The sequence below is a fragment of the Streptomyces sp. DSM 40868 genome, assembly GCF_011820545.1.
In the GTDB taxonomy this organism is placed as follows: Bacteria; Actinomycetota; Actinomycetes; order Streptomycetales; family Streptomycetaceae; genus Streptomyces; species Streptomyces eurythermus.
On the sequence record NZ_CP050504.1, the window covers coordinates 8,934,142 to 9,049,484 of the forward strand.

Sequence of the window (115,343 nt, forward strand, 5' to 3'; positions counted from 1 at the left end):
GACATCGGCCGCCTCGGCCGCCCCGAGGAGGTCGCGGGCGCCGTTGCCTACCTGGCCAGTCCGTATGCCGACTATGTCACCGGTGCCACAATCCGGGTGGACGGCGGGACCGTCCGTTCGGTGAACTGACCTACTGACAGTCGGTGGCACCTGCGTTGTCGAGAGTTGTCCGGCCGGTCGTGTGACTGCTTCGCAGTCGCGTGGTTGATGCGGGCATGCTGCGGGATGACCTGAGGGATGCCGAGGCAGGACGGTCGAGTCCTCGCAGCTTGCTGCGAGCCCGGAGCCCGGTGCGGCCCCGGGTCTGACCGTGTCCACGGGATACCCGAGGGCCTGCGCCGCCGCCTCGTAGCTGAGACCGCCCCAGGCCACCAGGACCAGCACGTCCCCGTGCCGAGCGGGCGGCACGGCCAGCGCCGCCGCCGGCTCGCGGCGTACGGTCCGCGCCACCACCCGGTCCGCGGCCCGTTCGGCCGGCGGCTCGTCGTGGCCGGCGAGGGCCGGGGCCCGGGCCAGGGCCTTGGACCGGCGGGCCTGAGCCCAGCCCATGCCGGCTGATCAGGTTGGTGGCCATGCCGAACTGCCAGGGCCGGGCGCCGGCGCCCGCGCCGCAGGCCGGCGGCGCCAGTTCGGCGAAGCGCCGGGCCGTTCGCTCCAATCACTCCCGCCACTCCAACAGCGCGGAAACCGCGCGTTCCGCGGTCTCGTCGGGGGTCGTCACGGAGCTTGGCCCGCTGACCCAGTGGCCGATGGGCCCACCGGAGTGGTAGCACCAGCTCCATCCCCAGGCCCAGGTGCCGTACCGCTCTCGGATGATCGCGTCTACCTGACGTTCACACCAGCGCTCACCCTGCCGCCAACCGGACATACCGGAGAGGACGGGTGGCACCCACGCGCGGACCAGCGAGCGGAGGTGGGTTTTCTCGTCATCGTCCCAGGTGAACGGGTGGCGGGCAGGGGCGAACTCATCCCAGCTCCGGATGCATTCGTAGGTGACGGGAGGCACACGGTTCTCGGGGAACGGCAGTGTGCCACGGTTGTACGTCAGTGCTGGCCCCTCTACCTGTCCGAAGCGATCGACCCTTCAGTCTCGGCTCAAGGCCCTTGGGTTCGCGAGCGGGTTGAAGGTGACGGTCGCCGAAGTGGCCGACCAACTTCGGTTGGCCCCATTCCCGTGAAGGCCGCCGGGATCATGAAGGAGCTGCTCGGGCGGACCTTGGGGCTGTGGCCGGGTCCCCTTCGCGCCGGGCGGCGAGCAGTGGTCCCAACAGCCGCGTGCCGGGCCCCACCTGACCGCCGGGACCGGGCAGTTGTGTCGTGTCGGCCACGGTGAGCGGCTCTCGGCAGGTGTCGCAGGCCACGACCGGTGTGGTGACGTGTCCGCAGGCATCGTGGTGGATCCGGGCGGGCGGTCCCGCCGGCCCCGCGTACCACTTGTCACCCCAGGCCATCAGTGCCAGCAGGACGGGGTAGAGATCCCGGCCCTTTTCTGTGGCCACGTACTCCTCGCGCGGCGGGCTGTCCTGGTACCGCTCGCGGGTCACTACACCCTCCTCGACCAGGCGGGCCAGCCGAGCGGCGAGGACTTTGCGGGACAGGCCGAGGTCCTCCGCCAGTTCGTCGAAGCGGCGGATGCCGAGGAGGACGTCGCGCATGATCAGGGCAGTCCAGGCGTCGGCGAACAGATCGGTCGCTCGGGCGATCGAGCACGCGACATCAGAGAGGGAGGTGCGGGTCACGCTTCGATCGTATCGGCGTCGGGTTCCTTCAGGGAACTCGCCAATGCTAGGTTTCCTCAGGGAACTTGCCCCGGCGTCGAGGGAGTCTGCCATGTCCATCACCCCGCGCATCGCAGTCGACTCGGCCGACCGGGCGGCCGTCGACGGCCGCCACATCCGGGCCCTGACCTTCCAGGCCGTACGGATGGAGTATCTGCGGCACGTGCTCTCGGAGCTGAGCCTCACGGCGGCCGGCTGCCGGGCGCTCGTCATCGGCAGCGGACGCGGCCTTCCCGCCAGGGGCCTCGCCCAGCTGGGTTTCGAGGTCGTTGCCGCCGATCCGTCCCCTGCCGCGACGGCCCTCGCCCGGGATGCGGACGACGGGCTCGGCATCACGTACCTGACGTCACCCGCAGAGAAACTCGACCTGCCGGACGGCACGTTCGACCTCGTGTACTGTGCCGACACCCTTGAGATCACCGAACGGCCGCAGGCGGTCCTCACGCAGGCGGCGCGTGTGCTGCGCCCTGCCGGGGTCTTCGTCTACGACACCGTGAACCGCACCCTTGTGTCCCGCTTGATCTACCTCGGCGCCTTCCAGGCATTCCCGGGCACCCGGATCATGCCCCGCGGCCGCTACGCCGCCCACCGGCTGCGCCGCCCGGCCGAGCTCGCCGAGGCCCTCGACCGGGCCGGGCTGTCGGCGAAGGACGTCTCGGCATTCAAGCCGCGCGACGCACGCAGCCTGGTGCGCGCGACGCGCGGGCGCAGGCGTGGCACGCTTACCGACGAACAGCTGCCGGAGCTGGTCCACATGGTGCTCGAACAGGAGGGCAGCCCAGCGGTGACCTATCTGGGCTACGCGGTCCGCCGGGCATGAGCCACGCTGGGGCGACTGCGCCACCAGCCTCGGTCTCGACGGCCTCCCGTCACACAAGGTCTTCCGTATCCGTGCGGACTGACACCGGTTGGATCAACAGCGGAACGGTTCATCCACTGCATGACCGAGGACGGTGTCGACGGTCACGGAATTCCCCACTTGTGACGGGTTCAGCGTCACGGAACTCCTCTCCTCACCCTCACGGTCATGGGTCCCCATGGGGACGGCGGTCGCAGGGAGTTGAGAGACTCCCGCTATGGGATCTTGGGGAACCTTGGGGCCGGCATTGTTGTCTCTGGCCGGTGTCGCACTCGGCGCCGGCGGGTCGATCTTTGGCCAGCACCTCGTGTCGCGAGCGAGTACCCGGCAGCTCGAAGTGCAGGAATCAGCCGCGCACCGCGCGGAGTTGAAGAGCGCAGTCCTGAAGTTCCTCGGCATTGCGTCGCAGGTGGAGAAGGCGGCCCTCACGCGCCCGGTCAGGGATGGGGCGGCGGACGACGCGGTGCTCGACCGACTCGTCGATGACCTGTGGCTCGCGCAGGCGGAGATCGACCTGGCGGCCAGAAGTGAGCCCCTGCGAGGCTCTGCCTATCGCTATGCGTTCTGCCTGGTGCAGGCAGTCCGAGGCGAGATAGCCGACTCCGCCGCGCTGCGCGGGCCGCAGGCGCAGTTCATGGACGCTGCGTATGACGACATGTGGCCCGGCCAGCGGCGGGCAACCGGGGACTCGGTCGCACCTCGGTGAGGCGGACAGGGGGTTTCAGGCAGCGAGGAGTCCGGGATCGAGGGACCTGGTCGTCGCGAAGCTGCTCATGTTCCTCGTCCTGTGGTTCTGATGGCCGATGGGCAGCCCGGATGGCGAGGAGAACGTTCGTCGTGGTCGACATCACCGGGATCTACGTCCACTGGTACTCAGGCTGCTCGAAGAGCGCGCTGGCAGAGTCGCTGGGGGTGGATCGTAAGACGGTCAGGAAGTACCTGACACCGGCGGAGGCGTCCGGGATCACCCCGGGCGGCCCGCCGATGAGCGAGGCCGACTGGGCCGGGCCTGCCCCGCGTCGAACGTGACCGCGACGGCCACCGCACACGCACCGCCCTCGACAGACTGTTCCCCACTCCACTGCCCGACCCCCTACCGGACTACGCCGACCTCCCGGCCCGGCAGCGCCAGTTGCTCCGCGCCCTGGCGGAACACCACCACCCCTGGATCGTCCGCTGGGTGGCGGGAACGCTCGCCGAGCGCGGCCTGCCAAACTCCCAGGACGGCCTGCGCGCCTACGTCGGGCTGCCCAGCACCGACTGAGTCGCACCGGACGGCGAAAACGGCTGCCGCCTGCCGTGGGCGGTCATGAGCACGCAAGCCGTATGCTGCGATCGTCCGACGAGCCGCCTGCTGAAGGGAAACCGTCCCACCGTGTTCCGAGAGACTCCCGTCTATGACCGCCTTGTCGCCGAGCGCGGCGACATCCCCGTCCAGGTCCGTGGTGAAGCCGACCGGATACGCCGCGACCTGGCACAGGTACTGCCCTGGGTGGCCACCTCCCGTCCGAGCGCACCGCAGAACGTCTTCGAGCCCAAACACCTTCCCACCGCCCTGCCCGGACGGTGACAGCAGTGACCGAAGACAGCACCCGGGTGCCGACGAGGAGACAACCGGGCTCGTGACGTGTGCGAGGGGCATGCTTGATCGCCGAGCCCCGTCCGACTGAGCTGTCCCGGCCATCGACTGCCCGCTCCGGCCGGTGTGCCCGCAGTCCGTGCGGGTCAGTGTCCGCCGCTCGCGCCGATAGCGCTTGGACAGTTGGGCCAGAGCGAGCTGGGCGGTGGTGATGTGGTCGGCGGCCGTGTTGGAGCCCGCGTTCCCCGGCCTGAGGAGGGCGGCGACCGGCTCTCCGGTGCCGCCCGGGCCGTGGTTGACGAAGGCCGTCAGCGGATGGTGGCCGCAGGTCTTCTTCCCGGTCGCGGCCGCGTCCTCTTTGCCGGAGTGCGCGATCACGAGGACGCCGTCGAGATCGACGACGACCCGACCGCCGGCGTCCGGGGGCATTGTCACCGGCCAACGACCAGACAGGGGATCGGACTTCTGAGCGGACCGGGCCGAAGACCGCCGGCTCGCACCGCAGTATCGCGAGGTCCGCGAGGTCCGCGAAGAGTCTCGGTCGGCTGAAGTAGAGCCCACGTGTGGGGTGGCGAGGGTGCGCACCTCGAACGGGTTGTCCGGGGTCAGCTTGTCCGCCTTACGGATCATGTAGTCCTGGACGGTCGGAGTGATGCAGCGGTCCTTGGACAGACGGACGTAGGTGTGCGGGACGACCCCATCCGTTCTCGTCCGGGTCCATCGAGTCCAGCAGCGCCCGGAACCGGTCGTCGGTGGCATCGGCCATGATGACGGTTTTCAGGGGCGGATCGGTGTGGGCACTGCGCCAGTTCGGCCGTACCACAGCGGAGTCACGCACGTCCGGCACCGTGATACGGAGTAGGTTGTCGTCCACCACGTCCCAGGGCTCGGTGAGCATGGCCGGGACGATGAGGCACAGCGCGGAGCGGTAGACGACCCGGTCGAGCATGTCGTGCACGACGTGGGCGACGGCGCTGATCGTCAGGCCACCGAGGCTGGTGCCGACCAGGACGACCGGCCCGTGTTCGGCGAGCCGGTACACGGCGTCCACCGCGTACGAACTTTGTCCGAGCAGGGCCAGTTCGTTTCGCAACGGGCTCCAGGCCCGGGAGTTGCTGGAACCGCCGTGCACGACGGAACTGATGCCGGAGGTCGTAGCAGCGCGGCAGCGGACAGACCCTGTGGGGGAGTTGGAGAAGAAGTGCGCCCGATCCGCCCCTGACGGCTCGCCCAACGTCATGGAGCGGCGGGCCTCAGCGCTTCCCAACTGGTCTTCCCAGGCCCCGCAGAGAGCAGGCCGTCGACTGAGCGGGGTGAGGGCGGTGGCGGCCCGGGTGAGCGGCTCGCGTACGGCGGCCACGGTCTGCTTGCTCGCCACTCGATCCCGCCTCAGCCGCTCGGCCGCGTGCCCGAAGCCCACCAGTCCGGGTCCGCTCTGACGTCGGTTCCGCCAGCGAAGGCGAGCGCGGTCAGCAGGCACGTCCGGCCGCGCTCGGCCGACCCTTCCCACAGCAGCCGGTTGGCGGCGGCCGCGCCGTGCAGCTCCATCACCGCCACCGTCATCGCAGCCGTGTGCACCCGAAGAGCGCCGATCTCGGCCTGCTGCTCTTGGTGGTCGCGGGCGCGGCTGGTCAGCCGCGACGCCGTGCCGGGCGCCGGGAACCCGGCCTGATCGGCCGGACACCCCCTAGCCGGGGGCAGGGGCAGGGCAGCCGTCGTGGCGGGCGAAGGCGATCACTCCGGTGAAGGTGTCGCCCTCCGGCCGTTGCCCGTCGGCCACCAGCTCCAGGAGGCGGTCGTGCGGCCAGCGGGCGGAGCCGAGGTCGAGCCGCCAGCCGTCCCGGGTGAAGACGCGCTGGTCGCCGCCCTCCCGGGAGTGCTCCCGCTGCTTCCAGCCGCGTCCGGTCAGGACGGCGGCCATCCGCGTGCCGGCGTCGCCCTGTGGCACGTCCCGGGTCTCCAGGAGGACGACGACCGTGCACGTCTGCGCCTCCGGCTGCGGCGCGGGCACGACCCGCGGCCGCCCGGCACCACCGGCCTCTACGGCGGCCACGACATCCGCCCGGACGGCGGCCCGGTCCCCGCCGGCCTCCGGCGGAGCGTCCCCGCCGCCGCATCCCGCGAGTGCCACGGCCGTCACGACGGCGGCCAGCACCGCCCGGGCCGCTCGCACGCCGGTCACGGCCGGGGCCGGGCGGACGCGCCGCACGTGCCGGCCACGCCATCGACGGTCACGCCGGTGAAGGACCGGCCCGTGTCCTTCTTCCCCGGCGGCGGCCAGGCGGCCATCTGCTCCTTCGGCTCGGAGCCACGCGACAGGGACAGGACCCGGCCCGCCTTGTCGCTGGAGCAGATGAAGCCGTGCTGCTCCCCGGTCGGTACCGCGCCGACGAAGTTCGAGCCGCGCCGCCTCAGCTCGCCCGCCTGCTCGTCCAGGGGCGCCTGCTCCGGCGGAGCCGGGGTGCCGGCACGGGCCACCGCCCGGCGCTGATGGCGCCGCAACGCCTCGAGGTCGATCGCCGGGAAGGTGAGCCCATTGAAGCCTCCGGTGGCCATCGGCGCCCGGACGTTTCGGCGTACGTCGTCCACGCTCGGCACGGCCGCCCCGCGGGACGCCACCGGAGGTGCCGGCACCGTCGGCCCACCGCCACCCTTCGCGCCTCTCCCACCGCCGCAACCGGTCGGCACCACCACCGCCGGGCTCACCACGGCAGCCGTCGTCCCCGCCCTGCCCATGCATCCTCCACTTCGCGGTTGGTCGTCGCAGGGCGCAGTCTCACACGTCTGCCGCCGGGGACGCGCGGGAGGGGCCGACGTCGTAATCCGATCGCCCTGCGTGTACCCCTGCTGATACCAACTCCTCGTGAATATCGACCCCTTGGAGCGCCTTCTCGCCGAGCGCGCCTGCGAGCGCCTGATCCTCGGCTTCGTCCACCGCCTCGACCTCGGTGAACCGGCCGACGTGGCCGAGCTGTTCACCGAGAACGGCGTGTGGGAGTGGCCGGCGGACGGACGCCGCGTCGAGGGCCGGGCGGCCCTGCGCGCCTACTTCGGCTCCCGCCCCGCCGACCGGCTGTCCCGTCGGCTGATGTCCAACGTCCTGGTCACCGTGACCGCCCCCGACACGGCGATTGCCACCTCGTACTTCTCGACCCACCGCGTCGACGGCCACACCGGCGGCATGGTCCCCGCCGGACCGCCGGTCCAGGTCGGCCACTACGAGGACACGTTCCGCCGCACCGACGACGGCTGGCTGCTTGCCACCCGCGCCCTCTTCCTGCCGTTCGGCGGGGCAACCACGCGTGTCGGCTAGGGGTGTCCCGTCGATCAACCGGCGAACCGGCCGCCGCCTTTCGTGAACACCCGCCAACTACGGCGAGCAGCCCCACAGGCCCTCGCTCGTCCCGCGGGCCCTCGGAGCCGTCCGCACGACACCCGCCGTGTGCGTCGGCACCCGGATCCGGGCGTACCCGGACTTCACGTACCGGCGACTGCTCACGATGTACGCCTCCCGCGTGATGACGCCGCGCGGCTCACGGCCGTCACCGGCCTGGAGCTGACGACCGCCCTGCACCCGCCGACCCGCGTCTCCGAGCCCGACGCGACAGGGGAAGCGGCACTCCGAGCACGACCCCGGCTCACTGGGCAAGGACCCGGTGGACCGCGCCCAGTGCGAGGCGCCCGACGGGCACCCGCTGCTGAAGGACCTGCCGCGCTTCCACGTCCGGGGGGCGACGGAGAAGCTGTTCGAGGAGGCATACGACTGGGCACGGCCGATGACCGATGCCCGAATGCACCGTGCGTCACCCGGTCGGCATCGACGTCAACATGGCCTTCGCTGCCGGGTCAACGGCTTGCCCGTCGGCCTGGGGGCACCACGTACGTCAAGCAGCCGGTGTTCCACCCGAAGCTTCCTGGTTCCTGGCTGGTGGACAGGAGGGCCCGGCCCGGTAGGCCACGCCGACCGTCGCCTACGCCCAGGAGCTGGGCTACGAGGTGCGGCCGACCGAGGCGTACGTCCGCTACGACGACGGCCGTTACCCGGGCGGCTGGTGCAACCGGCTCCGGGACGGCTGCCTCGCCACCATGGCCGACCTCGGCATCCACGCCGACATGGAGCCGGCCGACATCGGGGCGCGGGAGATGACTGCCGTGCGGATGTCCGGTCGCCACGTCGGCGGGACAAGGCCCGCCACGGCTCACCGGGCCGCCAGCCTTCGCCTCACGGGCGCTCGCGTAGCTTGCCGATGCCGACCAGCGGCCGGCCGCCCAGCCGGGTGAAGCGTACGTGCAGCGTACGAAACGCGTGCAAGTCGGTCCCGAGTGTGCAGCCGAGACTTCGACATCTTCGTCGCCCGGCTCAGCCGCACCGCTTCGACGACTGAAGTCACGACGCCTTGACGGCTCATGCGTTGCGCGTACGTCACAGGTAGTGGCGGGCGAAGACGCCGGCCACCAGCTCGCGGCGGCTGTGCAGGCCGGTCTTGTCGAACACCGACTTGAGGTGGTCCTGAACCGTGTGCGGGGAGAGCCCGGCACGGCGTGCGATGTCGGCGGTGGAGTGCCCGCGCAGAACCAGTCCGGTGACGTCCCTCTCGCGCGGTGTCAGCCCGTAGGCCGCGGCGATCAGCCCGAAGTGCTCGCCGGAGTCCGCTTTCTCGACGACCACGGCGGTGTGGGCCCCCGTCGTGTCGGAGCGGCCGAGACGCCAGGCGTGCAACCGCACGCGGCCGTGGGCACGGCTGTGCATCCAGGAGGTGTGGGTCCCCGGCGCGTCCGGCGTCCGGACCGCGGCCGCCACGGCGTAGACGGCGGGGGGCAACCGGTCACCCGCGGACGGGGTCGCGGCGTCGGCCGGTTCGCCCGCCAGGTCCTCGAACCACATGTCCACGGTGGGGGTCCGGTGCACCACCCGGTACTCCCCGTCCAGCAGCACCAGACCCGGTGCCGTCGCCGACGCGCCGGTCTCGGCGAGCCGGGTCAGGTGCAGCTGGCGCAGTACGGAACCGAGCGGCTGAGCGAGCGAGGCCGCCACGGCCAGGTCGGACGGGGCGAAGGCGGGCGCGTCCTGCGCGCGCCCCATGATCAGCGCGCCCCATGCTCCGTGCCGGTCACGCAGCAGCACCCGCAGTTCGTCCCGGAACCCCAGTGGCCGCATGATGTCCCGGTAGCGCGGGCTGCGTTCGAGACAGCCGCCCGTCTCGCGGCTCAGCAGGCCCACGGGCGTCGCCCTGGTCGCCAGCTGGGACAGGTCGTTGGCGTCGCCCTCCCGGTACTCGATGTCGAGCATGCGCGGCATCATGGACGGCGGCAGTGCGTCGCGGTAGTCGCCGCCGGTGTTCATCAGGGTCTGCGGGTCCACGGTCACACCGGCGCAGATGTCGAACCGCAGCGCCGGACGCGTGGCCCGTTTGACCTTCTCGAAGAACTCCTCCACGGTCCGCGCGGACCGCGCCGCCCGTAACGCCGCGTCCGTGACACGACCCGCGCCTGAATCTCCCCCGTTGCGCCTCATAACCCTCCACACTAGCGCCCAGTGTCGTCGCCGGGCGCTGTTCGCGCAGGTGGGAGCCATGGCTCCGGTTGCCGCGCCCGGAGGGACCGGGAACGGGGTGAGGTTGAACCTCGCCCAGTCCTTGCCGCCGTTCTCGCCGCTGCGCAGAGTGATCTCACTGGGCGTGGAGATCTGACCGGCCGGGACGTGACGGTTGAAGTCCGACTCCGCGTCCAGGTCGGTGTACAGCGACGGCGACCTGACCTCGTTCACCCCGTAGCAGGCGTCCAGGCGGCCCGCGAGCTGTGTCCCACGGTCGGTCCGACTCGGTCGGGGGCCCAATATGCCGGGGTGGAGTTCCTCTTGGTCAAGGGCCTTTCGTCGGCCGGTGCCCTTGCCACCCGCTCCGCGGATCGGGCACCGGCCGCTTTCATATGTCGCTACACACGTCGTCGCCGGGCACCCGTCGAGGGCGCTGGTCCGCGCGTCCGGGGCGAGCAATTGGTGCCGCGTCCACGGCAGTGTCCGCCCCGACCGGCACCGACGCCGGCCGTGCGTTCGCCTCGCGGGGTGCCCGCGCTGCTGGACGGACGGGGCGAGGCGGTGCGGCGATCGGCTGGGCGGCGCGGCTCGGTCTCCGCGCCGCTGACGTGTGTCGCGTTGCGTTGGGCCGTGCCTCGGCCCGCTGCTCAGCAGCGGTTCGCGGTGCCGGTGGACCAGAGCGGGTGGGTGATGTCGCGGTAGATGGCGAAGTTGCCGTCGTTACCGATCCGCGCGAACGTCGCGCCCTGGCCCCAGGTGCCGGAGTCCCAGATCGGGATGTCCTCCTTGGTGTACACGACGAGGTTGCCGTCGCCCTGGAAGACGGCGTAGGCACCGGGGTTGCCGTCGGTGGCGGTGTCCCACAGGTACTTGCCCGCAGGCGTGGTGCAGTAGAGGACGAAGTTCCCGTCACCCTGCATGATCAGGTAGCCGCGGTCCGACTGGTAGTGGTCGTCGGGGTTGAAGCGGAAGCCGGGCTTGAAGTAGATGTTGGCCGCCTGCGCGGGCGAGGCGCTCGCCATGGCGATGCCAACCACCGCGAGGCATGCGGTGAGCATGGTCATGAGTTTTCTTCGGAGCGGCAACGGTACCTCCTGGGGCGGGTTTCCGGTTGGTTGCGTCACCGGCGTCGGCTGCCGTCGCCGGCCTGTCCTGATACTGACGAGGGCGCAGCAGGTACTCCATCCCAGAAATCTGGGGGTGCGCACGGGACGGAGGCGGTTCAGCCCCCACGGGCACCCAGAATCAGACGCTTGGCCAGGGAGTCGGGCGCTGCGATGATGCGGACTCGGCCCTGTTCTCGTATAGCTGCGGCGAAGGACATGTAGCGCTGCGTGATTGCCCTGGTGCATTTACGGCCAGGGCGGTGCCCGGCCCGCGCGGCCCGCCGGGCGATGCGGCATCGGCCAGAAGGGGACGCCGCGGTTCTCAGTGTGGGCAGTCGGAGCGTTTCGCTCCACGCGCGCGCCGTTGGTGTGCGGCGGTGGAGGGGCGCAGGGTGTGGCCCTGTCGAGGCCGTGCGTCAGGCGGTGGAGCCGGCCGTGAGCTGGTTCATGATGTCGGCCAGGTTGTAGTGGGCCCGCTTTTCGATGATCTTCCCGTCCTTGAATGTGAACAGGTTGAACATGGAGAAACGTACGTGCGCTCCGCGTGGGGGGATGCCGTAGTAGTCGCCGCCCTGGTCTCCTTCGACCACGACGTAGGCGCCGACCTTGTCGGCTTCGGCGACGGTGTCGAGGACCGTCAGGCGGACGTCGGAAAAGGCGTCGACGTGCTTCTTCTCCGCGTCGATGAACCCTGCGGCACCGGGCCGGGGGCTGTCGATCTGGGGGTAGAAGACGAAGTCCGGGTGGAACATGCCGGTGAGCGTGTCGTAGTCGCCCTGCTGAAGGGCCTGGTAGAAGCGGTGCACGAGGCCGGCGTTGGTTCCGGTGGACATGTGATCGGGTCCTTCTCCGTCGTTCTGGCACGGCGCAGGGGACGCCGCGAGGGGTTGCTCCCAGGGTCGGGGCTCGGCGTGTGGGGAGCCCCGACCCTGGTGCGAGGTCTCGGTTCCTGAGTGGCGGTCCGGGCTCAGGCGCGCTGCACCCAGTCCTGGTCCAGGCGGTCGGTCAGGCCCGCGGCGGCGAAGGCTGCCTCCAGCTCGTCGCGGCCCTCGGTGAAGTGGGCCCAGCTGTCGTGGTGGACCGGGACGACGCGGCGGGCGTCGAGAATCCGGGTGGCCTCGGCGGCCTGGGCGCTGTCCAGGACGACCGGTCGGCCGTCGAAGAGCATGGGGAAGCGGGGTGCTCCGGCGAACAGGAGGGCGGTGTCGATCGGGGCGAAGCGGTCGGCGATCTCCCTGACCGCGTCGAGCGAGGCGTTGTCGCCGCTGACGTAGACCGTCGGCAGGCCCTCGCCCGTCAGGACGAAGCCGACGACTTGGCCGGCGAAGGGCTCGATCTGCTCACGCGCGCCGGGGCCGTGGATGGCAGGGACCCCGGTCACGGTGATGGTGCCGCCGCCCGGTCGCTCCAGCTCGATCGACTCCCAGTCGGCCAGGCCCTTGGCCTTCGCCCCGAGGCGCTCGCCGCCGCCGGGGGTGGTGAGGGTGAGGGGGACGTCGGCGAGCAGGGCGCGGCCGGAGGTGTCGAGGTTGTCGGCGTGCTCGTCGTGGGAGAGCAGGACCACGTCGATGGGGCCGAGCTCGGCAGGGGAAGTGGTGGAGGGGGCGGTCTTGGTCAGGGTCGGGCCACCGGGCGTGGCGTAGTCGCCGGGGCCGTCGAAGGTCGGGTCGGTCAGGAAGCGCAGGCCGCCGTACTCGAACAGGGCGGTCGGACCGCCGAACGTGCGGACCGGGAACTGGTTGGCGTTGAGCTGGGACATCACGTCTCCGTTTGTCACGAAAAAAACCTGCGGTTAACGTGACTCCAGGCTAGGCAGGCGTCACGGAAAAACGCAAGCGCTACCATGAGAGGCATGGACGACACCCTGGCCACCGACGTGGCACCGACCGCCCTGCCCCCGGCACCGGGTGCCGACCGGTACCGCTCCCTGGACTTCGCCGACACCGCCGCCACCCTGCCCGCCGGCCAGAGCTACGACCTGCTCGCCGCCCCGGAATCCGCCATGCGCTGGCTCGCCGCCCACGACCTGACCACCCCGGACGTGCAGCTGTACGAGGTGTGCGCACAGCGGATGCGCACGCTGCGCGCCCACATCCGCGCCCTGTTCGCCGCCCGCGTCGACACCACCACCCCGCCCGAGGAATCCCTGCGCGCGGTGAACGAGGCCCTCACGTCCGTGCCCACCGCCCCCCTCCTCGCCTGGGACGGGGCCCGGGGGCTGCGCCGCGTCCAGGCGCACCCCACCGACCAGGCCGTCAACCACGCACTGGCGACCCTCGCCGCCGACGCCGCCGACCTGCTCACCGGCCCCGACGCCGACATCCTCGCCGCCTGCGGATCAGCCCCCTGCGACCGGTTCCTCCTGCGCACCCACGGCCGACGCCACTGGTGCTCCACACGCTGCGGCGACCGTGCCCGCGCCGCCCGCGCCCGGCGCAGCGGCGCCTCGGACTGACGCACCACCTCCCAGGTCCTCCTGCGGACCGCCCGGCAGCCACGCGAAACACCTCCAGCGGGCTCGGTTGCCGACCGACAGCCGGGCCCTCGATCACTGAAGATCACTACTTCGACTCCGCCGCCGCACGGGCGGCGAGTACGTCGAGCAGATCCAGCCCGACCTGATGCCGGAGCACCTCTTCAAGGACTGCATCGTGCGTATCAACGGGGCCGAGGCCCGTCTCCGCTGCCGGCGCGATCGACCGCCCGCTGGAGCCGACGCAGACATATGAGGCTGCAGCCCAGGTCGAGCAGGCCCTGGTGGAGATCGGCGCGTCGTTCGTAGCGGGTGCGGAGCCGTTTGAACCGGTGGAGCCAGGCGAAGGTGCGCTCGACCACCCAGCGCACCTTGCCCAGTCCGGAGCCGTGGGAGACGCCGCGCCGGGCGATCAGGGGCTTGATGCCGCGCTTCCACAGCAGGCGGCGGTACTTGTCGAAGCCGTATCCCCGGTCGGCGTACAGATGCCGGGGTTTGCGGCGGGGGCGTCCCCGCAGGCCCCGGATCGGCGGGGCGGCGTCCAGCAGAGGCAGGAGCTGGGTGACGTCGTGCCGGTTGCCGCCGGTGAGCGTGACGGCAAGCGGGGTTCCGTGGCGGTCGACGATCAGGTGATGCTCGGAGCCGGGACGGGCCCGGTCGACGGGCGAGGGGCCGACGTGATCCCCCCTTTGAGGGCCCGGACATGCGAGCCGTCCACGGAGCAGTCGTCCAGGGCCAGCAGGCCGGCGCGACGAAGCTCGGTCAACAGGGCGGCATGCAGGCGAGGCCAGACGCCGACCTCGGTCCAGTCCCGCGGCCGACGCCAGGCCGTCACCCCGGAGCAGCCCACCGTCTCGGCCGGGACATCGCGCCACGCGACACCAGTCCGCAGTACGAACAGGATTCCGGCGAGCGCCACACGGTCGGGAACACGCAGCCGTCCGGGATACCGGCGGCGCCGTTCGGGAGCGGGCGGCAGCAGCGGAGCCACCCGCTCCCACAGGTCGTCAGGAACAAGATCAGCACGCACCCGGACACCTTGCCGATCAAGATCGCCGGCCACAAGCTCCGAAGCCCAACTCATTCTGAAACGATCAGTAAGAACGTGAGAGTGACCCTTGGCGGCACCCCGGCGTGCCGACTTTTCCGCTCGTGATGAGCCCGCACGGAAAAGGTGTCACCCATGCCGTGATCCGTCCGGCCAGCCGCGCGTACGGCCCTTTCCGCGGCGGCGGTGAGCCACTCGGGTCGTCCGGGACAAGGCGCCGACCGGCCCGGACACGCCGCGGCTGTCCGGGACAGGACATATGCCTTGAAGCCGTCGCTCCGTGCCCGCAGGCTCTGGCCGATCCCCGCGGGACGGCCCGGCCGCCAGATGGCCGGCACGGGACAACCGGCCCGATGTGCCCGGACGGTTGCCGGACGGACGCGGGGACGACATCCCGTCGCGGAACGAAGGAGTCACTCATGCGTGCCCGTAGAGCACTCACCGGCGCGGCTGTCGGAGCCCTGCTGACTCTGGGCGGCACCGCGGTCGTCCCTGCCCAGGCCGCCCAGTCCCAGGAGACCGCGCAGGCCGGCACCGCCGCGGCGGCGTCAGGGTGCAGGGACGCCGAACGAAGCATCACCGGCGCCCGCGTCACCGGCTACTTCTGCTGGGACGACGACGAGGTCTGGTTCGGGGTGAACACCGACGCCTATCTGACGGACACCGCCAAGGACGGCCGCAGAGCGGAGCTGTGGTCCCGGGACCCGTGGCGCGGAACCGTGCTGCAGACCGAGGTCACGGGCGGTGCCGGCAGCCAGGTGAGCCTGGCCGGCTACGGGTGGTACGTCCTGACCGGTTCGCCGTCGAGCACCGAACTGCGCGTGTGCACGAGCGACGCGGGTGCCGACCGACGGTGCGGCTCCTGGTACTGACGCCCCTTGGTGCGCCATGTCCCGCCCACCGCGTCGGAGGCGGGCGGGACATGGCCGCGCCGCTCGTGCGGCGTGCTCCCGTTACCGCTGCTGCTCCGGAACGATCACCATGGATGCCGTCCGGCTGGAAGCCCGTGCGGATCAGCCGGCTCCCGCCGGGCAGATCGGCTCATGGACGCCGATGAGGTGGCGTCAGGTGTCTGTCTCCCGCAGCTGCAGCGCCGCGATGACCGTCGCCGTGCCCTCGGGTGAGGAGAGGTCGATGCGGGTGCGTTCGGCGGTCCGGGCGAGCCGGTTGTCGACGGTGTCGGGGTGCGGGCCGAGCGCGTGGGCGGCCACCCGCCGGGCCCGGCCGCCCCGGCTGCCGCGGGGGCCGGGCTGCTGCTCCTGCTGTCGGCGGCTGCGGTGACGGTGTTCGCGACGGCCGATGCAGACTGGTGACGACTGCCGATGGTGCTCGGGCCGATGGCGCCGGCGCTCGTCATGATGACGGTCGGCCAGACGGCCTGTGCCGGGATCACTCCGCCCGCGCAGCGCGGGCTTGTGCTCGGTGCGGTGGTGTGCGTCTTCGCGCTCGGCGGAGGGCCGGCCCCGCTGGTGCTGGGCGCCGTCGTGGACGCGGCCCCGACGCCGTGGCGGGTACCGCAACGGCCGGCTGCTCACCGCCGCCCTGCCGGCGGTCGCGGGCGCCCCGACGACGTTGCCTCCCGCCCCCTTGTCAGTAAGTGTGCCCCTGCCTACCTTTGTGCGGCGAGTCCTTGACCCAGGAGGCCCACCGGCCGCGCGGTCATTGCCCGTTCCTCAGCGCACGACAAACCATGGAGGCGTCACATGCCCGTAGCCGTGCCCCATCTTCTGGAAGCCGACGGGATTCGCGATGCGGGTCCGCTGGTGATCGACGACGAGGCGATCGTGTTCGAGGACGACGACCGCGGCGACCACGAGCCCACTGCGTGTCTCGCCGACCCCTGGGTGACCGCCACCACCCGCTTCGCCTGTGACCTGAACTCGTAACGGTGGACGTGTCCATCGCCGGCCGCAGCAGTTGGTCCGACGACACGTGGTCGTACCTGACCGATCCGCGGATGCCGGCGATGGAACACGGCTGGAAACTGCACATCTCGGCGCGTCCCGACGATCTTGACGCCGTGACGCGGCTCGTCCTGCCGGTGCTGTCCCGGCACGTCTGCCACGCCAAGTTCGCCCGCGACCGGGATACGCTGAGCCGCCTCAACTCCGGGGAGGTGGGCGCCGGAGCCGTCGGCAAGGCGATCACCGTCTATCCCGCGGCCGGCGCCGTGGTCCAGGTCGCCCGGGAACTCGCCGCCGTACTGCGTGACCGGGAGGGCCCGCGGATCGTCAGCGACCGGCGGGTCGATCCGAGAGCCCCGGTCTACTACCGTTACGGCCCCTTCACGGGCGACTACCGGACCGGCCGGAGCGGGCGGCTCGAATCCGTCATGACGGGCCCGGACGGCCGGATCTTCGACGGGCTGGCCGTCGGCCGCTACCGGTGCCCGCCCTGGGCCGAGGACCCCTTCGCGACCGGCTCCGGACACGGTGACGAACCGTCCGCGCCCGGCCTGGGCGGTGGCCGCTACACGATCACCGCGGGCATCGCGCGCGCGGCCCGGGGGAATGTCTACCGCGCGGTCGACCGCGCACTCGGGCGGCCGGTGGTGGTCAAACAAGCCAGGGCCTTCGTGGGGGAGGACGAAGCCGGTACGGACGCCCGTCACCGGCTGCGCAACGAGCACGCGGTCCTCACCGCGCTCGACGGCGTCACAGGCGTGCCGCGCGCGCTGGACTACTTCGCTCACCAGACGGACGAGTACCTGGTGATGAGCAGCTGCGGAGACCGGGACCTGCGCAAGGAGGTCCTGCGCAACGGCCCCTACCGGGACGACGGCGTCCGGCCGGCGCGCGCCCTGTCCGTCCTCGCCTCCCGGCTCTTGCGCGTCCTGGACGCGATCCACGGCCGTGACGTGGTCGTCCGCGACCTCAAGCCCGGCAACGTCGTGCTCGACGGCTCCGGCCCCGCCCACTGCCACGTCATCGACTTCGGGATCAGCGAGCGGGACGGCACCGGCCCGGGCGGGGCGACCCCCGGATACAGCGAGCCGGTTCTGCGCGCGACCGGACCGGCCACTCCCGCCGACGACTACTACGCCCTCGGCGCGACCCTCTTCTTCGCCGCCACCGGCATCGACCCGGTGATCGTCGACACCGACCACGGGATCAACCGGGACCGCACCCTGGCCTGTCTGGCATGGGCACTGCCCGGGCGTGCCCACCGGAGGATCCGGTCCTCGATCACCGGCCTGCTGAGTTTCGACCCTGCCGTACGCACAGCCGCCGCCGACCGCCTGCGCACCGGCACTGCCGGGACCAGCCGCCGACCTGCGCGCCCCCGGCTCGACAGCGATGCGCTGGCCGAGATCATCGAGCACACGACCGCGTACTGCGTCGGTGAAGCGCAGGCGATCGTGGACCCGGTACGGGCCGCGCAGCGGAACGTCCCCGCATCGATCGACGTCTACGGCGGCAGTTCGGGACTCGGACTGGAACTCCTGCACCACGCGCACCGGCCCCATGTGCGTTCCACCGTCACCGCGTTGGCGCAGTGGACGGCGGAACAGTCCAGAAACCTGCCCGCCGGCTTCTACACGGGGTACACCGGCGTCGAACTCTTCCTCGCCGAAGCGGGGTGGGAGGCCGGACCGGGGACGGACACGGACGCGTCGTCCCGGTACCCCGTCCTGCCGGACCGGGCACCGGACGGCGGCCCGCCGGAAGCGGACCTGATCGCGGGCGCCGCCGGAATCGGCCTCGGCCGGTTGCTGCTCGCCCGACACGCCCTCCGGTCCGGTCACCGGCACGCCGCGGACCGGCACCTCGCCGTCGCCGCCGACTGCGACCGGATGCTGGAGTCGGGCGCCGCCCGGCTGACCCCGCCCGGTTCGGACCCGGCCGGCAACGCCGCACTCCGCGAGGGCCTCGCACACGGCGAAGCGGGGGTCACCTGCTTCCTGCTCGAGTACGGCGCCATGACCGCGGACCCGGACCCCATCCGCCGCTCCGAGCGGGCCGCCGCGCACCTGGCCGCCGTCACACCGGACATCATCGCGGCGGCCGCCGAACCGGGGGCGACACGCCGCTACGGCTCCTGGTGCCGGGGCCTGGCCGGCATCGGGACCGTCCTCGTCCGGGCCGCCGAACGCATCGACGAGCCCGGATACCTCGACCTCGCCCAGCGATCCGCGCGCGCCTGCGCCGCACTGGCGCCGCGTATGCCGCTGGTCACGCAGTGCTGCGGACTGGCCGGAGTGGGCGACCTGATGCTGGATGTCGCGGAGGCAGCCGAGTCCGAGGAGTTCCTGGACGCGGCCGAGACCGTCGCCAGGCTCATCCTGAGCCGTAGCGGCGGCACCTGCTCCCGGCCCGTGTTCCCGGACACCGGTCTCGCCGGGCCGAGTGCCACCTGGGGCGGCGGCTCCGCGGGCGTGCTGGCCTTCTTCAGGCGACTGCGCGACCGGGGCGGTCCGCGGCTCGGCCTCCCCGTCTGACGACTGCCACCTCGTCGCGGTCGCCACCGCCGCCTGTCCGGGACGGGGCATGCCCGGCGCCCGGGCACGACCGCGCATCCCCCTGCCCAGGACCACGGATCCCGGCGGGGAGCCCGGCCGCCGGGCCACCCCTCCCTCGCGGGCTCGCCCGTCGCCGACCCGAGCCCGCCCCGCCAGAGCCCGCGCCGCCCCGACCCCGCCACCGGGCTCCCGACCGGTCCAGCGGCGCTGCACGGCCGCCGCGGCTTCCGCCCGTCCGCGAGCATCACTCCCGCGGCCCGCTCACGCGCTGACCCAGCCCCGCAACGCAGTTCACCGTGCCGGCGCAGTCGTAGCCGCGCCCCCGACCCGAGCCGACGACGACCGTCCTGTTCCCCGGCCGCACGACTTGTCCGAGGCGGCCGGGGAGGTCGGGGAAAGCATGCCGGCGCGCCGGTCGTGCCCAACCCTCAAGCCGCACAACGAGCATGATGTCCCGTCAGGCACCGGCGCCACCAGCGGCGGTAGGGTAATTCCGGCAGGGTTCCGGCTCTTGCGCCACCACCGCGCCGGCTGACAGGCTCACGAATCGTGACCGCCAACGACGCGCTCGCGGATGCCGGGCCGACCGCCCCCTCGGGGTGGCTGTCGGCTCTGGCGTCGGCGAAGTCCCAGGAGCCGCGGGACCGCGAAGCGGCCGAGTTCGTCGAGGCCGCTCTCGCCGCCGCGCCCGAAGACCCGGTCCCGGCGTCCGGGCCGCTGCCGGGCACGGCCGGCTTCGCCGTCGTACTCGCGCCGTTCGCCGAGCTGGCCGGGCGGCGGCTGCGCGCCGAACTCCACCCGGACGTGGGCCGGTCGGCCGAGCTGGACGGCCTCATACGCGAGTTCACCGCGACCACGGCCGCCGCGCTGGGCGGCCTGGCGGCCCGTGCGCTGGTGCTGGAGCTCCAAGTGGCCCGGGTGGAGGGACGCCTGGCGGGCGCGACCCCGCAAGCCAGGTTCCGCGACTTCGTCGCCGGCACCGGGACCAGGGACGGCCTGGTCCGGCTGTTCACCGAGTACCCCCTGCTGGCCCGGTTGGCCGGTCACGGCTGCGTCAACGCCGTCGCGGCCATGGCCGAGTTGCTCACCCGGTACGCCCAGGACCGCGCCGAGCTGATCGCCCGGCTGCTGGCCGGACGCCACCCCGGCCCGTTGGTCGCCGTGGACCGGGCCGCCGGCGACACGCATCGGCGCGGGCGCCGGGTCGCCGTGCTGCGCTTCGCCGACGGCAGCCGGGTGGTGTACAAGCCCCGCTCGCTCGCCGCCGACCGCCACTTCGGCGAACTGGTCGACTGGTGCAACGCCCGCGCGGCCACGCCCGAACTGCGCACACCGGCCCTGCTGACCCGTCCGGACCACGGCTGGTCGGAGCTGATCGAGGCCCGCCCCTGCTCCTCGCGAGCCGAACTCGACCGGTTCTACCTGCGCCAGGGCGTGTTGCTCGCGCTCGCCCACGTGCTCGACCTCACCGACCTGCACCACGAGAACCTGATCGCGTGCGCCGACCACCCGGTGCTGGTGGACCTGGAGACACTCTTCCACCCGCCGCTGCCCGAGGACCCCGCTGCCGACGATCCGGCGGGCCGCGCGCTGGACGCGTCCGTGCAGCGGATCGGCCTGCTGCCCCAGCTGGTGCTCGGGGACGAGGACGCGCTCGACCTCTCCGGCCTCGGCGGCGGCGCGGACCGCCGCTCGCCGGTGGAGACGGCCTGCTGGGAGGCCGCGGGCACCGACGCCATGCGGCTGGTCCGCCGGCCCGGCACGGTCCGCGCCGGGGCCAACCGCCCCCGGCTGGCCGGCACGGAAGCCGAGCCCGCCGTCCACACCGAGGCGCTGGTGACCGGCTTCCGCGCGGGCTACCGGCTGCTCCTGAACCACCGGCGGGAGCTGGCCGGCCTGCTGCGCCGCTTCGCCGACGACGAGGTCCGGGTGGTGACCCGGGCCACCCAGGTCTACGTGACGGTCCTCGCCGAGGCCACCCACCCCGACGTGTTGCGCGAACCGGGCGACCGGGAGGAACTGCTGCGGTTGCTCGGCACGGAGGCGGTGGACGACCAGGGGTGGCCCGGACTGCTCGACCACGAGGTCGCCGAGCTGTGGGACGGCGACGTACCGGTGTTCACCGCCCGCCCCGCCCGCACCGACCTGTGGAGCGGCACCGGCACCCGCATCCCCGGCGCCCTCGAACGGCCCGGACTGGCCCGGGTGGCGGCGCGCCTCGCGGTCATGGACGAGGCCGACCTCGCCCGGCAGGAGGGAATCATCCGGACGGCGCTGGCCTGCCGGACGGCGGCGCCGGCGCATCCCGCCGCGCTGCCCGGCCCCCGGCCGGCCGGGCCGCGTCCGCGAACCGCCGGGCCGCCGGCCCCCGGCCAACTGCTCGCCGCCGCCCGGGAACTCGGCGACCTGCTGGTCCGGCAGGCCCACCGGGACCGGGACCGGGCGAACTGGCTGGGCGTCGAACTGCTCGGCGAGCGGTACCGCAGGCTCGCACCGTGCGGTGCCGACCTGGGGCACGGGTACCCGGGCGTCGCCCTCTTCCTGGCCCAGCTCGCCGCGCTCACCGGCGCGGACCGCTACGCCGGGACGGCACGCGCCGCGCTGCGCCCGCTGCCTCGGCTGCTGGACCGGCTCGCCGCGCTCCCGGACGCGGATCTCGGCGTGGTCGGCTCGGGAGGCTTCACCGGTCTCGGCGGCATCCTGTACGCGCTCACCCGGGTCTCGGCCGCGCTGGACGACGCCGGGCTGCGCGCCCTGGTCGAGCCGACGGCCGCGCTGACCGTCCGGGCCGCCGGAGCCGAGCGGCCGACCGGCGTGCTCGACGGCACGGCGGGTGGCCTGGCCGCGCTGCTGGCCGCGCACCGGACGTACCCGTCGGCCGAGCTCCGCCGCGGTGCGCAGGTCTGTGCCGACCGGCTCACCGCCGAGCCCGTCCCGGCCGTGCCGGGCTTCGCCACCGGCGCCGCCGGGGTCGGCTGGGCGCTGCTCGGCGCCGTGGGCCCCGGCGGCGAGCGGTACCGCCGGGCGGGGCTGACCGCCCTGCGGTCGGCCGTGGCCGCGTCACCGGCCGCCGACACAGACCTCTCCTGGTGCACCGGCGCGACGGGAGTCGCGCTCGCGGTCGCCGACCGGCCCGGGGCGCTGGCGGATCCGGCGCTGGCGGCGGCCGTCGCCGCGGCCGTCGGGCACCTCGCGGACACCGGACCGGTGCCCGACGGCAGCCTCTGCCACGGCGAGTGGGGCCTGCTGGAGCTGCCACAGCGCACGGCGGCGGGCGCGGTGCTCCGGGCGCGGACCGCCGGACGGGTCCGGCACGGCCCGCACCCCGCGGCCGGCGGCGGCGTCGCGGAGCCCGGCCTGCTCACCGGCCTGTCCGGCCACGGCCTCGGCCTGCTGCGGCTGGGCTTCGCCGATCTGGTCCCCCCGGCGCTGCTGCTGCGGACGCCGGACACCGACCCGTCCCGCCCCGCCTCCGGGGCGGAGCCGTGGACGACTCCGGAAAGCCTGTAGCCGGGTCCCGTGCCCCTGACGAAGAACACCGAACACTTCCCTGTGAAAGGAACCCCTTGATGAACACCGACGACCTCGTGCGGCTCTGGAAGCAGCCCACCACCCGGCACGATGCCGCCACCGACCACCCGGCGGGCGAGATCCGGCTGCGCAGCGGCGGCGGGCTCGGCCGCCGGTCCCAGATGCTCGGCGCGTCCTCGGTGGTCCGCGGGACCAGCCCGTGGACCACCGTCAGCATCGACTTCCACGACGAACGCCACTGAACGCCCGTCGGGCGGCAGCGATGGGCCGCCGCGGTGCGGCGTGATCCTCTTTTCCGAAGAACTCTCTACTCGGCGCGAGGGCGGCACGGGTAACCTGCGCAGGTGCACACTACTGCCCCGACCACCATCGGTCGCGAGACCGAACTCGGGCTCTTCCGGCGTGTACTGACCGGCCTTCAGGACAGGGCGGGCCACACGGTCCTGTTGGTGGGGGAGGCGGGGATCGGAAAGTCCCGGCTGGCCGGGGAGTGCGTCGGCCTGGCCGAGTCGCTCGGCCTGCCGGTGCTGCGCGGGCGCGGCAGCCCGACCAGTGCCGGGATGCCGTACCGCCCGCTCATCGAGGCGCTGCATTCCCGCTTCCGGGTCACGGGCGTGCCCCAGGACCGGGAGCTGGAGCCCTACCGCCCGGCCCTGGGCCGGGTGATCCCGGAGTGGCGGCACACCGCCGTGCCCGGCTACCCCGAGAGCGCGGTGGAGCTGGCCGAGGCCGTGCTGCGGCTGCTGGCCGTGCTCGGCCGCGACCGCGGCTGCCTGCTCGTCCTGGAGGACCTGCACGAGGCCGACTCGGAGACCATCGCCGTGGTGGACTACCTGGTCGACAACCTGGCCGGGCTGCCGGTCCTGCTGGCAGCCACGCTGCGGCCCGAGCCGGGCGCCGCCCTGGAGCTGGCCCGGGGCGCCGAGCGGCGTCGGGTCGCCTCGCTGGCCACCCTGGAGCCGCTCGGCGCGGCCCAGGTCGGTGCGCTCGCGGCCGGCTGCCTGGACCTGCCGGCCGAGCAGGTGCCGGCTGCCGTGGTCGAACGGCTGAGCACGCTCAGCAACGGCAACCCGTACCTGGTCGAGGAACTGCTCGCCGAGATGGTCGGCTCGGGAGTGCTGCGCCGGGACGGCGACGGCTGGCACGTCACCGGCGACCTGGCGGCCGCGGTCCCGGACAGCGTGGTCAGCGGCCTGCGGCAACGGCTGGCGCAGCTCGACCCGCAGGTGCGCGACCTGCTGCTGCTCGCCGCCACGCTGGGCACCGAATTCTCGATCGGCACGCTGGAGCTGATCACCGGGCACAACGTGCGGCTGCTGCTCGACCAGCTGGCCGCCGCGGCCGACTCGGGCTTCGTCGTCCCCGATCCCGGCGCGGTCGACCAGTACGCCTTCCGGCACGCGCTCACCGCGGAGGCGCTGCTCGCCGGGCTGCCGCCGGCCGAGCGGGCGGTGATCGCCCGCCGGGCGGCCGAGGCGGTGCTGGCCGCCGACCCGGCCGTCTCCGACGACCGCTGCCAGCTGGTGGCACGGCTGCGGCAGCTGGGCGGCGACGACGCGGGAGCGGCACTGCTGTACGCCGAAGCCGGCCGCCGGGCCCTCGCCGGGGGCGCGTCGGCCACCGCCGTGCAACTGCTGGAGCGGGCCCGAGGGCTGGCGGCGCCGGCCGACCGCACCGCCGTCACCGAGTCGCTGGTGCACGCGACGGCCGAGACCGGGCAGCTGGACCGGGCACTCGCGCTGGCCGAGTCGCTGCCGGACGCGGGGGCCGACGCGCTGGACATCGAGCGCCGGGTCGCCCTGCACACCAGGCTCGCCTGGGCCGCGGTGATCTCCGAGCGCGCCGCCGACACCCTGGCCCAGGTGGCCGCCGCCCGGGCGCAGCTCGGCGACCCGTCGGACCCGCGGCACACCGCCGCGCTGGCCGTGGTCGAGGCCCACCTGGCGCTGCTGCCCGCGCACGGCGCGGACACGGCCGGGACCGAGCGGCTGGCCCGCGAGGCGGCCGAGGTCGCCGAGCGCGAGAAGCTCCCCGTGGTGGCCTGCCAGGCATGGCAGTTACTCGCCCTGCTGGCCCGCAAGCGCGGCTTCGACGGCGCGGACGCCTGTCTGGAGCGGATGCTCGCCGTCGCGGAGGAGCACAGCCTGCCGGTCTGGCGGGTGGAGGCGCTGCTGCGGCTCGGCGCCAACGCCTTCCTGCGCAGCGGTGAGGCGCGCCGGATCCGGGAGGCGCGGGACGCCGCGCGCGAACTGGGCGCCCTCGCCCTGGTCCAGCACGCGGAGGGCCTGCTGGCGATGGACGCCGTGCAGCGCGCCGACTTCCCGGCCGCCCAGGAGATCATAGACCGCTGCCTGGGGCCGAGCGCCCGGATGCGCAACGTCGGCGGACACCGCTACCTGCTGCTGGTGGCCGCCACCCTCGCCGCCCACCAGGGCCGGCGGCGGCAGATGGAGCGGGAACTGCTCCGGTTCGACCAGGCCGACGAGTCCACCTCTTTCCTGATGCCGGTCCTGCTCGGCCTGTGCCGGGCGTTCTGTGCCCTGCTGGAGGAGAACCGCACCCGGGCGCTGGCCGAACTGGCCGCCGCGGCCGCCTGGGAGGACCAGCACCCCAACATGTTCTACCTGAGCGGGCGGTACGGCCTCGGCCCGCTGCTCGCCGTCGTCGGCGGCACCGCCGACCGCGCGGAGTACGCGGCGGCCCTGGCGGCGCCCGCCGCCGAACTGGCCTGGAACCGGCAGTTCCTGGTGCTCGCCGACGCCGTCCTGCTCGGTCGGGAGGGCCGCGGCCGGGAGGCCGCGGGACTGGTGGACCGGGCACGGCAGGAGTTCTCCGGCTTCCCCACCGCCCGTCACCTCGGGCTGCGGCTGGTCGCCGAGGCGGCCCTCGCCGACGGCTGGGGCGAGCCCGTCGCCTGGCTGCGGACCGCCGAGGAGTACTTCCACCAGGCCGGCGTGCGCTCCGTCGCCGGTGCCTGCCGGTCGCTCATCCGGCAGGCGGGCGTGCCCGTCGCGCATCGGCGCACCGGACGGGAGCTGATCCCCGAGGGACTGCGGTCGGTCGGGGTGACGCCGCGTGAGTTCGACGTGTTCGCGCTGCTCGTGGACCGGCTCGGGAACCAGGACGTCGCCCAGCGGCTGTCCCTCTCGCACCGTACGGTGGAGAAGCACATCGCCAGCCTGCTCCACAAGACCGGCAGCGCGAACCGCGCGGAGCTGTGCCGGCTCGCCCGGACGCTGTGCGGGGACTGACCGTCCGTGCCGCCGGACCGGTGGCACGGACGAGTCGTCAGCTACCGTGCCCGAAGGGCAGGAAGTCCGGGACGTCCGTGCCGAGACCCTGCTCCTGAGCCCGGTGGCGGACCAGGTCGGCGACGGCGAGGTCCAGCACGCCCAGGCCGAACGGCGAGAAGACCGTGAGGGCCTCGGGGTCGCGCTCGCGCCGGGCGCCGGTGAGGAGGGCGCCGATCGAGTCGGCGATGAAGTCGCGGTGACCGGCCTGCTGCTCGGCCAGATGCAGCGAGGTGGACTCGCGGCAGACGTGGTCGTCGTCGTCGACGATGTTGACGCTGGACAGGATGGTCTCCGGAGCGAGGTCGCGCAGGGACAGGTGCAGCAGCAGCGTCCCGGGCGGGCAGGGGGACGGGTCCAGGTGAGGGGTGGCGGCGGTGGTGGCGACCGAGATCAGCCGGTGGGCCGCCAGAGCGTCCCCGATCCGCTCGGTGACGGTGGTCCGCAGCCCGGGCAGCAGGGCCGCGCAGCGCTCGGCGAAGTCCCTTGCGCGGGCCGGATCGAGGTCGAAGAGGGTGACTTCGGCCAGCTCGGGCAGCAGGGCGCGCAGGAAGGTCAGCACCTCGAAGTTGATCACTCCGCAGCCGATCAGCGTGACGCCGGTCTGCGGCTCCCGCGGGGCGAGGGTCGCGGCGGCGAGCGCCGCACTCGCCGCGGTGCGCCGCGCGGAGATCACCGAGCCCTCCAGCAGCACCTCCGGGTGGCCGGTGCGCATCGAGTTGAGGACGATCACCGCCGAGGCGCGCTCCAGCCCGGCGTCCAGATTGCCGGGGAAGGAGGAGATCCACTTGACGCCGGCGACCGGTTCCCGCGCCCCGGAACCGCCCGGGTTCCCGAGGTAGGCCGGCAGGGCGATGATGCGGTTGCGCGCCTCCTCGGGGAACCGGAGGAAGAGCGAGTGCGGGAGCACGGTCCGGCCGGCCGCGTGCAGCCGGTACGCCCGGCTCACCGCCTCGACCACCTGCTGCTCGGCACCGTCCAGGACCTGACGGACCTGTCCGGCCGTCAGGATCAGCATGTCGCCGCCTCGGCCACTGGAACGTGCTCCTTCCACAGGTGGGCGACGTCGCCGAAGTGCGACGCGACCCAGTCGTCGTCATAGATCGTGTCGAGGTAACGCTCGCCCCGGTCCGGGAGGATCACCACGCAGGCCGCGCCCGCCGGGATCCGGCCGCCCACCCGCCGGACCGCGGCGAGCACCGCGCCCGCCGAGCCACCGGCCAGGATCGCCTCGCGGTGCGCCAGCCGACGGCAGTTGACCACGCAGTCGAGATCGCTGACGTGCACCACCTCGTCGGCGAGACCGTCCTGGTGGAGCGCCGGGCGGACGGCCGCGCCGTGGCCGGGGATCAGCCGGGGCGCGGGCTCGCGTCCGAAGATGACGCTGCCCTCGGCGTCGACGGCCACGATGGCCACCGGGAGCCGCTGTTCCCGCGCGTACTCGGCGCAGCCGCGCAGCGTCCCGCACGAACTCGTCGCGCAGAACAGGTAGTCCGGGCCGCCGGGCACGGCCTCGCAGATCTCCCGCATCGTCGCGTGGTGCGAGCGCGGGTTGAGGGGGTTCGCATACTGGTCCGGGCAGTAGGCGTCCTCGGTGCCGGCGAGGATCTCGCGCACCCGGCGGAGCCGCACCGGCAGGTACTCGCCGCTGACCGGGTCGATCGTGGTGACCACCTCGACCTCGGCGCCCAGCGCCCGCATGACGGCGATGTTCTGGCGGTTGGCGCGCGGGTCCACCACACAGACGAAGCGGACCCCGAAGTACCGGCACGCCTGGGCGAGTCCGATGCCCAGGTTGCCCGAGCTGGACTCGACCACGACCGACCGGCCGGGGATCACCCGGCCCTCGCTGATGGCCCCGCGCAGCAGCTCCAGCGCCGAGCGGTCCTTGATCGAGCCGCCGGGGTTGTGCGCCTCCAGCTTGGCGTACAGGCGGAAGCGGGCGGCCGGGTCGAACCTGGTCAGCTCGACCAGCGGCGTCCGGCCCACGGTCTGCAGCACGCCGACGGGCACGGTGTCAGACGGTCGCACGGGTCCCGCCGGTGGCGGCGCCGTCCATCCGGATGCGCAGGCTCAGCGGCCGCATGTCGGTCCACACGGTCCCGATGTGCGCCAGGCACTCCGCCCGGCTGCCCCGCGTGCCCTCCGGCCGCCAGCCGAGCGGCAGTTCACGGTCGGCGAGCCAGATCGAGTACTGCTCCTCGTCGTTGAGCACGACCAGGTAGCTACGGGTGTCGGCGGCTTCCTCGGTCATCAGGCCCTCCAGCCCTCGGGGATTCGACACTGCGACGGGGCGAGCCTGCCGGGCGCCCGGGATCGGCGACAAGAGACAAACCGGCAGCAGGGACGGCACCGCACCCTGCCGCTGTGTCCCTGGTGCCGGGCTCGGGCCCGCCAGCAGGCTTCGCTGGGGCGCGGTGCGCGTCCGTGAGGACCCGTGGAGGTGGCCGGTGGGGATCGACGACAGCCGTGACGGTGCGGACAACCAGGCCAGGGCGCCCCGCGGCGCGTCGTTCGGGCAGCAACGGATCTGGTTCCTCGACCAGTTGCGGCCGGGCACGCCCGACTACCTGCTCCCGCTGGCGCTGCGGATCCGGGGCGGTCTGGAGACGGACGCGCTGCGCGGTGCGCTCACCGCCGTCGTCGAGCGGCACGAGGTACTGCGCACCAGTTACCGGCAGGACGCCGGCCGGCTGCTGCAGTACGTCGCTCCGGAAGCCGAAGTCCTCTTCCGGGAGCTGGACTTCACCGACCTGCCGGCCTCCGCACGGGAGGCCCGGCTGGCCCGGCTGATCGAGGACGAACTGCGGCTCCCCATCGACCTGGCCCGGCAGCCCCCGCTGCGGGCCGTGCTGGCCCGGGTGGGCCCCGCCGACCACCTGCTGATCGTGGTGGTCCACCACATCGCCTTCGACGGCATGTCCTGGCACCTTCTCGGCGCCGAACTGGCGGCCGGCTACCGGGAGCGCACCGGCGGCGCGCCGGCCGCCCTCGCGCCGCTCGCCCTCCAGTACGCCGACTTCGCCGACTGGCAGGCCGAGAGACTCACCGGCCCACGGCTGGCCGCCGGGCTGGACCACTGGCGCACCGCGCTCGCCGACCTGACGCCGCTTCAGCTGCCGACGGACCGCCCCCGCCCGGCCGTCTGGGACGGTGCGGGCGACGCCGTCCGCTTCGAGCTGCCGGCCGAGCTGATGGCACGGGTCGACCTCCTCGCCCGCCGTAGCCGGGCGACCCGGTTCATGGTGCTGCTCGCCGCGTTCCAGGCGGTGCTCGCCCGGTTCAGCGGGCAGCGGGACATCGCGGTCGGCACGCCGGTGAGCGGCCGCGGCCTGCCCGATGCGGAGCGGCTGATCGGCCTGTTCGTCAACACCGTGGTGGTGCGCGGCGACCTGAGCGGCGAACCCTCCTTCCGGACCCTGCTCGGCCGGGTCGCCGCGAACACGCTGGCCGCCCTCAGCCACGCCGGCACACCGTTCGAACTGGTGGTTGACGAGCTGGCTCCGGAGCGTGACCTTGCCCGCAACCCGCTCTTCCAGGTGTCCTTCTCGCTGCGCACCGCTCCGCCCGAGCCGATCGCGCTGCCCGGCCTCGACTGCGAGCTGGTGCGCACACCGCTGACCGGCTCGCCGTTCGACCTGGTGCTCGACACCGACGTACTGCCCGACGGGCGGCTCAACGCCCGGCTGCAGTACGCCACCGCGCTGTTCGACCGGACGACCGCGCGGCGCCTGGCCGACGCCTTCCGGGTGCTGCTCGACGCCGTGCTGGCCGATCCGGACCGCCCGCTGCACCGCGTCGGCCTGCTGACCGATCAGGACCGGCTCGCCGTGATCGAGAAGTTCAACGAGACCGCCGTGCCGCTGCCCGAGCGCTGCCTGCACGAGCTGTTCGCCGAGCAGGCCGGGCGCACCCCGCGCGCGGTCGCGCTGCGCTGGCCCGGCGGTCAACTGTCGTACCGTCAGCTCGATCGCCGGGCGAACCTGCTGGCACACCGGCTGCGGGCGCACGGGGCGGGACCGGAGAGCCTGGTGGGCGTCTGCCTGCGCCGGGGGCCGGAGCTGGTGGTGGCGCTGCTCGCGGTGCTCAAGGCCGGTGCCGGCTATCTGCCGCTGGCGCCCGACCATCCGCCGCTGCGGCGATCCCTCCTGCTCGACCGGGCCGGTGCCGAACTGCTGGTCACGGACGAAGAGTCGGCACAGGGCTGGACCGGGACAGCGCTGGCCGTCGGGGACGGGGAGCGGGAGGACGCGCCCGAGAGCGGCGCAGGGCCGGACAACCTCGCGTACCTGATCTACACGTCGGGCTCCACCGGCGAGCCCAAGGGCGTCATGGTGACCCACCGCAACGTGGTCAACTACGTACGCTGGTCCGCCCGGACCTACCTCGGCGGGGGCGCCGGCACCGCGCTGTACTCCTCGGTCGCCTTCGACCTGCCGGTCACCTCGCTCTTCCCCGCGCTGCTCACCGGCGCCGCCGTCACCCTCACCCCGGACGACGGCACGCCCGGCCTCGACGGCCTGGTCCGGTTGCTGAGCCGGGACTCCTTCGACCTGCTGAAGCTCACCCCCACCCACCTCGGGCCGCTCGGCCGGGAACTGCCCGGGGCGGCGCTGCGCACCGCGGCACCCCACCTGGTGCTCGGCGGCGAGCAGCTCACCGGCGCGATGCTGGAGCCGTGGCGGCGCCATGCCCCGGACACCGTGGCGTTCAACGAGTACGGTCCGACCGAGACCACGGTCGGCTGCGCCACCCTCGCCCTCCCGGTGCGCGAGCTCGACCAGGGCCCGATGGGCATCGGCGTGCCGATCGACAACACCACCCTGTACGTGCTGGACCCCGAGCTCGCACCGGTGCTGCCGGGCGCCGTCGGCGAGCTGTACATCGGTGGCGTCCAGGTGGCCCGAGGTTACCGGGGACGCGGCGACCTCACCGCCGAGCGCTTCGTCCCCGACCCGTACGCCAAGGTCCCCGGCGCCCGGCTCTACCGCAGCGGCGACCTGGTCCGGCACCGCTCCGACGGACTGCTGGAATTCATCAGCCGCGTCGACACCCAGATCAAGGTCGCCGGGTTCCGGGTCGAGCCGGCCGAGGTGGAGGCCGCGCTGACCGGGCACCCCGAGGTGCTGGAGGCCGCGGTGGGCACCCACGGCACGGGAGAGGCGGCCCGGTTGGTCGCCTACCTGGTGCCGGCCGGCGAGCGTGCACCGCGGGCCGCCGACCTCCGCGCCCACCTGGAGCGGCTGCTCCCCGCCTACCTGGTACCCGCGCTGTACGTGGTGCTGCCCGGGCTGCCCCGCACGGCAAGCGGCAAGGTCGACCGCAAGGCGCTGCCCGACCCGTCCGGCGCCCGGCCGGCCCCGGCCGGGGACCGGGTCGCGCCGCGCACCCCGCTGGAGCAGGCGGTCGCCGCCGTCTGGTGCGAACTGCTCGGCCTGGAAGAGGTCGGCGTGCACGACGACTTCTTCGTCCTCGGCGGCAACTCCCTGCTGGCCACCCGGCTGGCCTTCCGGCTCCGGCAGGTGGTCTCGGCCGAGGTGCCGCTGGCGGAGGTGTTCGCGGCCGGCACCGTCGCCCGGCTCGCCGAGGTACTGGCCGCCGGCGTCGACCGGGGGGCACCGATCACCGCGGCGGGCTCGGACGGACCGCTGCCGGTCTCCTTCGCCCAGCAGCGCCTGTGGTTCCTCGACCGTCTCGCCCCCGGTGCCACCGACTACCTGGTGCCGATCGCGCTGCGGCTGCGCGGCCCGCTGGACCGGACGGCGCTGACCACCGCGCTGGCCGCCCTGACCGAGCGCCACGCGGTGCTGCGCACCCGGTACGAGGAACGCGACGGCGAACCGGTCCAGCTCGTCGACCCCGGTGCCCGCATCCCCCTGACCGAGCGGGAGACGACCGAGGAGGAGGCGCTGCGGCTGATCCGCGCCGACCTGGACGTCCCGTTCGACCTGGCGGCCGGCGCCCCCATCCGCGGAATGCTGCTGCGCATCGGAGCGGACGACCACGTGCTGGCGCTGACGCTGCACCACATCGCCTCCGACGGCTGGTCCGTCGAGGTGCTGGCCGACGAACTGGCGCGCCACTACGCCGGCGAGACCGTGGAGCCGCTGCCCGTCCAGTACGCGGACTTCGCCCGCTGGCAGCGCGAGCACGCCGCCACCGAGGAGTCCGCCGCCCGGCTCGGGCACTGGCGGGAACGGCTGGCCGGACTGGCCCCGCTCGACCTGCCCACCGACCGCCGCCGCCCGCGCCTGCGGGATCCGCGCGGTGACCGGCTCGCCGTCGAACTGCCCGCCGAACTCGCCGCGTCCATCGACGAGTTGGCCCGCCGCCACGCCGCCACCCCGTTCATGGTGCTGCTCGCCGGCTGCTACGCGCTGCTCGGCCGGTGGAGCGGCCAGCAGGACATCGCGGTCGGCACCGCGGTCTCCGGCCGCACCCGCTCCGAAACGGCACCGTTGATAGGTTTCTTCGCCAACACCCTGGTGCTGCGCGGCGACCTGAGCGGGCGCCCCACCTTCACCGAACTGCTCGCCCGGGTCCGTGAATCGGCGCTCGACGCCTACGCCCACGCAGACGTGCCGTTCGAACGCGTCGTCGAGGAGCTGGCGCCCGAGCGCGACCTGTCCCGCAACCCGCTCTTCCAGGTCATGTTCGAACTGCGCCCGCCCAAGGGCGAGGCGTTCACCCTGCCCGGGCTCCGGGTCGAACAGCTCGCCGTCTCCTGGCCGGCCGCCAAGTTCGACCTGACGGTCTCGGTGCAGCCGCAGGCCGACGGCACCCTGCGCTGCGGCTTCGAGTACGCCACCGCACTGTTCGACCGCGACACCGTGCGAGGAATGGCCGAGCACTACCAACGCCTGCTCGCCGCGGTGGTCGACGCACCTGACCTGCCGCTCGACCGGATCGACGCGCTGGACGCCGCCGAACGGAAGGCGCTGACGCACGGCCGGCGCGACACCGCCGTCGAGCCGCCCGTCCGCTGCCTGCCCGAGCTGTTCTCCGAGCAGGCCGCCCGCACCCCCGACGCGCCCGCCGTCGTCTTCGGCGAGTCCACCCTGAGCTACGCCGAACTCGACGCCCGGGTGACCCGGTTGGCGCACCGCCTGCGCGCCGTCGGGGTACGCGCGGAGACCCCGGTCGCGGTCTGCCTGCGCCGGGAGGCCGACCTGGTCACCGCCCTGCTCGGGGTGCTCCGGGCCGGTGGCACCTATGTGCCGGTCGACCCCGCCCACCCGGCGCGGCGCCGCGCCCGCATACTCGCCGACAGCGGCGCCACCGTGCTGATCGGCCAGTCCTGGATCCGCGGGGAACTGCCCGAGGGCGCGGCCCGGCTGGTGCTCCTCGACGAGGCCCCGGAGCCGGCCGGACCGGGACCTGTCGACCGGCGGCCGGACGCCGGACTGCCGCCGCTCGACCCCGCCGGCGCCGCCTATCTGATGTACACCTCGGGATCGACCGGTCGGCCCAAGGGCGTAGTGATCAGCCATGAGGCCATTCGCAACCGGGTGATGTGGACGGTGCGCGAGCACGGCCTCGGCCAGGGGGACCGGGTGCTGCAGAAGACCACGGTCGGCTTCGACGCCTCCGTCTGGGAGTTCCTGGCACCGCTGGTCTGCGGCGGAACGGTGGTGGTGGCCGCCGACGGCGTGCCGCGCGACCCGGCCGCCATGGTGCGGGCGGTGGCCGAGCACCGGATCACCGTGCTGCAAGTCGTGCCGTCCGTGCTGCGGGCGCTGGTCCAGCAGCCCGGGCTGCGTGACTGCGTGACGTTGCGCTTGGTGTTCTGCGCCGGTGAGCCGCTGCCCGTGGAACTCTGCGACCGGCTGCTCGCCCTGCTGCCGGTGACCCTGGTCAACACCTACGGCCCCACCGAGTGCGCCATCGACGTGACCTCATGGCGCTACGACGGCCGGGAGGCCGGCGAGATCGTCACCATCGGGCAGCCGATCGACAACACCCGGATCCTGGTGCTCGACCCGGACGGCGGCCTGGTCCCGGCCGGCGCCCCCGGTGAACTCTGCGTGGCCGGCACCGGCCTGGCCCGCGGCTACCTCGGCCGTGGCGACCTGACCGCCGAGCGTTTCGTCCCCAACCCGCACCCGGCCGTCCCGGGCGAGCGGCTCTACCGCACCGGGGACCGGGTCAGGCGCCGCGCGGACGGCACGCTGGAGTACCTCGGACGGCTCGACCGGCAGGTCAAGCTGCGCGGCATCCGGATCGAGCCCAGCGAGATCGAGGCCGTGCTCTGCGAGCACCCCTCGGTCGCCGCGGCGGCCGTCGGCGTCTACGGTGACCAGCAACTGGTCGGCCACATCGTCCCCGTGGAGGGCGCCGAACCCGACCCGGTCGTGCTGCGGGCCCACCTGGCGGCCCGGCTGCCGGACGCCATGGTGCCGACCGTGTTGCGGGTCCTTGCCGCACTGCCGCTCACCGCCAGCGGCAAGCTGGACTCGGAGGCGCTGCCCGGACTGGACGGGCTGGCCGCGGTGGGGGAGTACGTCGCGCCGCGCGACCCCGTCGAGCAGACCGTCGCCGAGGTCTTCGCCGAACTGCTGGGCCGTGAGCGCGTCGGCGCGCTCGACGACTTCTTCGCCCTCGGGGGCCATTCGCTGCTGGCCACCCGGCTGGTCTTCCGGCTGCGGGCGGCCTTGGGCGTCGAGATCCCGGTCGCCGAGGTCTTCTCCCGCCGCACCGTCACCGCCCTGGCCGAACTGGCCACCGCCCCCGGCACCCGGCCCGCCGATCCGGCCGGGACGGTGCTGCCGGTGCCGCGCGGCGGCACGCTGTCGCTCTCCTCCGCCCAGCGCCGGATGTGGTTCCTCGACCAGCTGGAGCCCGGCAGCTCCGAGTACCTGGTGCCGCTGGTGCTGCGCCTGCGCGGCCCGCTGCACACCGCCGCGCTGGCCGGCGCACTGGACGACCTGGCGGCCCGCCACGAGGCACTGCGCACCCGCTACCCGGCGCCGGACGGCGAGCCGGTACAGGTGATCGACCCGGTGGTCACCCTCGGTACCGCACCGGTGGACCTCACCGGCCTGCCGGCGGACGAGGCCGCCACCAGGGCCGGGGAGCTGGTGCGGGCCGAGACCGCCCGGCCGTTCCGCCTCGACCGGGAACCGCCCGTGCGCTCCCTGCTGGTCAAGGTCGGGGAGCGGGAGCACCTGCTTGTCCTGACGGCTCATCACATAGCGGTCGACGGCTGGTCCGTGGACCTGCTGACCCGCGACCTCGGGCTGCTCTACCGGGCCCGGCTCACCGGCGGCGGCCCGCCGCCCGCGCCACCGGTGCAGTACGCCGACTTCGCGGCCTGGCAGGACCACTGGTCCCAGGGCGAGCAGCCGGAGGTCCAACTCGCGCACTGGCGGGAGCGGCTCGACGGACTCACCCCGCTGGAGCTGCCCACCGACCGGCCCCGCCCGGCCGTCCGCGACCCGCGCGGCGATCTGCTCGCCCTCGCGATTCCCGACGAGCTCGCCGAGGCCGTGGCGGACCTGGCCCGCGGTCAGGCGGTCACCCCGTTCGTGGTGCTGCTCGCCGCCTTCGACGTGCTGCTCGGCCGCTACACCCGGCAGACGGACATCTGCGTCGGCACCCCGACCGCCGGCCGGACCCGGCCCGAAGTGGAAGAAGTGATCGGCTCGTTCGTCAACACCGTCGTGCTGCGCGCCGACCTCGGCGGCGACCCGAGCTTCGCGGCGCTGCTGCGCCTGGTCCACCAGGACGTGGTAGCCGCCTACAGCCACCAGGACCTGCCCTTCGAGCGCCTGGTCGACGAACTCCAGCCGGAACGTGACCTGTCGCGCAACCCGCTCTTCCAGGTGATGTTCGAGCTCCAGCACGTGCAGAGCGCCCCACTGCGGCTGGACGGCCTGACCGTCGAGCGGGTCCCCTCGCCCTGGCGGACCGCGAAGTTCGACCTCACCCTCTCCCTCGGCCGCCGCGCCGACGGCCGCCTGCACGGGCTGTTCGAGTACGCCACGGCGCTGTTCGACCGCACCACGGTCGAGCGGATGGCCGGGCACTACCTGACCCTGTTGCGCGCGGCCACCGCGCGGCCCGAGACACCGCTCAGCCGCCTGGCGATCCTCACCGGGGACGAGCGGGAGCAGCTGACGCGCGGCTGGAACCCGGCCACCGCCGAGCCGCCGGCGGCCTGCGTGCCGGCCCTGTTCGAGCGGCGCGCCGCCGAGGTCCCCGACGCGGTCGCCGTCTCGTTCGGACCGGTCTCGCTCGGCTACGCCGAACTCAACGCCCGCGCCAACCGGCTCGCCCACCACCTGCGCGACCTGGGCATCGGTCCGGAACGCCCGGTCGCCGTCTGCATGGAGCGCGGGATCGAGGCCGTGGTGGCGCTGCTCGCGGTGCTCAAGGCGGGCGGGGCCTACGTACCGATCGACGCCGAACACCCGCCCCAGCGGCTGGCGTTCATGCTGGACGAGCTGGACGCCGGGGCCGTGCTGAGCACCGCCCGGTTCGCCGAGCGGCTCTCCGCCGTCGCCCGCGGCCCGCTGGTGCTGGTCGACGCGGAGGCGGGCCGGATCACCGAGCGCCCGGACCACAACCCCCCGCCGCGTGCCACGCCGGACCAACTGGCGTACATGATCTACACCTCGGGCTCCACCGGGCAGCCCAAGGGCGTGCTGATCCAGCACGGCTCCTACGCCCACCACTGCCAGGTGATCGCCGACGCCTACGGCATCGACCCGGGCGACCGGGTGGTGCTGCTGTCGGCGCTCACCTTCGACGTGGCGATGGACCAGATCGCCGCCACCCTGTTGGCCGGCGCGACCGTCGTCGTGGCCGACCCGCTGTTCTGGAGCCCCGCCGAACTCCCCGCACGGGTCGCCGAGAACGACATCACCGTGATGGAGATCACCCCCGCCTACTACCGCGAGGTGATGCAGCACGTCCGGCCCGGCGACGAACGGCTGCGCGGCCTGAAGCTGATGAACGTCGGCAGCGACGTGGTCACCGTGGACGACGCCCTGGCCTGGGCCGCCACCGGCCTGCCCGGCCGGTTCCTGTGCAACTACGGCCCCACCGAGGCGACCGTCACCTGTGTTCTGCACCCCGTGCCGGCGGCCCCGGCCGGCCGTGGGGAGGCCGCGCTGCCGATCGGCCGTCCCGTCCCGGGCACCCGGGCCTATGTGCTGGACGGCTCGGGTGAACCCGTACCGGTCGGGGTGCCCGGCGAACTCCACCTCGGCGGCACCCGGCTGGCCCGCGGCTACCACCGCCGCCCCGGGCTCACCGCGGAGAAGTTCGTTCCCGACCCGTTCGGCGACGTGCCGGGCGGCCGGCTGTACCGGACCGGCGACCTGGTGCGCCATCTCGCCGACGGCACCATCGAGTTCCTCGGCCGGATCGACCAGCAGGTCAAGCTGCGCGGTTTCCGGATCGAGCTGGGGGAGATCGAGGCGGTGCTGGCACAGCACCCCGGGCTGCGCCAGGTCGCCGTCGTCGCCCGCGACGTCCGTCCGGGCGACCGCCGGCTGGTCGCCTACCTGATCCCGCGCGGCGACGGCGGCCCGGACGTCGCCGAGCTGCGCGAGTGGGCGGGCCGGCGGCTGCCCTCGTACATGGTGCCCTCGCTCTGGACGACCCTGCCCGAACTGCCGCTGACGCCCAGCAAGAAGGTGGACCGCAAGGCCCTCCCGGAGCCCGCCACCACCAGCGAGCTGCTGGAACGTCACTACCAGGCGCCGCGCGACCCGACCGAGGAGATCGTGGCCGAGGTGTGGGCGGAGATCCTCGGCATCGAGCGGATCGGCGTCGACGAGGACGTCTTCGTCCTCGGCGCCCACTCGCTGCTGGCCACCCGGGTGCTCGCCCGGCTGATCGCCGTCTTCGACGTGGAACTGCCGCTGCGCCGCCTCTTCGAGGCCACCACGGTGGCCGCCCTGAGCCAGGTCGTGCGGGAGGCGCTGGAGGCGCAGATCGCCGAGCTGACGGACCAGGAGGTCGCCGCCCTGCTGGCGGAGGAGGGCGAAGGCCGCTGAACTCCGGGCCCGGCACGTCCGCCCGCCACCCCCTCGGGGGCGGCGGGCGGACGTTCGCGCGCTCCCGTCCTCACCCACGGCCGGGCGGGCGTCCTGGGCGGAGGGGCCGCGTCACGAGACGGGCGACGGCGGAACGCGGCGCACGGCAGTGAACCGTGCGCCGCGCGGAGGGCGGGTCGCGTGCGCGGGCCGTCAGGCGGCCGGCGTCGGCTCCGCCTCGTCGGCGGCCGCCGCTGCGCCCGCCAGTGCGGGAGCGGAGCGCACCGAAGGGCTGAGGGTGGCGGTCACGGCCAGCAGGACCATCCACGCGGCGAGTACCCAGACGGTGGTGTCCGCGCCCAGCCCGGCCAGCAACCTGCCGCCGGCCAGGGAGCCGAGCGGGATGGCACCGAAGGCGACCAGACCGACCGCGCCGAGCACCCGGCCCTGGACGGCGTCGGGCGTGACGGCCAGCTGGTAGGCCGAGACGACCACGTTCCACACCGGGCCGACGAAACACATCAACGCGTACACCACGCCGATCAGGTAGGGGTCGCGGACCACCAGCAGCACCGGAGTGAGCAGGGCCCAGGCCCAGTTGGCGCCGATCACCACGGTCCGCATCGACAGCCGGCGCTCCACCGCGGGCGCGAGCAGCGAGCCGATCACCCCGCCCACCGCCGCCACCCCGAACATCACGCCGATCGCGGCGGACGAGCCGTGCCGACCGCGGGCCATCACGATGACCGTCAGGAAGAGCGCCTGGAACAGCAGGTTGCTCCCGGCGATCAGGAAGGTGGTCGTACGCAGGAACGGCTGACGCCACAACCAGCGCACCCCTTCGGTGAGTTCGCGGTGCAGCGGATCGGTGCGCGGGCGCCGCTCGGCCTGGAATTCCCGCCGGATCAGCAGCAGGCCGATCAGCGACCACAGATAGCTGGCGGCATCGAAGAGGAACGGCACCGCCCGGCCCAGGCCGAAGAGCACGCCGCCGAGCGGCTGGCCGAGCATCGCTGCGCCGCGCGCCCGCGCCTCGTTGCGGGACAGCGCGGCGGCGAGCTGGGAGGGGTGCACCACGTTGGGGACGGCCGCCGAGGCGGCGATCCGGAAGCACACCGTCAGCGTGCCCTCGGCGAACCCGACCGCGAGCACGTGCGGCAGCGAGAGCCGGTGCAGCAGCAGGGCCGCCGCCACGCTGCCGATGGCCAGGGCACGCAGCACGTCGCAGGTGATCATCGTCCGCCGCCGGTTCCAGCGGTCGACCAGCACTCCGGCCGGTAGCTGGAACAGCAGTTGAGGCAGCAGGGCGATGAAGCCGCTGAGCCCGGCGTCGGCCGGGGAGCCGGTCAGCGCGAGGATCAGCAGCGGGTAGGCCACGCTGGAGACGTTGGAGCCCAGCCCGGACACCGCCGCGGCCTGCCACAGCAGCACGAAGTCTCGGTTGCGCAGCAACGGCTTGACGTCTGGGGGGACTTCCTCGCGCACGGTGTGGGTCATGGCTCGATGCTGGGAGGCCCTCCGTGCGCGGCCCAGAGAAGGACCGGCAGTCACACGCGCAGTCCGCGGGCCACGAGTTCGCCGCGCTGACCCTGCCGTCGGCCCGTCCGCCGTCGGCAGGCTGCTGCCCGGCCGGTGGACCGTCGCCGGGCCGGACCCCGTCCCACGCACAGGAAGGCGAAGGATGAGCACGAGCCCGCGCTCCCGCACGGAGCTGCTGCAGCTGCGCCTGCGCGGCTTGACGAAGAAGCGGCAGGACGGGATCGTCCCCGTTGCCCGGGACGGCGCTCTCCCACTGTCGTTCGCGCAGCACCGGATGTGGGTGCTCGACCGGCTTCAGCCCGGCGGCACCGAGTACCTCGTGCCGCTGCTGCTGCGCCTGCCCGGCCCGGTCGACCCGGTGGCGCTGCGGCGGGCCCTGGACGCGCTGGTGGCCCGGCACGAGGTGCTGCGCACCCGCTATCCGGCGGTGGACGACGAGCCGGTGCTGGTGATCGACGAGCCGGGGCCGATCGCCCTGACCACGGTGGACCTGCGCGACGCGGACGGCCACGACAGCGGGCCCGGCGCCGTCAGCGGGGCCGGCGCGGCCCTCGCGCGGGCCGAGCGGCGGCTCGCCGAACTGGTGGCCGAGGACGGCAGCCGCCCCTTCGACCTGGCCGCCGAGCACCCGGTCCGGGCACTGCTCGTCAGACTCGGCGAGGACGCCCACGCGCTGCTGCTGACCCTCCACCACATCGCCTCCGACGGATGGTCCGAGGGCGTGCTGCTCGGCGAACTCGACCAGCTCTACCAGGCGTTCACCGCCGGGCGGCCCGTGCCCCTGGAACCGCCCGGCGTGCAGTACGCGGACTTCGCCGCCTGGCAGCGCGAGCACCTCTCCGGCGACCGCCTGGCGGCCCAGCTCGCCTACTGGCGCACCACCCTGGCCGGCCTCACCCCGCTGGAGCTGCCCACCGACCGGCCGCGCGGCCCCGTCCGGGACGCCGCGGGCGCCACCGCCTTCTTCACCGTCCCGGCCGAACTGGTCGAGCCGCTCGTTGAGTTGGGACGGGGCCAGGGCGCGACCCCGTTCATGGTGTTCCTGGCCGCCTTCCAACTGCTGCTCGGCCGTAGCTGCGGGCAGCGTGACGTGGTGGTAGGTACCCCGGTGGCGGGCCGGGACCGGGCCGAGACCCAGACCATGGTCGGCCTGTTCGCCAACACGGTGGCGCTGCGCACCGATCTGTCCGGTGCCCCGTCCTTCCTTGAACTCCTCGGCCGGGTCCGGGAGACCGCGCTCGGCGCGTTCACCCACCAGGAGACCCCGTTCGAACGACTGGTGGACGAGCTGGCGCCCGAACGCGACCCGTCCCGCAACCCGATCTTCCAGGTGGTCTTCCAACTGACCGCCCACACCCCGGCCGAACCGGGCGCGCTGCGCGCCGAGCAGCGGCCGGTGGACTGGCGCACCGCCAAGTTCGACCTCGGCCTGGCGCTCGGCACCACCGCCGAGGGCGCCCTCACCGGCCAACTGGAGTACGCGACCGCGCTGTTCGACGAGGCCACGATCCACCGGACGATCGCGCGCTATCTGCGGCTGCTGGCCGGCATCGTCGCCGACCCGGGCAAACCGATCGACCGGCTGGAACTGCTGCCGGACGCCGAACGGACCCTCCTCGCCTCCTGGAGCGGTGCCGGCCACGACTACGCCGCCGAGCGGACCCTGCCCGAGGTCTTCGAGTACTGGGCGGACCGTACCCCCGACGCGCCCGCCGCCACCTGCGACGGCGTCTCGCTCAGCTACGGCGAGCTGAACGCCCGGGCCAACCGCCTGGCCCACCGGCTGCGCGCGCTCGGCGCCGGTCCGGAGGAACTGGTCGGAGTGCGCTTCGAGCGCGGGCTCGACCTGGTGGTGGCGCTGCTGGGCGTACTCAAGTCCGGGGCGGGCTACCTCCCGCTGGACCCCGGCCAGCCGGCCGACCGGCTCGGCTTCATCCTGGCCGACGCCGGGGCGACGGCCCTGGTCACCGACCGGCGCACGGGCGAGGAGACCGTCCCCACCCTGCTGCTCGGCGAGGACGGCCGGCGGTGGCCCGACACCGACCCGGCCCCGCTCGGGACCTCCGGCAACACCGCGTACGTCATCTACACCTCCGGCTCCACCGGAACACCCAAGGGCGTGCCGGTCAGCCATGCCAACGTGCTGCGGCTGCTGGACTCCTGCCGACAGGACTTCGGCTTCGGCCCCGAGGACGTGTGGACGCTCTTCCACTCCTACGCCTTCGACTTCTCCGTCTGGGAGCTCTGGGGCGCGCTGCTGAACGGCGGCCGGGCCGTGGTGGTGCCGTTCGCCGTCTCCCGCTCGCCCCAGGACTTCCTCGACCTCCTGGTCACCGAGCGGGTCACCGTGCTCAACCAGACCCCCTCGGCGTTCCGCGGCCTCCAGGAGGCGGTGGCACTGGCCGACCTGCGGCCCGAGGCCCTCGCGGTGCGGACCGTGGTCTTCGGCGGCGAGGCGCTGGACGTCACCGAACTGGCGCCCTGGTTCGAGCGGTTCGGCGACCAGCGGCCGTCCCTGGTCAACATGTACGGCATCACCGAGACCACCGTGCACGTCACCTGCCGCCCGATCCGGGCCGGCGAGGAGACCGGCGCCCGGCGCAGCCCGATCGGCCGCCCGCTCGGCGACCTGCGGCTGTACCTGCTGGACGCCGACCTCAACCAGGTGCCGATCGGCGTCCCGGGCCAGCTCCACGTCTCCGGGCCCGGCCTGGCGCGCGGATACCTGGGCCGTCCGGGCCTGACCGCGGAGCGGTTCCTGCCCGACCCCTTCGCCACCGTGCCGGGGGCCAGGATGTACCGCACCGGCGACCTGGCCCGCTACGACGCCGACGGCGAACTGGAGTTCCTCGGCCGGGTCGACGAGCAGGTGAAGATCCGCGGCCACCGGATCGAGCCCGGCGAGATCGAGGCAGCCCTCGGCAGCCAGCCCGAGGTGGAGAGCAGTCTGGTGATCGCGCACCGCCGCCCGGGCGAGCGGGAGGCCCGGCTGGTCGCGTACGTGGCGCCACGGGCCGGCCACTCGGTCGAGGTGGCGGAGCTGCGGGCCCGGCTCGGCCGGAAGCTGCCCGGCTACATGGTGCCCGCCGTCTTCGTCCCGGTGGACGCCTTCCCGATGACGGCCAACGGCAAGATCGACCGCCGGGCGCTGCCCGCCCCGGAGGCGCACGGCGCCCGCGCGGCGGGAGCGTACGTCGACCCCCGGACCAGGACCGAGCAGATCGTCGCCGAGACCTGGGCCGAGGTGCTCGGCCTGCCGAAGGTCGGTGCGCTCGACAACTTCTTCGAGCTGGGCGGTGACTCGATCCGTGCGATCAAGGTGGTCGGCGCGCTGCGCCGGCGCGGGATCGACCTGACGGTGCAGAACCTCCTGGTGCACCAGAGCGTAGAGGGCCTGGCCGGGTTCGCCGGGACGGCATCCCCCGGCGGGCCGGAGAGCGTCGAGGAGGAGCGGGTGGCGCCGTTCGCGCTGCTGTCGCCCGCCGACCGCGCGGCCCTGCCGCCCGGCCTGGTGGACGCCTACCCGCTCGCGATGGTGCAGGCCGCGATGGTCTACCAGATGCTCGCCGACCGGGACGAGAACCCGTACCACAACATCACGCTCTTCCCGTTCATCGACGACGCGCCGTTCTCGCTGCCGGCGCTGCGCGAGGCGGCCGCGCAGCTCACCAGGCGCCACGAGATCCTGCGCACGGCATTCGACCTCACCGGGTTCTCCGAGCCGCTGCAGCTCGTACACGCCGAGGCCGTCGTCCAGGTCGGCTACGACGACCTGCGCGGACTGGACGAGGAGCGGGCGCGGGCGGAGCTGGAGCGGTTCACCGCCGAGACCCGCCGCACCCCCTTCGACATCGGCGAGGCGCCGATGCTGCGCTTCCACGTCCACCAGACCGCCGACGACCGCTGGACCTTCTCCTTCATCGAGTGCCACGCGATCCTCGACGGCTGGAGCCACCACTCGCTGATCGACGAGCTGATGGGCGACTACCGGGCGATCCGCGCCGGGCTGAGCCCGGCCGACCCGGCCGGGCACACCGTCCGGTTCGCCGACCACGTCGCGCTGGAGCGCCGCTCGCTCGCCTCCGCCGAGGACCGGGAGTTCTGGCGGGCGCGCGTCGCCGGCTTCGAGCGGGTGGCCCTGCCGTCCGCCTGGGCCGCCGATCCACGGGCCGGCGAGCGGCCGTTCCAGGTCACCGTGCCGTTCCGGGACCTGGAGCCGGGCCTGCGCCGACTGGCCGCCACCGCCGGGGTGCCGCTCAAGAGCGTGCTGTTCGCGGCCCACCTGAAGGCGATGGCCACGATCAGCGGCGGCCACCGCTTCCACAGCGGCCTGGTCTGCAACGGCCGCCTGGAGACCGACGGCGGCGAACTGGTCCGCGGCATGCACCTCAACACCCTGCCGCTCGGTGTCGAGCTGACCGGCGCCACCTGGTCCGAACTGGCCGGACAGGTCTTCACCGCCGAGGTCGAGGCATGGCCGCACCGCCGGTTCCCGCTGCCGGAGATGCAGCGCGCCTGGGGCGAGGGCACCCCGCTCGTCGACGTCGCCTTCACCTACCTGGACTTCCACGTCCTGGACAGCCGGCGGATCGACTCCGGCAAGGTGGTCGACGTCAGCCCCAACGAGTTCGCGCTGGACGTGTGGACCTTCCCCGGGGTGGTCTTCATCTCCGGCCGGCCCGAACGGATCAGCCGCGCGGGCGGGCTCCGGCTGGCCGCGCTGTACCGGCGGATCCTGGAGGCGATGGCCGCCGACCCGCTGGGCGACGCCCGGGGCAGCGTCCTGGCCGCCGAGGAGCGCGCCCGGCTGGCCGAGTTCGCCACCGGCCCCGCCGCGACCTACCCGGACGCCTGCCTGCACCAGCTGTTCGAGGCACAGGTGGAGCGCACCCCGCGGGCCACTGCGCTGCGCTGCGCCGACGGCAGCACCCTCGACTACGCCGGGCTCAACGCCCGCGCCAACCGGCTGGCCAGGCGCCTGGGCGAGCTGGGGGTCGGCCAGGAGTCCCGGGTCGCAGTGCTGCTGCGCCGCGGCCCGGAGCTGGTGGTCGCGCTGCTGGCGGTCCTCAAGGCGGGCGCCGCCTACCTGCCGCTCGACCCGGGCCACCCGGCGGCCCGGCTGACCGGACTGATCGCCGAGACCGGTGCCCGTGTGGTGGTCACCGAGACCGCCCTGGCCGGCCTGATCGCCGCCGGTCCCGCCGAGCCGCTGCCGGTCGACCGGGACCCGGGCATCGCCGGCCACGACCCGGGCAACCCCGGCATCGAGGTGACACCCGATTCGCTGGCCTACGTGATCTACACCTCGGGCTCGACCGGAACCCCGAAGGGCGTGATGATCGAGCACCGCAACCTGGTCAACTACGTGTCCTGGTGCCTGGACGGCTACCGGCCCCTGGGCGGCACCGGCGCTCCGCTGTACTCCTCGATGGCCTTCGACCTCCCGGTCACCTCGCTCTTCCCCGCGCTGCTCTCCGGCCAGCCGGTCACCCTGACCGAGGACGACGGCACACCGGGGATCGACGCCCTGGTGGCCGAACTCGAGCGCGGGGGGTTCGGCTTGCTGAAGCTGACCCCCTCCCACCTGGCGCTGCTGAACCAGACGCTGTCGCCGCAGGCACTGCGCCGCGCGGCCGGCCGTCTGATCGCCGGCGGTGAGGAACTCACCCGGGAGATGGTCTCGCGCTGGGCCGAGCACGCGCCGGACACCGTGGTGGACAACGAGTACGGCCCGACCGAGACCACCGTCGGCTGCTCCCGGCTCGAAGGCACCCCGGGCCGGCTGCCGGCCGGGGTGCTGCCGATCGGCCGTCCGTTCGCCAACACCACGATGCGGGTGCTGGACCGCGACCTGCGGTTGGTGCCGGTCGGTGTGGTCGGCGAACTGTACATCGGCGGGGCCCAGGTGGCCCGCGGGTACGTCGAGCGGCCGGAGCTGACCGCCGAACGCTTCGTGCCGGACCCGTACGCCGCGCGCCCCGGCGAGCGGCTCTACCGGTCCGGTGACCTGGCCCGCTACCGGGAGGACGGAGTGCTGGAGTTCGCCGGCCGGGTGGATCACCAGGTGAAGATCCGCGGCTACCGGATCGAGCCGGGCGAGGTGGAGGCCGCGCTGCGCCGCGAGGCCCGGGTGCGCGAGGCCGCGGTGCACGTGGTCGGCACCCCGGCGGGGGAGAAGGAACTGGCCGCCTACCTGGTGCCGACGGGCGAGGGCACCCTCGATCCGGAGGCGCTGCGTGACCGGCTGGCCCAGGTGCTGCCCGCCCACCTGGTGCCGTCCAGGTACCTGGTGCTCGACGAACTGCCGATGACCGCGAGCGGCAAGATCGACCTGGCGAGGCTGCCGAAGGACACCCGGCCGGCCTCCGGCCGCCCCTACCGCGCCCCGCGCACGGCCGTGGAGAACATCCTGGCCCGGACCTGGGCCGCGGTGCTCAAGCGCGAGCAGGTGGGGATCGACGACAGCTTCACCGAACTGGGCGGCCACTCGCTGACGGTGATGCAGGTGATCACCAGGCTCCGGGCCGAGTACGGCTACAAACTCACCTTCCAGGACTTCTACCGCCACCGGACGGTGGCCGAGCTGGCCGCCGTGGTGACCGACGCCAAGGCCGTGGAGGACACGGGCGACCCGGACGGTACGAGCGGCGCGCAGGCCAGGGCGGCGGATTCGATCGTCTGGCTGCGCCGCACCGGCAGCAGGCCGCCGCTGTTCTGCGTGCACCCCGGCAGCGCCCACTGGTTCGCCGAACTGGCCGACCACCTGGACCCGGACCAGCCGGTGGCCGCCTTCGAGTGGCCGGGCCTGACCCGTCCCTGCCCGGCGCCGGAGAGCGTCGAACAGGTCGCCGAACTGAACCTGGCCGAGTTGCGGCGGATCCTTCCCCATGGCCCGTACCAGCTGCTCGGCTGGTGCGGCGGCAGCCAGATCACCACCGAGATGGCGCGCCGCCTGCACGCGGCGGGCGAGGAAGTCACCTTCCTGCTGCTCGACCCCGCACTGGACACCTATGAGCGGGAGAACATGCACGAGTTCGTCCGGCGGTTCGAGCGGGTCGAGGCGGCGTTCGCCCGGCTCGCCGACGCCGCACGCTCCGGAGCGGGCCCGGAGCGGGTGGCCGAGCTGCGGCAGCGGGCCGGTGACCTGCTCAACGGGATCCTGGACGAGGGAGAGGTGGCCCCGCCGGAGCCGGGTGACGACTTCTGGCCGGCGCGGATCCGGGTCTGGCGGGAGCTGCTGCAGACCCGGCTGGCCTACCGCCACACGCCCTACGAGGGCCGGCTGCACCTGCTCGCGGGCGACGAGGTCGCGGCGGGCGAACACGAGGTCGCGGAAGGCGTCAGCTTCGAGGACTTCACCGCGCGCTGGCGGGAGCTGGCCCCCGGCGGGCTGACGGTCCACCGCGTGGGCGGCAACCACCTGGGCGTCCTGAGGACCCCTCATGTCGCCGAGGTCGCGACGGTACTGACCGGCCTGCTGGCCGGCGAGCAGCGGTGAGCATCCGGCCGGGGCGAGCGGCCGGGCCCGGCCGCCCCGGTGCCGGACCAGCCGGCCGGTGAGCGCACGGCCCACCCGCCGGGCCCGGCCGCGACCACGCACCACCGACGAAGGAAGCGAACCAATGCCCCCCGTTCTCACAGCGGACGCGCACGACAGCGTCGTGACCCTGGACCCCGGCGCGTCCATGGCCGTCGAGAGCCTGGCCGCCGGCCTCCTGTCCTTCGCGGACGGACGGATCGACGATCCCGCCTGGATCCGCCAGGCCGGCCGACGCCGCCACGAGCTGCCCGTCGTCCTGCGCAGATCCCTGGCCGACTTCGGCCGCGACCCAGGTCCGGCCGGCGTGCTGCTGGTCCGCGGCCTGCCGGTCGACGAGGCGCTGATCGGGCCGACCCCCATGGTCAGCGGCTCCGCCCAACGCGAGGCCACCATGCCCACGGCCGTCCTGATGCTCCTCACCCACGCGCTCGGTGAGCCGATCTCCTTCCGGCCCGAGAAGTCCGGCGCGATGGTCCACGACGTGGTCCCCGTGCCGGGCAACGAGGAGTTCCAGGGCAACGAGGGATCGGTCCTGCTGACCTTCCACACCGAGAACGCCTTCCACCCGCACCGCCCGGACTTCGTCCTGCTGTTGTGCGTACGGGCGGACCACGACCGGGTGGCCGGGCTGCGCACCGCCTCCATCCGGCAGGTCCACCACCTGCTCGGCGCCGGCCACCGGGAAGCGCTCTTCCAGCCCGAGTTCAGCACCGCGCCGCCGCCCTCCTTCGCGCTGCCCGCGACGCACTCCCGGCCGCACCCGGTGCTCAGCGGCGCTCGCGAGGACCCGGACCTGCTGGTCGACTTCGCCGCCACCGAGCCGCTCACCGAGCGGGCGGCGCAGGCCATGCGCGAACTCCGGCGACTCTTCGCGGCGCACGCGCTCACCCACCACCTGCTGCCCGGTGACCTGGCGATCGTCGACAACCGGGTGACCGCGCACGGCCGCACCGGTTTCGCGCCGCGCTACGACGGACGCGACCGCTGGCTGCACCGCACCTTCGCGACCCAGAACCTGCGCCGCTCGCGCGTGCACCGGGCCGGCGACGGTCACGTCCTGACCGGCTGACACCCCGAGTCGGCGGCGGGGAGGTCCGGACGCCGCGGCCGAGCGTGCGAGGCGTCCCCGTCTCGCACGCCGATGTCCTGATCACGGTCGAGGCGGGCGGGTGTGCCCGCCCGCCTCGACCGTGATCGCCCTGCGGCCGACCGCGGGCCCGGCATCCCGGTCGGCACCGCGGCGCCCGGCCGCGATGGCGTGCGCCGTCCCGCGGCCGCACGGGCCGGCCGCGGCGGTGACGTCGGCGCCGGCCGGGATGCCGGGCCCGCCCGGACGACCGGGACGGCGCCGCTCGCCACCGGCCTGTGATCGCCCCCGCGAGGACGGTGTCCTTCCACACGGCGCGGGCCCGCGCGAGGGTGTGCCGGGCGGCCGCCTCGTTGGACTCCCGCATGGTGTACCGGCCACGCCGCGGCGGTTCGGGGCGGCTGCCGCTCCTCGGTGGGCTCGGTCCCGGACAGATTCTCCTCGGCGGGCGGTCGGCATCCACTGTCCGGCCTGGCACGAGGCCGGGCCGCCCCCGGTCGGTCCTCGGGGCGGCCCGGCCGGCCGGTGTCAGTCCCTGAGGGCGACGAAGCGCAGTTCGCTGGTGTAGCGACGGCCCTGGTCGTCGGTGAGCCAGGTCTGCTCCGGGCTGGGCAGCATCTCGGTGACCGTCAGCCGGCCCTCCGGGTCCTGCCGGGCCAGTCGGCGGACCGCCTTGGCGAACAGGTTGACGTACACCGGGCTCTCGAAGTCCACGTAGAACGGCCGGGGCTCGGTCGGCGTGGTGACGAAGACGAACCTGGGCAGCCCGCCCGCGGCGTGCCAGCGGCGGACCCGCACGAAGCGGCGCGCCTCGTTCTTGTCCTGGGCGCAGTCCAGCGCGCCGCCGGCGTACCGCCAGGTCTCCCGGGCCAGTACCAGCCGGTCCACGGTGATCCGGGGCGTGTGGTCGGCCTCCGGCAGCAGCCGGCACAGGTCGATCACCAGCGTGGTCAGCACGTGCGCGAAGACGTCCAGCACGCCGAAGACGGCACCGTCGGGCAGCCGGACCACCAGGCGGCCGTCCTGCCGCTCCACCACCGCCTCGGCGCTCGGCACGGTGCGCTCCCGACGCGGGTCGGCGCCGTGGTCGAGCAGGGCGATCTGGTAGTCCTCGGGGCGGACCAGGGCGTGCCGGACCCGGGTGGAGAGCCGGGCCCGGTGCTCCTTGGGCAGCAGCGGCATCAGCCGCGGCCGCGGGTGGTCCCGGCCGGTCTGCGCGAACAGCTCGGCCGGGGCCGGGTGCTGGTGGACGAAGAGCGAGGCACCGAGGGTGTTGGTGGCCACGTGCAGTTCGCCGAGCACCAGCTCGAACTCTCCCCGTTCGACGGCCTGCGGGCCGTCGGCGGCGAGCATCACGTCCGGGCTGAGGTAGCGTGCCGCGGTCCAGCCGGCCGACCGCTCGTCGAAGGCGGCCCGCACCGCCCCGGCGATGTCCGCCGAGGCGACCGCGACGTTGCCCTCGCGCTCGGGCAGGCGCAGGATCGCGGACCAGCGGTGCCGGAACTCGCGCTGCAGGGCGGCCGCCTCGCCGACCGCGTCACCGTGCAGGACCGGCATGCAGGCGAACCAGAACGACGCCAGGTCCACGGGTCCGCCGCCGGCCGTGCTCAGCCGTTCGTGGACCTGTTCGGCCAGTGCCAGCACCCGGGAGGCCAGCCGGGAGGTCAGCCAGCCCGCGCTGGTCATGAGCAGGTCCAGCGGCTCCAGGGCCCGCAGCACCTCGGTGCCGACCGTGGCGGTCGCGGCCCTGGTGCTGTCCGAGTAGACGAGGGTGCGGCAGGGCGCGGTGGTGCTGCCCTTCGCGCGGGCCGCCGCCGTGTCGGTCAGTTCCCGGAAGTCGGATTCCAGTGCGGCCAGCGCCTCGGTCAGCTCCGGCTCGGTGGCCGCCGCGGCGACCCCGGCCCGGCCGCGTTCGAGCACCTCCAGCATGCCGAGGCCGCGTCGGCGGGCCTGTTCGTCGCCGACCCGCTCCAGCCAGTCCCGCAGGTGGCGCTCGGGGTGGGTGCCGGCCGGCACCTCCAGCTTGCGGACGATCCAGCGCCGCCGCACCAGTTGATCGAGCAGATCCTCGACCTGCCGCGGCGTGGCCCGGCCGGCCAGCTCACGCCGGATCTCCCGGACCGGGCGCCGGCCGTCGCACAGCCGCAGCGCCGCCAGTTCCAGCTCGGTGGCCGGCTGCGGGGGCCGGCCGGGCGGCAGGACCGCCGCCGCGCCGGTCCGCAGGTACGGCATGCGGCGCGGGGCGACCCACTCGCGCAGCCGCGGGTCGGAGTCCAGGACCTTGGCCAGCTCGTCGATCGACCAGCTGGAGAAGTACACCCCGGTCCCGGTCACCAGCCCCTCGCCCGGCTCGACCGTCACGCCGGTCCGGTCCGGGTCGAGGGTGCCCCAGCCGACCGGGCCGAAGAAGCCGATGGTGTCGTTCTTGACGCAGAACCGCTGCCAGTAGTGCGCCACCAGTTCCTCGCGCTGGCGCGGCATGCTGGTCCGGCCGGCCGCGCTGGGCGTCCAGGCCAGGAACGGTGCGATGCCGGTGTGCAGCACGGCCCGGTTCTGCCAGGCCACCGCCGCCCGGAAGTCGGGCCGGCCGGCGATGCTCTGCAACTCCTCGGCGGTCTCCACGGCCGCGGCGGCGAAGGCATCCTCGAAGGTCTTCCACGCGGCCCCGGTCAGCGCGGCCCGAGGGCCCAGGGCGTCGGCCGCCCGGGCCAGTCCGGGCGCCGCCAGCCGCAGCACCCCGTCGGCCGGGAAGCCCGGCCCGCGCAGGGCGAACTGCCGCCACAGCTGCCACTTGTCCCCCAGCGGGACGGTTGTCCCGGCCATGGTGCCCCCCTAGCTCAGGCCGGCGTCGGCGATGACGACCATGGCGAGGTCCTCGGGCGACGGGTAGGTGAAGACCAGGGCGACCGGCACCTCTACGCCGACGGCCTGTTGCAGCCGGGCGGTGATCTGGAAGGCGCTGAGCGAGTCGCCACCCGCCTCGAAGAAGTCGCTGGAGGTGTCCAGCCTGTCGTCGCCGAGGGTCTCCCGGTAGAAGGAGGCGATCAGTTCGGGCAGTTGTGCCGCCGTCACCTGGGGACTGTGCGTGCTGGTCATCCGGTACCTCCGAGTCGGTAGCTGCTTGCTGTAGGGGTGAGTCGGCGCGATGCCGGGAAGCGGTGCCGGCGGTGTCGCGGGGGTCAGACCGAATCGCCCGGGGGGCGGTCCGGCAGCCTGGCGGACAGTGCGGCGGGCGTGTTGCCGCCCGACACCACGACGGCGACGCGCTCGCCGCGCAGCCGGCGGCCCGCCGGACAGAGCGCCCCGGCCAGCGCGACGCTGCCGCTGGGCTCGGCGGGGACGCCCGCCCGGTGCAGCAGCCGCATGGCCCGCAGGATCGCCTCGTCCGCGACCACGACCAGCGCGTCCACCCGCTCCTGGACGATCGGGAACGTGACGGTGCCCGGCGACTGCCCGCGCAGGCCGTCGGCGACGGTGGCCGACGGCGGCACGGCCACCGGCCGGCCGGCGGCCAGCGAGCGGGCGTACCGGTCGGCCCCGGCCGGCTCCACGCCGACGATGCGCACCGGTCGGCGGGCCGCCCGCGCGGCCAGGCAGATACCGGCGAGCAGGCCGCCGCCGCCGGTCGGGACGAAGACGGTGTCGACCTCGGGCGCCTGCTCGAAGATCTCCAGGCCGACCGTGCCCTGGCCCGCGACCACCAGCTCGTGGTCGGAGGAGGGCACGAGCAGCGCGCCGGTCCGCTTCGCGTGGGCCAGGGCCTGCCGTTCACGCTCGGTCACGCCGCCGTCCACCCGGAGCACCCGCGCGCCCAGCGAGCGGATGACCCGCTCCTTGTCCGCGCTGGCCCCGGCCGCCATCACCACGGTGACCGGGACGCCGAGGGCCCGGCCGTTGCGGGCCACCGCGATGCCGTGGTTGCCCGAGGAACCGGCGACGATCTCGCCCGCGGTGGCTCCGGCCATCGCGTTGGCGGCGCCGCGGACCTTGAAGGAGCCGCTGTGCTGGAGGTGTTCGGCCTTGAGCAGGATGCCCGGCAGCGCGTCGAGGGCCAACAGGGGGGTGCGGCGCACCCGGCCGGCGATCCGGTCGGCCGCCGCCCGCACGTCCGCCAGCCCGAGCCGGGTCGGCAGGGCCGTCACGGTGCCCGGTCCGGGGGCGGGGAACCCAGCGCGCGGCGGTCGGTCTTGCCGGTGCTGGTGGTGGGCACTCGATCGATCCGTACGAAGCGGTGCGGTATCAGGTGGAACGGCAGGGTCCGCATCAGGTGGGCGCGGAGCCCGGCGTCGGTGACCCCGGCCAGTGCCCCGGAGACATGGGCGACCAGGTGGAAGCGGCCCTGGTCGTCGCGCTCCGCGGTGACCACGGCGCCGGTCACCGCGGGGTGGCCGAGCAGCGCGCCCTCGATCTCGGCCGGGTCCACCCGGTAGCCGCGGATCTTGATCTGCCGGTCGACGCGGCCCAGGTACTCCAGGTTGCCGTCGGGCCGTCGCCGGGCCAGGTCGCCGGTCCGGTACATCCGCGTGCCGGGCGGGCCCGCCGGATCGGGCAGGAAGCGCTCGGCGGTCAGCGCGGGGCGGCCGCAGTAGCCGCGCGCCACGCCGGCGCCGGCGATGTGGATCTCGCCGACCTCGCCGTCCGCCACCGGGCCGCAGCCGCCGTCCAGCAGCCGGACGGCGACCCCGTCGATGGGCGTGCCGATCAGGTCGGCGGCTGTCTCCGGCCGCTCGGGCAGGTGCAGCCGGGTCGAGGTCATGGTGCACTCGGTCGGGCCGTACTGGTTGACCAGCCCGCCGCCGAGCGCCCGGCGGCCGCCGGCGGCGAGGAACGGCCGCAGCGACTCCCCGCTGGAGACGGTCAGCCGCAGCCCGCGCAGCTCCGGGGCGATCGCCTCGTGCCGGGTCAGGAAGGTGAGCAGCGACGGCGTGGCGCTGAGCACCGTGTCCACGCCGAACCGCCGTACCGTCTCGGCGAAACCCTCCGCCCGCAGCAGCACCGAGCGGTCCGCCAGCACCAGCCGGGCGCCCGCGACCAGCGGGGCGAAGGTGTCCCGAATGGACGCGTCGTAGCCGAGCGGAGCCAGCTGCAGCGCGGTGGTGTGCGGGCCCAGTCCGTAGTCGCGGGCGATGAACCGCAGGTAGCGGGTGAGCCCGCGGTGCTCGATCAACACCGCGTTGGGCGCACCGGTCGAGCCGGAGGTGTGCGAGACGTACGCCAGCGAGGACGCCACGATCGGCGGCGGCGCGGTCCGCTCGGCCGGTGCCGGCGCGGTGGCCCGGCCGGCCCTGGAGTCCATCAGCACGGTCGGCCCGGGGACGGTGAGTTGCAGCTTCTCGGCCAGAGCGGCAGTGGTGAGCAGGACGCCGGCCCGGGCGCTGTCGGCCATCGCCCGCAGCCGTGGCGGCGGCGCGTCCACGTCCAGGGTGAGGAAGGCGCCGCCGGCCCGGGAGACGGCGGCCATCGCCACGACGGCGTCCGGGCCGCGCTCCAGCGCCACCGCGCAGACCCGTTCGGCGCCGACTCCGTGCGCGGCCAGGTGCCGGGCCAGCCCGTCGATGCGGTCGGCCAGTTCGCCGTACGTCAGGACGCCCCCCGGAGTGACCAGGGCGGCGGCACCGGGAGCCCCGGCGGCGTGCGCCGCGATGGCGTCCACGTAGCTCGGCTCCACGGTCGGCTCTTCGGTCATCCGGCACCGCCCGGCAGCTTGGAGCGGTCGACCGCGACGAACCGCAGCTCGGAGGTGTACCTGTTGCCCAGGTCGTCGGTGAGCCAGGCCTGTTCCGGGGTCGGGAGCATCTCGGAGACGGTCAGCCGGGCGCGCGGGTCCCGGGCGGCCAGCCGGCGGATCGCCTTGGCCAGGATGTTGACGTACACCGGGCTGTCGAAGTCCACGTAGAACGGCCGGGGTTCGGCGGGCGAGACCACGAAGACGTGCCGCGGCAGCTCCGTCGCGGCCCGCCACCGGCGGGCCCGGACGAACCGCTTGGCCTCGCTCTTCTCGGTGGCGAACGGCAGTTGTCCGGCGGCGAAGCGCCAGGTCTCACGGGAGACGACCATCTTGTCCACGGTGACCCGGGGGGAGTGGTCGGCGTCCGGGCGGATCCGGAACCGGTCCATCACCCGGTTGGTCATCGCGTGGCAGAAGACGTCGAGCAGGTCGAACACGGCGCCGTCGGGCAGTTCGGCGACCAGTCGGCCCGCCCGCTCCTCGACCGCGACGTCCGCACAGCGGACGGTGCGCGGCCGGCGCGGGTCGGCCGTGTGGTCCACCAGCGCGACGTAGTAGTCCTGCGGGCGGTCCAGCGCCGGGCGACTGCGCGCGGACCAGCGGATCAGCGGCAGTTCCTTGGGCAGCATCGGGACCAGCCGGGGACCGGGGAAGTCCGCCGTGGTCTCCGCGATCAGCTCCTCGCGGTCCGGGTGCTGCGTGACGAAGAGCGAGGCGCCCAGCGTGTTCATCGCCACGTGCAGCTCGCCGAGCACCAGGCTGAACTCGCCCCGCTCCACGGCCTGCAGGTCCTCGGCGATGAGCATCACGTCCGGGCTGGCGTAGCGGGACAGCGACCAGCCGGTCCCCGGCTCCCCGAACGCCTTGCGCACCTGCTCGGCGATGTCCGCCGAGGTCCGCTCCACCCGGCGGACACCCTCGGGGGCCGCGATGACGGCCGCCCAGCGCTCGCGCAGCTCCTCCTGGATGGCGTCGATGTCGGCGATCGACCGGCTGTGCGGGGCGGGCAGGCACTCGAACCAGAGCGAGCCCAGGTCCACCGTCCCGTGCCGCTCGCGCAGCCGCCGGTAGACCTCGGTGATCCGCGCGCCGATGACCTCGGCGAACCGGTCGGTCATCCAACGGGCGGCGGTCAGGCACAGCTCCAGCGGGGTGAGGGCCTCCAGCACCGCACTGCCGACCCGGGCGGTCGCCGAGCGACGGCAGTCCGCGTACACCAGTGAGCGGTTGGGGGCCGTCCTGGCCCCCTTCTCGCGTTGCGCCGGGGCCTGCGTCAGGCGGGCGAAGTCGGCCTCCAGGGCGGCGAGCGCCGCGACCAGCTCCTCCGCGTCGGTCCCGGCGGCCCGCACCCGGTCCCGGCCGCGTCGCAGCACCGCGAGTTTGGCCAGGGCCGGCTCGCGGACCGCCGGATCGCCTACCCGCTCCAGGGTCTCGCGCAGGTGGCGTTCGGGGTGGGCGGTGGCGGGAACCTCCAGCCGCCAGGTGATCCAGCGCCGTCGGACGAGCAGGTCGAGGACCTCCTCGACCCGCTGCGGCGCGGCCCGGCCGGTCAGCTCCCGCTGGATGTCCCGGGCCGGGCGCGTCCCGTCGCAGCGCAGCAGCACCTGGCGTTCCAGCTCCGACACCGGCTGCGCGGGCCGCCCCGGGAGCCGTACCCGTGCCTCCTCGATCCGCAGGTACGGCAGCCGACGCGGCGCCAGCCAGGGGCGCAGGCCCGGATCGCGGTCCAGCGTCCTGGCCAGCTCGTCGATCGACCAGCTGGAGAAGAAGACCTCGGACCGGGTGATCAGACCCGCGCCGTGGTCCACCTCGATGCCGCGCAGCCCGGGGTCGAGGGTGGCCCAGCCGACCGGGCCGAAGAAGCCGATGGTGTCGTTCTTGACGCAGAACCGCTGCCAGTAGTGCGCCACCAGTTCCTCGCGCTGGCGCGGCATGCTGGTCCGGCCGGCCGCGCTGGGCGTCCAGGCCAGGAACGGCGCGATGCCGGTGTGCAGCACGGCCCGGTTCTGCCAGGCCACCGCCGCCCGGAAGTCGGGCCGGCCGGCGATGCTCTGCAACTCCTCGGCGGTCTCCACGGCCGCGGCGGCGAAGGCATCCTCGAAGGACTGCCAGTCGGCTCCGGCCAGCTCCGCCCCGGCACCGAACCGGTCGGCCGCCTCGGCCAGTTCCCGCGGCGCGAGCCTGAGCACCCCGGTCACCGGGAAGCCGGGTCCCCGCAGTGCGAAGTGCCGCCACAGGCGCCAGCCGCCGCCGGGCAGCAGCACGGGCTCATGCATCGCCGTCTCCCGCCGGGGCGCCGCCGGCACACCACTCCAGCACCGCGCGGGCACTGTGGTACTTGTTCTCGGCCTGCTCGAAGGCGATCGAGTCGGGCCCGTCCAGCACTTCGGCGGTCACCTCGTCGCCGCGGTGCGCGGGGAGGTCGTGCATGAACAGCGCGCCGGGGCTGGTGTCCATGACGGCCTTGTCGACCCGGAACGGCTCGAAGGCGCGCCGCCAGCCGGGGTCGGCCTTGGTGGTGCCGGTGGTCTGCCAGCGAGTGGTGTAGATCACGTCCGCCTCGGGCAGGTCGGCCGGGTCGTGCCGCTGCGTCACCAGCGCTCCGCCCGCCGCCGCGTACTCGGCGGCCCGGTCGAGGTAGTACTGCTCCACCCCGTACCCCTGTGGAGTGCGCAGGTGCAGCTCGGTGCCGGGGTAGCGGGACAGCGCCAGGGTCAGCGCCGAGGCGGTGTTGTTGCCCTCGCCGAGATAGAGCACCCGCAGGCCGTCGATCCGCCCGAACCGGCGCAGCAGCGTGGTGAGGTCGGCGAGTGCCTGGGTGGGGTGCTCGGCGGCGCTCATCGCGTTGACCACGGCCATCCGCCGCTGCGCGGCCAGGGCCCGCAGTTCGGCCTCGCCGCCCGCGGTCCTGGCCACCAGCACGTCGAGCATCCGGGACAGCACCGCGGCGGTGTCCTCGACCGTCTCCCCGGTGTTCTCCTGGAGGTCCCCGGGACCGTAGGTGATCAGCCGGCCGCCCAGGCGCAGGGCGCCGGCCGAGAACGCGGTGCGGGTGCGGGTGGAGGTCTTGCGGAACAGCACGCCCACCACGGCGTCGTGCAGCGGACGGGCGCCCTCATGGCGGCCGGCGGCGTACTCGGCACCCCGCCGCACGATGCCGTGCATCTCCTCGAAGCCGAGGTCGCCGATCGAGATCAGGTGTCGGCGTAGCGGACCGGACATCTGCGGTCTCCTTCCTTGACGGGCATGACGGTCTGGAACAGGGGGTGACGGGTCCGGCAGCGTCACTGACGGCACGTCAGACGGATTGCAGGCCCCGCCGCAGCACGTCGAGGCCGCGATCCAGCACGGCGGGATCGATGGTCAGCGGGGGCAGCAGCTTGACCACCTCGTCACGGCGGCCGCACAGTTCGACGATCAGCCCGTGGTCGAAGGCGTACCGCTGCAGCCGCTCGGCGCGCGGCGGTTCGACGCCGAGGTCGATGCCGAGCGCCATCCCGCACCCGCGCGTCACCAGTCCCCGTCCCAGCGCGTCCAGTTCGGCGCGGAACCGGTCCAGGCGGTCGACCGAGGCGGCGAGCCGGACATGGAAGGCGTCCTGTCGCCACAGCTCGCAGGCAGCGGTGGCGGCGACGAAGGCCAACTGGTTGCCGCGGAACGTCCCGGTGTGCTCGCCCGGCTCCCAGACGTCCAGCTCCCGCCGGAACAGCACCACGGAGAGCGGGAGCCCGTAGCCGCTCAGCGACTTGGAAAGGGTCACCACGTCGGGGGTGATCCCGGCGTGCTCGAAGCAGAAGAACCGGCCGGAGCGGCCGCAGCCCGCCTGGATCTCGTCCAGGATGAGCAGGATCCCGTGCCGTTCGGTGAGTTCGCGCAGGGCGCGCAGCCAGCCGGCGCTCGCCGGGTAGACGCCGCCCTCCATCTGCATCGGTTCCACGATCACCGCGGCGGGCGGCTCGACGCCCGAGGAGGGGTCGGTGAGCAGCCGCTCCAGGTAGCCGATCGAGTCGAAACGGCCCTGCGGACCGTCCTCGTACGGTACGAACGTGACGTCCTGCCCACTGACCCCGCCCGCCCGGCGGGCCCGGCGGCTGCCGGTCACCGCGAGCGAACCGCGGGACATGCCGTGGTACGCGCCGGTGAACGCCACCAGGCCGGAGCGGCCGGTCTGCTTGCGGGCGAGCTTGAGCGCGGCCTCCACGGCGTCGGTGCCGGTCGGCCCGGTGAACTGCACCTTGTAGTCCAGCCCGCGGGGCCGCAGCACGGTGTCGGCGAAGGCGGTCAGGAAGTCCCGCTTGGCCACGGTGTACATGTCCAGTCCGTGCGCGAGACCGTCGGCGGCGAGGTAGTCGGCCACCCGGAACTTGATGAAGTCGCTGTTGTGCCCGTAGTTGAGCGTCCCCGCACCGCAGAAGAAGTCGATGAACGTCCGGCCGTCCTCGGTGGACAACTCGGCGCCCTTGGCCCGCTCGAAGACGGCCGGGAACGTGCGGCAGTACAGCCGGACCTCCGACTCCAGCTCCTCGAATACCTTGAACTCTGGCGCCGGCTTCCGGCCGGTGATCGGGGTGTCCTCGGCGATGTCCATCGGGTCCTCTCGGCAGGGAACGTAGCCGCGGCAGCCGCTCGTGGCAGCGCACGTGGAGGGAGAGCCGCCATGCCCGCGGGGCGGACATGGGCAGAAGCAGCGTGCCGCCGGACCGTGGCACGGCACCAGGGAACGAATGGCAGCCGCACGGCCGCGGCGTTGCGCGTTTGTCCCGGTCCGGCATCCCGCCGACCAGGACCGGTCCGGCCCGGTTTCAGATCAGCCCGGTGCGCACCGCGTGCGCCACCGCGTGGGCCCGGTTGCGGACCTGGAGCTGGCCCATCAGCTCGTAGATCACGTTCTTGACGGTGTGCTTGGAGCAGCGCAGCGTCGCGGCGATCGCCTCGTTGCCGTGGCCGTCCGCCATCAGCCGCAGCACCTGTAGCTGACGGCCGGTCAGCGTCGGCACGTCCGGCCGCCGTCCGGACCCGGATGGCTCCGGCGATTCGTCGAGCAGGCGGGCCAGCGCCAGGTGGGAGAGGCGGCCCTCGCCGCGGTGGGCCGAGTGGACGGTCGCGGCCAGTCGCTCCGGCGTCGCCTCGGCGGACAGCACCATGGCCCGCGCGCCCGCCCGCAACGCCCGCAGCGCGCCGTGGCGGGACAGTACGTCGGCCACCACCAGCAGCCGCCCGTACTCGTCCGGCAGGCCGGGCCGGACGACCTCGATCGCGGCCTCCACGGTGCCGCCTACGGCCACCAGCACGTCCTGCGGGGACGGATCCGGCGCCTCGGTCGGCCGGAGTCCCGCGGTGATCAGTCTGGCCTCCACCACCGCGCGCGCCGTCGCGTCGTTCGACCGGACCCGCACCCGCACCCCCGGCCGGGGCGCGGTGACGGTCGGGGCGCTCTGGGTGGTCGGGGCGGTCGGGGCCGGGAGGGTCGTGGGCGGGGCCGCCGTCGTCGCGATCACAGCAGTCCCGTCCGCAGGGCGAAGGCCACCGCGTGCGCCCGGTTGCGCAGCTGGAACCGCCGGGTGACGTCGTGCACCACGGTGGTCACGGTGCGGGGCGAGTAGCACAGTTCACGTGCGATCTCCTCGGTCTCCCGGCCGTCCGCGACCAGCCGCAGGACCGCCCGTTCCCGCTCCGACAGCGCCGAGCCGTCGGGCGCCGCGGCCCCGTCCGTGTCCGGGCGGCGGACGGCGGCCCCCTGGCCGTGCTTGAGAAGCCCGTCCAGCAGGTCCGGTGGCAGCGTGCAGTCGCCCGCGGCGGCCGCCACGACCATCGACACCAGGCGCTCGGCGGTGCACTCGGAACGACGCAGCAGTCCCCGGATGCCCGCTGCGAACGCCTGGACCGCGTCCTCGGCCGCCAGTTCGGTCGCGACCAGAACCACTTCCTGCCGCTCGTCCGCCTCGCGCCCGGCCCGCACCACGTTCATCACCTGGGGGGCCACCCGGTCCACCATCATGACCGCGACCTGCGCCCGTTCCCCGGACAGCGCCACCGCGATGTCGCCGTGGTACTGGAGGCTGCTCCGGGTACCGGCCTCCAGTATCGGGTCCTGCGCGACGATGCTGACTCTCACCGGTTCGCCCATCGGCTCCTCCTGGGAATCGGCCTCTGCCTGACAGGGCAAGAGCATCGGCCGCGCAGCCCTGGGCGTCATCGGGTGCGGGCACCCAGTTTTTCCGATCCGACGACGGCGCGGGTCGGCCGCTTCGCCGTCGGCCCACGCCGTCGTCCCTATCACCTTCACCGCCCGGCCCCTCCGCCCGCACGTCCCCGCCCGTCCGCCGCCACCGGATGCCGGCGGGCACCGCCGGGGACGGCGGCGAAAACATGGGGGCGATACCCCCATGTCCGCCACGCCTCCTCCCGGGAGCCGCGCCGGAGGACGACGGGAGGGGCCGCCCAAGCCGCCGGTCCTCCTCTCGTGTTCGCGTGCGATGACGACTCTCAGCCGCCGAGGACCGTGACGGGGCCGCCGGCGGACCGGGTGCTGCCGGTCCGCAGCCGTGGTCGTTCGTTCCCCCCATGGCGTGGGCGAGGTTGTAGCGCGAGCCGATGCCACGGATACCGTAGACCTCGGTCACCCGCCGCTCGCTGCCCGCGCGGGCGGAAGCCCCTTGTGCGGGACGGTGCGGTACGAACCCGGGGCCGGGCCGTGCGGGTCGTGCGCACGCGGTCAGGAGCTCCTCGGCGTCAGATCCTGCAAGCCCACCACCCGCAGCAACTGCAAGCGCTCGTACGACTCCGTGCCCGGGCGGGCCGTGTGGATGACGAGCTGCTGGTTGTGGTCGGAGTTGACGAGGACCTCGCAGTCGAGTTCGAGGACACCGATCTCAGGATGCCGGAAGCGTTTCGTCGTGGCGCGGCGTACGGCGACCTCGTGTTTGCTCCACAGATGGGCGAACTCCGCGCTCGCGGAACGTAGTTCGGCGACGAGGCCGGCGGGTTCGGGATCCGTGGGGCGGGCCGAGGCCACCGCTCGCAGGCCGGCGACGTGCTCGCGGGCGCGCGCCGGGCGATCCTCGGGCGGGAACAGCTCCTGGGCCGCCGGGTCCAGGAAGAAGCGGCGGATCATGTTGCGTTCCCGGGGCGGGCGGGCGAGGACGTCTCCGCTCAGCGCCCGCGACAGCCCGTTCTGGGCCAGGACCTCGCCGCAGTCGGTCACCACGATCGCCGGGGTGTCGTGCAGCCGGTCCAGCACCAGGAGCAGGCCCGGGCGCACATGCGTGCCGGTCGCCTCACGGCGCGGCGGCTCCCGACCGGTGAGGTGGAAGAGGTGGTCGTGCTCGTCCTTGGTCAGGCGGAGGGCGCGGGCCAGCGCGGTGAGCATCTGACGGGACGGGCGCGGGCCCCGGGACTGTTCCAGCCTCGTGTAGTAGTCCACGGACATGCCCGCCAACTGGGCCACCTCCTCGCGGCGCAGCCCTGGCGTACGGCGGCGGGCGCCGGCCGGGAGACCCACGTCGGAAGGCGCCAGACGGGCACGAGCCCGGCGCAGGAAGTCGGTGAGTTCGACTCGGTTCACCTCTCCAGGGTGCGGGACCCCGGCCGGCTTATCCAGGGACTGCCGATCCCCTGATGCAGAGGTCTCTGCCGGTCGTCCCGGTATCCACCGAGGCTGGTCTTCGACGACAGGCGACACAGTGCGTGAGGAGCACATCATGCTGACTTTGGTGACCGGTACGACGGGACAGGTCGGACGCCGCTTCGTGCCGCGGCTGCTGGCCCAGCGGCAGCCGGGCGAGCAGGTGAGGGCCCTGGTGCGGGACGCGGCTCGTGGCGAGCGCTTCGCGGAGCTGGGCGCCCAGGTCGCCGTAGGAGACATGCGCGACGCGGAGACACTCGGCGAGGCGCTCGCCGGCGTGGACGCCGTGGTGAACGTCGCCGCCTCCTTCCGCGGGGTGCCCGACGAGGAGGCGTGGGCCGTCAACCGGGACGCCGCGGTGGCCCTGGGCCGAGCCGCGCAAGTCTCAGGCGTGGAACGGTTCGTGCAGGTCAGCACGAACAATGTGTACGGCGTCGGACGGGGCCGCCCGCTGACCGAGGAGGACGAGAGCCGGCCGGGCGGCGCGTTGTGGGGCGCCTACCCCGAGTCCAAGGCCGAGGCCGAGCGCGAGCTGCTCGCGCTCGAGGGTCTGGACGTACGCATCGGGAGGCTCCCCTTCGTCTACGGCGAGGGCGACCCGCACCTTGCCGACGCCTTGCGCTGGGCCGCCCGCTGGGCACCGCACCAGCGCCTGCAGATGGCTCACCACGCGGACGTCGCCCAGGGCCTGATGCGTCTGCTGTACGCGCCGGGTATCGCCGGCCGGATCTACAACATCGCCGATGACGCCCCCGTCACGACGGTCGAGCTGTACCGACTCAACGGCGTCGAGGTGCCTGCCGGGCTCCAGGAGTTCACGGACCCCGACCCGTGGTTCGGGATCATGTCCAACCAGCGCATCCGCCGGGAACTCGGCTTCCGGCCGATCTACCCGAGCGTCTGGACGGCCCGGGACGCCGGAGCCCTGTGACGGGTCACTGACCGGGGCAGTTCACCCCGGTGAACTCCGACAGCCGGTACCCGGCTGCGGGACACGAAGGCGGTGACATCGACTCTGCTTCGCGTGCTGCTGGTGACAGGCAGCGCGGGGTGCCGCTGCGCCCAACCGGAGACAACCACTGAGCTTCGAACGGCTGAAGCCGCAGTTCAGGGGATGCCGGTGGTGTCACCTCTGGTGCTTCGGCTCACGGACCCGAAGAACGATGCCGAGGGGGAGGCGAACCGCCAGGCCGCCGACGACTACGACCGCCAAGAAGTGGGATCGGACGCCCTTCTCCGCCTGGCCGAGGGGCTTCCCCCCGTCGCCTTCGAGGTCCTCCTCGAACAGGTGCGCCTGGGCCTGGCCACGACCGGCCCGCACGTGGCACCACCCCAGCCGCCCACCGACGACGCTCAGGTCGTCGTGGACTGGCTGACCCACTCCCGACTCGACCGCGCGGCACTCGACATGGTCGAAGCCGCGGCCGACCCGTGGGGCTTTCGGGAGCGGAACGCGGACGACCCCGAGGGCGAAGACGTCCGCCACGCCTCCGTCGGCCAGCTCTCCCACATCCACTTGGGTGAACCGCCCCCTGCGCCGGCTGGCCACCCTGACCATCACCTGGCTCGGACAGCCACCCAGTGCAGGCGCCCTGGCCCCCGGCATCGCAACGACGCTGTCGGCGAACTCAGTTCCCGGGACGCGTTGGCTGGGGGCGGATAGTCTGCCTGCATGGTTTCGGGTGAGGGGGCCGAGGGCATCGGCGCGGATCTTGGCGGTCAAGGCTGGGGTGCCACGCGCTCCTGGGTGGAGAAGGGGCTGTCCGAGGCGGAGCACATCGAAAATGTTGTGCGCCTGCGTGGCGGCTGGACGTCGGAGATGCGCCGCCTTGACCTCCGTGGTCCAGGTGGCCGGCGCTCACTTGTCCTTCGGTCCTTCGTCAAGCCCTTCTTCGTCCGGCACGCGGAGGGTTTGCTGACCCGTGAGGCGGCTATCCTGCGCCTCCTCGGCGACACGGACGTGCCTGCGGCCACGCTCGTGGCGGTGGATGCGACGGCGCAGTACTGCGATCACCCCTCCTTGCTGATGTCCCTGCTGCCAGGGACCGTGCACCTGGACGACCAGGGTGCTGATGACCGCGCTGAACTGCTGGCCCAGCAACTGGTGCGGATCCATCAGCTGGCGGTGACCGCGCAACAACGGCCTCGCACCTACCAGGCCTGGGCCGCCCCCGAGCGAGTGACTCTGCCCGCGGCGACCGAGCGGCCTGAGCTCTGGCAGCGGGCTGTCGACGTCATCCGCCAGGAGCCCCCGGCCTATCAGGGTTGCTTCCTGCACCGGGACTTCCATCCCGGCAACGTCCTCTTCACGGGTACCGGTGATGATCTTCAGATCAGTGGGGTCGTTGACTGGGTGGAGACTTCCTGGGGGCCGGCCGACTTGGACGTGGCTCATTGCTCGACGGCCCTCGCTCTGCTGCACGGGATTCCCGCCGGTATGCGCTTTGCCGATCGCTACGTCGCCGCGGGAGGAACCTTGGCTGAAGACGGCGCTGCCCATCTCTACTGGCGGCTGCTGGACGCGCTGGGATTCGCTCCGGACGCGGAGAAGGTCGCTGTCCCCTGGCGTGAACTGGGCCGCGTCGATCTGACAGCCGGTGTACTGGCTCAAAGGCTGGAGGGATACATCGAATCCCTTTTCAGCCGCTATGTCTGAACCTCATCGCTGGAGCGAACGCCTACGAGCAGGAGTCCTGGGAACTATGACGCAGCGTGCCGCTCCCGTCTCTGTGCCGCGGTGGGTCGGACAGCTCATGCGCGAGATCGACACCCTGGATTTCGGCGAGGGTTTCGCCCGGATGACCGACGACACGGAGATGTTCTTCGGCACGGCCCACGTGGTGGGTGCCGAGGCCGTGAAGGCGTTCTTCGTCACGATCGACGAGCCGCTGCACATCGAGCACACCGTCCTCGAGTGCTGGGACGCCCCCGACGGGGTCCTGTTCCTGCGCGGCGAGGCCGTGATGGCGAAGAAGACCGACCCGGACACCATCGTGCGGGCCCCGTTCATGCACCTGTACCGCCTCGACGACGACGGCAGGATCCGCACCCTCCACGTCACCGCCGGACCGCTGCGCACCGATGCGGTGATGTGAGGAAGACGCACGTCCTGACGTCTCCTACGGCGCCACCAGCCCCGCCTCGTAGGCGGTGCTCACGAGCCGCGCCCGGTGTACTGCGGGCGGCCCGCTGCGTCGTAGCGGCCCGGCAGCACCGTCCGAGGCGCCGCGAGCGAGCCGGTGACGGCACCGACGATGGCTTCGGTGGCGGCCCGCACCAGGTTCGTCCCGGCATGGAGAAGGTCGAAGACGACGTACCGCGCCGGCCATGGGCGGGCCGCCTCGACGGCTCTGGTCCCGCGTCGGGCGAGGCGCCGCTGGACGCTCAGGCGCAGGAAGGGGCCGGGGTCCCGGCCGGGCGATGGTCGGGACGGGGCCCGCGTGCCGACCGGATCGAGGCTTCTGACTGCGAGCCAGTCCTTCCCCGGACCACCTCTGTGTCTCTCTGAAGCCGGGTGGGTTCGTCCGTTTTCGGCCATCCCTCAGGGACCGGGAGGCAAGGGACGGGCAGGGGGTAGGCGCGTAGGTATGGATGACACACGGTTACGGCAGGACAAGCGGATTCCCCAGGAAGCGCGTGCCCGGGGAACCATGGGAATCTGGCGGTGGGCCAGGTGGGTGGCGCTTGTCCTTGCGATCAGCTGGGCGGTGAACTGGGCCGTCAATCTCGCCCGGGGCGAGGGAGGACGGGATCTGTGGTGGCCTCTGGTCAGTACCGTCATCTGGGCAGGACTGTCTGCCTACGGCTTCAGGACCTACCGCCGGATCAGGACGACGACTTTGCCGGCCGTCACCGGCCGTCCGCCTGCCTGACCGCCCCCTTTGCCGGCGCCGGCCTCGGCCGGCCTCTCGTGCCGCTGGAGCCGGTCGACCCGATCCGGATCGCCGAGGGCTACTACCTCTTCCAGCCCGCCGGCCAGGTCGCGGCCAAGGGCGCGGACCGCGCCGAGGAGGCGTACGACGAGGTGCCGCCGTAGGTTCCGGCCATGTCCGCCAGCGAGAACGCGCCCGCGATCCGCGCGTTCGCCGGATGCGTCCGGGAGTCGTCGACGATCTCGGGCACCATGGTGATCGACGCGGCCTGTTGCAGCACGGTCAGCGCCCCCAGCAGCAGCGCGACCGCGTACAGGACGGGCACGGACGGTACCCCCGCGGTCCAGCAGAGCGGCACCACAGTCACCACCGCGACCGCCGCGAGATCGGTGCCGATCATGATCCGCTTTCCCCCGTACTCCGCGCCACCCTCGCCGAGACCGACCACGACGAACTCCCCACCGGCATCGGGCACGGGACGCCTCGACGGCAACCGCCATCAGTCGGAGCACCGTCGACCGCGGTCCGGGAAGTGCGTCCTCCGGCGGCTTGGGGCGACGTCGGCGCGTGCCCGGGGCAATCGGTGGCTGACAGGACCCGCAGGGGATGGGCAGCCGAGGGCGATACGCATGCGGGCGACGGCCTGGACGGGGTGAGCGGCATGGACCGGGACGGTGGTGGACGCCGTCGCCGCGCTGCCGGCAGTCACGGAGCGCCTCGGCCGCGTCCACCGGCGGGTGGACCGGGAGGCCGACGTGGTCGTGGCTGCCTGCGTGGCCCGGCTTGGCGCAGGGATCGGACAGCCGTGACCCTGAACACGGAGCCGACCGCGTACCTCCGACCGCGCCGACGCACCACCGAACGGGCCGGAATGTCAGGAGAGTTGCCTGCGCGCACGACGGGCTCTCTTCGCGGTCGGTGCCGGTGTTCCGCCCGGGCTCGGTGGTGTATCGCATGGAGGATCCGTTCGAGAGAGATCTCGTGTATCGCCTCAGCGCGCGACTCTGCCGCAGGAACCGCCGTGAGGGAAGGGCACAGCGGATGAACGAAGAGCCCGTCCGCTCTGCCCGCACGGTCACCGTGCACAGGCCGGTTCCTCCTCGCCCCGGCCGGTCCCGTCCCACGGGGACCGGCCGGGGCCGGGGTGTGCGGTCGTGCGCGTGCGTTCTGCCGGGTGGCGACCGTCAGATGCGCTGCCACAGGGCGGGCACGTTCGGCGGCTCCCAGCCCGGGTAGGCGGTGTGGCCCTGGACGCACCGGTAGCTGACGCCGTCGTAGGTCACGACGTCGCCGGCCGCGTAGGTGGTGCCCACCCGCCAGGTGGTGTCGCCGCCACCGCCGGGCACGGTGAGGGTGTAGGTGGTGGTGTGGCTGGCGCCGCCCGTTCCCGCGATGGTGAGGGTGTACGTGCCGCCCGGCGTCCCCGCGGCGACCTGCACGGTGGCGGTCGAGGACTGGCCGGAGGTCACCGAGGACGGGCTGAAGGACACGCTCACACCCTCCGGAGCGCCGGACGCCGACAGCCTGACGCTCTGGGCGCTTCCGCTGGTGGTGGCGGTGGATATGGTCACCGTGGCGGACGAGCCGGGCGAGATTGTGCCGGCGGCCGGGCTGGCGGAGATCGAGAAGTCGTCGGCCGGTGCCGGCGCGTCACCGACGGCCGTCTTCCAGATCGTGTACGCGATCCCGTCCGCGCTGCGGTTCAGCGCGGTGGCGTTGATGTTGCCGGTGGTGTCGCAGGCGGAGTGGTAGCACGCGTCGTAGGCGCGGCCCGCGGTGCCGCCCCATTTGGCGGCCTCGGCGGCGGACTTCACGGCCGAGGCACCGGTGGCGTAGCCGGAGGTGGGGATGCCCACCTGTTGGAAGGAGTAGTCGTCGGAGCGGCCCTGGCCCTCGACGTTCTCCTGCGGGGCCAGGCCCAGGGAGTCCCAGTAGGTCTTCATCGGCGCCGCGGCGGCCGAGTTCAGGTTGTTGACGAAGTAACCGGCGTTGGTCGAGGCGACCATGTCGAAGTTGTAGTACGCCTTGATCCGGGCGCGTTCGGTCGTGGAGAGCGAACGGGCGTAGAAGTCGGAGCCGTTCAGGCCCTGCTCCTCGTCGGTCCACCAGGCGAAGCGGACCCGGTTCTTCATGGCGGGGTTGGACTGCGCCAGGGTCAGCGCGGTCTCCAGGAGGGCTGCGGAGCCGGAGCCGTTGTCGTTGATGCCGGGTCCGGCGGACACGCTGTCGAGGTGTGCGCCGAACATGTAGACGTTGTTCGCGTCGCCCTGCGGCCACTCGGCGATCAGGTTGTTGCCCGCTCCCGCGGTGCAGCCTGAGGTGCAGGTCTGCTCGGTGACCGTGTAACCCGCCGTCCGGAGCCGGTCCTTGACGTAGGCGAGCGAGGCCCGGTAACCGGCCGTGGTGGAGCGGCGGTTGCCGCCGTTCTGCGAGGCGATGGTGTTCAGCTGGGCCAGGTGTGCCTGCACCTTGGCCACGTCGACGTCCGGTGGGGTGGACGGGTTGCCGCCGCCACCGCCGCCCACCCGCAGCGTGTACTGGGCGGTGTGGGTCCTGGTGCCGGCGGTGCCCGTGACCGTGATCTGGTAGGTGCCGGCGGCCGTGGCCGACGAGGTGGAGACCGTCATCGTGGAGCTGCCGCCGGAGGTGACCGTCGCCGGACTGAAGGAGACGTTCACCCCGGTCGGTGCGCCGGAGGCGGTGAGCGAGACCTGCTGGGCGCTGCCGGAGACGGTGCTGGTGCTGACGGTGGCGCGCGCCGAGGAGCCCGCGTCGATGTCACCCGAGGCGGGGCTGAGCGCCAGCGAGAAGTCGGTCTGTTCGCCGGCGCAGGTCGGGTCGCCGGTCTGCGCGGGCACGCTGATCGCGTCCCAGGCGGCCTTGGTGGCGTTGAACAGGGAGCAACTGGCGTCGAGGTTCTTCGCCGTGGTGAGCGTGGCGGTGCGGTAGCGCTTGTACGTCATGCCGCTGGTCTTGAGCAGCATGCCGCCGTAGAAGATCTTGCCCGCGTTCTGCATGCCGACGCCGGTGACGGTGGAGTTGTCGCAGGTGGGGCTGGAGGGCTTGCCGCCGCCGGGGTTGGAGCCCTCGGCCAGCAGGTAGAACCAGTGGTTGAGCGGGCCGGCCGCCGCGTGCTCCTCGGTCTGCGGGATCGACGCGGAGTAGCAGTTGGGGTTGTTGCCGACCTGGCTGGGGTTGTACATGTTGCGGATCGGTCCGCGGCCCTGGAGGTTGATCATCTCGCCGACGGTGTAGTCGGGCGTGTCGTACGGCGCCGGCTCGTTGGCGTACGCCTCGGTCAGGGCGCCCATGATGTCGCCGGTCGCCTCGCCCAGTCCGCTCTCGTGGTTGGCGCCGCCGGGGGTGAAGGAGTCCAGGCCGTGGCCGAACTCGTGGCCCACCACGTCGATTCCGGCGATCCACTCGTTCGCGCTGTTGTGGCCGATGGTGATGGTGGAGCCGTCCCAGTACGCGTTCAGCTGGTTGAGGCCGACGCGGACCGGCCAGCTGCCGCCGTTGCCGTCGTGCCCGTTGCGGCCGAGCCAGTTCTTGAGCATGTCCGATTCCTTCTGCGCGGCGAACATCGCGTCCACGCAGCCGGTTTCCTTGCTCGTGGGGTTGCCGGTGCCCCAGGTGTCGGTCCCCTTGGTAAACAGGCCGCCGCTGTAGTCCGAACACTGCAGTCCGGGCCGGGTGGTGTCGCGCAGCACGTAGGAGGAGCCCGACCGGGAGGTGTCGATGGTCAGCGGGTTGGGGCCGTTCCACTTGCTGGTGCCGCTGCCCGCCCGCACGTCGTCGTAGGTGTCGACGACCTTGCCGGTGCGCGCGTCGACGAAGACGTGCAGCCGGCTGGGGACGTTCGCCTCGGTGCGCCCGGACAGGACGGTTTCCCAGGCGAGGGTGGCGCGATCGCCCCGGGTCCGCACCACCAGGCGCCGGGAGTCGACCTTCTCGGTCTTCGCGAGCCGGGCCCGGCTGGTGCGGACGGCTTGTGCGGCGGTGACCCGGGCCTTGGTGGAGAGCGCGATCCTGGCCTTGGTGGCGGACTGGACCGAGCGGACCCGGCCGTCGCCGTCGGCGAGGACGACCACGTCGCCGCCCACCACGGGCAGGCCCCGGTAGGTGCGCTCGTAGGCGACGGAGTACAGGCCCTTGACCCAGGGGGTGACCTGCCGCCGGTCGTACTGCTCCTCGGGGCCCTTGGCCAGCGCGTCGAGGCCGCTGCGGGCCGCCCGGTCGGCGGCCGCGACGGCTCTGGCGACGGGGGTCGGTTCCGGTTTGCCCGCCGGGGGAGCGGTGTGGGGAGCGGCCGAGGCGAAGGCGGCCGGCATCACCACCCCTCCCAGCGTCAGGGCCAGGGATGTCCCGGCCACGGCCAGCTTTCTCAGCATCGTTGTCGCTCCTTGTGAGAGGTCGTGGGGCTCGCCCGGCATCTGATGGGCATGGGCATGCCAATGAAGGGGCCGGTGTGCGCGGTGTGCCGGTGTCTCCGCCCGCCCCGCGCCGGGGTGGCACGCCACGCCGCCGGGCTGGCCGAACCCTCACATCGCCGCGCGCCCGGGTCAACGGCTCGCGGCCCGCCGTCCCGTCCTGGCAAAAACCGGCAAAGGCCCGGGAGCGGAACCCGCTCAGATCCCCGCGGCCGGCAGCCGCTCGCGGTACTCCCTGACCTCCGGCATGTCACCCCAGCGGGCGAGCAGCCTGCCGTGCAGTCCGCGCAACTCGGCGTTGATCACCAACTCGCGCGAGGACACCGCCTGGTCGAGCACCGGGGCCGCCAGGGCGACCGCCGCGCCGGGGTCACCCGCGCACGCCCAACTGTCGGCCAGGCGCAGGGTGAGCAGCAGCCGGGTCTCCCGCATCAGCGGCGGCAGCTGGGCACAGGACCGCGCGGTGGCGTGGACGGCGCGCCGCGCGGTCACCCGGTCGCCGGTCGCGGCGGCCAGGTCGCGCAGCGCCCCGCCGATCGCCGACTCCACCCTCATCTCGCCCTCGGCGCCGGACAGCCAGGGCGCCTCCAGCAGGTCCCGGTGACCGAGGCGGGCGAACGAGCGCCGGGCCAGGGCGATGTGCCGCCGGCACTCGGCGGGGTCGTGGCCGAGCGCGTGCCCGCGGGCCCGGTACAGGTGGGAGAGGGTGACCACCCACCGCCGCCCGGGGTCCACCGCGCCGATGGCCTCGGCGTAGGCGAGTGCCGAGCCGGCGTCGCGGTCGAGCCGGACCAGGGTGCACACGTCACTGAGCAGGGTCGCCCGGGCCGGGACGTCGTGCACCGCGTCCGCCCAGCCCAGGCCGTGACCGAACCAGGCCATGCCGATGCTGCTCTGTCCGCGCTGCATCCGCAGCCGCCCGGCGACCTGCGCGTACTGGGCGGCCAGCCGGAGCTGTCCGTACGGCAGCCGGCCGCTGGAGTTCGCCGCCCCCGCCCACCGCACCAGAGCCCGTAACAGCCGCTCCACCGTGCTCACGCCGTCGGACGCGCCCCGGTGCAGCGCGCCGCGGATCAGACAGGCCAGGACCGCGGTGAGCGCGTGCAGCACCTCCGACTCGCTGCCCGGTAGACCGTCGGACCCGCCCCCCGGCGCGGTCAGCAGGTCCAGCAGGTACGGGGTCCCCGCCTGGTCGGGCACCGCACAGCCCACCGTGCCGTGCAGCGGGCACGCCAGCCCCTCGGCGGGCAGCTCCGACGGCCACAGCAGGGGGTCCAGCACGTCCTGGCCGACGGGGGCTTCTCCGCCGCCCGGCACCGGGGCGAACAGCCGCGGGTTCGCCGGCGGGCCCTCGGCGCGGTACGGCGCCCCGACCGGGGCGGCGACGACCGCCGCCAGCTCGCCGCCGGTGCCCAGGACGGAGTCGAGCCGGCCCACGAGTCCGGCCGGCGGTTCGCGCAGTCCCGCCTCGAGCCTGCTGATGAGGCTGTGGTGGTACCCCACCCTCAGCCCGAGCTGCGACTGGGTCAGCCCGGCCCGTCTGCGCCAGGCCCGCAGCCGCCGCCCGAACTCCGCCCAGGACTCCACCGGCTGTGCCGTCTCCACAGACCTGCTCCTCCCGACGAAGGCCCCGCCGCCGACAGCGTGGTGCCGGGTGCCGCATGCGTGCGGGTCCGGGCCGCGCGGGGCCGCCCGGGCGCGCATGCCCCGGGCTTGGGTGGGTGCGCGCCCCGGGGAACGCGCGCCGACGTGCCCGGGATCAGGCCGGGCAGGCTCCCAGGTCCTCCCGGACGCACCACTGGCCGGTGACGCCGCCGGAGTCAACGAGGCCGACGCCGACGGCGGGCCGCGTGTGGGCGCCGGTGCCCCCTGGCGAACTTCCGGTCGCCGATGAAGACCTGCCCGTTGCCGGTGGCTTGCCGTGCCGTCTCCTGCCAGGTGCGCGCAGCGCTCGAAGCGACTGACGTGACCTGCGAGGGTGTGCTGTCGCCGAGTTCGGCGTACTCGATGTGTCCGCTGCTGCGGCCGGGCGGGCTCTCGAGCCCCTCCCCGCCCCGCGGCTCGTGCCCGATCCGGCCCCCGGGGACGATGCCCTCGGCGTACCGCTCCTGCCGGCTCGCGGGCAGGGCCACCCGGCCATGGGCGCCGACCGGGGCCTCTGGAACGCCGGCGATGAGCAGGGGAGTGACCGGCGCGCCGACGGGGACGGCCACTTGTCTTCTCGCGCGCATGCCCTGCCACTCCCTTCCGTGCGCACCGAGACCGCCGCCACGGGTCGGGGCGCGGGCGCCGATGCTGGTCCGGACCTGACTCACTAGGTCTGGACCATAGCTGTGAACCGGCCCCCGTCAAGAGCCCGGACGGGAATGAACTGCCGTCCTGCGACAGCTACTTCGTAGGCTCGCTTATCGGTGGTGAGTCCTGGCAACGGGACATCCCGCAACCGAAGGCGCCGAAGGCAGCCACGGCAGGGCGTGCGACGGTGTCCTCGGCTGCGTCTCCAGCATCGCCGCAGCCTCGTCGGCCCATGCCGCCACCGGTGCGGGTCTCAGCCCGGCCCTCACCGCCAGCACGGCCGTAGGGTCGCCGCGACAGTATGTGATCTCAGACTTCGGACAGTTGTGCGACCCTGCTGGCCTTGGGGTTTACACAGAGGTAACACTGAGGGGGTGGCCGTTTCCCGGGAGGTCGGTGTGCCGGCTGACGAGGGTTCCGGGGCGGCCCGTCCTGCGCGCGGCAATGGAGCCGGGCGCCTCTTCACCGGACTCGTACCGGTGAACAGCCGTGCCAGAAAGGGACCTTGTGACGACCCGAGACGAGAGCAAGACCCGGCTCGACGCCCTGCGCGTCGAGATCGAGCGGCGCAACCCCGCCCAACCCGAGTTCCACCAGGCCGTGCACGAGGTGCTGGACTCGCTCGCCCCGGTGCTTGCGGCGCGGCCGGAGTTCGCCGAGCCGGGCCTCATCGAGCGGCTGTGCGAGCCGGAGCGCCAGGTCATCTTCCGCGTACCCTGGCAGGACGACCAGGGTCGCGTGCACGTCAACCGGGGTTTCCGGGTGGAATTCAACAGCGCGCTCGGCCCGTACAAGGGAGGCTTGCGCTTCCACCCGTCCGTCAACCTCGGCATCATCAAGTTCCTCGGTTTCGAGCAGATCTTCAAGAACGCGCTGACCGGACTCGGCATCGGCGGCGGCAAGGGCGGCAGCGACTTCGACCCGCACGGCCGCAGTGACGCGGAGATCATGCGGTTCTGCCAGTCGTTCATGACGGAGCTGTACCGGCACATCGGCGAGCACACCGATGTGCCGGCCGGTGACATCGGGGTCGGCGGACGCGAGATCGGCTATCTGTTCGGGCAGTACCGGCGGATCACGAACCGCTGGGAGGCCGGTGTCCTCACCGGCAAGGGAACGGGCTGGGGCGGTTCGGCTATCAGGCCCGAGGCCACCGGGTACGGGAGCGTGCTGTTCGCTGCTGCGATGCTGCGCGAGCGCGGCGAGGACCTGGAGGGACAGACGGCGGTCGTCTCCGGCTCCGGCAACGTCGCCATCTACACCGTCGAGAAACTGCTCGCCCTGGGTGCCAATCCGCTGACCTGCTCGGATTCCAGCGGGTACGTCGTCGACGACAAGGGCATCGACATCGACCTGCTCAAGCAGGTCAAGGAGGTCGAGCGCGGACGGATCAGCGAGTACGCCGAACGGCGCGGGTCCTCCGCCCGGTTCGTGCCGGGCGGACGGGTCTGGGAGGTCCCGGCCGACGTCGCACTGCCGTCCGCCACCCAGAACGAGCTGGACGAGAACGACGCCGCCGCGCTCGTGCGCAACGGCGTGAAGGCGGTCGCCGAGGGCGCGAACATGCCCACCACGCCCGAGGCGGTGCACCTCTTCCAGCGCGCCAGTGTCGCCTTCGGCCCCGGCAAGGCCGCCAACGCGGGCGGGGTCGCGGTGAGCGCCCTGGAGATGGCCCAGAACCACGCGCGGACGGCCTGGTCGCCGGCCCGGGTGGAGGAGGAGCTGGCGCACATCATGCGGGACATCCACGCGACCTGCCACGAGACGGCGGAACGCTACGGCGCCCCGGGCGACTATGTCACCGGCGCGAACATCGCCGGCTTCGAACGGGTCGCCGACGCGATGCTCGCCCAGGGCGTGATCTGAAGCGGACAAGCACTCCGCACGCCGCCCTCGTCCCCCCGGCGTTCACATGGGCATGGACGGGTGCACCCGCACGCCTGCGCCCCCCGGCACCGCCGGGGCGGCGCGCGGGCGAGGCGCGGCCGGATCCGGCGCGCGGCGGCGACACCCCCCGGTACGGCCCGGCAGCGGTCTGGAGTCAGTGGAGCGCGGGACGCGGGTGGCACTCCCGTGCCCCGACGCAGGTCGGCTGCGGGATGTACCAGGGGCGCGACGACAGCCGCGGACGGCTGCGCAGCGCGACCGCCATCGCGACACGGTGAAGCCCAGGCGGGGGCCGCGGTCATCCTGCACAGGCGTCACCGCGCGGACCGTGACCCGACCGCCCGGGCCGGGCCGGGCCTGCCGTGCCGTAGGCCGGCTCTGTGCATCCGCTCCCGGCTGTGCGCGGAGTGCAGGGCGCGGAGATCGTCGCGGCCGGCCGGTTCCCGAATCCAGCCGGGTCCTCAGTGGCAGATGCGGGCGGTGGTGAGGGCGCCGCCCGCGTTCTCGTCGTCCGTGCCGAGGACCGCGGTGTCGGAGCCGGACACGCAGTCCACGGCCTCGACCTTGTGGCCCGTGAACTTCCGCAGGATCTCCGGGGAACGGGACAGCGTGAGCCGTACCCGGCCCGAGCGGTCGAGCGACACCGAGCCCGCGTCGCTCACCGCCGAGTCGAACGGACCGTCGTCCCCCTCGTCCGACGCCGAGGCGATCAGCAGTCGGCCCGAGTCGGTGACGGAGAGGTCGGAGGCGTGCCGGACGTCCCGGGTGGGATACGGCGCACGGTAGGGGGCCTTCGTCACCCTGCCGAACACCGACTCCCCGTACTGGTTGAACGACAGCGGTGCCGCGTAGAGCGTCGCGGGTCGGCCGTCGCCTTCGCCCCGGTCGGCCCAGACCGCCGCCAGCTTGTGGTGCCGGGAGACAAGCGTGAAGCTCTCGAAATCGTCGCCCTGACCGATCGCCGGGAGCGGCGAGAGGTCGCGTACCTGGACGGCCTTCCCGTCTTCGGTGGCCTCGAGGTGGTGGACGAGGCCGCGGCTCGACACGGCCACATACTCGTCGGTGGTGCCTGGCACCGATTCGATCGCCTCCACGTCGATCGGCTCGGCACCGCCCCGCCATTCGAGTGGCCGCACAGTGGTCGTACGGCCGGACTCGCCCGCGCGGTAGTCGAGTTGGGCGATGCGGTTCTCTCCGGGGCGCTTGTTGTCCAGGGTGATCAGGACCCGGTAGGTACTGTCCGTGCGCGAGGTGACGCTGAGTCCGCTGACGCCGCTTTTCACATCGTGGCCGACCTGCGTCCATCCGGTGGCTGTGAGCGCCGGCGCGCCACTCGTCCGCGCCACGGTCACGCCCGCGCCGGCGGCCACGGTACCTCCCGCACAGAGCACGGCGATGGTGGTCAGGACGGTTTTGCGCATGCGCATGAAGCTCTCCCCTGGTGACGTGACGCGCGTAGATGATCACTGGCTGGGAACGTAACGGCCCGCCCGGCCACCCGGCAAGAGGGGTGACCACATCAACGGAATATGCTTTCCGTTGGCGGCCGGGCCACCGCGCATGCGCCCGGCACCGTCCGGTGGACAGCGTTCGCTGCGCTGTCGGCTCATACGAGTCGCGGGACCTTGTCTTCCGGGGCTGACCTGCGGATGAGCGACCGGCGGGCGAAGCGGCCGGTCGCGATCCGCACCGGAGCCCTTCGTCCCCCCGGCCTCTCCCCGCTCGACTTCCTGCCGCACGCGGACGAGGGCAAGCCGGCCCCCGGCACGTTCCGGCTCGGTGTCTCGCCCGGCATGGTCAAGCGCCAGGGCACCCAGACCGTCCTGCGGGTGGAGCAGATGTTCGAGGAGCACGGCGGCGTCTTCGACATCGCCAACCTCATGAGGCCGACCCGGCCACCGGGGAAGGGGAGTGGCCCACGATGGCGGACTCGATCGGGGACGGTTCTCGACCGCACGCTCACGCTTGAGTCGGCGTTCACCCGCCCACCCCCAAAAGCGCCCAGGCACAGATGAACCGCCGCCACCGACGGCCTGGTCGTCTCCACCCGCGCCCGGTTCGGTTTCCGGTTCGGTTTCACCGCCGCGCCGGGCACCATCGACGACGCCCGGATCCGCGGACATCACTCAGGCCCTGCCAGCCGAGTTCGCGGACCGCCTCTTCACCGCCCGGCACCAAGGCGCCACCGAGAACCGACTTCGGCAGATCGCGGCACGACGGCCACGCCCGGATGTACTTCCGCGCCGACGACACACGTGCGCACGGCCTGGGCGTGGAATTCCCCGACGTGGAGCAGATCGAGATCGATCTGTAGGCCGTGTTCCCGTACTGCCGTCCGACGGCGGTGAGCGCGTCCGCGATGCCGGCCGTCGTGGGGTCAGGAATCGGTCGACATGGCATCGTCGTCGGAGTGGCTGGGGGAGTAGTCGGGGTCGGAGCTGCTGCCCTGGGAGTCGAAAGTCATGGACATGATGAGTTGGTGCTGGGAAGGCGAGGGCGCGTCGGTCATGCTGACATCGGTCTGCTGACTGCTTTCGGAGTCGCTCTCGCTGTCGGACGCCACGTCGAGCGGCGCGTCGTGCAGGGTGTACTCGGCCGATTGGCCGCTGCCCTTCTTGGTCACCCAGCCCGCCTTGACGTACTCCTGGATCAGCTTGTCCCGGTTCTTCTTGGGGATGTCGCTCTTGCTCATCCCGGCCTGGTGGGCGTCGGCGGTGCTGGCCCCGGGGGCCTGGCCCTGCGCCGTGTTGTCGACGTAGTCCGCCAGGGCCATGAAGGCCGCCTTGTCCGCGCTCAGCGCCGCCAGGGCGAAGTTCTGCATTTCGTCATCGGTCAGCGTGGTGTGGCCCTGGAGCGCGGCCTTGGCCGCCATGTAGAACTCGGCCCGGTCGCTCGGGTCGGCACCGGAGCGGATCAGGTCGTTGGGGTCGGGGCCGTTCTCCCACTGTTTGTAGACGGCACCATTGAGGTAGACGTCGATCACGACCGGGATCATCACGTGGCGGTGGTTGCCGGCGTCCTTCGCATAGACGACGTGGAACTCGAGCGTGCCCTTCTTCAGGGCCACGAGTTCGTGCTCGATGTTCCGCCAGACGCCGGTGCCTTGGTTGAGCGACCACTGCGGGACGATGTTCTCGCTCTTGTCCTCGCCGCCCACCTCCAGGCCCATCACGTGCCCGCGGTCGTAACCCGCGCCCCCGAACAGGTCCCGCCATACGTCCGCCTTCTGCGGCTTCGGGGCGCCTTTCGCCGCCTTGTTCACGTACGCCTCGTGCAGGCTGATGACGGCGAGCGGGTCGGGTGCGGCCGGGCGGCCCTTGGTGGACGTCACCTGGATTTTGCCCTTCACCACCTTGGGGCGCTTGATGGGCAGGTTCCGGAGGGGCTCCGCGCCTTCCTTGGTGGGGGCGTAGGACGAAACGATCGCGTCCTCCGTGGTAACGGAGTCTATTTTCCGCTGCACCGCGTCGGCGGAGGCGGGCCGGGACCCGCCCGCGGCCCCCGCCCCGTCATCGGACCTCCGCTGCACGCCCGGCGCGGGCCCGGACATCACCTTGCGGGCGTTGGCCTCCGCGGCGCGCTCGAAGCGGTCCGAGGGATCGGACACGGAGTAGCCGTGCCCGGTGTCCGTACCGGCGACCGGCCCGGTGCGCTGCTGGATCACATGCGTCAGCTCGTGAGCCAGGGTGTGCTTGTCGCCGCCCCCGTTGCCGATCACGATGTGACTGCCGGCGGTGTAGGCGCGGGCTCCCATCTGCGCCGCCGAGTCCCTGGCCGCCCGGCCGGTGTGCACGCGTACGTCGGAGAAGTCGGCACCGAGCCTGCTCTCCATCTCCGTACGCGTCGGCTTGTCCAACGGCCGCCCGGAGCCGCGCAGTACGTCGTTGACGGGTGCCCGCTGCACCGCCTCGCGGGTGGCCTCCCGCTGTACCCCGGGCTCCTCTTCGTGACCGCAGCCCGCCCCGTGCCGATGGGTGTCCGGCGCCGCGCGCTGCACCATCCGCGCCACGGCGGCGTTCCCGACGGCACTCTGCAGCCCGGCCAGGGAATCGGATCCCGGTCTCATGGGCGTATGCGCAGGCGCCGCGGTCACCCGGCCTCTGGCCCTTTCGCGTTCGCCGGTGGTCCGTTCCGGCTGATGGGCGTGCATCATGATCCTTCCGACGTGTAAGCGATCACCTCTCCGTCATACCCGCACGCACCGTTCCTCACCAGGGCCGCGGGGGCAGGACCACGGCACATGCGAGGGCACCTGAGGCGACCGTTTGGGCAACGGACTGCCCTCGGGCGGTGCCCTCGAACGGACCCGCATGGTGGACCGTGGCCGGGGGTACGTCCCCGTGACCGTCCAACGGGCGGCGGCGGTTCGTCCGGTTCCTGCCAACGCCTGGTTACTCGGCCGCCGACGACACAACCGCCCTCGCTTTCCAGCAGATGCTCGCCGGCCGGTGGGCGGCAGCGACAGCGGAGCGCACCACGCGGGACTCCGGACAGCCCGGCGTCCGGCTGCGCTGCTCCCTCGACCTGTGCCAGGAAGCCACCGCCCGCAGCTGAGACGGCCACGGCCTGAGACGGCTCAGACCGAGGTGCCGTCCTCGCCGAACAGCGGGCACCCGCGTCACGTCGAGGTCCGTGCGGTTGCGGTGCGACCGCCGGCCCGCCGAGAACGTCCACCCCTGCCACGGATGGGCACCCTTCGGCGGGGCCGGCGCGTCGGCCAAGGCGCGGCCGACGGCCTGGGAGAGCCTGGTGCTGCGGCCGGTGTACTGAAGGCAGCCCGCTGTGTCATAGCGGCCCAGCAGCACGGTCCGTGGCGCGGTGAGTGAGCGGGTGACGGCTCCGATGACGGCCTCGGTCGTGCCCCGCACCTACTGGCGAAGAGGCAGTATTCGATTCATGCACTATTCGTGCAGCGGACCGCGGCGGACGGTGCGCACCGCCCGCTGTACGCCGATGCGGGAGCTACTGACGAGCCTTCAGAGGCCGTTGCCCGGCGCACCGGCATCCGCTCTCTGGTGCGTCGTAGGAGAACCTGTATCCGGCGAAGTCGGCGAGATGAACGCAGCCGCTGTGCCTGAAGCGCTCCGCAGTGAACGCGCGCTTGCCGGCCGCGGTCCCCATCGTGGTCGATGGGGCGCCGGTGGAGTGGGGACCAGCGTCGGTGCGGCGTGCCGCGGTTTCCCACGAAATCCGGTGGAGTCTCAGCGGCCAGAAGTGGTTGGGTCCTGCTCAATGCTGCGCTCACACGGCCCGGCACAGTGCGAGGCGCAAGGTCCGAATCGCAGGCGCGGTCTAGCCCGCGTGTCGTCGAGTGATGGAGGTTATCGCGGTGGCTGGTTATGGGGCGCTTTCCGACGTATACGAGTGGCTGATCGGGGACGACAGGTTGACCCCCGCCAAGGCAGCCGCGGTTTACTACAGCGATGTCGTGGGCTCTCTGCCGCCCAACGCGCGCGTCCTCGACTGCGCGTGTGGAACCGGCCAGCTCGCCGTCGGTCTCGCTAGTCTTGGCCTTGACGTGTTCGCCGCAGACGCCAGCAGCGGGATGGTTCGCCGGACCGAGAAGGCCGCCGACGAGCAGGGTGTCTCGCTTCGAGCCCTCCGCGCGAGCTGGGACGAGTTGCCCGACCACCTGGAGGACTCCACGTTCGATCTGGTGTTCTGCGTCGGCAACTCGCTCGGGCACGCCGAGGGCGCAGCCGGGCGCCTGACCGCACTGGAAGCGATGTCGCGGCTGCTGACTCCGGGCGGACGCCTTGTACTCCACTCACGCAACTGGGAGCTCGTGCGCTCCGCCGGCTCACGGGTAGACGTCCGCGATCGACTCATCCGCCGCAACGGCCGCGATGCGGTCGTCAGCTACTACTGGCAGATCGAGCAGTGCTGGGAGCAGGAACACTTCCTCGAGATCGTGGTCGCCCAGATCGAGCCGGATGGGGCAGTGCGAGCCTGCTCGGAGCGGTTGTCCATCTGGCCCTACCGGTACGAGGACCTCGTGGCGCAGTTGCGGAGCGTTGGGCTCACGGTGCAGTCCAGCACCTTCGACCCCGAGAGCGATGGATACCTGGTGGTCGCCAGCCGCGACCAGGCGCGAGGCACGTCTGAGCCGGCACCCTGACCCGCCTTTCATCGTCGTTGCCGACCTGCCAGCTCGCGGCCGCCTGCAGCGGGTTCTTCGCGAAGTGTTCAGCGCTTGAGGCGGTTGCTGTGGGTGCGGTCCTCGCCGCGCTGGCTTCGGACCTACGGCCTGCGGGCTGCACCGCCTCCACCAAGGCATTCGTAATCCTGGACGGCACGTTGCTGCCGATCGACCGAATCGCGGCCGACTGGCCCTTCTGCTCTGGGAAGCATGAGAAGCACGGCATGAAAACGTGCAGATCGTCACCGATCCCGCCGGGCGTCATATCGTTGCCTGATGGACACACCCCATCAACTCGTTTGGCGCGGGTGCGGGCGAGCCGCGGCCAGGTAGTCGGACCAGTTCTCGCCGGCCATGGCTGCGAAGCGTTCCGCGGTTCTCGGCTGGATGCCGATCAAGTCGGAGAGTACGACGGGGGCAGGTCGGCGAGCGCTTGCATCATGGCCGTGTTCCGGACTGCGCGGGCGGGCAGGCCGTAGCGCTTGAGTTTGTCGGACAGTCCCGCAGGGTTGCGGGGGCGCCCGGGGGCTCGGCCCGGCAGCAGGTACCGGCGTAGAGGCGGATGAGGGCTGCGGCGATGCGAACGTCCGACGGAAGCGTGGGGTCGTTCAGGCACCGGCGTAGTTCCTCGTAGTGGTCTTCTTCGATCTGGAACTGGCCGGGGAGCTGGGAGGGCGGGTGTTCGATGGTCAGGCCGGCCCGGGTGAGGTGGCGGGCGCCGGCCCAGCGGATGAAAGGGATGGAGCGGGCTCGCAGGGTGGGCCTGGAGGTTGCCCAGATGTCCAGGTCTTCCTGTGTGAGGCTCTGGAGTGTGTGTTGCTGGGTGTCCAGCCAGGTGAGGAAGTCGATGGCGGCGCGGATGTTGGCGCAGTCGCCCTTGTGGGCGGTGTAGGTGTAGCGGCCGCGCGCCGAGCGCCGGCGGGCGTCGCGGATGATGTGCCACTCGGCGAACGGACGGATCAGGGTTGCCTGATGTCTTGGCAGCTTGGCCAGCGTGCGGGCCCTCCAGTTGATGAGCAGGGCGAGGTTCTCACCGCGTGGCGGAAGTAGGCCTGCGGTGGTGAGCAGGCTGCGGACGTAGGTGGTGGCGTGTCCTTGGGGCAGCGCGTCCAGGGCCGCGTGGTCGAGTTCGGCGGGCGCGGTTACCAGCTGGCCCAGAAGGCGCGCGGCGGGGCTTCGGCGCAGCCAGGCCAGGACGGGGTAGGGGTTTGGAGCGTCGCTGAGTACATCTGCGAGCGGCCGCAGGGAGGCGTCGAGGGTGCTTCCGTCGCGTGAGAGCAGGCGGGTCACCTTGGCGAGCAGGGAGCAGCGGGGACAGCGGCGTCCTGGCAGGAGGTCAGCCGGCTGCTGGCAGGACGAGCAGTAATCGGGCCGCTCGTCGGGGAAGGAGCACGCCTTACAGATCCGGCCGCCGCCCGGGTTGCGGCCCACGAGAATGCGCTGCCGGCCGCACCTCGTGCACGATTCCGGCTGCGTCAGAGCAGTCCGGTAGCACAAGGGGCAGACGGGCCCTACCGGCCAGAACACGCCCACCTTCCGCTCCTGGCCGCACAATGCGCACACGTGCAGCTGGCGCTTGCGGGCCTCGCGTGGGACGCACCCATCGCAGCGGAACGGTCCATTGCCGTGGTCGATGTGGTGGCCGCGACGGATCCGCCCGCATACGGTGCAGAGCTTCTCCGGCCGCACGTAGCAGCGGTAGCAGATGTCGGGAGCCTCGCCTTTTGCCCGCACCCTGATGGGCCCCACCTGCTCGCAGATGCCGCACCGGCGCGCAGGGCTCGCGTAGCAGGTCCCACAGACGGGCCCGTCAGCGGTCAGCGCGTTCGCCCGCCGCCGGCGGCCACAGCGGCAGCACGTCTGGAGCTTCTTGGGGGCGCAGGTCTGGCACAGGTAGGTGCCGTCGGGCAGGTGCCGGGTGGGAATCATCATCCGGCGGCAGCTGACGCACTCCTTGCGCGAGCCCGGCTCCTTCTCTGGCGAACCGCACAATGTTGCATTAACTGCAATTCATCGCGTTTTTGTACTTCCGTCAGGACCGCGTCGGCCGGTACGGCTTCTCCAGCAGCTTGAAGCACAGCCCCCCAGCCCGGCCGCCGTCCACTCCAGCCACCCTCTCGCTACGGCCGGCTCCGTGATCGACGGGCGCGGCGTCAGCGGCGCCCGGGCCGTGATCCGCGAAGAGCGCCTAGAGTGCCGCGCGCCGCCGGAATCGTCCCGGCCCGCCACCGCGGAGGCCGACGGCGACTGCGACCACGCCACCGCTCCCGTCGCTGCCTGCCGGCCCGCGGGCGGCTCCGAGGACGGCGGTGCCCCGGTCAGGGCCCTGGGGGAGCCGGAACTGCTGGGGCCGGGTACGCGGGTGCGGGGGCTGGGGTGCCTGCTGGAGCACGTAGTCCACCAGGCCCGCGCGCATGGGGAGATGCCGGTCGGCTTGCTGCCCGTTACCTGGCGCGCCACCGCTCTGCCGGGCGCCGTCACGGTCGCGCCGCGGTGTTCGAAACTTTCGGGTGTGGTGTACGTGCTTGCGTTGCGTCGTTTCCGCGTCTCGGTCCGTTCCGCACGACGGTTCGTGTGGGTGGTGGTCTGATCAGGGGACATACGCGCCGAGGTTTCTTCCGGTTACAGGAGTGTTTCCGAAAGAACGTCGAAACTGTTGACAGGGGCATGGCGCTCTACGAAAACTGTGGCCACCGAACGACAGGAGACCGTCGTCCCCCTCGCGTCATGTGACTGCGGGGCGGCGGTCGGCCGCCACGGGCGACCGCGCCGTGTCCACGCAAGGCCGTGGACGGCGGGAGCCGCCCGCCCCCCACCAGCCTTCACCGGGAGGACGCATGCAGCAGGACGGTCTGCGACAGGACCAGAACCAGCAGAACCCCGCTCCCTTCAGCGGCTTGAGCCGACGAGGCTTCCTCGGCGGGGCCGGCGCCGCCGCGCTCGCCACGGCGACCGGACTGCTGCTGCCCGGCACCGCCCATGCCGCCACCACCATCACCACCAGCCAGACCGGCTACGACGGCATGTACTACTCGTTCTGGACCGACGGCGGCGGCTCCGTCTCCATGACGCTCAACGGCGGCGGCAGCTACAGCACCCGGTGGACCAACTGCGGCAACTTCGTCGCCGGCAAGGGCTGGAACACCGGCGGCCGCAGGACGGTCCGCTACACCGGCTACTTCAACCCGTCGGGCAACGGCTACGGCTGCCTCTACGGCTGGACGTCGAACCCACTGGTGGAGTACTACATCGTCGACAACTGGGGCAGCTACCGGCCCACCGGCGAGTACAGGGGCACCGTCTACAGCGACGGCGGCACCTACGACATCTACAAGACCACGCGGTACAACGCCCCGTCCGTCGAGGGCACCCGTACCTTCGACCAGTACTGGAGCGTCCGGCAGTCGAAGGTGACCAGTGGCTCCGGCACCATCACCACCGGCAACCACTTCGACGCCTGGGCGCGGGCGGGCATGAACCTTGGCCAGTTCAAGTACTACATGATCATGGCCACCGAGGGTTACCAGAGCAGCGGAAGCTCGACCATCACGGTCAGCGGCTGACCCCCGTCCGGTGAACAACCGGCTACGGGCTCCGTCCTCGTGGCGGGGCCCGTGGCCGGCATCCCCCTCACCACCCGTGGCGTGGGCGGCGCGCCGCCGCCCACGCTGTGCGTGCGACCGGTGCGGTACGACCGGGACATGCCCCTCGTCAAGCACGTCGGCCTGTTCGGCGCGCTCCATGCCCGGCGCTCGGCCCAGCTCGCCGGGCCGACGACGCGCTCTTCCACGACGCCGCCGACCTCGTCTTTGAGGGCCCGGCCTGGAGGTCCTCCCCGGCGTCACCACGGCCCTGCTGTGCGACGGCGGCCACGACCACGTCTCCGCCCCGGTGACGGTCGAGCAGGCCCGCGCGGCCGAGGCCGCTTCGCCGCCGACACCGCCGTCGGCGCCCGCGCCATCGCCGGCATCGCGGACACCGACCCGGCCACGGACCACCCGCTGTTCCGGGACTTCCAGCACGGTTACCTGTCCACCGAAGGGGACGTTCTTGAGGCGACCTTCCGGCCGCCGGCCGCTCCGGTCGCCGTGTCCGCGATCCGCCCGCCCGGCTCGTCCCCGAACCGGCCTCCGCCGTGCGCCTCGCCGCCCGCGCGTGCACACGGCCCGCGCCGTTCAGGCGCGGTCCGGTACCCGGGCCAGGGTGCGGATCGGGCGGGTCAGCAGCAGCGCGGCGGCGGTGAGCAGGGCGACCACGATGCCCACTTGCAGCACTCGGTCGGTGCCGAAGGCTCCGGCGGCCGGACCGGCCAGCGCGCTGCCGACCGGGAACATGCCGACGGAACCCGCGACCTCGTAGGCGTGGACGCGGTTGAGTACCTCGCCCGGCACCTGGGTCTGCACGCTGGTGGCCCACATGACGCCCCAGAAGGTGATGCCGATCCCGACCACGACCTGGGCGACGGCGAGCAGCCACACCGGCCAGCCGAGCACGATGCCCAGCGGGTAGAGCGGGTACGTCAGCATCGCCACCGCCCCGGCGGCGAGCGGACGGACCGGCTTGTAGCGCAGCGCCAGCACCCCGCCGGCCACGGTGCCCGCCCCGAACGCGCAGTTGAGCAGGCCGAAGGCGGTGGCGCCGTGCGCGGGCACGATCACCCCGGCGGCGACCGACAACTGCGGTCCCCAGGAGAGCACGGCGAAGAACATCCAGATCACGATCACGCCCCACAGCCAGCTCCGGGAGCGGAACTCGTACCAGCCGGCCACCAGGTTGCGCCACAGGCTCTCGCCGGCCGGCGGCGCGGGCACCACGCCGAGCCGCAGTGCGAACAGGCAGCCCGCGCTGGTGCCGTAGGCGACGGCGGAGATCACCATGACCCAGCCGGTGGCGGCGGTGCCGACCAGTACGCCGGCCAGCGCCGGGCCGCCGAGCGCGGTGAGCGCCTCGGAGATGCGCAGCACACCGTTGGCGCCCTGCACGTCCCGGGCCACCAGCGGGACGGTCGAGGAGGCGCCCGGCTGGAACATCGCGTTGGCGGTACCGGCCACCATCAGCAGGCCGTACAGGTGCCAGAGGTGGTCGATGCCGTGCAGGAACAGGAAGGCGAGCAGCACATGGGTGGTGAGGTTGGCCAGGTCGGAGGCGATCATCATCCGGCGGGCGGTGAACCGGTCGGCGAGCACCCCGCCGAAGAGCACCAGCCCGGCGAACGGGCCGACCAGGAAGGCCATCGAGTAGCCCGCGGTGCTCAGGCCGTACCCGGAGCTGAGCAGTCCGGCCGAGACCGCGACCGGCAGCATGGCCCAGCCGAGCAGGCCGGCGCTGCGGGCGGTGAAGTAGTACTGGAAGTTCCGGGACCAGATCGCCGGTTCCCCGGCCGGCGGCGGCCCGGCGGCCCGGTCCTGGTCGTGCGGGGCCGTCACCGCCGGGGTGTGGTCTGCCGAGCGATCCTTCATGGGTCTTCAGTGCTCCAGCCGTAGATCGTGTGCTTCTTGGACGAGCGGCCGGCTGCCGCCGGTGCCGGGCGGCGCGGGCAGTTCTGCCACGGGGACCGGTTCCAGGCCGCGTTCGAGCAGGCCCTCGATGATCGACGGGAGGGCCTGTACGGTCTGGCGCCGGTCGCCGCCGCTCTCGTGCATCAGCACCACCGAGCCCGGTCCGGCGGCCTCCAGGACGGTCGCGGCGATCCGCTCCGGTCCCGGTCTCGCCCAGTCGCGGGAGTCCACGTCCCACAGGGTCAGGGTGGTCGGGTGCCCGTCGAGCGCGGCCAGCACCTCCGGGCTCAGCGCGCCGTACGGTGGCCGGAACCGGGTCGGCGCCTCGCCGGTCACCCGGGCCACCGCCTCCGCCGTCCGGTCGAGCTGTTCGCGCAGTTGCTCCGCGGTCAGGTCGGGCAGGAAGGGGTGTGACCAGGAGTGGTTTCCGATTTCGTGGCCGGCCTCGGCGATCCGGCGCACCTCGTCGGGCAGCGCCGCGACATGGTGGCCGACGCAGAAGAAGGTGGCCCGGACGCCGTAGCGGTCCAGGATCTCCAGGATCCGGCGGGTCTGCACCGGGTCGGGGCCGTCGTCGAAGGTGAGCGCGATCCGGGGCGTGTCACGGTCGCCGTGCTCCAGGCAGCGCCCGGCCGCCGTCAGCGCCGCCTGCAGCGGTTCGCTGCGCCGTACGCCCTCGAAGTACTCGTCGGCGCGGCCGGCCAGGGTGCCGCTCTCGGCGGTCACCCGGGCCAGCTCGCCCGGGGTGCTGTGGGCCTGTTCGGCCAGCCGGCGGGCCGGGACGGAGCCGAACCGCGGCCGGGGCGGCAGCAGCCAGGGATCGGCGCGGTAGACCTCAAGGCCGGCCGCCGTCATGGGCCCGTCGAGCAGACCGTTGGTGCTGTCGATCACCACGGCCAGCGGCTGTTCTCGGCCCAGTTCCCCCAGCCAGGCGATGAGTTCGGCGACCTGGGCGGCGCCCCAGCCGCTCGGTTCGGTCACTCGGCGGCCCGCGCCGTCGATGACCTCGACCCGGTAGCCCGTGCCCGTCCAGGCGATGCCCGCGTACCGCGTGCTCACGCCTCCCCCAGCGCCATCGCCGCGGTGACGACCAGCCGCTCGACCCCGCGCAGGAAGGTCTCCATGCCGTCGCGGGTGAGGACGGCCGGGTCGGCGGTCATGCACAGCTCCAGGGCGCCGGGGGCGGTCAGCACGTCCACCGCCACGGAGACGTTCGCCCGGGGCAGGAACTCCGTGGGCCAGCTCAGCTCGGTGCGGCCGGTCAGCTCGGTCAGCGCGGCCCGCGGGCGTCCGGTGGTGTCGAAGGGGCCGGTGCCGGGGTCCCGGGTGTCGTTCCACCAGCACGAGTGGTCGGCGGCCTCACCCCGCTCGACGAGCCGCGCCACCTCGCGGTCCAGCGCCCACTTGTCGTATCCGGCGTGCCGGAACGCGCTGAACGAGACGGACCGCGTCCGGCGTACCGCGTCCTGGAAGTCCCGGCCCGCGTCCGGGAGGAGGAACACCGCTTCCTGCGCCATCGTGCTGACCGACTCGGCGGCGGCCGGCTGGAAGCGGTTGCTCACCACCACCTGGAACAGGATGTCGTCGCTCCCGGACATCCTGGCCAGCTGGTGGGAGGCCGCGCCCAGCAGCACCGCCGCGTCGCTCGCGCCCCACCCGGCCGCGACCCGTTCGACGGCGACCGCGAGCGCGGGCGAGCGCAGTAGCGCGTTGGGGAAGAGCCGGCCCGGGTCGGTGTCCGCGAGGTCCGGTGCCGCGGGGGCGGTGAAGATCCGCCGGGGGCCGGCGGTCAGTCGCTCGCACCAGTAGCGCCGGGCCGCCTCGTCGCGGCGGCGGCCGAGCGGGGACGCCTGGAACTCGGCGGCCTGCAGCGGCTGGAGGGCGGGCCGGGCCGCGAGCAGCGACTCGGCGGTCCCGCCCGCCTCGATCAGCCGCAGGTCGCGCAGCATCCGGCCCTCGCCCCACAGGTCCATCGCGGTGTGCGAGGCCGCCAGCACCAGCCGGCGCACCAGCCCTTCGCACTCCACGAGGCCGACCCTGAACGGCCACTGGCGCGCGTGGTCGAAGGGGCGCCCCGCCAGCTCGTCCAGCAGGGCTTCGCCGACCGCCGGGGCCTTCGCGGCGGCGCAGGTGCGGACCGCCACGGGCAGCTCGCCGCACCCGTCCACGACCTGGCGCAGCCCGTCCTCGCCGTCCGGCAGGAGACGGGTGTGCAGGCTGTCGTGCATCCGCAGCAGTTCCGCCAGGTCCGCGAGGACGCGGGAGGCGGGGCGGGGCGGGTCGAGCGGCAGGTCCAGCCGCAGATTGTAGCGGGGGGCGTCGTCACCGAGCCGGGTGACGACGCCCCAGATCGCCCGCTGGCCCCAGGTGGCGGGGCCGGTGCCGGATCTGGCGGAGTCCAGTGTGAGGGTCCGTTCCTCGACCGTGGTCATCGTGTTCCGAACCGTCCTTTCGGGTTGCCTCGTTCGGTGCTGCTGACAAGGGGGGCGTGCCCAGACGGCTACAGGCCCTGCGAGATGACCATGCGCTGGATCTGGTTGGTGCCTTCGACGATCTGCAGCAGCTTGGCCTCGCGCATCCAGCGCTCCACCGGGTGGTCGCGGACATAGCCCGCGCCGCCGAGGACCTGCACCGCGTCGGTGGTCACCTTCATCGCCACGTCGGTGGCGAACAGCTTCGCCTTCGCCGCTTCCAGCGAGTACGGGCGGCCGGCGTCCTTCAGCCGGGCGGCCGCCAGGGTGAGTGCCCGGGCCGCGGCGATCTGGGTGGCCATGTCGGCGAGCAGGAAGCCGATTCCCTGGAAGGAGAGGATCCGCTGTCCGAACTGGCGGCGTTCCTTGGCGTACCGCACGGCGTAGTCGGCGGCGGCCTGGGCGATGCCGACCGCGCAGGCCGCGGTGCCGAGCCGGCCGCAGTCCAGTGCGCCCATCGCGATCAGGAAGCCCTTGCCCTCGCGGCCGATCAGCCGCCCGGCCGGCACCCGGACGCCGTCGAAGCCTATCTGGGCGGTCGGGTTGGACCACACGCCGAGTTTCCGTTCCGGCTCGTGCACCACCATGCCGGGCGTGCCACCGGGCACGACCAGACAGGACAGGCCCCGGGCACCCGGTCCGCCGGTGCGGGTGAACACGGTGTAGAAGTCGGCGTGTCCGGCGTGGGTGACCCACGCCTTGGTCCCGCTGATCCGGTAGCCGTCGTCCTCCCGGACCGCCCGGGTGGTGAGGGCGGCGGCATCCGACCCGGCCTCCGGCTCGGACAGGCAGTAGGCGCCGAGGAGTTCGCCGCCGAGCATGCCGGGCAGCAGTTCCTCGCGCTGGGCCCGGGTGCCGTAGGCGGCGGTGCCGAAGCAGGCGAGGTTGTGCACGTTGACCGCTTCGGCGACCCCGAACCAGTGGTAGGCGATCTCCTCCAGCACCTGGAGGTAGACCTCGTACGGCTGTCCGCCGCCGCCGAACTCCTCGGGGTACGGCAGGCTCAGCAGCCCGGCCTTGCCCAGGGTGCGCACGATCTCCCGGGGGAAGGTGTGGGATTCCTCGAACTCGGCGACGCGGGGAGCGAGTTCGTTGGCAGCGATGTCCCGGACCAGGGCGAGCAGATCGGCCGCCTCCTCGGTGGGCAGGATGCGCTGGACCTTCATCGGAAGTCCTCCGTGCGTGTCGGGTGCGGGTGGGCGGGAGCGGGGCGGGCCGGGTCTCGCGGCGGGTGGCGGGCGGCGCGGTGCGGGGGCGGCCGGACGGCGCGCGGGCGCGCCGGGCCTGGTGGCGGCGTGGCGCTCCGGGTCGGCGCAAGTTCGGCGGCGGCGGGCCGTCCCCCGGCGGGCCGTTCGGGCGATGGGGTCAGCCGTGGTCCCAGCTGGCGGTCTCCGGCCAGTGCCGGCCGACCCGGCGGACGGCGTAGTCCCAGTACGAGCGGACGGAGAGGTCGGCGTAGACGAAGTCCTGCTTGGCGGCCACGTCCCGGTCGGTGGACCAGGCGTACGGCACGCCGGTGCCCTCGGCGGTGAGCTGGAGGCGGCAGGCCCGCTCCAGCACCTGGGCGAAGACGGCGGCGTGCCGCACGCTCTTGCCGACGATGACTCCGCCATGGTTGCGCAGCAGCACGGCCGGGTGCTCACCGAGGTCCTTGGCGATGTGCTCACCGGTCGCGATGTCCAGAACGGTGTTGCTGGTCTCGGTGAACAGGCCGAGCCGGTCGCGGAAGTAGGCGCCGTCGTGCGAGACCGGGCGCATCTCCAGGTCGGTGGCGCCGAACAGCAGGGTGTACGGCGCGTGGCTGTGGACGATGCCGTTGACATCCGGCCGGGCCCGGTAGATGGCCTGGTGGAGGGGGAGTTCCGGCGGTGCCTGCGGAGGGGCGGGCCGGGTGTGGTCCACGGCGCAGCGGACCACGTCCGCCGGCGCGGCCTCGTCGAAGCCGACCAGGGCGCCCTTGATGAAGAACTCGTCCCGGCCGGGAATCCGGGCGGAGATCTGGCCCTGGTTGAAGTCGTCGTGCCCGTCGAGGGAGAGCATCCGGGCGCCGAGCGCCACCTGGAGAACGAGCCGGCGTTCGGCCGGGTTCAGCGGCTGCGGTTCCTCGGTGGTCATGTCCTGCTCCTAGCTGTCAGGTCGTCGTAGACGGTCCGCATGGTGACCAGGCCGGGAGTGGCGGAGCGGGCCCAGTCGGCGGCGGCCAGCGCGCCCCGGGCCGGCACCGTCCAGCTGCCGACGTGGTGCCGCATGTGCAGCGACTCGCCGTCCCAGGTGTGGGTCAGCTCGTGTTCGCTGACGGGCAGTCCGGACCGTTCGTCGGCGATGTCGGCCACCTCCCGGCCGCTCGCCCCGGTCCAGGTTCCGGCGAGCGCCAGCGCGGTGGCGCTCGGCCGGTGTGCCTTGCCGAGCGGGTGCCGTTCGCGGACGGTGGTCACCGGGTCGAACCGGCCCGTGGCGTAGGCGGCGGTGAACTCGGCGATGCGCGCCTGGAGGTAGTGGCCGAAGGAGAGGTTGGTCGCCCGGACCACCGGCACCGTTCCGGCCAGTTCCGCCAGCGCCTTCCACTGGGTGTCCGACAGATTGGAGACACAGGCGACGAGCGGTATCCGGTGCCCCGCGCAGTAGTCGAGGACGTCCGCGTGCGCCTCGGGGGCGCTCGCGTCGATCAGTACGTCGGGGATTGCCTCGGCGGACCAGCCGGTACGGCGGGAGGCGGTGAGGCAGACCCTGGTGCCGTCCGCCCGGCAGACCGCGCGCACGGCCGAGCCGAGCCGCCCCAGGCCGACGATCCCGATCGTGCGGCCGCCCGCCGCGGGTGTCTCAGGCATCGGCGTCCGCGCCGCCGGCGAGTACCAGGGCCGTGACGGAGTCGATGGTCTCGTAGTGCTCGATGGCGGCCTCCGGGTCCAGGTAGACCCCGACCTCGTTCTCGATGCTGTCGATCAGGCGCATGTAGGAGAGCGAGGTGTACCCGACGTCGCGCAGGGAGTAGCCGGCGGCGGCGAGGTCGGCGGCGGTGACGCTGCCGTCACCGGCCGCGATGACGAGATCGATGATCTTGGTGCGGAGCGCGCTGCTGTCCATGGGCAAGTCCTATGGGTCGAAAGGAGGTTCAGTGGCTGTCTGGGGTGCTGAGCAGGCGGCGCAGGCGCTCGACGGACGGCTTGCCGATCGAGTTCGCCGGTATCCGGTCCACCAGGCGCAGGATGCCGGGCACCTTGAACGACGGGAGGGCCGCCGCGCAGTGCGCGCGCAGGGACTGCGCGGTCACGCCCGGTTCCGCGGCGACGACGGCGGCCAGGGCCGGTTCGCCGTGCTGGTTCTCGGCCTCGAAGGCGACCGCGTCCAGGACACCGGGGGCCGTGCGCAGCACGTCGGCGATCTCGATCGGGTCGATCTTGCGCCCGCCCACGTTGACCATCCGGCTCGTGCGCCCGGTCAGGTGGAGCACGCCGTCGAGCAGCCGGCCCTGGTCACCTGTGTGGTAGTAGCCCTCGCCGTCGAGACGCTGCTCGAACAGGCCGGGCGCGTTGAGGTAACGCGAGCCCATCGACTCGCTTCTGACCCGGATGCCGTGCTCCTCGGCGAGCAGGTGCACACCGGGCAGGGGCGTGCCGAGCCCGCCGCCGGTCGCGTCGGCGGCGTACGTCAGCGGCCCGGTCTCGGCGACACCGTAGTAGTTGTGGATCGGTACGCCGGTGAGCCGGGTGAACTCCTCGCGTACCGAGTCGCGCAGCGGGGCACCGGAGGAGATCGCGGTGCGTACGGTGGCGAAGCCCGCCTCGGGGGCCCGCCGCACGATCGAGTCGTACAGCGCCGGGAACGCCACCAGCCGGGTGGCGGCCGTGCTTTCCAGGAGCCGTACGACCCGGGAGGCGGTGGGCAGACCGTGGGACAGGTGCAGTGAGGCGCCTTGCAGGAAGGCCGCCAGCAACGAGGTGTTGAACGCCAGGCCGTTGGAGAGCGCCGCGAAACAGGCGATCCGGTCCTCGGCCGTGAGACATGTGCCCTTCACCCAGTTGACGGCCGCCGCGGACACCGCCGTGCCGGAGAACTCGATGCAGTTGGGCCTGCCGGTGGAGCCGGACGTGAAGCGGCACACCTCGGTGTCGTCCAGCAGCTGCGGACGCGGGGTTTCGTACCGGCGCACCCGGCTGACCGTGAGGTAGCCGAACTCGCCGTCGTCCGTGAGGGTTTCGCTCACGATGTCCCGTACGTCGGCGCTCGGGGCGTGGATCAGCAGGTCCAGCCCGCAGTCCTCGGCGATCCGGGAGAGTTCGAACGGGCCGAACGCCGAGTCGGCCAGGAAGGGCACCGCGCCCGCGAACAGCGTGGCCAGGTAGGCGACCACGTATTCGACGGAGTTGGTGGCGTACAGACCCACCCGGGGCGGCTCGCTGCGCACGTCGTACCGGGCGAGCCGGTCCGCCGCGGCACGGGCCCGGACGGCCAGGTCGGCGTAGCCGAGGAGACCGTCGGCGTCGGTGACCGCGACCCGGTCGCCGTGGCGGGCGAGGACGTCGGTGAGTACTTCGGGAAGGACGGCGCGCATCTCGGTCACCGCTCGTTCTGGGCGTGCGCCATGGCAAGCCGGTCCAATTTGATGCCCGAGTCGTCCGGGCGGCCGATCAGCAGGGCGTACAGGATCTCGTCGTCCTCCGGCAGCCCCGCCAGCGTCCGCCACAGCGGTGTGTCGAAACCGCCGATGGCGGTCACGCCGACCCGCGCGCGGTGCGCGCCCAGGTAGAGCAGTTGGCCCAGGGCGCCGCAGCGGAAAGCGAGCTCGCGCAGGTTCTCGGTGCCGGCGGCGGAGCCGGTACCGGCGAGCGAGGTGCGCGGCACGTGCAGCAGCAGGATGGCGGCGGCCCCGGCGAGGGCGCGCTGCTGCATGCAGGCTCGGGCCACCTCGTCGGTGGACGGCAGCCGTCCTGGCCGCCGCTCGCCGGTGTCCAGCCGGTACACCGCGTCGTGTCCGGGTTCCGCGGCCGACCGCAGCACGAGCGTGGCGGACAGCGCCGTGGTGTCGGGCAGGTCGGTCTCCAGCGGTGTCGTCAGGGCCGAGACCGTCTGCCAGACGGCGGCGACGGGGACGGGGGCGCCGGTGAACGCCTTGCTGGAGGCGCGCGTTCCGATTAGTTCGGACCAGGCGGACGCATCGCCCAGGCCGCTGTCCGCGGCGGGCAGCCGTCCGTCCGTGCGGACGCGCGCGAGCGGCGCGGCCACCGTGTGGAGGGCCGGGACCTCGGAGTGCCCGGTCCACCCGGCGAGGGAGTCCCAGCAGGTGCTTTCCAGCCATGACCGCCAGGTGGGTCCGCGCCGTTCCCGGTCGGTGTCGTCGTGTACGGTCCACCGGGTCCAGGAGTCGTCGGCCGGACCGGCCGGCAGCAGGGTCACCGAGTGAATCTCCCGGAAGTTCTCGTCTGCCTCCAGCAATTGCGACAGGGATTCCCTCGGGAAGCGCAGCCGTAGCGCCCCCGCCGCGCCACGGCCGGCCGCGGCCAGTGCGAGGTTCCCGGCCGCGTGTCCCGCATCGAGCTGGGTGTAAAGGTATCCCCGGTCACCATATTTGCGCATGGAAAGCCAGGGGCGGGTGAGCGTGACGACCAGGGCGCCGCCGCCTTCCGGGACGGCCAGATCGGAGGCGTCGAGCGCGGCGGCGACGGCCGCCCCGGCGGCCACCCGGGCGCAGGTGCGCCGGTCGGCGTCGACCCGGAACGCCGTCGGCACGCCGTCCTCGCCGGTGAGGACGGCGAACTCGTAGGGGTACAGGGCGCCGGCCGACGGCACCGCCCGCGCCGCGTACGAACCGCAGGAGCGGTTGGCTTTGCTGGTCAGCACGCCTTCCTCGAGCAAGGACAGGGCGCGGCGGAGTCCGGGCGCGACGACGGGCCCGGCGGGTGGTTCGGGGGGCGCCGACGGCAGCGCCACCCGGTCCCACAGGTCGGCTCCCGGCACGGGTTCACGTACGGTCAGGTTTCCTTGCACGTCGGCACCAGCCTCCTGTTGTCTGACAGCTCACGGGATGTGCCTGAGACGGGCGGTGACCTCCGTACGGACGGCACGGAGGCAATACGCCAATGCGAAGATGTGACATTCGCGCACGCAATGGCACCTTGCAGGACTTGCAGCTGTTCTTCGATCAGGACTGACGCGTTCTCGGATCGCGAGACGGGCGCATAGCCTTCTGGAACCGGAATGCGGAACGCATCCGGGAGAGCGTGTACAGGAAGGGAACACATGATCGGTTGCGGCCATCGACAGCATGCCAAGCGGCCCCACATTGGTCAAGACCAATGAAACAAAGCTGTTTAATGAGCGACCACCCCGTGGCCGACGGGTCACCACGACCGGCCCTGACGGCGACCGCGAAATCGTCACGAACCAGCCGGTTCGCGCCGGGCCGCATCGCGCGGCGCACCATCCGGGCGGCCGACGGCTTGCCCGCCCCAGGCCGGCACGTCCTGGAGGGCCTGCGCCAGGAGCACCGGCTGCTCGTCGCCCATGCCTCGGGCCGCCCGCGGCTGGTCGGACAACTTCCGGCGGACCGCGTACAGGTGGTCACGGCGGGAAGGACCCGGCTCGCGGTGCTCGGCCGTGCGCCGGGCACCGCGGCCGTGCGCCCGGGGGTGTCGCCGGGCCGGACGGACGCGGCGCCCGCAGGAGGGGAGGCGGCGGCGAGCGACGCCCGGTACGACGCGCTTCGGCGCCACCTCGCCCGGATCCGGGACACGGAGGATCTGACCGTCCACGCAACTGCTCAGGCGAAGCCGCGGGCAGCGTGGAGCACCTGGAGTTCGCTGTAGCAGCTCGCCCCAGGCTACGAGCCCGGATCAGCTCGCTCGCGTATCCGCAGGTTGGACCGTCATGCACGGGATGCCGAGCTGTGACGGCGGCGGAGCCGGGCGTCAGTACCGCGAAGAACAGGGCGGCGGTGGCGGCGGTTCAGACGGTCGCGGTGATCGCTCGGGTGACGGCCGTGATCGCCGGAGTGGGGCGGCCGCCGAGGCGTGCCACGAGCACACGACGGATCTCGGGGGGTGCGCCGTCGACGCGCAGCAGGCTTACCCCCGGCGGCAGTACCGGTGACAGGAGGGAGGGCGCTGTGGTCACGCCGAAGCCGCCGGCGACCAGCTGGAGTTTGGTCAGCCAGTCGCGCGCGGAGTGGATGACGCGCGGCCTTCCGGGCAGGCCGGGCCAGACGCCGAGCAGCGGCTCGCCGCCTGATGACGGGGTGGCGATCCAAGCGGCGTCGACCAGCTCGTCGACGTGCACCGTGGTGCGTCCGGCGAACTCTCCGGTCGAAGGCACCGCCACGACCAGTTCGGTGTCCGCGACGGCCTCGAGGTGCAGACGCGGCGAGTCGCCGTCGAAGGGCCGGTGGGGCGGGCGGGATGTCAGCACGGCGAGGTCGAGCGAGCCCGCGCGCAGTGCCCGGATCAGCATGGGCGTGGTGCCCTCGCGGGTGGTGACCGTGATCTGCGGGTCGGCCTCCGCGAGGTGTGCGAGTGCGGCGGGCAGGATCGCCGAACCCGCGCTCAGGACTGCCCCGAGCCGTACGAGTTCGGTCCGTGGGACGGTGCCGGTGAGCTCACGCTCGGCCGCCGCGAGTGAGGCGAGGACCGTGTGGGCGTGCCGCAGCAGGGTCAAGCCGGCGGGAGTGAGCCGTACCCCGTCCGGGCGGCGTTCGAACAGGGTGGCACCGACGCTGCGTTCGAGGGCGGCGGCCTGGCGGGAGACGGCCGACTGTGTGTATCCGAGCCGGGCAGCTGCCGCGGTGAAGCTGCCGGACTCGGCGATCTGCCGCAGGACCCGCAGTCCCGCGCTGGAGATGTCCATGCGGGATAGGCATACCACAGATGCCGGATCCTCGCTTCCCGCATGTTCCGTCCCGCTCCTAGTGTCGATCTCGAGAGCACGGACAACACGGAGGTCATCACGTGCGAGCAGCAGTTCTGACGCGGTTCGGCGCCCCACTCGCGGTGCGGGAGGTACCGGACCCCGAGGCCGGGGGCGGTGAGGTGGTGGTCGAGGTCCTCGCCGCCAGCGTGGCGCCCTACGCGGCCGAAGTCTTCAGCGGCAAGCGGAAGTACCCCCTTGTCCCCCCTGTCGTACCCGGTGTCGGCGCGGTGGGGCGGATCCTCCACGTCGGCCCGGACGCCACCCGGCTGCGGGCCGGCGACCTGGTGTGGTGCGACTCGACGGTGCGTTCGCGAGACGATGCCCTGACGCCCGACATCACGCTCCAGGGCTGGAGTTCACGTGGCGAGGGCGGTGCGCGGCTCGCCGAGTACCTGCACGACGGCGCGTTCGCCGAGCTCATGCGGCTCCCGACAGAGAACGTCTTCCCGCTGCCCGCCGAGGCCGGGGAGGATCCGGCCCGCTGGGCCGCGCTCACCGTGCACACCATCTCCTACGGCGGGCTGCTGGCAGGCGGGCTCGCGGCCGGCGAGACGCTGCTCGTCAGCGGGGCCACCGGCAACCTCGGCAGCAGCGCGGTCGCGGTCGCGCTCGCGATGGGCGCGGGCCGCGTGGTCGCCCCCGGCCGCAACAAGGCCGCGCTCGACCTGCTCGCCGACCGGTTCGGTCCGCGTCTGCGCCCGGTCCCGCTGACCGGGGACGAGGCCACCGACCGCGCGGCGATGTCCGCGGCGGCCGACGGCCCGATCGACATGGTGATCGACCTGCTCCCGCCGAGCGCACCCAGCTCGGCCTCGCGTGCGGCGGCCATGACCGTGCGCGAGTACGGCCGCGTCGTCCTCATGGGCGGCGTCGGCATGCTCGGTGGCGACGACCTCGCACTCCCGTACCCATGGATCATGCGCAACTCGATCACCGTGCGCGGGCAGTGGATGTACCCGCGCACAGCCAATGTCGGCATCATCCGGCTCCTCGCGTCGGGCACGCTGGATCTCGCCCCCGAACGGGTCCGGTCGTTCGGCCTCGACGCCGTCAATGACGCCATCACGTACGCCGCCGCGCACGGCGGCCCGTTCGACCGCACCAGCCTCACCCCGTCAGCCGGCTGACACGGCCCGCTGATCCACTGCAATGCGCAGGCCAAACCGGACCGCCGTACGCCACCTGGGTATGTTTCCTGGGGGACAGGTGTGGAGGAGGGTGTCAGATCCTTCGTGAAGGACGGCGAGGAATGAGCCTCCATTCCGATCACCGTCGGGGAGGCTCGTTGGGCATGAGTACGGTAGACCTGGCCCCGGCAGGGCTGAAGCGGGTTGCCGCACGGGACGTCAGCCCGCGCGAGACCAGGTATCTTGCGCAGGTTGATATTGATTCCGTGGCGCTGGAAGAGTGTTGGGGTGGCCCGGAGACCATCCGCGACGACTTCGCCGAGTGGTTCGCCTTCGCTTTCTCCCCGGCGGACGGGGAAGCGTTCATTTTGTTGCGGGAGGCGGAGAATCCTCCTGCGCCCGGGTTCATCCTCAGCGTGACCGGCGGGCTCTTCTCTCCGAGGGCTGCCGACCTGATCGTCCGGGCCTTGGCCGTCGCTGGTGCGCGGGTTACTCACTTGAACTCCGAGGCCGGCTGATAGGCGCCCGGGCGGCCCGGTACGGGTTTTCGAACTGTTGCGTGAGTGGAGTTGTCGTCCCTTCTACCGCCCATGCCCGCGCAGTGGTTGTGTTCTGTCCCATGAAACGCAATGGGAAAGCATGGATGTCGCTGAGCGCCGCGCTTCTGGTGTGCGCGGCCGCCCCGTACCCGGCCCTCGCGGCCCCCTCCGCCGCCTCTTCGGCCACGGCCGAGGAGCGGCGGCTCGCCGGTCCCGTGCCGGGGGAGATCCTGCGGGAGAGCGGGTTCGCCGACGTGATCACCGGTTTCGGCCGTGATCTGGCCACCGCCCGTACGCCCGCGCAGGCCGAGCGGGTGGTGGTACGTGACGGGCGGCGGCTGTGGCAACGGGCCGTGGACCGGGTGCAGGGGAGGGGCCCGGCCGGTGGTGCGCTGAGCCGGGACGACGACCGGCCGCTGTACTGGGCCCGGCTGGGCATGACGCGGACACTCCGGGAGTGGAAGCCTGCCTTCCCTTTGTCCGTGAAGCAGCGCACGGACCTCATCGCCGCGGTCGAGCGGACCTCACGCGGACAGGACTCCATCGACCTGCCGCCGGGGCGCGGCATGAAGCGCGTACTGATCACCGGCTTCGACCCGTTCCAACTGGACGACGACGCACGGCGCTCCAACCCCTCCGGCGCGGCGGCCCTCGCCCTCGACGGCACGACCGTCCGGACCCCCGGCGGGCTCGCGCGCGTGGAGGCGGTCGTCTTTCCCGTGCGCTGGGCGGACTTCGCGGACGGCACGGTCGAACGGACGCTCCTGCCGTACTTCCGGCCGGGGCCGCGGCGCGTGGACCTCTTCACCACCATCAGCCAGGGCCGGCCGGGCCGCTTCGACGTCGAGCGCACCAACGGCGCCTGGCGCGGCGGCCATCCGGACAACGCGGACGTCTCCCGCACGGAGACCGTACCCGTGCCGCCGGGCATTCCCACCGTCCACCCGCAGCCGCAGTGGACGTCGACGACCCTGCCGTACGCGGCGCTCACGACGGCCCGGACCGGCCCGTACCCGGTCCACGACAACACCGCCGTCACCGAGATCCCGGCAGGCGGCACGGCCCCCGTCGTCCGCCCGAACGGCCCGACCCCCGGCTCCACGGCCCGCCAGGGCGGCGGGGGCGACTACCTCTCCAACGAGATCGCCTACCGCGCGACACTCCTGCGCGATGCGCTGCGGTTGCGGGTGCCGGGTGGGCATCTGCACACGCCTGTGCTCGAGTTCGCGGAGTCCAATGCGGACCCGGTGACGGGGCGGGTGAGTGATCCCGTCTTCGTGCGGAACCGGATGGCGATCGTGGGGCAGGTGCGGGCGCTTGTGGCTGTCGCGGCCGGTGGTACGGCCGCTGCGCCGGGCGCGGGCTCCCGGACCCACTGACCGCCCGGTGTCCTCGAACTCCGGACAGGCTGAATGCGCTGGCCACGGTCCGCGTCATCCAGCCCGTCCGGCGTTCGAGGACGCGCCCGCAGGGCGCTCCCGCCGCAGGCGGCAACGGACCCGAGGTTCGGCGTCTGGGGCAGCGCCACAGTTTCGGGAAGGAGCGGGGTTGGGGAACGGGTCAGCCGCTTCACCTCCCCGTGCCGCACCGGGCAGGTGAGAGGCGCGGATTCCCCTGTCGACGGCGAAGGCCGCGCGTGACGTGCGTGCACATGGACCATGACGTCGCGCAGCGGCCGCAGGGAGATGACCGGGAGCCGTACTGGAAGGAGCCGCCGGGGCCGCGACTGCTCCTGAACCGCTGGTCGATCACCACGACGACGGTGCGCGATTCGAGCAGGGGGCCATGAAGTTGCCGACGCACTGCACAGCGCAGTACCGGTCTACCGGCCGAGCGAAGCTTGGAGTGCCTTCGCTGAAACGACGCGATGCATTCCGGGTCACGGGATCACGAACGAGGGACCCCAATCGTGCCGACCGTTGAGGCCCAACTTCCGCACTCTGCACCGCCGGACCGAGCGGTGTTCGCTCTCGCCCTGGATGAACAGCCGATGGCCTTCGCCGGCCCGCACGGCCGATCGCTGGACTGATTCCAGAGAACCCCTAGGTATCGACGCACTCGGGCCTAGGAAATGACACGCCCTTGAGACTGCAGCTGAGTGACACGCTCTGAGACAGCGAGCGGAGTCCCAGGTCACGGCATCGGCGCCTGACAGCGAAGCCGGGAACCTACATGGGCCGTCCTCTTCGATCCCCGGGACGAGTTCACGGGCAGGGGCATTCGGCAACGCGGCCGCGCGTCGCGACGCTCGCGTCCTCTCCCGGACGCGGCACTTCCCGGAGCCGGTCAGACGGGTGCCGGCCGGGACCGGTCGCCCGTGGGTTCCAGGCGGACGACGATGCCCTTCGACGTGGGCTGGTTGCTCATGTCGGCGACGCTGTCGAGCGGGACCAGGACGTTCGTCTCCGGGTAGTAGGCGGCGGCCGAACCCTTGGCCGCCGGGTAGGACACGACCGTGAAGTTCTCCGCCCGGCGCTCGGTGCCGTCCTCCCAGACGCTCACCAGGTCCACCCGGTCGCCCTGGGCGAGGCCGAGTTCGGACAGGTCGGCCGGGTTGACCAGGACGACGTGGCGGCTGCCGTGGATGCCGCGGTAGCGGTCGTTGTCGGTGTACGGGACGGTGTTCCACTGGTCGTGCGAGCGCAGGGTCTGCAGCAGCAGGTGCCCTTGGGGGGCCACGGGGACCACCCGCTCGTTGCAGGTGAACCGGGCCTTGCCGGTCTCGGTCCTGAACACGCCCTCGTTGACCGGGTTGGGCAGCTGGAAGCCTCCCGGACGGGTCACCCGGGCGTTGAAGTCGTGGAAGCCCGGCACGATCCGGGAGATGCTGTCGCGGATGGTGTTGTAGTCGCCCTCGAACCTGGCCCAGGGGATGTTCCCCACGCCGTCGACGGTCAGCCGGGCGAGCCGGCACAGGATGGCGACCTCGCTCAGCAGCCTGCGCGAGGCCGGTTCGAGCCGCCCTTGGGAGGTGTGCACCTCGCTCATGGAGTTCTCGACGGTGACGAACTGCTCGCCGTCGGCCTGGACGTCACGCTCGGTGCGTCCCAGCGTCGGCAGGATCAGGGCGGTGTCGCCGCAGACGGTGTGCGAGCGGTTGAGCTTGGTGGAGATGTGGGCGGTCAGCCGGCACGAACGCATCGCCTTCTCGGTGACCTCGCTGTCGGGCGCCGCGCGCACGAAGTTCCCGGCCAGGGCGAGGAACACCTTGATGCGGCCCTCCAGCATCGCCTTGATCGAGTTCACCGAGTCCAGGCCGTGCGGGCGCGGCGGGTCGAAGCCGAACTCCTTTTGCAGCGCGTCCAGGAAGGTGTCCGGCATCTGCTCCCAGATGCCCATGGTGCGGTCGCCCTGGACGTTGCTGTGGCCGCGCACCGGGCAGGCGCCCGTGCCCGCGCGCCCCAGGTTGCCGCGCAGCATCAGGAAGTTGACGATCTCCCGGATGGTGGGCACGCCGTGCTTGTGCTGGGTGATGCCCATCGCCCAGCACACGATGACGCGTTCGCTGCGCAGGACCTCGTCGCGGACCTTCTCGATCTCCTGACGGGTCAGTCCCGTCGCCGCGTGTACGTCGTCCCAGTCGGTGGTGCGGGCGTGCCGGGCGAAGTCCTCGAAACCGGAGGTGTGGGCGTTGATGAAGTCGTGGTCCAGGACGGTGCCGGGACGCGCGTCCTCCGCCTCCAGCAGCAGCCGGTTCAGTGCCTGGAACAGGGCGAGGTCCCCGCCCGGTTTGATGTGCAGGAAGCGGTCGGCGATCTGGGTGCCCCGCCCCACGACCCCGCGCGGCTTCTGCGGGTTCTTGAAGCGCCGCAGCCCCGCCTCCGGCAACGGGTTGACCGCCACGATGCGGCCGCCGTTGCGCTTGGCCTCCTCCAGGGCCGAGAGCTGCCGCGGGTGGTTGCTGCCCGGGTTCTGCCCCACCAGGAAGATCAGGTCCGCGTGGTGGAGATCGTCGAGACTCACGGTGCCCTTGCCGACGCCGAGCGTCTCGTTCAGGGCGAAGCCGCTGGACTCGTGGCACATGTTGCTGCAGTCGGGCAGGTTGTTGGTGCCCAGGGCCCGGGCGAAGAGCTGGAAGACGAAGGCGGCTTCGTTGCTGGCCCGGCCGGAGGTGTAGAAGACCGCCTCGTCCGGCGAGTCCAGCCCTTTGAGTTCCTGCGCGAGGACGCCCAGGGCGTCGTTCCAGCCGATGGGCTCGTAGTGGTCCGATCCGGGTCGTTTGATCATCGGCTCGGTCAGCCGGCCCTGCTGGTTGAGCCACATGTCGGAACGGGCGGCCAGATCGGACACGCTGTGCTCGCGGAAGAAGTCGGCGGTGACCCGGCGCGTCGTGGCCTCGTCGTTGATGTGCTTGGCGCCGTTCTCGCAGTACTCGTTGCGATGGCGCCGGCCCGGGGCGGGGTCGGCCCACGCGCAGCCGGGGCAGTCGATCCCGCCCACCTGGTTCATGGTGAGCAGGTCGACCCCGGCCTTGCGCGGGGAGGTCTGCTCCAGGGAGTACTCCAGTGCGTGCACGACGGCGGGAACCCCGGCCGCCCACTTCTTCGGCGGTGTCACGGACAGGGAGGTCTCCGGCTCCTGACCGGGCGGGTTCTGCATCGCTTGGCCTTTCTCTTGCCGTGTGCGGGTGGGCGGGTCAGCCGACGGGCCACTGGGCGACACGGCTCCTGGGCGGTTCCGGGGTGTCGTGCTGGACGCGGCCGTTGCGGATGGTGCCGCGCCAGGCGCCGCCCTCCTGGCCGAGCCCCTCGATGAAGTGCTTGAAGTCGACCAGTTCGGCGCGCACCAACCGGGCGGTCAGCCCCGTGACCCCGGGGGAGCGGGTGAGGACCTTCCCGGCCCCGTGCGGCCGCAGGAACATCCGGACCGTGATCACGGTGCCGTCGGACCCCGTGGGCCTGAACTCGACCTCACCCTCGTGGGTGGGGTGCTGTTCCAGGCCACGCCAGGCCAGGTAGGCGTCGGGGTCCTGCTCCACGATCTCGACCGCGAAACGGTGACGCAGCAGGCCGTAGCCGATGGTCCACGCGGTGACGGTGGGCCTGACCTGCTCGACGTCGCGCACCACGGCCGAGAAGCGCGGGAACGTCTTGAACTGCGTCCACTGGTTGTAGGCCGTGCGGACCGGCACCGCGACCTCGACCGTCTCCTCGACGTGCCACTCACGCAACGGACGGCGGCGTGTGACGCCGTCGCCGTCGGTGCGCCCGTCGTCCTCTTCGTGCGCCATCATGGTCCTTACTTCTGGTGAGAAAGCCGGGCGTCCGGGTACCCGTCCTTCCCTCATCGGTCAGGGCACCCCTTCCGGTTCCCCGATCCCGGGTTTCGAGTCACCCGACCGCACCGGCGTCCCTGGGCGCGGACCCGACCGCGAGAAGAGCGCCGGGCCCCAGGCACCGCAAGGAACGCCGCTCAGGGGCTTCTCCCGTTACCTGGCGGACACCTCCAGCTTCACCCCTGGACACGGCCACCCGCCACTCACCGCGCCCCGCAGCGCCGCTCCGCCGTCGCCGCGGTGCCCCGCTGACCGAGGGATGTGCCCCGGCGGCGTCGGCGTTCCTGGGAGAGCTCTCGGCTTCGCTCGGCGCCGTGTCGGCCGTGTCCGGGACGCGCCGCCTGCGCGGCCGTATCCGGTCGGCCGCGTACAGTTTCTCGCCACTGCGTCCGGGCGCGCGGCCGACCGCGGTCAAGGCCCACCGGGGCAGCTGCGCGCGGCCCGTCGCCGTGACGGCCTACACCAGGATGGCGGAGGTCTCCTGCGCGAGCCGGCCCGCGCACTGCACGGGTCCGGACCCCGGCCGACGTGGTACGGGGCATCACACCGACGATCGGATCGCCGCCGCACAGGACGCCGACCTGCTGCTGCACCTGACCGAGTGGCCCGCGTACCGGCACATCGGCCCCGGTCGCCTCGCCTCCCGCGTCGCGAACCGAAAGTGATCGACGCACGCGGCACCCTCACCGCCGACGACTGGCGTGGCGCCGGGCGGACCTACCGGGTCCTCGGGCGGCCCTGACGGCCCAGGGCAGGCACCGTGGCGGCGGCCCGGGCAGACCCGGGCCGCCGCCGGCGCCGCTGTCCCAGGGGGACTGCTCATCTTCGTCCGCGACCTCGACGAGCTGCGCATCCTCGGTCGCACCGCACCCAACGGCACCCGCGTCGTCGTCCTGCCCGAGCAAGAGCCCCGTACCCAGTGAGGAGGCTGCCGGCGGGACGAGTGTGGGTGGCCCGGTGCCTTCTCGGCTCCGCGCCGCCGGGCCGTCCGCCGGCCGGACAGCCCTCCACCACACCGCACGCCACCCGCGCACCCGCGTCGAGGGTCGCCTGACGCAGGTTCTGGCCGCCCGGCCCGTGCCAGCGGTCGACAAGCCGCTGGACCACACGGTCGCCGTGACAGTGCGCGTTGGGATCGTCCTCGGCCTTCTTGTCGTGGTCCTGCCGGAAGTAGTTGCCCGGTCACCGTCGGCGCCCGAGGCCGTTTCAGGTCCTGACCCACGCGACAGACCGCGGCCCAGCCCGGGCGCGGCGCGGGCCGGGCTCGCGGTCGATCGGGGTGTGTGGGGGTCAGGACGCGGTGGGAACCGGGACATCGAGGCCGCGGGCGGCGACGAGCTGGGCGCTGCCGTCGGCCAGGCGGTAGGAAAGACCCACCACGCCGAGGCGGCCGTCAGCCACTCGCTCGGCCAGGATGCGGGAGCGTTCCAGCAGCAGGTCCACGGTGTGCTCGATGTGCTCGGCCAGGATCTCCTCAGCGCTCTCGCGGCCGGCGGCGCGGGCTGCCAGCACGCTCGGGGTCACCCGTTCGACGACGTCCCGGACGAAGCCGCCCGGCGTCTGCCCGTTCTCCAGAGCCGAGCAGGCCGCGGCGACGGCACCGCACGAGTCGTGACCGAGCACGACGACCAGCGGCGCGTTGAGAACTGCCGCGCCGAACTCGATCGAGCCGAGCACCTCCGTACCGGCGACGTGGCCGGCGGTGCGCACCACGAACAGGTCGCCCAGGCCGCGGTCGAAGATGATCTCGGCGGCCAGCCGGGAGTCGGAGCACCCGAACAGCACGGCGAACGGGTTCTGGGACGGTGCGGTCTCGGTGCGGCGGACAGCGTCCTGGTTCGGGTGCTCGGGCGTGCCGGCGACGAAGCGCTGGTTGCCGGCCATGAGCAGTTCGAAGGCGTCGCGGGGCGTCGGCGTCTGAATCTTCTCGGTCATAGCGGCAGACTACGAGGCCCTACCAGCGGTCGCACCGCCGGGTCTCGTTGGCCGGCTTCCGGCGGGGGCGTGAGCAGCTCCTGCTGTCGGCGCCCGCGGGCCGCACCGTCGGCCTCGATCAGCGGTCGTCGTTCATGGTGCCGGGCTCGGCCAGGCGCTCCGCCGCGTGCTCCAGCCCGACCTTGTGGGAGCCCTTGACCAGGACGATGTCCCGGGGCTGGAGCGTCTCGCGGGCCGGGCTGAGGGCGTGGTCGCGAGAGGCGGTCGCGGGCGGCCACGACCTTCAGCTGCGGGTCGTCCTGCTGGGCGGCGTCGGCCATCGTCTGGGCGTCGTCGCCGCCGACCGCGATCAGCATGTGGATCCCGGCGGTTGCTGAGAGACGGCCGACCTGGCGGTGTTCCTCGCCGCCGTCCTCGCCGAGTTCCTGCATCTCGCCCAGGACGGCGATGGTCCGGCGTCCGTCCGCCATGCACTGAAGGACTGTGAAAGCCGCCTTCATCGCATGCGACGCACCCGACGCGACGCCGAACGCCGGGTCCGGCACCGACTCGGGGGACAGCGGCACGGAGCACCGGCCGCCGACGTCCACCGGGACGTCACCGTCGATGGTGACCCGGCGCGGATTGCGTTGGCGGTTGTCGGAGTCGTCCACCCCGTAGTGCTGCGTCGCCCGGTTGTCCCGGATGGCGACGTCGCCGGCCTGGCACTGCCGGCGGACGGTGTTCTCGGGCCGCTCGGTGTGGGACTGAAAGCTGGAGCAGGGCACGCGAGTCCGGTGCGGTCAGCCCCTTGATGCGGTGGACGAAGCCGCCGAGCGGCAGGACCCGCTCCCCGGTCTCCGGGGGGATGCGCACGACGGGGTGCTCCGTGAGGAACTTCGTCGAGGTGAACACCTCGCGGAACCGGGTCAACCGCTCGGGCAGCGCGTCGGGGCGCAGCGCGGCGCAGTCGTAGTCGTCGGAGTGCACGGAAGCGCGGCTCGTCGGCGAGGCGGCGCAGCGGCGGAGGTAGTCGGGCGTACGCGGTCGGTGACGTACCGGCCCGGACCGCCGGGCCCCGACTCCCCGGAAACAGTGGCCACCGTGCTTCGCGACGCGGCGTCCTCGTTCGAGTGAGCAGGGCGGGAACCAGGAAGAGCGTGCTCAACCCCTCCCTGCAACGCACCCCTCGTTGTGTCGTGCGCATGGCAAGTATGTTGACGTTTCGTCAACTGCCTTGGATATAGCGCCCGTTGTCGGCGACTCTTGATCGCAGCCCGAGCGGGATGCCACGCCCCCGCCTCGGCAGGGGTGCGCGATCACGCGCACCCGCCCCCACAGACGCGCGCCCCACCCGTGCGCGCCGCCAAGAGGAGGAATCCCTCGTAATGGCACAACTACGGAGCAAGAGAATACGGTTCGCCGCGATCGCCGCGATCGCGGCGACCACCTTGGCCGGCGGACTCGCCGCCGTCCCCGCCCAGGCCGCTCCCGCCGTGGGCAAGGTGATCGGTGCCGGCTCGCCCACAGCGGTCCGGGACAGTTACATCGTGACGCTCCGGAAGGACGCCGGATTCAAGGCCTCCTCGATCACGGGCAGGAAACTGGTCAAGGAGTACGGCGGCAGCGTGACCCGGACGTTCGGCAGCGCGCTGAACGGCTACGCCGCCACCCTCTCCGCGGCGGAGGCCGAGCGCCTGGCCGCCGACCCGGCGGTGGCCACCGTCGAGCAGAACCAGCGGGTCGGCGTCACCGACACCACGCAGTCCAACGCGCCGTGGGGCCTCGACCGCATCGACCAGACCTCCCTGCCCCTGTCCGGCACCTACACCTACCCGGACAGCGCCGGCAGCGGTGTGACCGCCTACGTCATCGACACCGGCGTACGCATCACGCACCAGCAGATCAGCGGCCGCGCCTCCTACGGTTACGACGCCGTCGACGGCGACACCAACGCAGCGGACGGCAACGGCCACGGAACCCATGTGGCCACCACCATCGCCGGTTCCACCTACGGCGTGGCCAAGAAAGCGAAGATCGTCGCCGTGCGGGTACTGGACAACAACGGATCCGGGACCACCGCCGGAGTCATCGCCGGCATCGACTGGGTGACCCGGAACCACTCAGGCCCCTCCGTCGCCAACCTGTCCCTCGGCGGCGGTGCCTCCGCCACGCTGGACGCGGCCGTGCGCACCTCCATCGCGAGCGGCGTGACGTACGCGGTGGCCGCCGGCAACAGCAACACCAACGCCTCCTCGTCCTCCCCGGCCCGGGTCACCGAGGCCATCACCGTCGGCGCGACGACCAGCACCGACGCTCGGGCGAGCTACTCCAACTACGGCTCCGTGCTGGACATCTTCGCCCCGGGATCCTCCATCACGGCCGGCTGGAACACCGGCGACACCGCGACCAACACGATCTCCGGCACCTCCATGGCGACCCCGCACGTCGCCGGAGCCGCCGCGGTCTACCTGGCCGGCCACGCCTCCGCCACACCGGCCCAGGTCGCCACGGCCCTGGTGAACGGGGCGACGACGGGCAAGGTCACCGGCGCCGGCTCGGGCTCGCCCAACCGCCTGCTGAAGCTCGTACCGTAACCCCCCTTCGCCCGCGGTCCGACCATCGTGAGCACCGTGCCTCGGAGGCCGTCCCGCCTCCGAGGCACGGCGTGACGAGGCGCGGATCAAGAGCGGGGAAGGCACTGTTGCGGACGAACCGGGCGCGGCGGACGGCGACGGCTGCGACATGAGTCCTTCCCCGAAAGAGCGTCAGTTCCATTTCATGAGACGCCCGGTGACGACTTCCAGGCCTTGCGTGTCGACCCGGATCCACCGCCCTTCGATGAAGGCGCTCAACAGGTCGCCGAGGGGATCGTCGACGGCGGCGGGGACCGGCGGCAGTGCGGCGGAGACGGGTTCGCGTGCCGCTGCATCGACCCGCTGTAGGTGAGCGCCTCGGCGTCGTACACACCGGAGAAGCCGGTCGCGGTGGCCCCGGGGTGGATGAGGAGGTAGCGGACGCCGGTGGCGGCGCCGTACCGCCCGGCGAACGAGACGCCCGGCAGGGCCGCCTCCAGTAGTACCTCGCCGCCCGTCTCGTAGGCGATGACCACCGCCTGGGCGCGGTCGCGCAGGCCGAGTTTGGCGAAGATACCGGCCACGTGGGACTTGACCGTGGCCTCGCCGAGGGTCGGTTCGGTGGCGATTTCCGTGTTGGACAGACCCCGGCCCGTCAGAGTGAGCACCTCCCGCTCGCGCGGGGTGAGCGCGGTCAGATCGGCGGGGACGGCCGTAGCCGTCCGGCCGGCCTCGGCCGCGTACCGCTTGTCGTGCGCTGAGCCGGCGGCTTCCCGCTCAAGGACTGGGCTCTGGACATCCGCGGCGACTTGCCACCGACGACCCGGCAGCCCGGGCACCCACAGCCGCCCGATCCACCAGACGCCGGGTGATCTGCGGGGCCAGCAGGGCGTCACCGGTGCCGACGAGCCGTACGGCCGCCGCCAGGTGCTCCGGGGCGACGAACGCCGAACGCAAACAGCGCCGCTCCACCACCTCTGACCGTTCTTCGTGCCGACAGGTACTTCGGTCAACTGGACCTCCTGATATGGAATCTGACCTTCAGTCATTGAATCGGTGGGGCGGAGGTGGAGCGGAGTTCCAACGGACGGTAAATCGTATGACTTTTATTGACCGGTGCTCACGGCGCTGACAGTATGAGGCGCACCAGGCGAACACCTGAGCGGTTGCCTGTGTCGCTGACGAAGAAGCCATCGACGGGTCCCATGTGACCCATCCACCCTTGCCGCCGCGCGCCTCGCCTGATCGCCCAATGGCGGGAAATCCATGGCGTGTGCCGCGTCAACAGTCCGCACATCGATGTGCGTGACCTCGCTGAATCCGTTGACACCCGCCCCGGCGTCGCCGTCCCGGCGCGGACGGCCCGTACCCTTCGGAACGCGGCACCCCTCAAGAGGTGTGCGGCTCTCCCCGGTCCGGGCCTCCGCGACAGAGGCTCCGCCGAACGGAGGTTCACGCTTTTGTCCGTCGACCAGATGATCAAGTTATCGGGCCTGGATCTGATCCGCACCCGGGATCCGAACAACCACCTGCACTGCCGCAAGACCCAACTGCTCGCCTACGTCGGCGGCCGCACCCGTTGGTCCGACCTGCTGATGTACGGAGCGCTGGGCTCCACCTCCGCCATCCACCGCCACTGCTACCTGCGGGGCGAGGACCGCTGGGCCTTCGACACCCCGTACGTGACCGACGACGACCTGCGCCTGCTCGGCTTCGAAGTGCTCTCGGCCGGGGCCGTCGACCTCGCCCGCTTCGAGTCCGGTGTGACCGGGTTCCTCGCCGCCGGACAGCCGGTCTTCTTCTACGCGCCCCGGCACCACTTCCCGTACTGGGTGGAGTTCATGCGCCGGGCCGGCACCCTCCCCGAGGAGTACCACCTGCCGCACTCGTTCCTGCTGTGCGGAGTGAGCGGCACCGACGTCCTTCTGGTCGACAACGTCTCCGACGACCATGAGTACGCCCCGCTGACCGTGAGCTGGGACGTCCTGCGCGCCGGCTACGCCCGCGAGCCCGAACGCTGGTTCACCGGCTGCGCCACCGTACGCAAGATCTCCGGACCGGACCACGAGGGGTTCGAGGCCGCCTACCGCGCCTTCCTCGGCCGGTTCCGCGACGGCTTCGAACTCTACGACGTCGTCGGCGACAACCTTGTCGTGGAGCGCGCCTCGGTGACCGCCGCGTACCGCGCGCCCGGCGTCAACAGCATGGCCCTGCTGGCCGGTTCACGCACCCTGTTCCACCGCTTCCTGGCCCACACCACGCACGGGGAGCAGGTCCGGTCCGCCTACGCGCGCATCGCGCAGCTGGCCACCGTGCTGTCGGACCGGGTCACTGCCTTCCAGTCCGGGCTGCCCGCGCTGCCGGCGGACCGGATCCGGCGCGGGCTCAAGGGCCTGCGGCAGCTCGAACAGAGGGCGGCCCGGAGCCTGGTCGCCGAGGCGGACGCCCTCCCGCAGCTCCTGCCGACGCCTTCCAGCGGCCGGTAGCACCTCCTCACGGGGAAAGGCACATGCGAGACCTCTACCTGTTCAGCGGCATGGCGGGGATGCAAGGACCGCCGCTCGCCGCGTTACGGGCGCTGTACGCGCGCCCCGAGAACGCCCGGTACTTCACCACCGCTGTCGAGGCGGTGGCCGGCGTGCTCGACCACGTCGGCGCGGACGCCTACCGCGGGGAACTGCCCGGCGGTATCCCGCTGACCGCCTGGCTCCGCGGCGCGTCACCCGACGCCGCCGCGCTGGACCACTCCATCGTCGACGGGTTGTGTGCCCACCTCTACCAACTGTGCCTGCTACAGCCCGCGATCGGCGGCCGCGACGACGACCGGCCCGCGCCGGTGGCCGCCATCGGCCACAGTCTGGGCCTGATCGGCGCGGTGGTCGCCGGGCTGCGGATCACCAGCCGCCGGCAGTACACGGAACTCTGCCACGGCATGATCACCATGACAGCGCTGACCCTGATCCGCTGTCACCAAAAGGCACCGCCGCGGAGCGGCGAGGCCACCCCGATGGCAGCGGTGACGGGCCTGAAGGCCGAGGAACTGCGCGACCTCGCGGCTCACTCCCCGGTGCACGTCGCCCTCGCCAACTCCGGCCGCTCGCACGTGCTGGCCGGAGAACCGGCCGACCTCGCCGGCTTCCGGGCACGGCACGCACGGCGGTTCGCCGACACCGGGGTCCGCTGGGCCTATCTGCGCAGCACCGCGCCGTTCCACACCCCGCTGCTGAACGCGGCGGTGCGTGCGGCGCTGGAGGACCGGCACCTGATGACGTCCACGCTGACCGGAGACCGGCTGGCCCTGCCGGTCTACGTCGCCGACGCGCCGGTCAACCTCCAGCACCGCGGCGACCTGCTGCCGGACCTCCTCGCCCACGCGGTGTGCCGGCCACTGGACTGGCCCGGCACGGTCCACGCGGCGATCGACGGCTGCCGGCCCGACCGGATCGTCGACTTCGGCCCGGGCCCCTCGGCCCGGGTGTTCACCCGGGAGAGCCTGCGCGGCAGCCACAACGGGCTGCGCTACCGCAGCATCCCCGCACCAGCGGCCTGATTGAGGAGCGTCCACGCATGCACTGTCTGGTCTTCCCCGGCCAAGGCGCACAGCGCAGAGGGATGGGGGAAGCACTGTTCGAGCGGTACCCGCGAGAGACCGCGGCCGCGTCCGAGCTGCTCGGATACCCCGTCGCGGAGCTGTGCCGCGACGACCCCCAGGGCCGGCTCGCCGACACCCGCTACGCCCAGCCGGCCGTCTTCCTCGTCAACGCGCTGTCCTGGCTGGACCTGGAACGGGCCGGCCGGCGCTACGACTACTTCGCCGGGCACAGTCTGGGCGAGTTCAACGCGCTGGTGGCCGCCGGAGTCATCGGCCTCATGGACGGCCTCGCCCTGGTCCGGCGCCGCGCCGAGCTGATGGCCGGCGTCACCGGCGGCGCCATGGTCGCGGTGGTCGGGCAGGACTCGGCGCGGGTCGAGACGACACTGCGCACCGCCGGGTTCAACCTGGTGCACGTCGCCAACCGCAACAGCGACCGGCAGGTCACGGTGGCCGGCGACCGGCGGCAACTGGCGCTCGCGGCCAAGGCCCTGCGCGGCCCGGGCGTCCGGGTGCTGCCGGTGCACGTCAGCGGCCCGTTCCACACGCCGGCGATGGCCCCGGCCGGCCGGGCGTTCGCGGACGTCCTGCGCGCGTACGAGTTCCGCGCCGGGCACACGCCCGTGATGTCGAGCGTCACCGGCGCCGAGTTCGATCCCGGCCAGGCCGTCCAGCTGCTCAGCAGGCAGATCTCCCGCCCGGTGGAGTGGGTACGCACCGTCCGCGCTCTGCGCGCCGCCGGCGTGGACCACTTCGACGAGGCCGACGGCACCACTCTCACCGCCTTCATCGCACGGATCGCGGCACAGCCCACGGAGGAACGCGTATGACCACGGACATCGCCATCGTCGGACTGTCCGTCGAGGTACCGGACGCGCCGGACCAGCACGCCTTCTGGGACGTCGTCCGCACCGGCCGCAGCCTCACCCGGTCCTTCCCGGCGCGGCGACGCCGGGACGTCGAGGAGTTCCTGCGCTACCACCGCGCGTCGGCCCTGGTGCCGGACGCCGAGGAACGCGTCGCGTTCCACGACGGCAGCTTCCTGGACCGGGTCGACCTGTTCGACCACGCCTTCTTCGGCATGACCCCGAAGCAGGCCGCGGTCACCGACCCGCACCAGCGGCTGGTCCTGCGCACCATGTACCGCGCGCTGGAGGACGCCGGATACACCGGCCGGCGACTGGCCGGCAGCCGCACCGGCGTGTACATCGGCTACGCCGGCAACCCCGGCGGGTCCTACCTCGACTACTTCTGCCGCATCGACCCCGCGCTGGGCCAGCTCGGCATCACCGGCAACATCGTCACCATGCTGGCCAACCGGCTGTCCTACCTGCTGGACCTGCGCGGGCCCAGCATGGTGATCGACAGCGCCTGCTCGGCGTCGCTGGTGGCGCTGCACCAGGCCAGGGCCGCGCTGCTGCTGGGCGACTGCGAGATGGCCGTGGTGGCTGGCACCCGCGTGGTGATGGCGCCCGTGCAGCACCCGCACACCCGCATCGGCATCGAGTCCTCGGACGGCGTGACCCGCACCTTCGACGAGAGCGCCGACGGCACCGGATTCGGCGAGGGGTCCGGGGCGGTCGTGCTCAAGCGGCTGGACCGGGCACTGGCCGACGGCGACCAGGTGTACGCGGTCGTCAAGGGCAGCGCGGTCAACCACGACGGCCACTCGGAGATGATGACCGCGCCGGACGCCGGGGCCCAGGCCGACCTGCTGGACGCCGCGTGGCGCGCCGCCGGCGTGGACCCCCGCACGATCGGCTACCTGGAGGTGCACGGCACCGCCACCAAGGTCGGCGACCCGATCGAATTCGAGGGACTGCGGCGGGCGTTCGCCGCCCGGACCGACGACCGGCGGTTCTGCGCGGTCGGCACCGTGAAGGCGAACATAGGCCACCTCTTCGAGGGCTCGGGCGTCATGGGCGTGATCAAGACCGCCCTCGCGTTGCGGCACCGCACGATCCCTCCGCTGGCCAACTACGTGCGGCCGAACGAGGCCATCGACCTGGCGGAAGGTCCGGTGTACGTGCCCCTGGAGGCCCGCGCGTGGCCGGACGGTGACGGCCCCCGGCGTGCCGGAGTCAGCGCCTTCGGCCTCGGCGGGACCAACGCCCACGTCGTGCTGGAGGAGTTCACCGCCGCGCCGCCGGAGCCCGGCGAGGAGCGGCCGCCCTACCTCTTCACGCTGAGCGCGCAGAGCCCGGCGTCCCTCGGCCGGCTGGTCACCCGCTACCGCGAGGCGATCGACGCGGGCCGGATCGAGGGCACCGTCCGGGACGTGTGCTGGACGTCGAACGTCTCCCGCGCCCACCACCGCCACCGGCTCGCCTGCACGGTCGCCGACCTGCCCGCCCTGCGGGCGGCGCTGGCGGCCATCGAGACCGGTGAGGTGCCGGACGCCGCCCGCACCGACGCCGCCCGGCACTGGGCCGGCGGAGGCGAAGCGGACCTGCGTGCGCAGTACCGGGGAACGGGCCCGCGCACGGTGCACCTGCCGCCGTACGAGTTCGACGAGACCCGCGCCTGGGTCGACTTCCCCGACGACTGGCAGGACCGGTTCGTCCTGGCCGCGCCGCGCGTGGCACACCCGCTGACGCACGCGGTGGAATTCACGCCGGCGCCGCCCGCGCGCTACGCGGACGCGTCGCCCCGCGTGCTGGCGCTGGCGGATCCGGAGGCGGCCGACGCCGTGGCGGCCGTCCTGCCGCCGGACGCGGTGCTGCGCACGCCGGGCGCCCCCGGCACCGAACCGGACGGGCTCGCCGAGGAACTCGTCGGCGAGGGGTACACCCACCTGGTGTACGCCCCGGCTCCCGGCGGCGCACCGGCTGCCGATCCGGCCGAGCTGGACCGCCGCGTCGACGAGCACCTGACCGGCCTGTTCCGGCTGGCGAAGGCGCTCATGCACGCCGGCGCGACGGTCGACCTGGTGGTGCTGACCCGCCGGGCACTGGCGGTCGTACCGGGCGAGGCGGACGTCGTCACGGAACACGCGGCGCTCGCCGGGCTGGTCAAGGCGATCGCCCGCGAGTACCCGTATGTGACCGTCCGGCTGGTCGACGCCGACGACGCGGTGCCCGCCGAACTGCTGCGCGAGGAGATCCTCGCCCGGCAGGCCGGCGTGTACGCGCTGCGCGGCACGGACAAGTACCGCGAGTCGTTCGCGGAGCTGCCGGGGGTCGAGGCGGTCCGCGACACATATCTGCGGCCCGGCGGCGCCTACCTGATCACCGGTGGACTCGGCGCCATCGGTCTGGAGACGGCCCGTCACTTCGCGGCCGGCGCTCCCGGCGCGCATCTTTACCTGCTCGGACGCACCGCGTTGCCGCCCGAGACCGAATGGGACGCGGTCGCCGCCGACCCGCAGCATCCCGCCGCAGCGCGTGTCACCGCGGTCCGTGAGATCACCGCGCTCGGCGCCACCGTGCACCCGGTGGCCGCCGACGTCGCCGACGAGACCGCGCTGGCGGCCGTGCTGGACACCGTCCGCGCCGCGCACGGCCGTGTCGACGGGATCGTGCACGCCGCCGGAGTGCCCGGCGACAGCCTCATCGCCTACCGGGAGGCGCCCGATTTCACGGCCGTCCTGCGGCCCAAGCTGCGCGGCGCGTTCCTGCTGCACCACCTGACCCGGGACGACCGTCCCGACTTCATCCTGCACATGTCCTCGGTGGCCGCGGTCTTCCCGGCCCTCGGGCAGGCCGACTACGCGGCCGCGAACTACTACCTGGACCACCTGGCCCGCGCCCTGGACACACCCGAGCACCGCGTGGTCAGCGTCGAGTGGGTGGCCTGGCGGGAGGTCGGCATGGCCGTCGCCGCCGGCGTCAACGAGGACCTGGCGTTCCGCTCGCTGCGCACACGCGACGGTCTGGGCCTGATCGACGCGGCGCTGTGCGGCGGCCGGCCGGTACTCTTCGCCGGCGAGATCAACTACGACAGCGACCTGATGAGCGTCCTGCCGACGTACGACGTGGCCCTGTCCGCGGACATCGAGGACAAGATCGCGACGGGGCTGGCGGCGCTCGCCGAGCGGACCAAGCAGAACCTGGCACGCGTGCGCGAGGCCGTGGAGTCCACCGAGGTACGGCTCACCGGACAGCCGGGCGGCGAGTACACCGACACCGAACGGATGGTGGGCCGCTGCCTGGCGCACGCCCTCGGCCATCCGGAGATCGACGTGCACGCCGACTTCCGGGACCTGGGCGCCGACTCGATCATGGCGCTGACCATCGGCAACAGCATCTCCTCCTGCATCGGCCGCCAGTTCGACGCCGTCGACCTGATGAGCGAGCGCACCGTGGTCGCCGTCGCCCGGCTCATCGAGACCAAGTACGACGAGGACGTACGGGGTGACGACGACGGGGACGACGACGCGTGGCTCGACGAGCTGCTGACCATGCCCGGTGAGTGACGTGCCGGACCTGACGCGGGGCCCGGTCCTGTCCGGCGTCGTCGGCATCGCGGCCCCGCTGGCCCTGGCCAACCTGCTCCAGCAGGGCTACCTGCTGGTCGACAGCGCGGTCGTCGGCCGTTACGTGGGCGTCGACGGGCTGGCCGCGATGGGTGCGGCACAACCGCTGTACGCGATCCTGACCTCGCTGTTCACGGGCGTCTCCAACGCCTTCTCGGTACGGCTCGGGCACCTCGCCGGCGCCGGCCGGCGCGACG

At 72.8% G+C, this 115,343-nt stretch carries 84 protein-coding genes and 6 pseudogenes (2 of these 90 only partly in view); 41 read left to right on the forward strand and 49 right to left on the reverse strand.

The features are described from left to right. Window positions 1–129: the 3' portion of an SDR family NAD(P)-dependent oxidoreductase gene (locus HB370_RS40220; RefSeq protein WP_244405922.1), read on the forward strand. It extends 657 nt beyond the left edge of the window; the window shows 129 of its 786 coding nt (coding positions 658–786); the start codon falls outside the window, past its left edge; the stop codon is at window positions 127–129. A gap of 1,061 nt (window positions 130–1,190) precedes the next feature. Here the strand turns inward: HB370_RS40220 and HB370_RS40225 are convergent. Then, window positions 1,191–1,739, reverse strand: coding sequence for a helix-turn-helix domain-containing protein (locus HB370_RS40225; protein WP_167513215.1), 549 nt, complete (start codon window positions 1,737–1,739; stop codon window positions 1,191–1,193). A 91-nt stretch (window positions 1,740–1,830) separates the two neighbouring features. Between HB370_RS40225 and HB370_RS40230 the strand changes: the two genes are divergently transcribed. The 5 genes from HB370_RS40230 to HB370_RS40245 all read left to right on the forward strand — a co-directional run bounded on the left by HB370_RS40230 (window position 1,831) and on the right by HB370_RS40245 (window position 4,207). After that, complete coding sequence (locus HB370_RS40230) at window positions 1,831–2,598, forward strand: methyltransferase domain-containing protein (protein ID WP_167513216.1); 768 nt, start codon at window positions 1,831–1,833, stop codon at window positions 2,596–2,598. A gap of 256 nt (window positions 2,599–2,854) precedes the next feature. Beyond that, window positions 2,855–3,343, forward strand: a complete 489-nt coding sequence (locus tag HB370_RS40235) for a hypothetical protein (protein ID WP_244405924.1) — start codon at window positions 2,855–2,857, stop codon at window positions 3,341–3,343. A gap of 131 nt (window positions 3,344–3,474) precedes the next feature. Beyond that, on the forward strand, window positions 3,475–3,666 hold the full coding sequence (locus HB370_RS40240; protein ID WP_244405926.1) for a hypothetical protein: 192 nt from the start codon (window positions 3,475–3,477) through the stop codon (window positions 3,664–3,666). A gap of 103 nt (window positions 3,667–3,769) precedes the next feature. After that, on the forward strand, window positions 3,770–3,901 hold the full coding sequence (locus HB370_RS42590; protein ID WP_280117785.1) for a hypothetical protein: 132 nt from the start codon (window positions 3,770–3,772) through the stop codon (window positions 3,899–3,901). 111 nt (window positions 3,902–4,012) lie between these two features. Next, a complete protein-coding gene (locus HB370_RS40245) occupies window positions 4,013–4,207 on the forward strand; it encodes a hypothetical protein (RefSeq protein WP_167513218.1) in 195 nt (64 codons plus the stop codon). A 195-nt stretch (window positions 4,208–4,402) separates the two neighbouring features. On the opposite strand, the pseudogene HB370_RS42330 reads toward HB370_RS40245, so the two are convergent. From HB370_RS42330 to HB370_RS40265, 5 genes and pseudogenes are all read right to left on the reverse strand, one after another. Next, window positions 4,403–4,888: pseudogene (locus tag HB370_RS42330) on the reverse strand (transposase); the annotation flags it as partial. Beyond that, window positions 4,836–5,594, reverse strand: a complete 759-nt coding sequence (locus HB370_RS42335; protein ID WP_244405928.1) for a hypothetical protein — start codon at window positions 5,592–5,594, stop codon at window positions 4,836–4,838. The gene HB370_RS42335 and the pseudogene HB370_RS42330, both read right to left, overlap by 53 nt. Before the next feature lie 11 nt (window positions 5,595–5,605). After that, window positions 5,606–5,779, reverse strand: a complete 174-nt coding sequence (locus HB370_RS40255; RefSeq protein ID WP_167513219.1) for a hypothetical protein — start codon at window positions 5,777–5,779, stop codon at window positions 5,606–5,608. A gap of 124 nt (window positions 5,780–5,903) precedes the next feature. Then, window positions 5,904–6,398 (reverse strand): hypothetical protein, encoded by a 495-nt coding sequence (locus HB370_RS40260; protein WP_167513220.1) that lies wholly within the window; start codon window positions 6,396–6,398, stop codon window positions 5,904–5,906. Then, the gene (locus tag HB370_RS40265; protein WP_167513221.1) at window positions 6,395–6,850 is read right to left on the reverse strand and encodes a hypothetical protein; all 456 of its coding nucleotides are present in this window, start codon (window positions 6,848–6,850) and stop codon (window positions 6,395–6,397) included. Before HB370_RS40265 ends, HB370_RS40260 begins: the two co-directional genes overlap by 4 nt. 235 nt (window positions 6,851–7,085) lie before the next feature. On the opposite strand from HB370_RS40265, the gene HB370_RS40270 reads away from it, so the two are divergent. Next, window positions 7,086–7,529 carry a nuclear transport factor 2 family protein gene (locus HB370_RS40270; protein ID WP_167513403.1) on the forward strand — a complete coding sequence of 148 codons (444 nt, stop codon included), beginning with the start codon at window positions 7,086–7,088 and terminating at the stop codon, window positions 7,527–7,529. A gap of 175 nt (window positions 7,530–7,704) precedes the next feature. After that, window positions 7,705–8,344 (forward strand): annotated as a pseudogene (locus HB370_RS42340) (transcriptional regulator); the annotation flags it as partial. Window positions 8,345–8,639: 295 nt separating this feature from the next. On the opposite strand, the gene HB370_RS40280 reads toward HB370_RS42340, so the two are convergent. From HB370_RS40280 to HB370_RS40295, 4 genes are all read right to left on the reverse strand, one after another. Continuing rightward, entirely contained in the window at window positions 8,640–9,653 is a 1,014-nt protein-coding gene (locus HB370_RS40280; RefSeq protein ID WP_167513222.1) for a helix-turn-helix transcriptional regulator, read from the reverse strand. Between the two features lie 746 nt (window positions 9,654–10,399). Then, window positions 10,400–10,816 carry a hypothetical protein gene (locus HB370_RS40285; protein WP_167513223.1) on the reverse strand — a complete coding sequence of 139 codons (417 nt, stop codon included), beginning with the start codon at window positions 10,814–10,816 and terminating at the stop codon, window positions 10,400–10,402. A 458-nt stretch (window positions 10,817–11,274) separates the two neighbouring features. Beyond that, the gene (locus tag HB370_RS40290; RefSeq protein WP_167513224.1) at window positions 11,275–11,691 is read right to left on the reverse strand and encodes an ester cyclase; all 417 of its coding nucleotides are present in this window, start codon (window positions 11,689–11,691) and stop codon (window positions 11,275–11,277) included. 134 nt (window positions 11,692–11,825) lie between these two features. Next, window positions 11,826–12,617, reverse strand: coding sequence for an MBL fold metallo-hydrolase (locus HB370_RS40295; protein WP_167513225.1), 792 nt, complete (start codon window positions 12,615–12,617; stop codon window positions 11,826–11,828). Window positions 12,618–12,710: 93 nt separating this feature from the next. On the opposite strand from HB370_RS40295, the gene HB370_RS40300 reads away from it, so the two are divergent. Then, window positions 12,711–13,313 (forward strand): ABATE domain-containing protein, encoded by a 603-nt coding sequence (locus HB370_RS40300; RefSeq protein ID WP_167513226.1) that lies wholly within the window; start codon window positions 12,711–12,713, stop codon window positions 13,311–13,313. 203 nt (window positions 13,314–13,516) lie between these two features. On the opposite strand, the gene HB370_RS40305 is transcribed toward HB370_RS40300, so the two are convergent. Continuing rightward, window positions 13,517–14,361 (reverse strand): IS5 family transposase gene (locus HB370_RS40305; protein ID WP_167513227.1). Its coding sequence is split into 2 segments (ribosomal slippage): window positions 13,517–14,022 and window positions 14,022–14,361, totalling 846 coding nucleotides; the frame shifts between segments, so codons are not numbered across the junction. Window positions 14,362–14,798: 437 nt separating this feature from the next. On the opposite strand from HB370_RS40305, the gene HB370_RS40310 reads away from it, so the two are divergent. After that, window positions 14,799–15,251 (forward strand): hypothetical protein, encoded by a 453-nt coding sequence (locus HB370_RS40310; protein WP_167513228.1) that lies wholly within the window; start codon window positions 14,799–14,801, stop codon window positions 15,249–15,251. A 192-nt stretch (window positions 15,252–15,443) separates the two neighbouring features. Here the strand turns inward: HB370_RS40310 and HB370_RS40315 are convergent, their stop codons facing one another. Beyond that, the gene (locus tag HB370_RS40315; RefSeq protein WP_244405930.1) at window positions 15,444–15,899 is read right to left on the reverse strand and encodes a helix-turn-helix domain-containing protein; all 456 of its coding nucleotides are present in this window, start codon (window positions 15,897–15,899) and stop codon (window positions 15,444–15,446) included. A 183-nt stretch (window positions 15,900–16,082) separates the two neighbouring features. On the opposite strand from HB370_RS40315, the gene HB370_RS40320 reads away from it, so the two are divergent. From HB370_RS40320 to HB370_RS40340, 5 genes are all read left to right on the forward strand, one after another. Continuing rightward, window positions 16,083–16,265 carry an SflA family class IV lanthipeptide gene (locus HB370_RS40320; protein WP_167513230.1) on the forward strand — a complete coding sequence of 61 codons (183 nt, stop codon included), beginning with the start codon at window positions 16,083–16,085 and terminating at the stop codon, window positions 16,263–16,265. A 2-nt stretch (window positions 16,266–16,267) separates the two neighbouring features. Further along, entirely contained in the window at window positions 16,268–18,817 is a 2,550-nt protein-coding gene (gene lanL, locus HB370_RS40325) for a class IV lanthionine synthetase LanL (protein ID WP_167513231.1), read from the forward strand. A gap of 570 nt (window positions 18,818–19,387) precedes the next feature. After that, a complete protein-coding gene (locus HB370_RS40330; RefSeq protein WP_167513232.1) occupies window positions 19,388–22,348 on the forward strand; it encodes a type 2 lanthipeptide synthetase LanM family protein in 2,961 nt (986 codons plus the stop codon). Window positions 22,349–22,407: 59 nt separating this feature from the next. Beyond that, entirely contained in the window at window positions 22,408–22,611 is a 204-nt protein-coding gene (locus tag HB370_RS40335; protein WP_167513233.1) for a hypothetical protein, read from the forward strand. Window positions 22,612–22,713: 102 nt separating this feature from the next. Beyond that, window positions 22,714–25,620 carry a LuxR family transcriptional regulator gene (locus tag HB370_RS40340; protein WP_167513234.1) on the forward strand — a complete coding sequence of 969 codons (2,907 nt, stop codon included), beginning with the start codon at window positions 22,714–22,716 and terminating at the stop codon, window positions 25,618–25,620. 37 nt (window positions 25,621–25,657) lie between these two features. Here the strand turns inward: HB370_RS40340 and sbnB are convergent, their stop codons facing one another. The 3 genes from sbnB to HB370_RS40355 are packed head-to-tail and all read right to left on the reverse strand — an operon-like array spanning window position 25,658 to window position 27,913. Beyond that, the gene (gene sbnB / locus HB370_RS40345) at window positions 25,658–26,677 is read right to left on the reverse strand and encodes a 2,3-diaminopropionate biosynthesis protein SbnB (RefSeq protein WP_167513235.1); all 1,020 of its coding nucleotides are present in this window, start codon (window positions 26,675–26,677) and stop codon (window positions 25,658–25,660) included. Next, a complete protein-coding gene (gene sbnA / locus HB370_RS40350; protein WP_208974484.1) occupies window positions 26,671–27,672 on the reverse strand; it encodes a 2,3-diaminopropionate biosynthesis protein SbnA in 1,002 nt (333 codons plus the stop codon). The genes sbnB and sbnA overlap by 7 nt, the downstream gene beginning before the upstream one ends. Window positions 27,673–27,676: 4 nt before the next feature. Next, window positions 27,677–27,913, reverse strand: a complete 237-nt coding sequence (locus tag HB370_RS40355) for an MbtH family NRPS accessory protein (protein WP_167513236.1) — start codon at window positions 27,911–27,913, stop codon at window positions 27,677–27,679. A 196-nt stretch (window positions 27,914–28,109) separates the two neighbouring features. Between HB370_RS40355 and HB370_RS40360 the strand changes: the two genes are divergently transcribed. Further along, window positions 28,110–37,661 carry a non-ribosomal peptide synthetase gene (locus HB370_RS40360; protein ID WP_167513237.1) on the forward strand — a complete coding sequence of 3,184 codons (9,552 nt, stop codon included), beginning with the start codon at window positions 28,110–28,112 and terminating at the stop codon, window positions 37,659–37,661. Window positions 37,662–37,853: 192 nt separating this feature from the next. Here the strand turns inward: HB370_RS40360 and HB370_RS40365 are convergent, their stop codons facing one another. Then, on the reverse strand, window positions 37,854–39,137 hold the full coding sequence (locus HB370_RS40365; protein WP_167513238.1) for an MFS transporter: 1,284 nt from the start codon (window positions 39,135–39,137) through the stop codon (window positions 37,854–37,856). A 184-nt stretch (window positions 39,138–39,321) separates the two neighbouring features. Between HB370_RS40365 and HB370_RS40370 the strand changes: the two genes are divergently transcribed. After that, window positions 39,322–46,677 carry a non-ribosomal peptide synthetase gene (locus HB370_RS40370; protein WP_167513239.1) on the forward strand — a complete coding sequence of 2,452 codons (7,356 nt, stop codon included), beginning with the start codon at window positions 39,322–39,324 and terminating at the stop codon, window positions 46,675–46,677. A 124-nt stretch (window positions 46,678–46,801) separates the two neighbouring features. Continuing rightward, the gene (locus HB370_RS40375; protein WP_167513240.1) at window positions 46,802–47,788 is read left to right on the forward strand and encodes a TauD/TfdA family dioxygenase; all 987 of its coding nucleotides are present in this window, start codon (window positions 46,802–46,804) and stop codon (window positions 47,786–47,788) included. A gap of 546 nt (window positions 47,789–48,334) precedes the next feature. Here the strand turns inward: HB370_RS40375 and HB370_RS40380 are convergent. From HB370_RS40380 to HB370_RS40425, 10 genes are all read right to left on the reverse strand, one after another. Beyond that, the gene (locus HB370_RS40380) at window positions 48,335–50,629 is read right to left on the reverse strand and encodes a lantibiotic dehydratase (protein WP_167513241.1); all 2,295 of its coding nucleotides are present in this window, start codon (window positions 50,627–50,629) and stop codon (window positions 48,335–48,337) included. A 9-nt stretch (window positions 50,630–50,638) separates the two neighbouring features. Further along, complete coding sequence (locus HB370_RS40385) at window positions 50,639–50,902, reverse strand: acyl carrier protein (RefSeq protein ID WP_167513242.1); 264 nt, start codon at window positions 50,900–50,902, stop codon at window positions 50,639–50,641. An 83-nt stretch (window positions 50,903–50,985) separates the two neighbouring features. After that, on the reverse strand, window positions 50,986–51,948 hold the full coding sequence (locus tag HB370_RS40390; protein ID WP_167513243.1) for a threonine/serine dehydratase: 963 nt from the start codon (window positions 51,946–51,948) through the stop codon (window positions 50,986–50,988). After that, on the reverse strand, window positions 51,945–53,492 hold the full coding sequence (locus tag HB370_RS40395) for an amino acid adenylation domain-containing protein (RefSeq protein ID WP_167513244.1): 1,548 nt from the start codon (window positions 53,490–53,492) through the stop codon (window positions 51,945–51,947). Before HB370_RS40395 ends, HB370_RS40390 begins: the two co-directional genes overlap by 4 nt. Next, window positions 53,489–55,810 carry a lantibiotic dehydratase gene (locus HB370_RS40400; RefSeq protein WP_167513245.1) on the reverse strand — a complete coding sequence of 774 codons (2,322 nt, stop codon included), beginning with the start codon at window positions 55,808–55,810 and terminating at the stop codon, window positions 53,489–53,491. Before HB370_RS40400 ends, HB370_RS40395 begins: the two co-directional genes overlap by 4 nt. Further along, window positions 55,803–56,756 carry an ornithine carbamoyltransferase gene (locus tag HB370_RS40405; RefSeq protein ID WP_167513246.1) on the reverse strand — a complete coding sequence of 318 codons (954 nt, stop codon included), beginning with the start codon at window positions 56,754–56,756 and terminating at the stop codon, window positions 55,803–55,805. The genes HB370_RS40400 and HB370_RS40405 overlap by 8 nt, the downstream gene beginning before the upstream one ends. A gap of 76 nt (window positions 56,757–56,832) precedes the next feature. Next, on the reverse strand, window positions 56,833–58,122 hold the full coding sequence (ectB, locus tag HB370_RS40410) for a diaminobutyrate--2-oxoglutarate transaminase (protein WP_167513247.1): 1,290 nt from the start codon (window positions 58,120–58,122) through the stop codon (window positions 56,833–56,835). A gap of 214 nt (window positions 58,123–58,336) precedes the next feature. Further along, window positions 58,337–59,032, reverse strand: a complete 696-nt coding sequence (locus HB370_RS42345; protein WP_244405932.1) for a response regulator transcription factor — start codon at window positions 59,030–59,032, stop codon at window positions 58,337–58,339. Beyond that, complete coding sequence (locus HB370_RS40420) at window positions 59,029–59,661, reverse strand: LuxR C-terminal-related transcriptional regulator (protein WP_167513248.1); 633 nt, start codon at window positions 59,659–59,661, stop codon at window positions 59,029–59,031. Before HB370_RS40420 ends, HB370_RS42345 begins: the two co-directional genes overlap by 4 nt. A 588-nt stretch (window positions 59,662–60,249) precedes the next feature. Beyond that, window positions 60,250–61,098 (reverse strand): helix-turn-helix transcriptional regulator, encoded by an 849-nt coding sequence (locus tag HB370_RS40425; protein ID WP_167513249.1) that lies wholly within the window; start codon window positions 61,096–61,098, stop codon window positions 60,250–60,252. A gap of 136 nt (window positions 61,099–61,234) precedes the next feature. Between HB370_RS40425 and HB370_RS40430 the strand changes: the two genes are divergently transcribed. The 4 genes from HB370_RS40430 (at window position 61,235) to HB370_RS40445 (ending at window position 64,253) form a co-directional block, all read left to right on the forward strand. After that, entirely contained in the window at window positions 61,235–62,089 is an 855-nt protein-coding gene (locus tag HB370_RS40430; protein ID WP_167513250.1) for an NAD-dependent epimerase/dehydratase family protein, read from the forward strand. A gap of 93 nt (window positions 62,090–62,182) precedes the next feature. Next, on the forward strand, window positions 62,183–62,821 hold the full coding sequence (locus HB370_RS40435) for a hypothetical protein (protein WP_167512919.1): 639 nt from the start codon (window positions 62,183–62,185) through the stop codon (window positions 62,819–62,821). Window positions 62,822–62,830: 9 nt separating this feature from the next. Next, a complete protein-coding gene (locus tag HB370_RS40440) occupies window positions 62,831–63,814 on the forward strand; it encodes a phosphotransferase (protein ID WP_167513251.1) in 984 nt (327 codons plus the stop codon). A 97-nt stretch (window positions 63,815–63,911) separates the two neighbouring features. Next, complete coding sequence (locus HB370_RS40445; protein WP_348273518.1) at window positions 63,912–64,253, forward strand: nuclear transport factor 2 family protein; 342 nt, start codon at window positions 63,912–63,914, stop codon at window positions 64,251–64,253. 859 nt (window positions 64,254–65,112) lie between these two features. Here HB370_RS40445 and HB370_RS40450 read toward each other — a convergent pair. The 4 genes from HB370_RS40450 to HB370_RS40465 form a co-directional block, all read right to left on the reverse strand. Then, complete coding sequence (locus tag HB370_RS40450; protein WP_167513253.1) at window positions 65,113–65,505, reverse strand: MFS transporter; 393 nt, start codon at window positions 65,503–65,505, stop codon at window positions 65,113–65,115. 709 nt (window positions 65,506–66,214) lie between these two features. Next, window positions 66,215–69,421 (reverse strand): M28 family peptidase, encoded by a 3,207-nt coding sequence (locus HB370_RS40455; protein ID WP_167513254.1) that lies wholly within the window; start codon window positions 69,419–69,421, stop codon window positions 66,215–66,217. Window positions 69,422–69,658: 237 nt separating this feature from the next. Next, window positions 69,659–71,065 (reverse strand): helix-turn-helix transcriptional regulator, encoded by a 1,407-nt coding sequence (locus HB370_RS40460; RefSeq protein WP_244405934.1) that lies wholly within the window; start codon window positions 71,063–71,065, stop codon window positions 69,659–69,661. A gap of 215 nt (window positions 71,066–71,280) precedes the next feature. Beyond that, window positions 71,281–71,691 carry a chitin-binding protein gene (locus tag HB370_RS40465; RefSeq protein WP_167513256.1) on the reverse strand — a complete coding sequence of 137 codons (411 nt, stop codon included), beginning with the start codon at window positions 71,689–71,691 and terminating at the stop codon, window positions 71,281–71,283. Window positions 71,692–72,262: 571 nt separating this feature from the next. Between HB370_RS40465 and gdhA the strand changes: the two genes are divergently transcribed. Beyond that, window positions 72,263–73,621 (forward strand): NADP-specific glutamate dehydrogenase, encoded by a 1,359-nt coding sequence (gdhA, locus tag HB370_RS40470; RefSeq protein ID WP_167513257.1) that lies wholly within the window; start codon window positions 72,263–72,265, stop codon window positions 73,619–73,621. 482 nt (window positions 73,622–74,103) lie between these two features. Here gdhA and HB370_RS40475 read toward each other — a convergent pair whose 3' ends face one another. After that, window positions 74,104–75,069 carry a hypothetical protein gene (locus tag HB370_RS40475; RefSeq protein ID WP_244405936.1) on the reverse strand — a complete coding sequence of 322 codons (966 nt, stop codon included), beginning with the start codon at window positions 75,067–75,069 and terminating at the stop codon, window positions 74,104–74,106. A gap of 198 nt (window positions 75,070–75,267) precedes the next feature. Between HB370_RS40475 and HB370_RS41470 the strand changes: the two genes are divergently transcribed. After that, a complete protein-coding gene (locus tag HB370_RS41470) occupies window positions 75,268–75,657 on the forward strand; it encodes a hypothetical protein (protein WP_208974485.1) in 390 nt (129 codons plus the stop codon). Between the two features lie 362 nt (window positions 75,658–76,019). Here HB370_RS41470 and HB370_RS40485 read toward each other — a convergent pair whose 3' ends face one another. Next, the gene (locus HB370_RS40485) at window positions 76,020–77,708 is read right to left on the reverse strand and encodes a DUF4157 domain-containing protein (RefSeq protein ID WP_244405938.1); all 1,689 of its coding nucleotides are present in this window, start codon (window positions 77,706–77,708) and stop codon (window positions 76,020–76,022) included. A 368-nt stretch (window positions 77,709–78,076) separates the two neighbouring features. Here HB370_RS40485 and HB370_RS42350 point away from each other — a divergent pair, with 368 nt between their 5' ends. The 3 genes and pseudogenes from HB370_RS42350 to HB370_RS40495 all read left to right on the forward strand — a co-directional run. Then, window positions 78,077–78,196, forward strand: coding sequence for a DUF6207 family protein (locus tag HB370_RS42350; protein ID WP_348273519.1), 120 nt, complete (start codon window positions 78,077–78,079; stop codon window positions 78,194–78,196). A gap of 760 nt (window positions 78,197–78,956) precedes the next feature. Beyond that, entirely contained in the window at window positions 78,957–79,760 is an 804-nt protein-coding gene (locus HB370_RS40490) for a class I SAM-dependent methyltransferase (RefSeq protein WP_208974486.1), read from the forward strand. A 98-nt stretch (window positions 79,761–79,858) separates the two neighbouring features. After that, window positions 79,859–80,043, forward strand: a pseudogene (locus HB370_RS40495) (IS5/IS1182 family transposase); the annotation flags it as partial. 176 nt (window positions 80,044–80,219) lie between these two features. Here the strand turns inward: HB370_RS40495 and HB370_RS40500 are convergent. Continuing rightward, window positions 80,220–81,071, reverse strand: coding sequence for a hypothetical protein (locus HB370_RS40500; RefSeq protein ID WP_167513258.1), 852 nt, complete (start codon window positions 81,069–81,071; stop codon window positions 80,220–80,222). Window positions 81,072–81,915: 844 nt separating this feature from the next. Between HB370_RS40500 and HB370_RS40505 the strand changes: the two genes are divergently transcribed. Both HB370_RS40505 and HB370_RS40510 read left to right on the forward strand, forming a co-directional pair. Further along, the gene (locus HB370_RS40505; RefSeq protein WP_167513259.1) at window positions 81,916–82,371 is read left to right on the forward strand and encodes a hypothetical protein; all 456 of its coding nucleotides are present in this window, start codon (window positions 81,916–81,918) and stop codon (window positions 82,369–82,371) included. A gap of 247 nt (window positions 82,372–82,618) precedes the next feature. After that, window positions 82,619–83,344 carry a glycoside hydrolase family 11 protein gene (locus HB370_RS40510; protein WP_167513260.1) on the forward strand — a complete coding sequence of 242 codons (726 nt, stop codon included), beginning with the start codon at window positions 82,619–82,621 and terminating at the stop codon, window positions 83,342–83,344. A gap of 612 nt (window positions 83,345–83,956) precedes the next feature. On the opposite strand, the gene HB370_RS40515 is transcribed toward HB370_RS40510, so the two are convergent. From HB370_RS40515 to HB370_RS40555, 9 genes are all read right to left on the reverse strand, one after another. Continuing rightward, complete coding sequence (locus tag HB370_RS40515; protein ID WP_167513261.1) at window positions 83,957–85,240, reverse strand: MFS transporter; 1,284 nt, start codon at window positions 85,238–85,240, stop codon at window positions 83,957–83,959. A gap of 6 nt (window positions 85,241–85,246) precedes the next feature. Further along, window positions 85,247–86,338, reverse strand: coding sequence for a polysaccharide deacetylase family protein (locus HB370_RS40520; RefSeq protein WP_167513262.1), 1,092 nt, complete (start codon window positions 86,336–86,338; stop codon window positions 85,247–85,249). Then, window positions 86,335–87,711 (reverse strand): condensation domain-containing protein, encoded by a 1,377-nt coding sequence (locus HB370_RS40525; RefSeq protein ID WP_167513263.1) that lies wholly within the window; start codon window positions 87,709–87,711, stop codon window positions 86,335–86,337. The genes HB370_RS40520 and HB370_RS40525 overlap by 4 nt, the downstream gene beginning before the upstream one ends. A 68-nt stretch (window positions 87,712–87,779) precedes the next feature. Beyond that, complete coding sequence (locus tag HB370_RS40530; RefSeq protein WP_167513264.1) at window positions 87,780–88,916, reverse strand: acyl-CoA dehydrogenase family protein; 1,137 nt, start codon at window positions 88,914–88,916, stop codon at window positions 87,780–87,782. Between the two features lie 199 nt (window positions 88,917–89,115). Beyond that, window positions 89,116–89,865: a class II aldolase/adducin family protein gene (locus tag HB370_RS40535; protein WP_167513265.1), complete on the reverse strand. Its 750-nt coding sequence runs from the start codon at window positions 89,863–89,865 to the stop codon at window positions 89,116–89,118. Next, a complete protein-coding gene (locus HB370_RS40540) occupies window positions 89,862–90,578 on the reverse strand; it encodes a dihydrodipicolinate reductase C-terminal domain-containing protein (protein WP_167513266.1) in 717 nt (238 codons plus the stop codon). Before HB370_RS40540 ends, HB370_RS40535 begins: the two co-directional genes overlap by 4 nt. Continuing rightward, window positions 90,571–90,834, reverse strand: a complete 264-nt coding sequence (locus tag HB370_RS40545) for a phosphopantetheine-binding protein (RefSeq protein ID WP_167513267.1) — start codon at window positions 90,832–90,834, stop codon at window positions 90,571–90,573. The genes HB370_RS40540 and HB370_RS40545 overlap by 8 nt, the downstream gene beginning before the upstream one ends. Window positions 90,835–90,862: 28 nt before the next feature. Then, the gene (locus tag HB370_RS40550; protein WP_167513409.1) at window positions 90,863–92,302 is read right to left on the reverse strand and encodes a class I adenylate-forming enzyme family protein; all 1,440 of its coding nucleotides are present in this window, start codon (window positions 92,300–92,302) and stop codon (window positions 90,863–90,865) included. 5 nt (window positions 92,303–92,307) lie between these two features. Next, the gene (locus HB370_RS40555; protein ID WP_167513268.1) at window positions 92,308–93,735 is read right to left on the reverse strand and encodes a nitroreductase family protein; all 1,428 of its coding nucleotides are present in this window, start codon (window positions 93,733–93,735) and stop codon (window positions 92,308–92,310) included. A 326-nt stretch (window positions 93,736–94,061) separates the two neighbouring features. On the opposite strand from HB370_RS40555, the gene HB370_RS40560 reads away from it, so the two are divergent. After that, window positions 94,062–94,553, forward strand: a complete 492-nt coding sequence (locus HB370_RS40560) for a hypothetical protein (protein ID WP_167513269.1) — start codon at window positions 94,062–94,064, stop codon at window positions 94,551–94,553. A 139-nt stretch (window positions 94,554–94,692) separates the two neighbouring features. Here the strand turns inward: HB370_RS40560 and HB370_RS40565 are convergent, their stop codons facing one another. Then, entirely contained in the window at window positions 94,693–95,586 is an 894-nt protein-coding gene (locus HB370_RS40565) for a LysR family transcriptional regulator (RefSeq protein ID WP_167513270.1), read from the reverse strand. Window positions 95,587–95,687: 101 nt separating this feature from the next. Here HB370_RS40565 and HB370_RS40570 point away from each other — a divergent pair, with 101 nt between their 5' ends. The 3 genes from HB370_RS40570 to HB370_RS40580 all read left to right on the forward strand — a co-directional run bounded on the left by HB370_RS40570 (window position 95,688) and on the right by HB370_RS40580 (window position 98,694). Beyond that, the gene (locus tag HB370_RS40570; RefSeq protein WP_208974487.1) at window positions 95,688–96,776 is read left to right on the forward strand and encodes a zinc-binding alcohol dehydrogenase family protein; all 1,089 of its coding nucleotides are present in this window, start codon (window positions 95,688–95,690) and stop codon (window positions 96,774–96,776) included. A gap of 164 nt (window positions 96,777–96,940) precedes the next feature. Next, a complete protein-coding gene (locus HB370_RS40575) occupies window positions 96,941–97,294 on the forward strand; it encodes a hypothetical protein (protein WP_167513271.1) in 354 nt (117 codons plus the stop codon). A 125-nt stretch (window positions 97,295–97,419) separates the two neighbouring features. Further along, window positions 97,420–98,694: a pyroglutamyl peptidase gene (locus HB370_RS40580; RefSeq protein ID WP_167513272.1), complete on the forward strand. Its 1,275-nt coding sequence runs from the start codon at window positions 97,420–97,422 to the stop codon at window positions 98,692–98,694. Window positions 98,695–99,601: 907 nt separating this feature from the next. On the opposite strand, the gene HB370_RS40585 is transcribed toward HB370_RS40580, so the two are convergent. Next, a complete protein-coding gene (locus HB370_RS40585; RefSeq protein ID WP_167513273.1) occupies window positions 99,602–101,914 on the reverse strand; it encodes an FdhF/YdeP family oxidoreductase in 2,313 nt (770 codons plus the stop codon). A 37-nt stretch (window positions 101,915–101,951) separates the two neighbouring features. Further along, the gene (locus HB370_RS40590) at window positions 101,952–102,548 is read right to left on the reverse strand and encodes an SRPBCC family protein (RefSeq protein WP_167513274.1); all 597 of its coding nucleotides are present in this window, start codon (window positions 102,546–102,548) and stop codon (window positions 101,952–101,954) included. A 356-nt stretch (window positions 102,549–102,904) separates the two neighbouring features. On the opposite strand from HB370_RS40590, the gene HB370_RS40595 reads away from it, so the two are divergent. After that, the gene (locus HB370_RS40595) at window positions 102,905–103,255 is read left to right on the forward strand and encodes a hypothetical protein (protein ID WP_167513275.1); all 351 of its coding nucleotides are present in this window, start codon (window positions 102,905–102,907) and stop codon (window positions 103,253–103,255) included. 625 nt (window positions 103,256–103,880) lie between these two features. Here the strand turns inward: HB370_RS40595 and HB370_RS40600 are convergent. Further along, window positions 103,881–104,525, reverse strand: a complete 645-nt coding sequence (locus HB370_RS40600; RefSeq protein WP_167513276.1) for a carbonic anhydrase — start codon at window positions 104,523–104,525, stop codon at window positions 103,881–103,883. 194 nt (window positions 104,526–104,719) lie between these two features. Between HB370_RS40600 and HB370_RS42355 the strand changes: the two genes are divergently transcribed. Next, window positions 104,720–104,902: a hypothetical protein gene (locus tag HB370_RS42355; RefSeq protein WP_244406093.1), complete on the forward strand. Its 183-nt coding sequence runs from the start codon at window positions 104,720–104,722 to the stop codon at window positions 104,900–104,902. A gap of 123 nt (window positions 104,903–105,025) precedes the next feature. Here HB370_RS42355 and HB370_RS42360 read toward each other — a convergent pair. Then, window positions 105,026–105,573 (reverse strand): annotated as a pseudogene (locus HB370_RS42360) (TauD/TfdA family dioxygenase); the annotation flags it as partial. Between the two features lie 319 nt (window positions 105,574–105,892). On the opposite strand from HB370_RS42360, the gene HB370_RS40610 reads away from it, so the two are divergent. Beyond that, window positions 105,893–107,101, forward strand: coding sequence for a S8 family peptidase (locus tag HB370_RS40610; protein ID WP_167513277.1), 1,209 nt, complete (start codon window positions 105,893–105,895; stop codon window positions 107,099–107,101). A 491-nt stretch (window positions 107,102–107,592) separates the two neighbouring features. On the opposite strand, the pseudogene HB370_RS40615 reads toward HB370_RS40610, so the two are convergent. Together HB370_RS40615 and HB370_RS42365 are read right to left on the reverse strand one after the other, a co-directional pair. After that, window positions 107,593–107,799 (reverse strand): annotated as a pseudogene (locus HB370_RS40615) (LuxR C-terminal-related transcriptional regulator); the annotation flags it as partial. Window positions 107,800–107,929: 130 nt separating this feature from the next. Then, window positions 107,930–108,022 (reverse strand): annotated as a pseudogene (locus HB370_RS42365) (DNA-binding response regulator); the annotation flags it as partial. Window positions 108,023–108,555: 533 nt separating this feature from the next. Here HB370_RS42365 and HB370_RS40625 point away from each other — a divergent pair. The 5 genes in view from HB370_RS40625 to HB370_RS40645 are tightly spaced (at most 23 nt apart) and all read left to right on the forward strand, a layout consistent with a single transcriptional unit that may run on beyond the window. Continuing rightward, window positions 108,556–109,566, forward strand: coding sequence for a hypothetical protein (locus tag HB370_RS40625; RefSeq protein WP_167513278.1), 1,011 nt, complete (start codon window positions 108,556–108,558; stop codon window positions 109,564–109,566). Between the two features lie 23 nt (window positions 109,567–109,589). Beyond that, window positions 109,590–110,630: an ACP S-malonyltransferase gene (locus HB370_RS40630; RefSeq protein ID WP_167513279.1), complete on the forward strand. Its 1,041-nt coding sequence runs from the start codon at window positions 109,590–109,592 to the stop codon at window positions 110,628–110,630. A 17-nt stretch (window positions 110,631–110,647) separates the two neighbouring features. Beyond that, window positions 110,648–111,502, forward strand: coding sequence for an ACP S-malonyltransferase (locus tag HB370_RS40635; RefSeq protein ID WP_280117786.1), 855 nt, complete (start codon window positions 110,648–110,650; stop codon window positions 111,500–111,502). Further along, the gene (locus HB370_RS40640) at window positions 111,499–115,086 is read left to right on the forward strand and encodes a type I polyketide synthase (RefSeq protein ID WP_167513281.1); all 3,588 of its coding nucleotides are present in this window, start codon (window positions 111,499–111,501) and stop codon (window positions 115,084–115,086) included. Before HB370_RS40635 ends, HB370_RS40640 begins: the two co-directional genes overlap by 4 nt. A gap of 1 nt (window position 115,087) precedes the next feature. Next, a protein-coding gene (locus tag HB370_RS40645) for an MATE family efflux transporter (protein ID WP_167513282.1) crosses the window boundary here: on the forward strand, window positions 115,088–115,343 show its 5' portion. The gene runs 1,139 nt beyond the window's last position; only the first 256 of its 1,395 coding nucleotides appear in the window; its start codon is at window positions 115,088–115,090; its stop codon lies beyond the right edge, outside the window.

Excerpts from the sequence above, each read along its gene's own strand:
- HB370_RS40230 (WP_167513216.1), top strand. The coding sequence starts at position 1,831 with ATGTCCATCACCCCGCGCATCGCAGTCGACTCGGCCGACCGGGCGGCC.
- HB370_RS40235 (WP_244405924.1), top strand. The coding sequence starts at position 2,855 with ATGGGATCTTGGGGAACCTTGGGGCCGGCATTGTTGTCTCTGGCCGGT.
- HB370_RS40255 (WP_167513219.1), bottom strand. The coding sequence starts at position 5,779 with ATGACGGTGGCGGTGATGGAGCTGCACGGCGCGGCCGCCGCCAACCGG.
- HB370_RS40285 (WP_167513223.1), bottom strand. The coding sequence starts at position 10,816 with ATGACCATGCTCACCGCATGCCTCGCGGTGGTTGGCATCGCCATGGCG.
- HB370_RS40290 (WP_167513224.1), bottom strand. The coding sequence starts at position 11,691 with ATGTCCACCGGAACCAACGCCGGCCTCGTGCACCGCTTCTACCAGGCC.
- HB370_RS40295 (WP_167513225.1), bottom strand. The coding sequence starts at position 12,617 with ATGTCCCAGCTCAACGCCAACCAGTTCCCGGTCCGCACGTTCGGCGGT.
- HB370_RS40300 (WP_167513226.1), top strand. The coding sequence starts at position 12,711 with ATGGACGACACCCTGGCCACCGACGTGGCACCGACCGCCCTGCCCCCG.
- HB370_RS40310 (WP_167513228.1), top strand. The coding sequence starts at position 14,799 with ATGCGTGCCCGTAGAGCACTCACCGGCGCGGCTGTCGGAGCCCTGCTG.
- HB370_RS40320 (WP_167513230.1), top strand. The coding sequence starts at position 16,083 with ATGCCCGTAGCCGTGCCCCATCTTCTGGAAGCCGACGGGATTCGCGAT.
- HB370_RS40335 (WP_167513233.1), top strand. The coding sequence starts at position 22,408 with ATGAACACCGACGACCTCGTGCGGCTCTGGAAGCAGCCCACCACCCGG.
- sbnB (WP_167513235.1), bottom strand. The coding sequence starts at position 26,677 with ATGCTGATCCTGACGGCCGGACAGGTCCGTCAGGTCCTGGACGGTGCC.
- HB370_RS40355 (WP_167513236.1), bottom strand. The coding sequence starts at position 27,913 with ATGACCGAGGAAGCCGCCGACACCCGTAGCTACCTGGTCGTGCTCAAC.
- HB370_RS40365 (WP_167513238.1), bottom strand. The coding sequence starts at position 39,137 with ATGACCCACACCGTGCGCGAGGAAGTCCCCCCAGACGTCAAGCCGTTG.
- HB370_RS40370 (WP_167513239.1), top strand. The coding sequence starts at position 39,322 with ATGAGCACGAGCCCGCGCTCCCGCACGGAGCTGCTGCAGCTGCGCCTG.
- HB370_RS40375 (WP_167513240.1), top strand. The coding sequence starts at position 46,802 with ATGCCCCCCGTTCTCACAGCGGACGCGCACGACAGCGTCGTGACCCTG.
- HB370_RS40380 (WP_167513241.1), bottom strand. The coding sequence starts at position 50,629 with ATGGCCGGGACAACCGTCCCGCTGGGGGACAAGTGGCAGCTGTGGCGG.
- HB370_RS40385 (WP_167513242.1), bottom strand. The coding sequence starts at position 50,902 with ATGACCAGCACGCACAGTCCCCAGGTGACGGCGGCACAACTGCCCGAA.
- HB370_RS40395 (WP_167513244.1), bottom strand. The coding sequence starts at position 53,492 with ATGACCGAAGAGCCGACCGTGGAGCCGAGCTACGTGGACGCCATCGCG.
- HB370_RS40400 (WP_167513245.1), bottom strand. The coding sequence starts at position 55,810 with ATGCATGAGCCCGTGCTGCTGCCCGGCGGCGGCTGGCGCCTGTGGCGG.
- HB370_RS40405 (WP_167513246.1), bottom strand. The coding sequence starts at position 56,756 with ATGTCCGGTCCGCTACGCCGACACCTGATCTCGATCGGCGACCTCGGC.
- ectB (WP_167513247.1), bottom strand. The coding sequence starts at position 58,122 with ATGGACATCGCCGAGGACACCCCGATCACCGGCCGGAAGCCGGCGCCA.
- HB370_RS40420 (WP_167513248.1), bottom strand. The coding sequence starts at position 59,661 with ATGGGCGAACCGGTGAGAGTCAGCATCGTCGCGCAGGACCCGATACTG.
- HB370_RS40430 (WP_167513250.1), top strand. The coding sequence starts at position 61,235 with ATGCTGACTTTGGTGACCGGTACGACGGGACAGGTCGGACGCCGCTTC.
- HB370_RS40440 (WP_167513251.1), top strand. The coding sequence starts at position 62,831 with ATGGTTTCGGGTGAGGGGGCCGAGGGCATCGGCGCGGATCTTGGCGGT.
- HB370_RS40445 (WP_348273518.1), top strand. The coding sequence starts at position 63,912 with ATGCGCGAGATCGACACCCTGGATTTCGGCGAGGGTTTCGCCCGGATG.
- HB370_RS40455 (WP_167513254.1), bottom strand. The coding sequence starts at position 69,421 with ATGCTGAGAAAGCTGGCCGTGGCCGGGACATCCCTGGCCCTGACGCTG.
- HB370_RS40465 (WP_167513256.1), bottom strand. The coding sequence starts at position 71,691 with ATGCGCGCGAGAAGACAAGTGGCCGTCCCCGTCGGCGCGCCGGTCACT.
- HB370_RS40475 (WP_244405936.1), bottom strand. The coding sequence starts at position 75,069 with ATGCGCATGCGCAAAACCGTCCTGACCACCATCGCCGTGCTCTGTGCG.
- HB370_RS40485 (WP_244405938.1), bottom strand. The coding sequence starts at position 77,708 with ATGAGACCGGGATCCGATTCCCTGGCCGGGCTGCAGAGTGCCGTCGGG.
- HB370_RS42350 (WP_348273519.1), top strand. The coding sequence starts at position 78,077 with ATGCTCGCCGGCCGGTGGGCGGCAGCGACAGCGGAGCGCACCACGCGG.
- HB370_RS40490 (WP_208974486.1), top strand. The coding sequence starts at position 78,957 with ATGGAGGTTATCGCGGTGGCTGGTTATGGGGCGCTTTCCGACGTATAC.
- HB370_RS40510 (WP_167513260.1), top strand. The coding sequence starts at position 82,619 with ATGCAGCAGGACGGTCTGCGACAGGACCAGAACCAGCAGAACCCCGCT.
- HB370_RS40515 (WP_167513261.1), bottom strand. The coding sequence starts at position 85,240 with ATGAAGGATCGCTCGGCAGACCACACCCCGGCGGTGACGGCCCCGCAC.
- HB370_RS40525 (WP_167513263.1), bottom strand. The coding sequence starts at position 87,711 with ATGACCACGGTCGAGGAACGGACCCTCACACTGGACTCCGCCAGATCC.
- HB370_RS40530 (WP_167513264.1), bottom strand. The coding sequence starts at position 88,916 with ATGAAGGTCCAGCGCATCCTGCCCACCGAGGAGGCGGCCGATCTGCTC.
- HB370_RS40535 (WP_167513265.1), bottom strand. The coding sequence starts at position 89,865 with ATGACCACCGAGGAACCGCAGCCGCTGAACCCGGCCGAACGCCGGCTC.
- HB370_RS40540 (WP_167513266.1), bottom strand. The coding sequence starts at position 90,578 with ATGCCTGAGACACCCGCGGCGGGCGGCCGCACGATCGGGATCGTCGGC.
- HB370_RS40545 (WP_167513267.1), bottom strand. The coding sequence starts at position 90,834 with ATGGACAGCAGCGCGCTCCGCACCAAGATCATCGATCTCGTCATCGCG.
- HB370_RS40550 (WP_167513409.1), bottom strand. The coding sequence starts at position 92,302 with ATGCGCGCCGTCCTTCCCGAAGTACTCACCGACGTCCTCGCCCGCCAC.
- HB370_RS40560 (WP_167513269.1), top strand. The coding sequence starts at position 94,062 with ATGAGCGACCACCCCGTGGCCGACGGGTCACCACGACCGGCCCTGACG.
- HB370_RS40565 (WP_167513270.1), bottom strand. The coding sequence starts at position 95,586 with ATGGACATCTCCAGCGCGGGACTGCGGGTCCTGCGGCAGATCGCCGAG.
- HB370_RS40575 (WP_167513271.1), top strand. The coding sequence starts at position 96,941 with ATGAGTACGGTAGACCTGGCCCCGGCAGGGCTGAAGCGGGTTGCCGCA.
- HB370_RS40580 (WP_167513272.1), top strand. The coding sequence starts at position 97,420 with ATGTCGCTGAGCGCCGCGCTTCTGGTGTGCGCGGCCGCCCCGTACCCG.
- HB370_RS40585 (WP_167513273.1), bottom strand. The coding sequence starts at position 101,914 with ATGCAGAACCCGCCCGGTCAGGAGCCGGAGACCTCCCTGTCCGTGACA.
- HB370_RS40590 (WP_167513274.1), bottom strand. The coding sequence starts at position 102,548 with ATGATGGCGCACGAAGAGGACGACGGGCGCACCGACGGCGACGGCGTC.
- HB370_RS40600 (WP_167513276.1), bottom strand. The coding sequence starts at position 104,525 with ATGACCGAGAAGATTCAGACGCCGACGCCCCGCGACGCCTTCGAACTG.
- HB370_RS40610 (WP_167513277.1), top strand. The coding sequence starts at position 105,893 with ATGGCACAACTACGGAGCAAGAGAATACGGTTCGCCGCGATCGCCGCG.
- HB370_RS40625 (WP_167513278.1), top strand. The coding sequence starts at position 108,556 with ATGATCAAGTTATCGGGCCTGGATCTGATCCGCACCCGGGATCCGAAC.
- HB370_RS40630 (WP_167513279.1), top strand. The coding sequence starts at position 109,590 with ATGCGAGACCTCTACCTGTTCAGCGGCATGGCGGGGATGCAAGGACCG.
- HB370_RS40635 (WP_280117786.1), top strand. The coding sequence starts at position 110,648 with ATGCACTGTCTGGTCTTCCCCGGCCAAGGCGCACAGCGCAGAGGGATG.
- HB370_RS40640 (WP_167513281.1), top strand. The coding sequence starts at position 111,499 with ATGACCACGGACATCGCCATCGTCGGACTGTCCGTCGAGGTACCGGAC.